General features: G+C 39.5%; 91 protein-coding genes (2 of these 91 only partly in view). 38 read left to right on the forward strand and 53 right to left on the reverse strand.

Translation table 11 applies throughout. The annotated features are described in order from the left end of the window. The 6 genes from MWU78_RS06970 to MWU78_RS06995 all read right to left on the reverse strand — a co-directional run. On the reverse strand, positions 1-53 hold the beginning of the coding sequence (locus MWU78_RS06970) for a DUF3347 domain-containing protein (RefSeq protein ID WP_246996343.1). Its footprint begins 526 nt before the window's first position; only the first 53 of its 579 coding nucleotides appear in the window; it begins with the start codon at positions 51-53; its stop codon lies off the left edge, out of view. Positions 54-126: 73 nt separating this feature from the next. Next, positions 127-1347 (reverse strand): TolC family protein, encoded by a 1221-nt coding sequence (locus MWU78_RS06975; RefSeq protein ID WP_246996346.1) that lies wholly within the window; start codon positions 1345-1347, stop codon positions 127-129. Beyond that, positions 1344-5096, reverse strand: a complete 3753-nt coding sequence (locus tag MWU78_RS06980; RefSeq protein ID WP_246996348.1) for an efflux RND transporter permease subunit — start codon at positions 5094-5096, stop codon at positions 1344-1346. The genes MWU78_RS06975 and MWU78_RS06980 overlap by 4 nt, the downstream gene beginning before the upstream one ends. Before the next feature lie 131 nt (positions 5097-5227). Further along, positions 5228-5644, reverse strand: coding sequence for a hypothetical protein (locus MWU78_RS06985; RefSeq protein WP_246996350.1), 417 nt, complete (start codon positions 5642-5644; stop codon positions 5228-5230). Between the two features lie 335 nt (positions 5645-5979). After that, positions 5980-7485: a Do family serine endopeptidase gene (locus MWU78_RS06990; RefSeq protein ID WP_246996352.1), complete on the reverse strand. Its 1506-nt coding sequence runs from the start codon at positions 7483-7485 to the stop codon at positions 5980-5982. A 143-nt stretch (positions 7486-7628) separates the two neighbouring features. Then, entirely contained in the window at positions 7629-8042 is a 414-nt protein-coding gene (locus MWU78_RS06995; protein ID WP_246996354.1) for a hypothetical protein, read from the reverse strand. A gap of 267 nt (positions 8043-8309) precedes the next feature. Here MWU78_RS06995 and ftsH point away from each other — a divergent pair, with 267 nt between their 5' ends. The 6 genes from ftsH to MWU78_RS07025 all read left to right on the forward strand — a co-directional run bounded on the left by ftsH (position 8310) and on the right by MWU78_RS07025 (position 14727). Then, entirely contained in the window at positions 8310-10274 is a 1965-nt protein-coding gene (ftsH, locus tag MWU78_RS07000; RefSeq protein WP_246996356.1) for an ATP-dependent zinc metalloprotease FtsH, read from the forward strand. Between the two features lie 268 nt (positions 10275-10542). Beyond that, positions 10543-11235, forward strand: coding sequence for a BON domain-containing protein (locus MWU78_RS07005; protein ID WP_246996358.1), 693 nt, complete (start codon positions 10543-10545; stop codon positions 11233-11235). Positions 11236-11794: 559 nt separating this feature from the next. Further along, on the forward strand, positions 11795-12466 hold the full coding sequence (locus MWU78_RS07010) for a BON domain-containing protein (RefSeq protein WP_246996360.1): 672 nt from the start codon (positions 11795-11797) through the stop codon (positions 12464-12466). A 173-nt stretch (positions 12467-12639) separates the two neighbouring features. Then, positions 12640-12789 carry a hypothetical protein gene (locus tag MWU78_RS07015; RefSeq protein WP_246996362.1) on the forward strand — a complete coding sequence of 50 codons (150 nt, stop codon included), beginning with the start codon at positions 12640-12642 and terminating at the stop codon, positions 12787-12789. A gap of 94 nt (positions 12790-12883) precedes the next feature. Further along, on the forward strand, positions 12884-14059 hold the full coding sequence (locus tag MWU78_RS07020) for a hypothetical protein (protein ID WP_246996364.1): 1176 nt from the start codon (positions 12884-12886) through the stop codon (positions 14057-14059). Between the two features lie 2 nt (positions 14060-14061). Then, positions 14062-14727 (forward strand): dienelactone hydrolase family protein, encoded by a 666-nt coding sequence (locus MWU78_RS07025; protein ID WP_246996653.1) that lies wholly within the window; start codon positions 14062-14064, stop codon positions 14725-14727. 25 nt (positions 14728-14752) lie between these two features. Here the strand turns inward: MWU78_RS07025 and MWU78_RS07030 are convergent, their stop codons facing one another. From MWU78_RS07030 to MWU78_RS07045, 4 genes are all read right to left on the reverse strand, one after another. Further along, complete coding sequence (locus tag MWU78_RS07030; protein ID WP_246996366.1) at positions 14753-16201, reverse strand: RtcB family protein; 1449 nt, start codon at positions 16199-16201, stop codon at positions 14753-14755. A gap of 3 nt (positions 16202-16204) precedes the next feature. After that, the gene (locus MWU78_RS07035; RefSeq protein WP_246996367.1) at positions 16205-16618 is read right to left on the reverse strand and encodes an archease; all 414 of its coding nucleotides are present in this window, start codon (positions 16616-16618) and stop codon (positions 16205-16207) included. Beyond that, on the reverse strand, positions 16615-17253 hold the full coding sequence (locus tag MWU78_RS07040; RefSeq protein WP_246996369.1) for a class I SAM-dependent methyltransferase: 639 nt from the start codon (positions 17251-17253) through the stop codon (positions 16615-16617). Before MWU78_RS07040 ends, MWU78_RS07035 begins: the two co-directional genes overlap by 4 nt. Positions 17254-17438: 185 nt before the next feature. Continuing rightward, complete coding sequence (locus MWU78_RS07045; protein WP_246996371.1) at positions 17439-17645, reverse strand: dodecin family protein; 207 nt, start codon at positions 17643-17645, stop codon at positions 17439-17441. Between the two features lie 711 nt (positions 17646-18356). Between MWU78_RS07045 and MWU78_RS07050 the strand changes: the two genes are divergently transcribed. From MWU78_RS07050 to MWU78_RS07060, 3 genes are read left to right on the forward strand one after another with little or no spacing between them, the layout of a single operon-like run. Next, positions 18357-19046, forward strand: coding sequence for a flavin reductase (locus tag MWU78_RS07050; RefSeq protein WP_246996373.1), 690 nt, complete (start codon positions 18357-18359; stop codon positions 19044-19046). Continuing rightward, positions 19043-20218, forward strand: a complete 1176-nt coding sequence (locus MWU78_RS07055) for a M20 family metallopeptidase (protein WP_246996375.1) — start codon at positions 19043-19045, stop codon at positions 20216-20218. The genes MWU78_RS07050 and MWU78_RS07055 overlap by 4 nt, the downstream gene beginning before the upstream one ends. Further along, on the forward strand, positions 20215-21234 hold the full coding sequence (locus MWU78_RS07060) for a hypothetical protein (protein WP_246996377.1): 1020 nt from the start codon (positions 20215-20217) through the stop codon (positions 21232-21234). The genes MWU78_RS07055 and MWU78_RS07060 overlap by 4 nt, the downstream gene beginning before the upstream one ends. 176 nt (positions 21235-21410) lie before the next feature. Here MWU78_RS07060 and MWU78_RS07065 read toward each other — a convergent pair whose 3' ends face one another. The 4 genes from MWU78_RS07065 to MWU78_RS07080 all read right to left on the reverse strand — a co-directional run bounded on the left by MWU78_RS07065 (position 21411) and on the right by MWU78_RS07080 (position 25335). Further along, entirely contained in the window at positions 21411-22211 is an 801-nt protein-coding gene (locus MWU78_RS07065) for an alpha/beta hydrolase-fold protein (protein ID WP_246996379.1), read from the reverse strand. Positions 22212-22220: 9 nt separating this feature from the next. After that, positions 22221-23339 (reverse strand): alcohol dehydrogenase catalytic domain-containing protein, encoded by a 1119-nt coding sequence (locus MWU78_RS07070; RefSeq protein ID WP_246996380.1) that lies wholly within the window; start codon positions 23337-23339, stop codon positions 22221-22223. A 33-nt stretch (positions 23340-23372) separates the two neighbouring features. Then, complete coding sequence (locus MWU78_RS07075) at positions 23373-23558, reverse strand: oxidoreductase C-terminal domain-containing protein (RefSeq protein WP_246996382.1); 186 nt, start codon at positions 23556-23558, stop codon at positions 23373-23375. Between the two features lie 130 nt (positions 23559-23688). Beyond that, a complete protein-coding gene (locus MWU78_RS07080) occupies positions 23689-25335 on the reverse strand; it encodes a sulfatase (RefSeq protein WP_348647076.1) in 1647 nt (548 codons plus the stop codon). A 418-nt stretch (positions 25336-25753) separates the two neighbouring features. On the opposite strand from MWU78_RS07080, the gene MWU78_RS07085 reads away from it, so the two are divergent. Genes MWU78_RS07085 through MWU78_RS07095 form a run of 3 tightly spaced genes read left to right on the forward strand, consistent with a single transcriptional unit; the run spans position 25754 to position 29302 of the window. After that, positions 25754-27850 carry a PVC-type heme-binding CxxCH protein gene (locus tag MWU78_RS07085; protein WP_246996384.1) on the forward strand — a complete coding sequence of 699 codons (2097 nt, stop codon included), beginning with the start codon at positions 25754-25756 and terminating at the stop codon, positions 27848-27850. A 49-nt stretch (positions 27851-27899) separates the two neighbouring features. Further along, positions 27900-28271 (forward strand): high-potential iron-sulfur protein, encoded by a 372-nt coding sequence (locus MWU78_RS07090; RefSeq protein ID WP_246996386.1) that lies wholly within the window; start codon positions 27900-27902, stop codon positions 28269-28271. Beyond that, positions 28250-29302, forward strand: a complete 1053-nt coding sequence (locus tag MWU78_RS07095; protein ID WP_246996388.1) for an amidohydrolase family protein — start codon at positions 28250-28252, stop codon at positions 29300-29302. The genes MWU78_RS07090 and MWU78_RS07095 overlap by 22 nt, the downstream gene beginning before the upstream one ends. 50 nt (positions 29303-29352) lie before the next feature. Here the strand turns inward: MWU78_RS07095 and MWU78_RS07100 are convergent, their stop codons facing one another. After that, positions 29353-30351, reverse strand: coding sequence for a PorP/SprF family type IX secretion system membrane protein (locus MWU78_RS07100; protein ID WP_246996390.1), 999 nt, complete (start codon positions 30349-30351; stop codon positions 29353-29355). Between the two features lie 2 nt (positions 30352-30353). Beyond that, the gene (locus MWU78_RS07105; protein ID WP_246996392.1) at positions 30354-37892 is read right to left on the reverse strand and encodes a gliding motility-associated C-terminal domain-containing protein; all 7539 of its coding nucleotides are present in this window, start codon (positions 37890-37892) and stop codon (positions 30354-30356) included. A gap of 750 nt (positions 37893-38642) precedes the next feature. Here MWU78_RS07105 and MWU78_RS07110 point away from each other — a divergent pair. After that, on the forward strand, positions 38643-40295 hold the full coding sequence (locus MWU78_RS07110) for a glycosyltransferase family 39 protein (RefSeq protein ID WP_246996394.1): 1653 nt from the start codon (positions 38643-38645) through the stop codon (positions 40293-40295). 102 nt (positions 40296-40397) lie between these two features. Here the strand turns inward: MWU78_RS07110 and MWU78_RS07115 are convergent, their stop codons facing one another. The 6 genes from MWU78_RS07115 to cobA all read right to left on the reverse strand — a co-directional run bounded on the left by MWU78_RS07115 (position 40398) and on the right by cobA (position 50427). After that, positions 40398-41834: a rubredoxin gene (locus MWU78_RS07115; RefSeq protein WP_246996396.1), complete on the reverse strand. Its 1437-nt coding sequence runs from the start codon at positions 41832-41834 to the stop codon at positions 40398-40400. A gap of 12 nt (positions 41835-41846) precedes the next feature. Beyond that, a complete protein-coding gene (locus MWU78_RS07120; protein WP_246996398.1) occupies positions 41847-45380 on the reverse strand; it encodes a nitrate reductase in 3534 nt (1177 codons plus the stop codon). Between the two features lie 210 nt (positions 45381-45590). Further along, positions 45591-46262, reverse strand: a complete 672-nt coding sequence (locus tag MWU78_RS07125; RefSeq protein WP_246996400.1) for a response regulator transcription factor — start codon at positions 46260-46262, stop codon at positions 45591-45593. A gap of 229 nt (positions 46263-46491) precedes the next feature. Then, the gene (locus MWU78_RS07130; protein WP_246996402.1) at positions 46492-47775 is read right to left on the reverse strand and encodes an alginate export family protein; all 1284 of its coding nucleotides are present in this window, start codon (positions 47773-47775) and stop codon (positions 46492-46494) included. A 259-nt stretch (positions 47776-48034) separates the two neighbouring features. Continuing rightward, positions 48035-49453: an MFS transporter gene (locus MWU78_RS07135; protein ID WP_246996404.1), complete on the reverse strand. Its 1419-nt coding sequence runs from the start codon at positions 49451-49453 to the stop codon at positions 48035-48037. Positions 49454-49659: 206 nt separating this feature from the next. Further along, positions 49660-50427 carry a uroporphyrinogen-III C-methyltransferase gene (cobA, locus tag MWU78_RS07140; RefSeq protein ID WP_246996406.1) on the reverse strand — a complete coding sequence of 256 codons (768 nt, stop codon included), beginning with the start codon at positions 50425-50427 and terminating at the stop codon, positions 49660-49662. Positions 50428-50552: 125 nt separating this feature from the next. Between cobA and nirB the strand changes: the two genes are divergently transcribed. From nirB to MWU78_RS07165, 5 genes are all read left to right on the forward strand, one after another. After that, complete coding sequence (nirB, locus tag MWU78_RS07145) at positions 50553-53069, forward strand: nitrite reductase large subunit NirB (RefSeq protein WP_246996408.1); 2517 nt, start codon at positions 50553-50555, stop codon at positions 53067-53069. A gap of 89 nt (positions 53070-53158) precedes the next feature. Next, entirely contained in the window at positions 53159-53536 is a 378-nt protein-coding gene (gene nirD / locus MWU78_RS07150) for a nitrite reductase small subunit NirD (protein WP_246996410.1), read from the forward strand. A gap of 24 nt (positions 53537-53560) precedes the next feature. Next, positions 53561-54148 (forward strand): DUF4202 domain-containing protein, encoded by a 588-nt coding sequence (locus MWU78_RS07155; RefSeq protein WP_246996412.1) that lies wholly within the window; start codon positions 53561-53563, stop codon positions 54146-54148. Positions 54149-54176: 28 nt separating this feature from the next. Beyond that, entirely contained in the window at positions 54177-56021 is a 1845-nt protein-coding gene (locus MWU78_RS07160) for an ATP-binding protein (RefSeq protein WP_246996414.1), read from the forward strand. A gap of 105 nt (positions 56022-56126) precedes the next feature. Further along, positions 56127-56501, forward strand: coding sequence for a hypothetical protein (locus MWU78_RS07165; RefSeq protein WP_246996416.1), 375 nt, complete (start codon positions 56127-56129; stop codon positions 56499-56501). A gap of 136 nt (positions 56502-56637) precedes the next feature. Here the strand turns inward: MWU78_RS07165 and MWU78_RS22565 are convergent, their stop codons facing one another. The 9 genes from MWU78_RS22565 to MWU78_RS07205 form a co-directional block, all read right to left on the reverse strand. After that, positions 56638-57756 carry an adenylate/guanylate cyclase domain-containing protein gene (locus tag MWU78_RS22565; protein WP_246996418.1) on the reverse strand — a complete coding sequence of 373 codons (1119 nt, stop codon included), beginning with the start codon at positions 57754-57756 and terminating at the stop codon, positions 56638-56640. A 128-nt stretch (positions 57757-57884) separates the two neighbouring features. Next, positions 57885-58007: a hypothetical protein gene (locus MWU78_RS22400; RefSeq protein ID WP_281503807.1), complete on the reverse strand. Its 123-nt coding sequence runs from the start codon at positions 58005-58007 to the stop codon at positions 57885-57887. A gap of 231 nt (positions 58008-58238) precedes the next feature. Next, entirely contained in the window at positions 58239-59714 is a 1476-nt protein-coding gene (locus MWU78_RS07175; protein WP_246996420.1) for a potassium/proton antiporter, read from the reverse strand. Between the two features lie 149 nt (positions 59715-59863). Then, positions 59864-63208, reverse strand: a complete 3345-nt coding sequence (locus tag MWU78_RS07180; RefSeq protein ID WP_246996421.1) for a PVC-type heme-binding CxxCH protein — start codon at positions 63206-63208, stop codon at positions 59864-59866. A gap of 80 nt (positions 63209-63288) precedes the next feature. Further along, positions 63289-63699 carry a cupin domain-containing protein gene (locus MWU78_RS07185; protein ID WP_246996424.1) on the reverse strand — a complete coding sequence of 137 codons (411 nt, stop codon included), beginning with the start codon at positions 63697-63699 and terminating at the stop codon, positions 63289-63291. A gap of 7 nt (positions 63700-63706) precedes the next feature. After that, positions 63707-64567, reverse strand: coding sequence for a phosphoenolpyruvate hydrolase family protein (locus MWU78_RS07190; RefSeq protein WP_246996426.1), 861 nt, complete (start codon positions 64565-64567; stop codon positions 63707-63709). Between the two features lie 72 nt (positions 64568-64639). Next, entirely contained in the window at positions 64640-65884 is a 1245-nt protein-coding gene (locus tag MWU78_RS07195; protein WP_246996428.1) for a Tm-1-like ATP-binding domain-containing protein, read from the reverse strand. Between the two features lie 29 nt (positions 65885-65913). Continuing rightward, positions 65914-67047, reverse strand: coding sequence for a glycerate kinase (locus tag MWU78_RS07200; RefSeq protein ID WP_246996430.1), 1134 nt, complete (start codon positions 67045-67047; stop codon positions 65914-65916). Between the two features lie 217 nt (positions 67048-67264). Further along, a complete protein-coding gene (locus MWU78_RS07205; protein ID WP_246996432.1) occupies positions 67265-68083 on the reverse strand; it encodes an alpha/beta hydrolase in 819 nt (272 codons plus the stop codon). A 698-nt stretch (positions 68084-68781) separates the two neighbouring features. Here MWU78_RS07205 and MWU78_RS07210 point away from each other — a divergent pair. From MWU78_RS07210 to MWU78_RS07230, 5 genes are all read left to right on the forward strand, one after another. Further along, positions 68782-69747: a D-2-hydroxyacid dehydrogenase gene (locus MWU78_RS07210; RefSeq protein WP_246996434.1), complete on the forward strand. Its 966-nt coding sequence runs from the start codon at positions 68782-68784 to the stop codon at positions 69745-69747. 265 nt (positions 69748-70012) lie between these two features. Beyond that, entirely contained in the window at positions 70013-70825 is an 813-nt protein-coding gene (locus tag MWU78_RS07215; protein ID WP_246996436.1) for an aldolase/citrate lyase family protein, read from the forward strand. 141 nt (positions 70826-70966) lie between these two features. After that, positions 70967-73327, forward strand: a complete 2361-nt coding sequence (locus MWU78_RS07220) for a hypothetical protein (protein WP_246996438.1) — start codon at positions 70967-70969, stop codon at positions 73325-73327. 3 nt (positions 73328-73330) lie between these two features. Continuing rightward, complete coding sequence (locus tag MWU78_RS07225; RefSeq protein ID WP_246996440.1) at positions 73331-74293, forward strand: metallophosphoesterase; 963 nt, start codon at positions 73331-73333, stop codon at positions 74291-74293. A gap of 50 nt (positions 74294-74343) precedes the next feature. Next, complete coding sequence (locus MWU78_RS07230; protein WP_246996442.1) at positions 74344-74856, forward strand: MepB family protein; 513 nt, start codon at positions 74344-74346, stop codon at positions 74854-74856. An 84-nt stretch (positions 74857-74940) separates the two neighbouring features. Here the strand turns inward: MWU78_RS07230 and MWU78_RS07235 are convergent, their stop codons facing one another. Both MWU78_RS07235 and MWU78_RS07240 read right to left on the reverse strand, forming a co-directional pair. After that, complete coding sequence (locus MWU78_RS07235) at positions 74941-77439, reverse strand: FtsX-like permease family protein (RefSeq protein WP_246996657.1); 2499 nt, start codon at positions 77437-77439, stop codon at positions 74941-74943. 47 nt (positions 77440-77486) lie between these two features. Beyond that, positions 77487-78176, reverse strand: coding sequence for an ABC transporter ATP-binding protein (locus MWU78_RS07240; protein WP_246996444.1), 690 nt, complete (start codon positions 78174-78176; stop codon positions 77487-77489). Positions 78177-78248: 72 nt separating this feature from the next. On the opposite strand from MWU78_RS07240, the gene MWU78_RS07245 reads away from it, so the two are divergent. Then, on the forward strand, positions 78249-78938 hold the full coding sequence (locus MWU78_RS07245; protein ID WP_246996446.1) for an arylesterase: 690 nt from the start codon (positions 78249-78251) through the stop codon (positions 78936-78938). Positions 78939-79136: 198 nt separating this feature from the next. Here the strand turns inward: MWU78_RS07245 and carB are convergent, their stop codons facing one another. Both carB and rpmH read right to left on the reverse strand, forming a co-directional pair. Continuing rightward, complete coding sequence (gene carB, locus MWU78_RS07250) at positions 79137-81989, reverse strand: carbamoyl-phosphate synthase large subunit (RefSeq protein ID WP_246996447.1); 2853 nt, start codon at positions 81987-81989, stop codon at positions 79137-79139. A 102-nt stretch (positions 81990-82091) separates the two neighbouring features. Further along, entirely contained in the window at positions 82092-82253 is a 162-nt protein-coding gene (gene rpmH, locus MWU78_RS07255) for a 50S ribosomal protein L34 (RefSeq protein WP_026809253.1), read from the reverse strand. 206 nt (positions 82254-82459) lie between these two features. Between rpmH and MWU78_RS07260 the strand changes: the two genes are divergently transcribed. Beyond that, positions 82460-83344: a DUF6263 family protein gene (locus tag MWU78_RS07260; RefSeq protein WP_246996449.1), complete on the forward strand. Its 885-nt coding sequence runs from the start codon at positions 82460-82462 to the stop codon at positions 83342-83344. Between the two features lies 1 nt (position 83345). Next, complete coding sequence (locus tag MWU78_RS07265) at positions 83346-83861, forward strand: DUF2892 domain-containing protein (RefSeq protein ID WP_246996451.1); 516 nt, start codon at positions 83346-83348, stop codon at positions 83859-83861. 72 nt (positions 83862-83933) lie between these two features. On the opposite strand, the gene cls is transcribed toward MWU78_RS07265, so the two are convergent. From cls to MWU78_RS07280, 3 genes are all read right to left on the reverse strand, one after another. After that, complete coding sequence (gene cls / locus MWU78_RS07270) at positions 83934-85397, reverse strand: cardiolipin synthase (RefSeq protein ID WP_246996453.1); 1464 nt, start codon at positions 85395-85397, stop codon at positions 83934-83936. After that, positions 85398-86354 (reverse strand): lytic transglycosylase domain-containing protein, encoded by a 957-nt coding sequence (locus tag MWU78_RS07275; RefSeq protein ID WP_246996455.1) that lies wholly within the window; start codon positions 86352-86354, stop codon positions 85398-85400. It abuts the gene before it with no gap. A gap of 125 nt (positions 86355-86479) precedes the next feature. Then, a complete protein-coding gene (locus tag MWU78_RS07280; RefSeq protein ID WP_246996457.1) occupies positions 86480-87157 on the reverse strand; it encodes an alpha/beta hydrolase in 678 nt (225 codons plus the stop codon). Positions 87158-87310: 153 nt separating this feature from the next. On the opposite strand from MWU78_RS07280, the gene MWU78_RS07285 reads away from it, so the two are divergent. Continuing rightward, a complete protein-coding gene (locus tag MWU78_RS07285; protein ID WP_246996459.1) occupies positions 87311-87604 on the forward strand; it encodes a GNAT family N-acetyltransferase in 294 nt (97 codons plus the stop codon). A 101-nt stretch (positions 87605-87705) separates the two neighbouring features. Here MWU78_RS07285 and mtaB read toward each other — a convergent pair whose 3' ends face one another. The 3 genes from mtaB to MWU78_RS07300 form a co-directional block, all read right to left on the reverse strand. After that, on the reverse strand, positions 87706-89034 hold the full coding sequence (gene mtaB / locus MWU78_RS07290) for a tRNA (N(6)-L-threonylcarbamoyladenosine(37)-C(2))-methylthiotransferase MtaB (RefSeq protein WP_246996660.1): 1329 nt from the start codon (positions 89032-89034) through the stop codon (positions 87706-87708). Positions 89035-89163: 129 nt separating this feature from the next. After that, positions 89164-90339: a GlmU family protein gene (locus tag MWU78_RS07295; protein ID WP_246996461.1), complete on the reverse strand. Its 1176-nt coding sequence runs from the start codon at positions 90337-90339 to the stop codon at positions 89164-89166. 67 nt (positions 90340-90406) lie between these two features. Continuing rightward, positions 90407-90658, reverse strand: a complete 252-nt coding sequence (locus tag MWU78_RS07300; RefSeq protein WP_246996463.1) for a type B 50S ribosomal protein L31 — start codon at positions 90656-90658, stop codon at positions 90407-90409. Positions 90659-90826: 168 nt separating this feature from the next. Between MWU78_RS07300 and MWU78_RS07305 the strand changes: the two genes are divergently transcribed. From MWU78_RS07305 to MWU78_RS07320, 4 genes are read left to right on the forward strand one after another with little or no spacing between them, the layout of a single operon-like run. Next, a complete protein-coding gene (locus tag MWU78_RS07305) occupies positions 90827-91351 on the forward strand; it encodes a DUF4199 domain-containing protein (protein ID WP_246996465.1) in 525 nt (174 codons plus the stop codon). 35 nt (positions 91352-91386) lie between these two features. Further along, positions 91387-92343 carry a glycosyltransferase family 2 protein gene (locus MWU78_RS07310; protein WP_246996467.1) on the forward strand — a complete coding sequence of 319 codons (957 nt, stop codon included), beginning with the start codon at positions 91387-91389 and terminating at the stop codon, positions 92341-92343. 44 nt (positions 92344-92387) lie between these two features. Further along, positions 92388-94097: a phospho-sugar mutase gene (locus MWU78_RS07315; RefSeq protein WP_246996469.1), complete on the forward strand. Its 1710-nt coding sequence runs from the start codon at positions 92388-92390 to the stop codon at positions 94095-94097. Then, positions 94097-95917, forward strand: coding sequence for an ABC transporter ATP-binding protein (locus tag MWU78_RS07320; protein ID WP_246996471.1), 1821 nt, complete (start codon positions 94097-94099; stop codon positions 95915-95917). Before MWU78_RS07315 ends, MWU78_RS07320 begins: the two co-directional genes overlap by 1 nt. 86 nt (positions 95918-96003) lie before the next feature. Here the strand turns inward: MWU78_RS07320 and MWU78_RS07325 are convergent, their stop codons facing one another. Further along, positions 96004-97053 carry a DUF6340 family protein gene (locus MWU78_RS07325; RefSeq protein WP_246996473.1) on the reverse strand — a complete coding sequence of 350 codons (1050 nt, stop codon included), beginning with the start codon at positions 97051-97053 and terminating at the stop codon, positions 96004-96006. Positions 97054-97367: 314 nt separating this feature from the next. Next, positions 97368-98417: a DUF6340 family protein gene (locus tag MWU78_RS07330; RefSeq protein WP_246996475.1), complete on the reverse strand. Its 1050-nt coding sequence runs from the start codon at positions 98415-98417 to the stop codon at positions 97368-97370. A gap of 242 nt (positions 98418-98659) precedes the next feature. On the opposite strand from MWU78_RS07330, the gene MWU78_RS07335 reads away from it, so the two are divergent. Together MWU78_RS07335 and MWU78_RS07340 are read left to right on the forward strand one after the other, a co-directional pair. After that, positions 98660-100831, forward strand: coding sequence for a DNA mismatch repair protein MutS (locus MWU78_RS07335; RefSeq protein ID WP_246996477.1), 2172 nt, complete (start codon positions 98660-98662; stop codon positions 100829-100831). A 25-nt stretch (positions 100832-100856) separates the two neighbouring features. After that, positions 100857-101267, forward strand: coding sequence for a DCC1-like thiol-disulfide oxidoreductase family protein (locus MWU78_RS07340; RefSeq protein WP_246996480.1), 411 nt, complete (start codon positions 100857-100859; stop codon positions 101265-101267). 90 nt (positions 101268-101357) lie between these two features. On the opposite strand, the gene MWU78_RS07345 is transcribed toward MWU78_RS07340, so the two are convergent. Beyond that, the gene (locus tag MWU78_RS07345) at positions 101358-101897 is read right to left on the reverse strand and encodes a CHRD domain-containing protein (protein WP_246996482.1); all 540 of its coding nucleotides are present in this window, start codon (positions 101895-101897) and stop codon (positions 101358-101360) included. 278 nt (positions 101898-102175) lie between these two features. Between MWU78_RS07345 and fumC the strand changes: the two genes are divergently transcribed. After that, positions 102176-103573, forward strand: coding sequence for a class II fumarate hydratase (gene fumC, locus MWU78_RS07350; RefSeq protein ID WP_246996484.1), 1398 nt, complete (start codon positions 102176-102178; stop codon positions 103571-103573). A gap of 73 nt (positions 103574-103646) precedes the next feature. Here the strand turns inward: fumC and MWU78_RS07355 are convergent, their stop codons facing one another. After that, positions 103647-104534 carry a hypothetical protein gene (locus MWU78_RS07355; RefSeq protein ID WP_103441938.1) on the reverse strand — a complete coding sequence of 296 codons (888 nt, stop codon included), beginning with the start codon at positions 104532-104534 and terminating at the stop codon, positions 103647-103649. Between the two features lie 171 nt (positions 104535-104705). Here MWU78_RS07355 and MWU78_RS07360 point away from each other — a divergent pair, with 171 nt between their 5' ends. Both MWU78_RS07360 and MWU78_RS07365 read left to right on the forward strand, forming a co-directional pair. Continuing rightward, complete coding sequence (locus MWU78_RS07360; RefSeq protein WP_246996486.1) at positions 104706-105170, forward strand: GNAT family N-acetyltransferase; 465 nt, start codon at positions 104706-104708, stop codon at positions 105168-105170. Positions 105171-105182: 12 nt separating this feature from the next. Next, positions 105183-105983, forward strand: coding sequence for an MBL fold metallo-hydrolase (locus tag MWU78_RS07365; RefSeq protein ID WP_246996488.1), 801 nt, complete (start codon positions 105183-105185; stop codon positions 105981-105983). Between the two features lie 121 nt (positions 105984-106104). Here the strand turns inward: MWU78_RS07365 and ettA are convergent, their stop codons facing one another. The 4 genes from ettA to MWU78_RS07385 form a co-directional block, all read right to left on the reverse strand. Continuing rightward, positions 106105-107796 carry an energy-dependent translational throttle protein EttA gene (gene ettA / locus MWU78_RS07370; protein ID WP_246996490.1) on the reverse strand — a complete coding sequence of 564 codons (1692 nt, stop codon included), beginning with the start codon at positions 107794-107796 and terminating at the stop codon, positions 106105-106107. A gap of 114 nt (positions 107797-107910) precedes the next feature. Further along, positions 107911-108093 (reverse strand): CAL67264 family membrane protein, encoded by a 183-nt coding sequence (locus MWU78_RS07375; protein ID WP_031443882.1) that lies wholly within the window; start codon positions 108091-108093, stop codon positions 107911-107913. Positions 108094-108213: 120 nt separating this feature from the next. Next, entirely contained in the window at positions 108214-108456 is a 243-nt protein-coding gene (locus MWU78_RS07380) for a hypothetical protein (protein WP_246996492.1), read from the reverse strand. A gap of 94 nt (positions 108457-108550) precedes the next feature. Then, a complete protein-coding gene (locus MWU78_RS07385) occupies positions 108551-109534 on the reverse strand; it encodes a Gfo/Idh/MocA family oxidoreductase (RefSeq protein WP_246996494.1) in 984 nt (327 codons plus the stop codon). 73 nt (positions 109535-109607) lie between these two features. Here MWU78_RS07385 and MWU78_RS07390 point away from each other — a divergent pair, with 73 nt between their 5' ends. After that, positions 109608-111236 (forward strand): carboxyl transferase domain-containing protein, encoded by a 1629-nt coding sequence (locus MWU78_RS07390; protein ID WP_246996496.1) that lies wholly within the window; start codon positions 109608-109610, stop codon positions 111234-111236. Positions 111237-111344: 108 nt separating this feature from the next. Here MWU78_RS07390 and MWU78_RS07395 read toward each other — a convergent pair whose 3' ends face one another. Genes MWU78_RS07395 through MWU78_RS07405 form a run of 3 tightly spaced genes read right to left on the reverse strand, consistent with a single transcriptional unit; the run spans position 111345 to position 114409 of the window. After that, positions 111345-112421 carry an AMP-binding protein gene (locus MWU78_RS07395; protein ID WP_246996498.1) on the reverse strand — a complete coding sequence of 359 codons (1077 nt, stop codon included), beginning with the start codon at positions 112419-112421 and terminating at the stop codon, positions 111345-111347. After that, on the reverse strand, positions 112405-113364 hold the full coding sequence (locus MWU78_RS07400; protein WP_246996500.1) for a CPBP family intramembrane glutamic endopeptidase: 960 nt from the start codon (positions 113362-113364) through the stop codon (positions 112405-112407). Before MWU78_RS07400 ends, MWU78_RS07395 begins: the two co-directional genes overlap by 17 nt. Next, positions 113354-114409 (reverse strand): o-succinylbenzoate synthase, encoded by a 1056-nt coding sequence (locus MWU78_RS07405; protein ID WP_246996501.1) that lies wholly within the window; start codon positions 114407-114409, stop codon positions 113354-113356. The genes MWU78_RS07400 and MWU78_RS07405 overlap by 11 nt, the downstream gene beginning before the upstream one ends. Positions 114410-114457: 48 nt before the next feature. Between MWU78_RS07405 and MWU78_RS07410 the strand changes: the two genes are divergently transcribed. Further along, positions 114458-115252: an SDR family oxidoreductase gene (locus tag MWU78_RS07410; RefSeq protein ID WP_246996503.1), complete on the forward strand. Its 795-nt coding sequence runs from the start codon at positions 114458-114460 to the stop codon at positions 115250-115252. On the opposite strand, the gene MWU78_RS07415 is transcribed toward MWU78_RS07410, so the two are convergent. After that, positions 115253-115343 carry the 3' end of a metal-dependent hydrolase gene (locus tag MWU78_RS07415; RefSeq protein WP_246996506.1) on the reverse strand. It continues 590 nt past the right edge of the window, so the window shows 91 of its 681 coding nt (coding positions 591-681); its start codon lies off the right edge, out of view; it ends in the stop codon at positions 115253-115255. It lies immediately after the preceding gene.

The raw sequence follows: 115343 nt of genomic DNA on the forward strand, positions 1-115343 counted from the left end.
GATATTATTGAAATCGCTGCAATTGTTAGGGTAATATTTACATTTCTTTTCATAGTTTTTGATTTTAAAAGTTTCAGTATTAAAATTAATTTAGTAATTGATAATCAATTGATTGATACAGTATTATTATTGATTCGTTAGATAGTTTATTACGGCCATTTGCCCGTAATAGGCTTTAACGGCCTCTATTTCGTTTATCTGGAATTTTAGTTGTAATTCCTGAATGTCCAACACATCATTAAAATCAATGGTACCCGTCTCATAATTTTTCATTAGAATTTCTTCAGCATTCTTGGCCTGTTTTAGATTGATCTGTTGGGTATTATATATAATACGCGCCTCATTTCGACCAGACTCTGCCTTTGCCAATGCTGATTGAAGCAGATTAAATCGTTCGTTTTTTTGTAATTCCGTTTCCTTTAGGCGCATTTCGTTTTGTTTGGATACGGATCTAATACGATTGTTGAAAATAGGAATTGAGAAAGTGACCATGGGCATCACAATATCTTTTCCATTATCGTCAAAACTCATGTCCGGTCTTTCTTGGATTGGAATGTAATCCAGTCCAAAACCAATATTGGGAGCGCCATCCTTTTTATTGACCAATTCTGATTGAACTATGGCTTCAAACATTTCATCATACTTTAAGATTTCAGGGTTAAGTTCCAATCCATTCCCTAAGTTAATAGGGTCCTCCAATGGAAGGGTCAATTCAGTAACAACATCAATGGATATGCTCTCCTTTCTATTCAAAAGATTATTGAAATTAGTTTTTTCGGCCAAATAATCCTGATGCAAAATGGCCCTTTGCTGTTGCATTTCATTTTGCCGTATTTGTAATTTCAATACGTCAACGGCCGAGGCCTTACCCACTTCCACCGAAGTCAATGCCAATCGTTCATAGGTCCTCAGTAATCGTATGTTCTGATCCAGTACCATTTGCCTAGCCTCAATGGCATACAATTGGTAATAGGATTGGGCTACGGCAAGGGCCAATTTACGTTTGGCGATAGCTATTTCAATATAATCTACATTGGACATGGACACAGCATAATTTTGCCGAGCCGTTATGGTTCCAAACCAGGGCAACATCTGTGAAACCGAAAACCTTGCGCGTTGGGCACCTGTGCGTGTTTCAGGTTCGCTAACAAAATAGCCTGCGCTCACCGTGGTGTTGGGGAGCGTATTAACTTCGTTTGCCTTCTCTTGGGCAATGCTGTATTTTAAATCGAAGGCTTGTATCTGTGGATTATTTTTCTGGGCCTCTTGAATATAGGATTGCAGGTCCTGGGCTTTCGCCCAAGTGGAAACCATTAAAAGACATGTGATGAATGTTATATTTTTCATTTGCTTGCTCGTTTTAATTGAAATTCCTTTTTCCAGCTGTACAATACCGGAACAATAAAATAGGAGGTGATATCTATGACCATCCCACCGAAAATGGGGATTGCCATGGGAATCATAATATCACTGCCTTTTCCTGTAGAGGTCATTACAGGCAAGAGGGCAAGGATTGTAGTGACTGTTGTCATTAAACAGGGTCTAATGCGTTTTCCGGCCGCCTCCAATGCCGCCAATCGGATCCCTTTTTTATCTGTTGGATTTTCACGGTCAAAAGTTTGGGTTAGGTAGGTGGCCATTACTACCCCATCATCTGTAGCTATACCAAAGAGCGCAATAAATCCTACCCAAACAGCGACACTTAAATTGATGGTTTTCATATTGAATAGATCTCTTAGGTTTTCTCCAAGAAAACTAAAGTTTAAGAACCAATCTTGGCCGTAGAGCCATATCATGATGAAACCGCCTGCAAAAGCCACCGCAATTCCCGTAAATACCATGAGGGAGGTTGCTACTGATCTAAACTGAAAATACAGTATCAAAAAGATAATTATTAATGCCAACGGAACTACTATGGAAAGAGTCTTTTCCGCACGTAATTGGTTTTCGTAGGTTCCTGTAAATTGATAATTAATTCCCTTGGGCACCACCAGTTCACCGCTATCTATTTTTCCCTTGATTATGGCCTGTGCATTTTCCACAACGTTTACTTCTGCGAAGCCATCTAGTTTATCGAACAAAACATAGCCAATTAGGAAGGTGTCTTCACTTTTAATGACTTGTGGCCCCTGTTCGTATCTAATATTTACCAATTGGCCCAATGGCACAGGACTCCCTTTTTCAACCGGAACATAGATGTTTTCTAGATCTGATGGATTTTCCCGTAATTCCCGTGGATAACGAACCCTTATAGAGTACCGTTCCCGTCCTTCCACCGTCTGTGTCAAGGGCATGCCGCCCACTGCTACCTGCAGAATTTCCTGTACATCCATTATAGATATACCATAGCGGGCAAGTTGATTGCGATCGATATCAATTAATAAATAGGGCTTACCAACAATACGGTCTGCAAATACGGCTTGTTCTTTTACGCCATCTACCTGTTTAAGAATCTTTTCCAACTCCAGTCCAAAGGCTTCTATTTCCCGTAAATCCTGACCCTTCACTTTGATTCCCATTGGTGCACGCATGCCCGTTTGCAACATCACCAAACGTGTTTCTATGGGTTGCAATTTAGGAGCAGAAGTAACACCTGGCAATTTTGTTACGCTAACTATTTCATTCCAGATATCGTCCGGCGAATTTATTTTTGGTCGCCAGTTTCTATAATATTCGCCTTTGTTGTCAGCAACAAGCTCATCTCTTGTCGCCGTTGTTTGCAATTGGGACTCTTCATAATGTATGTCATCGTCCAATTCATTATTGGGATTAATAATAAAATTGCCATTTTTCAGTACAAACAGGCCATCCTCGTTTATTTGATAACGCTGTCGCTCCCCAGCCGAATTTCGCATGTACTCCGATTTGGACTGAATTACATTTTCGTACATGGAAAGCGGTGCGGGGTCCAAGGCCGACTCTGTTCGTCCGGATTTACCTACAACGGTTTCAATTTCCGGAATGCTCGCCACCGCCATATCAAGCTGCTGCAGCACGCGTTTATTCTCTTCTACTCCTGCATGAGGCATAGAAGTTGGCATTAATAGAAATGAACCTTCGTTCAGGGAGGGCATGAATTCCTTGCCCGTATTTTTCATAATAATAAATCCCAAGGTCAAAACCGTTGTTGGAATAATCAAGAAGAGGAGTTTGTTCTCCAAGGCCCATTGTAGAATTCTGGAATAGTAGTTTCTGAAAATAGAGAAAGTTCCCAACAGTCCAAAGCAGATAATACTAACAAAGATCAAGTTCATGACTATGCTTCGATCAAAGCCAAGGGGTCTCCAATAAACGGCAAGAAGTAATACAATGGCAACAGCCGATATAATAATATTGAACAAATTTGCTCTTTTAGGCGAAACTTTCCCTTTTATGCCCAAAAACGCAGTGGCTGCAAAAGCTATAAGAATAAGTCCCAGCCAATAACCGTAAAAAATTGCTGTGAAACCAAGTGCAACCAGAACAACATTAAGAACATATTTGGAATTTAATTTGAGGTTATTTTTCTTAAAGAATACTGCTGCAAAAGGGGGAATTAAAAACAGTGCTATGATCAGTGAGGCCGTAAGTGCCATGGTTTTGGTGAAAGCCAGGGGACGGAAAAGTTTCCCTTCCGCACCTATCATGGTAAAGACGGGCAAAAAACTAATAATAGTGGTAAGTACAGCGGTTAAAATGGCACCGGAAACTTCTGAAGTGGCGTTATAGATAATTTCGTTGATCGTGTATTCGGTTCCATCTTCGCTATGTCGCAATTTCTCATCTTCCAAATGTCTTATCATATTTTCGGCGAGAATTACCCCAACATCCACCATAGTCCCGATTGCTATGGCAATTCCGGATAGGGCAACAATATTGGCATCCACATTAAAAAGCTTCATGGTAACAAAAACCATTAATACGGCTACTGGCAATAAACCGGAAATAAGAATGGAAGCTCGTAAATTGAATATCATTACAATAATGACGAGGATAGTAATCAGTATTTCCAAGGTCAATGCTTCATTAAGTGTCCCCAAGGTTTCTTGTATCAATTCCGTTCTGTCATAGAAGGGTACAATGGTCACTTGCGAAGTCCTACCGTCCTCCAACTGCTTTGATGGTAGTCCAGTAGCCAACTCCTCGATTTGTTTTTTTACATTGTTAATGACCTCTAAAGGGTTTGAGCCATACCTTGCTACTACTACCCCACCAACTACTTCGGCACCTTCCTTGTCCAATATTCCACGACGCGGGGCCGGCCCCATATGTACCTTCCCCAAATCCTTAATACGAAGGGAAGTGAAATTTTCAGAACTTACTACTGCATTCTCAATATCCTCAATAGACTCAACATAGCCAAGGCCACGTACCAAGTATTCGGCTCGATTAATTTCCAAGGTTTGAGCGCCTATATCCTGATTGGATTTTTTAACGGCTTTTACAATATCGCTCAGGCTTATATTGTACTGCCGCATTATTTCAGGATTTACGTCCACCTGATATTCCTTTACATACCCGCCAATGGAGGCTACTTCTGAAACTCCTGCAGCAGAAGAAAGCGCATACTTTACATAATAGTCCTGAATACTTCGCAATTCTTGAAGATCCCACCCCCCGGTAACATTACCCTCTTTATCGCGACCTTCCAGCGTATACCAAAAGATCTGGCCCAGGCCAGTAGCATCCGGACCTAGAGCTGGATTTACATTGTCTGGCAAGAGTCCGTTGGGTAAGGAATTCAGTTTTTCCAGGATCCTACTTCGCGACCAATAGAATTCAATATCCTCTTCAAAAATTATGTAGATACTGGAAAAACCGAACATAGAGGAGCTACGGATAGTCTTTACACCCGGGATTCCCAATAACGAGGAGGTAAGTGGATAGGTAATTTGATCCTCTATATCCTGAGGGGAACGTCCTTCCCATTTGGTAAAAACTATTTGCTGATTTTCACCTATATCGGGAATGGCATCCACGGCAACTGGATCTGTGGGCAAAAACCCTGTGTCCCAATTAAAAGGTGCGTTCACAATGCCCCAGCCTACAAAAAGAGTAAGCATTAGAACTGCAACGAGTTTGTTTTCTATTAGAAATTTTATGCCTTTGTTCAGCATGGATTCTGGTTATTAGACAGTTATACATTTTTGTATTGATGGGCGTACAGCATATTGAACGCAACAAAAGTTGCCCATTACGGTAATACCGTTGGGCTATATCCCGATGGTTATCGGGAACTGTCTAAAAATCAAATTAAATATAACTCGTATAGAACCTGCACGTCCCGTTTGAGAAAGGGCGGCGAATAATCCTTGAAAGATTGGATGTTTTCATCAAAGCCATCAAAAAGATTTATATACGAGTAAAGAAATGCAGCAACAAATGTCTGTTGCTCAAAAGTAAGTTTATCAAATGAAATTTTAAGGTCTTGATTTGCTTCTTTGACCAATTGGTGTTCGGTACAGCAAGATTTTGAGGTAATTTTGGTTTCGCAATCTTGTAAGGGCTGTTCTTTTTCCATGCCACAGCTATCGGCACTGCTATAGAAGGAAAGATCAACCAAAGACGTTCCACAATAATGCATATCCATGGTAAACGACATTGTAGTAAACATAACCACAAATGCCATGGAAACCGCCAATACCTTATGGAAGACTTTTTTCATCTATTGCAAAATTACCAAAAAATAATAAGATTAGGTTTTATTAACAAAAGATTAATCCAAAGGATATTAAGCTTCCACGGTCTGGACCATTCAATATTACAGAGAAAATCTCCACACTTTACATGCCCGTTTGGGAATCATGGAGATTCCTCCAACCTCGCTAAATCAATTATTTAAACTGTATAATGTGGCGTTCATAATTGTATGCTTACCAATAGAATTTGGCTCTCTGTATATGAGGGGATATTTTGAAATATAGCCATGTCCAACTAACCTATATAAGCAGTTTACATGAATAATTAATAACTATTCGTTAAAACACTTAGGTAGTGGCATCAAGAATTCAGTCCAAAGGCATAATATTGTTTTCCGGGTACATCTTCATAAAGGCCTTCCAACATAACGCCTCCTTTTTTGTTTTCCAGGGATGCAACAAATTCCTTTATATTGGTCACTTTTTTACCATCTACATGGGTAATAATGAAGCCAGAACGCATTTGGGTATATTGCCTTAAAAGACCGGGATATAAGTTAGTGATTCTGACGCCACCATCAATCTGCAACTTATTGGCCGTTTTTTTATCGAGGGTTTCAAAATCGGCACCCAGAAAATTAAGCATTTCTACATTTTCACTTTTGGTTATTTCCGTTGTACCTTTTACGTTTGCGAGGGTAACCTGAAATTCCTTCTCTTTCCCTTTTCGATCAACAACAATGGATAACTTATCTCCAGGTCTGTGACGGGCAATAATTTCCTGTAATTTGGGAGAAGTGATAACGTTTGTTCCATTAACCTTGACAATAACATCTCCCGGCTTTATGCCAGCCTTTTCTGCGGCACTATCCTCACCCACGTTTTCAACCCATACTCCTTTAATAAAATCAATATCTTTTTCCTTCGCCAGATTACCATTCATAGTAACTATGGTAACGCCCAACATGCCACGCTGAACGCTGCCATATTTCAAAAGGTCCGACACCACTTTTGTGACAATGTTGCTGGGTATTGCAAACCCATATCCGGTGTAACTTCCCGTACTGGTGGCTATTGCGGTATTGATGCCCACAATTTTCCCCTCTAAGTCTACTAGAGCTCCTCCACTATTCCCAGGGTTAATAGCCGCATCTGTCTGTATAAAACTCTCGATGGCAAATTTCTCCTGGTTGATATTGATGTTACGTCCTTTGGCACTTACAATACCTGCTGTTACGGTTGAATATAGACTATATGGGTTTCCTACAGCTAATACCCACTCCCCTATTTCCACATCATCCGAATCAACAAAGGACAAGGCTTTTAGGTTTTCGGCTTGTATCTGTAACAAGGCCAGATCCGTAGTTGGGTCGGCACCTATTACTACAGCTTTGAAGGTTTCGTTGTTATGTAAGGTAACCTCCAATTCCGTGGCATTATTAATTACATGGTTATTGGTTACGATATGGCCCTTAACATCAATAACTACGCCAGACCCAGAACCGTGTAGGGGTTGTTGGGGCAAATTGTCCGGAGATTGAAAACGGTCTCCAAAAAAATCCTTGAAAATATCCGGTAGATCGCGTGGCGCAATATTGGTACTGTTGTTGGAGCGGGTTTGGGTAGATCTAATATGGACCACCCCGTCCAGTACCTTCTTTGCGGTCTCAGTAAAATCTACGGGACCGCCTTTGAATGCCTTGATATTTTCTATGGCCGATTCTTTATTTTCCCTATTCTCAACGTAAAATTGTCCTTCTTCCTTTTCAACAATTGCCTCTAAGCTATTGCCTTCCTTACAAGAGGATAAAACGCTTAATAAAGTCGTAAATATTAGTATTACAATACTGAAATTAACCTTTTTCATAACTATTATTTTTTCTTTAACACTCTGATCTCATTTAACTGTTCATTTGAATTACATGTTGTAAGCAACAGTTTCTATATAAAGATTTTGACTGTAACACCCTGACACGAAGTAGGATGTTGGTGATTTTTCTTCACTTTTCTCTAGTTACTTCGGTCTGTACCCCTGCTGATTCCTGAACTATTTCGATTGCTCCTGCCCCTACTGGCATTATGTTCCTCGTGGTATCTACGGATATCATCCTTTCGATATCCTTTAATCCTCTCGTACTTGGTTCGTCTTAGGTCCAAATGGCTATATCTTGGCGGTAAAACCTTGCGCCGTACCCAAACATTCCCTTCCAAATAGATATAAGTGCGGGCCGATAGGTCATAGTAAAAACGATAGTTCGGAAAATATACGTAGCGAACCACCTCTAACCGGTTTGGGTAGAACCAAGGCGGGGGCGGTGGGTTTACCCCTGTGGTAAGGACCATTGGGCCACAGCTGGTTAAGGCCATAAAAATTAATAATATGGGAATTAGTAATCTTGATTTAAGCAGCATTCTAGTCTTCATTACAACAAGAACTTTGAAAACAAAATAAAGGCTTATATACAGGTCAAGAAATGACTTACATCATTCTGATAATAATTCTACCAATAAAATTGGATAGCCTATAAAGGCCAAGCTCTCAATATGTTGGAAAACCGTCATATATCAATAGTGAAGTTAATTGGGATCGGTTCCCTATGACCGAAATCATTTTGAGAGCGAATAACAAGATATATATTTGGAATAGGGTATTGGCTATGGGCTTAAATTTATTTAGAATTTTACTTGAAAATGGAGAAGCCGTTAAAAAAAGGATCGGATTCGGATCCGTCGGGAAATAATAATCCAAAATCCCCTCCGGGGGGTTATGGATATGGTTTGTTCTATATTATTATGTTGGGCTTACTGTTGTTATTTTCCCTTTTAACCAATCCAATGACCAGTAGCAGGGAGATAACCTGGTCGTTCCTCCAAGATTCCCTTTTGGTAAAGAAGCAGGTTAACAAAATAGTTGTCGTTAATAAGGAAGTCGCTGAAATATACCTTAAACCTGAACTTTCCGGGGAAGATACCCAACAGCCTATTTCCAATAAGCTATATAGGGCTGTTGAGACACCGCAATACTATATGAATATTGGTACGGTAGACATTTTTGAACAAAAATTACAAAATGCCCAACAGAATTTCCCTTCATCAGATAAAATTGAAATACGATATCAGACACGTACAAGTTGGGTCGGCATTCTTTCCTGGTTGCTGCCTTTTGGATTCATCATTTTGTTTTGGTTGTACATACTTAGAAGAACCGGCGGAGGTACTAGTGGAAGTGGTACCGGCAGTTCACTCTTTAATTTCGGCAAATCCAATGCCAGACTTATGGAAAAGGGAAGCACAAGTTCGGCGACATTTAAGGACATAGCGGGTCTTAAAGAGGCCAAGACCGAGATTATGGAGGTGGTAGATTTTTTAAAAAACCCTGAAACCTATACAAAATTGGGAGCAAAAATTCCCAAAGGAGTCATGCTTGTAGGGCCTCCAGGAACGGGAAAAACATTGATGGCCAAGGCGGTAGCCGGTGAAGCCGGGGTTCCCTTTTTCTCTATGTCGGGGTCGGAATTCGTGGAAATGTTCGTAGGGGTCGGTGCTTCAAGGGTCCGAGATCTGTTTAAGCGAGCCAAGGAAAAGGCCCCAAGTATTATTTTTATTGATGAAATAGATGCCGTGGGTCGTTCCAGGGGTAAACTAAATGCCTTTCAGGCCAACGATGAGCGCGAAAGTACCTTAAACCAATTGTTAACGGAACTGGATGGTTTCGGGCCCAATACCGGGGTAATTGTACTGGCCGCTACCAACCGCCCCGACGTACTTGACAAGGCATTGTTGCGCCCAGGAAGGTTTGATCGTCATATTTATTTGGAACTACCTACCAAGGTAGAACGCATAGAGATTTTTGGAGTACACTTACGCCCCTTGAAACTTTCAAAAAATGTTGATGTTGAGCTACTGGCCAAATTAAGTCCTGGATTTTCTGGTGCCGATATAGCCAATATTTGCAATGAAGCCGCATTGATCGCTGCCCGTAAAAAAAAGAAGACTGTGGAACAATCAGATTTTATGGAGGCCAGGGATCGGATCATTGGGGGGATGGAGCGGAAGAGCAAGATAATCTCTCCTCAGGAAAAGCAGATTGTTGCCCATCATGAAGCTGGCCATGCCGTGGTAAGCTGGTATTTAAAAAATGTGGATTCTTTGGTCAAGGTCTCTATAATACCTCGTGGAAAATCATTGGGTGCCGCATGGTACCTACCACAAGAACGACAAATTGTGACCAAAGGACAATTTCTGGACCAGATTTGTGCTTCCCTTGGAGGCCGTGCCGCCGAGGAAATTATTTTTAACGAAATCTCATCCGGTGCATTGGACGACTTGGAAAAAGTAACCAAGCAGGCCTATACCATGGTTGCCTATTACGGATTGGATGAAGAAATAGGCCCGATCAGCTTCTATGATTCCACGGGTCAAAATGAACGAATGTTCGGCAAGCCATACAGTGAAAATATGGCTCAAAAAATAGATGTTGAGGTACAGGATTTGGTAAATACCTCCTATGAAAGAACAAAAGCAATACTACGGGAACACAGAACCGAATTGGAAAAACTTGCACAGCTTTTATTGGAACAAGAGGTCGTAGAAAAAGAAGAGCTCGAAAACATTCTTGGCAAACGGGAAATGGAACCATTATTGGAAGATAAATAGGCACAGCGCCTTCAAATTTGCTGATATACTACAATGAATAATTGCAATCTTCTAGGAAGTTTGGTCATGAAACCCTTTTATTCCATCTAATGATACAGACCATAAAGAGCAGCTATGGACAGTAGTTCCAATGACCTTTCAGAAGTTACCCTCTATTAAAGATTTATGTTAAAATTGTACGGCGCTGACCTACATCATTTTCAAATGTAATGGTAGGGTATATATTGGCAGCATCAGTATTAATAATTTAACAAAAATATATAACATCATGAAAACAGATGCAAAGATTAAGGAAGATGTCTTGGAAGAATTGGCGTGGCAACCAGATATTGATGAGACCGATATAGGGGTTATAGTTCAAAATGGAGTGGTTACCCTAAGTGGAGTTGTTGACAGTTACTCAAAAAAAATGGCAGCTGAAAAGGCGGTAAAGGGAGTTTTTGGAGTAAAGGCACTTGCCGGGGATATTGAAGTGAAATTTGGTGATGATTATAAAAAAACGGATAAGGAAATTGCCAAGGCGGTTGTTAATGCCTTTGAATGGAATAATTCCATACCCGAAAAGGATATTGAGGTAAAGGTGGAGAATGGTTGGGTCTATCTTTCAGGGGAAGTTAAATGGGAGCACGAGAAAACAGCTGCAAAAAAGGCAATTCAGGATTTGATCGGGGTAGTCAAGGTTATTAACAGTATTGTTATCAAGCAGGATACAAAGCCTAAGGAGGTAAAAGATGTTAAGCCTTCTGAAGTAAGTGAACAAATAAAAAAAGCGTTCGAGCGTTCTGCTGAAATTGATGCCAAAAAAATCACTGTTTTAACAGACGGTCATACCGTTACACTTCAGGGCAAGGTGCATTCCATAAAGGAAAGAGAGGATGCAGAATCTGCCGCTTACAAGGCACCAGGAGTGTTTGAGGTGAAAAATGAACTCAAGGTTCAGTACTATACCGAGTATGCCTAAGGCTTAAATTTCAATTTCCGGTGGTTGCTGCCCAAACCTTACTGGAATTGAAACGGCCCTGGTCCAATTTGTTGGTCAGGGCTTTTTTTGTTCCATTATTTAAAGGTCAATCTTGCTTTTTTTGTGTGTGAGATTTTTTGACAGTCCAACCTTTATACTCCGCTCTGGTGAGGTCAGGAAGTAGAAATTCTTATTTCGTCTTTAATTGCATAGTTATTTAGGCCCGTAGGTTTAATTCTGGTCATAAGTTCCATTCACAGCAAATTATTGGGATGGATTAATATTAGGATGTCTCTGCCAAGATAAAATTTATGTCATATGGAATAAGGTGATGGATATAATTTTTTTTTAATACTGATATAGATCATTTGGAAAAAATAACTGGCAACCTAATTTTATGGAAGCTTATTGATTTACTTACTAAGTGAGATTTGAATATACGGACACTTGCATGTCCGGTCCGTTCAGGCGGGCGACTAAATATTATTAGAGGTAAGTGTCCCGTACCCTATAGGCTAACCCCTAGGTTGTTGTTTAATCAAAATAAAAATATAAGAAGATGAAAACAGATGCTCAAATTAAAGAGGATGTATTGGATGAACTGGCTTGGCAGCCGAATATAGATGAGACTGAGATAGGGGTCATTGTTAAAGATGGAGTTGTAACCTTGACCGGTTATGTTGATGAATACCCAAAAAAAATAGCGGCCGAGAAAGCAGTAAAAAAAGTGGCAGGAGTAAAAGCGGTAGCCATTGATATAGATGTCGCTTACGGCGAGGAATACAAAAAAAGCGACAAGGAAATTGCCAAGGCTGCCGCAAATGCCTTAGAATGGAATACCACCATACCCAAAGAAAAAATAATGGTAAAAGTAGATGATGGCTTTGTTTTTCTGACCGGGGAAGTTACCTGGGAATACCAGAAGAATGCCGCCAAGAAAACCGTAGAAAACCTTCTTGGAGTTAAGGGGGTATTCAATGATATTGAGATCGTACAGAAATTGGAACCCGAGAAGGTTACAGAAAAAATTCTCAAGGCCTTTGAGCGATCGGCAGACATAGACGCCGATCATGTTACTGTAACTGTCAACGGTTCTGAGGTTACACTTACGGGTACTGTAAGCTCTATCAAACAAAAAGAGGATGCCACCAATGCCGCGTTTCATGCGCCCGGAGTAACTAAGGTAAAAAACAAAATTAAGGTACAGTACAATCCTACCCATGCTTATTGAGCGTAATAACTTTTATAGTCAATGGCCTTAGTGACGGTGAATGTATTTAGGATTGTACTTATGGTTTTTTGGGGTAAAGTTCCATATTCCTTTTAATGGACATTTAACCCCTGCATGTCAATGTTCCTTTTTGTATTGCCCAGGTAGACATCCAAAGTAAATAAAAACCGACAATGAAAACCATGGAAATAAGTCATGCGGAGAAGATCATGTTCCCAGAAACGGGGATTACCAAAGGCGACCAAGTGCATTATTATTTGGAAATAACGGATTATATATTGCCTTATATTATTGTTCCAATCAATGTCGGAATAATTACATGACCGTATTTATAAAAAAAGACCGTGGACTGATCAGTATCATTTTATCTGTGTCAATACTCTTATACTTTTAAATGAATCAAATCATTGGACTGTTATGAAAAAGGTACTATTTCTAACCACAATTCTTTTTTCCATTTTAACCATGGGTCAATATACAGCCGATAAAAATATTGATGTACAAATGCCTAAAGAGGACGATTTATACCTTGCTGGTGAGACGGTTACGGTTGATGCCATTGTAAATGGCGATGTTGTGGCGGCAGGGGGCAAAATAATAATTCAGGATTCGATTCGTCAGGATTTGATCGTGGCCGGAGGTGAGATTGTAGTAAAGGGATATGTTGCAGATGACATTCGCGCCGCTGGCGGTAGGTTGACGATTGACGGTGAAGTGGGAGATGATGTTATTATTGCAGGTGGGGAAGTAGTTATTACGGAAAATGCAGTTATTCACGGGAATCTGGTCAATTTTTCCGGGAATATTGAGATGAAGGGTGAAGTTCTGGGCACACTTAAATCCCATTCTGGCAATTTTGTTCTCAAAGGCAGGGTTGGTCAGGAAGCAAATATATTTGGAGAGGACATTCTGATAGACGGTGAGATTTTGGGCATTTCCAAAATAGCTGCTGAATCTGTTAACATAGGCAGCAACGCAAAATTCTTCAACAATGTGGAGTATTGGAGTCGTGACGGTATAGTAGAATTTAATAATTCCCTTATACAGGCCAAAGCCGTCTATAATGATGAATTGATGGAGGGGCTAGATAATTTTTCATGGAAGGGAACAGGCTTTTTGGTCGCTATTTTCTTCATCATTTATGTCCTCTCAGCTTTTGTTATACTACTATTGCTGAACTGGGCCTTTGGCAAGTTGTTCTTAAAAGCTTCACAACATTTTCGCAAAGACCTGTTGAAAGGTACGGGGTATGGACTTATTTATCTTTTTGGGATGCCACTAATCATTTTATTTACCTTTTTGCTAATTATCGGTATTCCCATAAGTTTGTTTTTGTTATCGGTTTATGGGTTCAGTATTCTATTCGGACATTTGGTGGCATCACTGTTAATAACCCATTACCTAGATAAAAATAGGCAATGGAAATTCTGGCAGATCGTTTTTATTTCCTTGGGTATAGGCATTCTCCTGCGCCTAATAACTCTGATACCTTTCCTGGGAACTTTGGTCTCCATCTTGGTCATTGCACTAAGTTATGGAGTACTACTATTGGTATTTATACAACAAAGAAAAAATAAACTTAAAGCAGTTTAGTGATGTATGTAAAAGAAATTGAAAAAGCGATGGACATCCCACTAAAAAATATGATTTTAAAAGGGAATTTATTTATACCGGCTAATGCACAGGGTTTGGTATTGTTCTCGCACGGAAGTGGCAGTAGCCGTTTTAGCCCAAGAAACAGGTATGTTGCGAAAATGCTTCAGGATGAAGGTCTGGGCACCCTATTGTTCGACCTCCTGACGGTACAGGAAGATCAGGTTTATGAAACGCGCTTTAACATAGATCTCCTGACTCAAAGATTGGTTGATGTAACCCAATGGGTAAAGAAACAACAGCACACCAAAGATATGGTACTGGGCTATTTTGGGGCAAGTACGGGTGCCGCCTCAGCCCTAAGGGCGGCCGCATATTTTGGGGATGAAATTAAAGCGCTGGTTTCAAGGGGAGGAAGACCGGATTTGGCTTTTTCAGCCTTGGATCAGGTATCAACCCCTACCCTCTTGATCGTGGGAGGATGGGATCAGGAGGTCTTGGAACTGAACCAAAAAGCCTATGAAAAATTACAGTGTAAAAAGAAATTGGAAATTATTCCCCAAGCCTCCCATCTTTTTGGGGAAAAGGGTAAGCTGGAAGAAGTTGCTCTCTCATCTGCAAACTGGTTCCTTAGGTGGTTGGTCAATAAAAAGGAAAAAAACACATAGGAATAGGTCCGTATCTTAATAGGAACTATCCCTTTACAACTGCCATCGGCCTTAATTTTGCCACTTTTTTGGCAATTCCGGAATTTTGAATGGTCTCCACCACTTCATCAACATCCTTATAGGCAACAGGAGCCTCTTCTGCTATACCTTTGAAGGAACCCGCCTGTACGTATATGCCCATTTCCCTAAGTTCTTCTTTGAGTACCGGAGCATTCACCTGTTTTTTTGCGGCAGTTCTGGACAATTTTCTTCCAGCTCCATGACAACAAGATCCAAAGGAAATTTCTTCGCTTCTATTGGTTCCTGCCAATATATAGGAGCAGGTACCCATGCTACCGGGGATTATAACAGGTTGCCCTACGGATATATACTCTTTGGGCAAGTCTTCAAACCCTGGTCCAAAGGCGCGGGTGGCCCCCTTTCGGTGAACCAAAACCTTCAATTTTTCCCCATCGACCTGATGTGTTTCAATTTTAGCAATATTGTGGGCCACGTCATACATTAGTTTTAAAGGGGCTATATCAGTACCAAAAACATTTTTCCATGCGTTTCTCACCTCCCATGAGATAATCTCCCTATTGCACCAGGCAAAATTGGCTGCTGAACACATGGCTTTATAATAGTTCTCCCCTTCTTGGGAATTGAATGGCACACAGGCCAGCTCCCTGTCGGGCACCTTGATTCCGTAATTGGGCATTGCAGCCATTATTTTGCGAATATAATCCGTGGCTACTTGGTGCCCCAGCCCTCTGGAACCGGTATGGATCAATACCACAACCTGTCCTTTTGAGAGTCCATAAGCCTCGGCTGCTATGGGGTCGTAAATTTCTTCTACATAGTCTACCTCTACAAAGTGGTTTCCGGAACCAATGGCTCCCAATTGATCGGAGCCTCTTTTTTTTGCCATTTCCGAAACAAATGCTGGATCTGCATTTTCCAACCTTCCATTACTTTCCATATAAGCTAAATCCTGATTGTCAGCATATCCATGGTCCACTGCCCATTCCGCGCCCTTTGTCAACACTTCATCAATTTCTTTGGGAGTAAGGATTATTTGTCCGCCTTTACCCATTCCGGAAGGGATTTGTGCATACATTTCCTTGGATAATTCTTCCAATTTACTTTTTATGTCTTCTGCATTTTGTTGCGAAGTAAGAAGGCGTACCCCACAATTTATGTCATATCCAATGCCTCCTGGTGAAATGGCCCCATGGGGATATAATGTAGCTGCCACTCCTCCAATGGGAAAGCCATAACCCTCGTGTACATCTGGCATTACAAGTGAGGCACCTATTATACCTGGCAAGGAAGCCACATTGACCAATTGTACAAGTGATCTATCTTCCATAATGGCATCGAGCAGGGTCTCAGAGGCAATAACCCTTGCGGGCACGAGCATTTGAGGCCTAAAGGTTTGAGGTATTTCCCAAAGAAAATCCTCCTTCTTAATAATATCATGTTTTTTTATTTTCATCTTTTAAATATCAAAAATTATGAAGGTTTCCCAAGTATTACCTCCGCTGTTAACTACTTCGGCCTCGTGATAGGTAACTGCTTTTATTTCTTCATCAAAACCTATTGTTGTTTTTCCATAAATATCAGCTTTGATATCCGTGGCCGTAAGTTTTAAAAATATCACTTTGCAAAAAATCGACTTTTCCGAGTAGGAATGGGATAGCACTTCGGATAAGAAATCAATTAAAAGGCAGGTCTGATCTGTGGCCTGGATTTCAATGTTGGATTTTATATCAAAAGAATCCTCCGGTTCACATATGTCCTCTTTTAATATGTTGGCCATACCCAATACCCCAGCAACGAAAAGTTCCTTAAAACAGCAACCCTCCACTTTCATCCGAATATCGGCAGTATGGGGAAAATATTGGAACTTCACTTTTTTGTTGCCTTAACCACCACAAACGATCCTTCGCCAAAACCAGGTTTGGGCATCTGTACCTTATCTATGGCATCCAAATCACCGAATAGGGTCTGGTTGAATTCTATATTTTTAAAGCCTATCTGGGTTAGCAGTTTTGTAATATGAGCAACGGAATAAAATTGTGCATCCTTATAAAAATGGCTTCGGTGCCTTTTTTGTTCGTATTCCTTGGCTACGGATCGATCTTTATCCAAAAAGCCAATTATTATGGCACCATTGGGTTTTAGTACCCTGTGCGCCTGGCGAAAGGCTCTTTTTACATCTTTTAAGAAACATATGGTAACAAGCAAAACAAAATTGAAAGTCATATCACCATAGGGTAATCGTTCCGCCGTGCCGTCCATAATCTCGATCCCTCTTTTTATGGCCAATTTGGCCATTTCCTTGGAAGGTTCAATACCTTCCTTAATGCCCAGTGGTTCTGCAAACCTTCCCGTGCCAACACCTATTTCTATCCCGTGAAGATTTTGAGGTAATTTTTGAAATTGTTCCTTCAATGCCAAAATTTCGGACTCATATACTTCAGGATGGTCTTTGTACCATTGCTCATATTCCGATACGTAGGTATCAAATGTTTCTATTGTTCCCATATGATTACTTTTTTAATAAAGTTGGATAAAAAGAATATTGTACACAATGACCTAAATCAATTGTCATTAGATTTGAATTTTCGGAAGGAAACAAAAATTCAATACAGAAAGTCGTAATTGGCCAAGGCAGCGCACAAGAACACCATCTTTTACATGCCGCCATTGCCGACCACAACATAAGCCGATTAATTATCCATTATACCGAAACTAACTTTGGTGTTTACACGGTATTCCGAAATTAGATTGTCCTTGACGGACACTTGCATGTCCTGGATATAAACAGACTTAATATTTTTTACTGTTTTCGACGCTTCTTTGATTACATTTTGTACGGCATCCTCAAAACTAATAGGCGAATTGCCCATGATCTCTATAACTTTTAAGACGGACATAATCTTTGTTTTTAATGATTTGTGGATGGATTTTGAACTCCGATTTGTTTTAATGGAAATTTCCTTTGTCATCTACCCTTACCCTTAAGGTCTCGTCACCGTTCTCCAATTTAATTTTGTATTTCTTGTTTACCCCACTGTCTTCGTGATAGTTTACCAAATAAATAGACCTATTATAATTTTTTTCCTGATTTTAATTTAGTTGTTACTATCTCTTTTTGGATAAACTGTTCCAAAATTTTAAAGGCTAAAGGTATGGTCCGTATACTACCATCACAATGACCTGGATCAGTCCAATAAGGTATTGCCATGGTTTTGCAGATATTGCAGAAATTGGTAATTGCATTTATTGAAGGTGTGTTTAACCAATTCTCCGGTTGGTGTTTATGGACAAATGGGCGTTGCTGTCCACTTATTCATTTAGTAACAGATTTGCCATTCTGCTGTTGTCAATATAGACCCAAGTGGTAGATGCCAACGCAATGGCCGGATTATTGAAGCAACATGGGCTGATGTGAAAAATTGCATTGATTTTAGGGTGATGGGCATAGCGGTATTTTTTAGAAGAATTCCCCAATTATATTTATATTCTACCTTTTAATTCTTGTTTTTGTGGCCTATTACTCCATTAAATTGGAATATCCAACATTCAAGGCCTGGGATGGTTAAGGTGTTTGGTAAATCAGGAAGGTTAAAATATGGACATTGGCCATGTCTCGTCGTTATGAGGAATATCAGTTTAATTTTCTTCGGTCCTTTGTAAATTTGGTTAGAACATTTCGTTTTACCATGGAAAAGCAGTTACAGGATAATTATATGCGTATTCCTACCAATAGGCCCATTTGGGATTATTTTTTCACAGTGGCTCCCTTAATTATAGTAGGTACTAAGGAAGGTAATGGCTATGATATGGCCCCCAAACATATGGCCACACCCTTGGGACCATCCAATTATTTCGGTTTTTTGTGTACCCCAAATCATTCCACCTATCACAATGTAAAGAAAACTAAGGAATTTTCTATAAGCTTTCCTATCCCAAATCAAGTAATCCTAGCATCTTTAGGTGCTAGCCCGCGAAATCCGGACATGGACAAATCGGAACAAATAGTAGCATCATTACCAACTATTAATGCTACTACCATAGATGCCCTACTTATTGAAGATTCCTATTTATATATGGAATGCCAATTGTTCAAAATAATTGATGGGTTCGATGACCACAGTTTTATAACAGGGAAGATCAAAACGGTTTTTGTACATAAGGATTATATAAGGGTTTCCGAAATGGATGAACAACAACAAATAAATGAATTCCCCTTATTGGCGTATATACCGCCCGGAAGGTTCGCCTCCATATCCCAAACCTATAATTTTCCATTTCCCAAAGGATTTAAGAAATGAAAGAGCAAAAGGAAATAGTGGTCCGTATACGCGAATACTTAGAATCCCATCAGGAAAAATTAATCAATTTTCTTACGGATTTGGTTGCTTTGGAATCCCCCACCAGTGAGATAGAAAAGCAACATAAGATTTTGAATTTTTTACAGGTTCAATTTGAAGCTATTGGTTACCATATAATCAAAGTTCCGGGTAAAAATACGGGCGGATACCTCTATGCCCGGCCTTTGGATAGGGACAGAAGTCTACCTCTACAGTTAATAATAGGACATTGCGATACGGTTTGGCCAACCGATACTATAAAGCATATGCCCATAACCCACGATGATGGAATGATCAAAGGGCCTGGTATCTATGACATGAAGGCAGGTCTTACACAATTGTATTTTGCCTTGCTTACCCTTAAGGCCATAAAGGCACCCTTAAAGGTTACACCAATTGTATTGATCAATTCTGACGAGGAAATTGGGAGTAGGGAATCTACCAATTGTATTAAGAGATTGGCGAAAATTTCCAATCGGGCCTATGTGCTTGAACCACCCTTAGGGCTAGATGGCAAACTAAAAACGGCGAGAAAGGGATTGGGTCGTTTTACCTTGACTGTTACCGGAAAAGCGGCACATGCGGGCTTGGATCCGGAAAAAGGCATCAATGCCATTGTAGAGCTGTCCCATCAAGTACAGCAATTATACGCAATGAATGATTTTGAAAAAGGGATTACCGTAAATGTGGGCATGATCGAAGGAGGTATTTCGCCTAACGTTGTAGCTCCGGAAAGTAAAGCAGTGGTAGATGTGCGCGTTTTGAACGATGGCGATGGAATACTGATTACCAGTAAAATAAAGGGTTTAAAACCATTCTTGCCCAATGTGCAATTGACCGTTGAAGGTGGCATAGGTAGGCCTCCCATGGAAAGGACAGAGCGCAATCAGGAATTGTGGAAAATAGCGGAGCAACATGGACGACGGCTGGGCATTAATTTAGAGCAAGCCATTTCAGGAGGAGGATCTGATGCCAATACTACGAGTATTTATACGGCCACCTTGGATGGCCTGGGTACTCCGGGAGATGGGGCGCATGCCCCACATGAGTATATATTTGAGAACAAGCTAATTGAACGCACATCTTTATTGACGCTATTGCTTTTGACTGAACCATTATATAAAAAAACATGAAAAATCAATACATCCATACTTCCCTGACCCGGATCAGCGATTTGGCGGAAAAAGATTTTAATGTAATACAATTGCCTAGGGACCAATGGGAAACTGGGGATTATGTGGTCTGCAAAATTTTGGACCCAGGAAGTAGTACCCTGCTACTAGAGCTTCCCAATGGGAGGATGCGTGGCATTATAGGGGGCGAGGCAATAATAGGCGCTTTGGGCGAACGCTATGCAACCCTGGAGGCTACAGGAACTTGGCGCAAGGTTGGGGAAGACCTAAAAATGTCTGTACTTACAGGTGCCGGACTCCTTGGGAAATTGACATCCAAATCTGCATTTATGCCCAATATGATGGAACTCCTTTATATTGGTCACGCGAAGCGGAACGGAAAGAAGCTTAATATGCAGGACTTTGTGAAGCCCTTCAAGAATATTCCCTTTACCACCCCGGTCATTCTTTTTGTTGGTACCTCCATGTCTGCTGGCAAAACTACTTCTGCCCGGATTGTAACCAATCTATTTAAATCGGCGGGCTACACAGTTGTTGGTGCCAAACTGACTGGAGCGGGGAGATATAAGGATATATTGGCCATTAAGGATGCGGGAGCAGATGCGGTGATCGACTTTGTGGACGTTGGGCTCCCCTCCTCCATCTATCCTAGGGAAGCCTTTAGGGATAAATTGCAACAGCTCCTAAGTGAAATTGAACATCAAAAGGCAGATGTGGCCGTAATTGAGATAGGCGCTTCCCCTTTGGAACCCTATAACGGCGACCTTGCCATCAATGCTTTAAGGAAACAGATTAAATGTATAATTTTGGCGGCTTCCGATCCCTATGCCGTTCATGGCCTTATGAAGGCTTTTGATCTGATACCGGATATAGTAACGGGTGTTGCTTCCAATACGCTTGCCGGTAAGGATTTGGTGGAAAAACTTTGTAGGGTAAAGGCATTGAATATTATAGATGCTTCAACTACGGATGAATTGAAGCGTATTCTTTCCGAGAAAACTGGCTTTACTCTTTAATTCAATTATTGGGTAAGAGGTGTTTTGGACTGAAGCAGTATAACCATGGTTTGAAAAAGATTTGCGCATACCCAAAAGCTACTTGACACTGCGATTCTTCGGTATTCACATTTAGTATTGCGTACAGGGAATCGCGGGGGGGTTAAATTTGTTGTAAAATCGGTCTATTTTTTGGATTACTTAATATGATTGTAAAAGAATCTAAGCGTAGCTTCCACATTTTTCTGCCAATACGGCCATTCGTGACCACCTTCAAATTCTTCGTAGTTGTGGTTAATATTCAAGGCAGACAATTCGTTGTGTAAAGTTCTATTGGCTTCCAGGAGACTATCCTTGGTCCCGCAATCGAACCTAATTGCCGGTAATTTTTTTTTGTTCTTTTGAAGAACATCAATAACATTGATATTGGTATTTTGTATGGCATACCTCTCTAACGGTTCTCCCACAAAATTGGCCATCTGCTCAAACTTGGTAATGGCACTGTGGGCCGAAATAGCCTTAAATTTATGGGGGAATTGCCCGCCAAGCATCAATGCACCATATCCGCCCATAGATAATCCACCAATGCATAATGGGGAGTTTATGGTTGCTCCGGCTATAGTTTCAATAATGGCAGCTGGTACATCGGATACGATCCATTGGGCAAAATCTTTTTCCTTATGGGACAAGTAGCCAGAACCATCGCCCCAGAGTCCGTCCGAAGGCATCGCAATAATAGCTGGACCAATATCTCCCTTATCCATTAATCGTTTTGCCGTAATATGCGCCCCTCCTTTCATGGCCCATGCCCATGAGCTGCCGTAAACTCCGTGCAGGAGAATATAGATGGGAAGATCGGTTAATTCTTCTTCCATCTCCGGTATAAACAGACATATGTCTCCCCTACCCTTTAAATTGTTGGTTTTGATGGTTAGAAACCTTAGTCCGGCGTTTTCAAACGCTTCGTCCGAAAGTTCTACGGTTCTAAAATTGCTCATACCGTAAATTTAATTGAAAACTATTACACCCTTTGCGTTTTTTCCTTGAAGCATATCGTCTAACGCCTGCTGCAAATTTTCAAGTGGATACTCCCGAGTAATCATCTGATCCAATTTTAAATCTCCCTTTTTGTATAATCCCATCAATTTTGGGAAATCTATCTGAGGCCTGCATTTTCCGTAAAGGGGATTGATGTAAATTTTGTCCCACTCGAAGAGACGCATATCAATAGTAATTTTCTCTTCAATACCACTAACTTGAACCGCTGTTCCCGCATTTCTGATCATCGCCAAAGGAGCAGCTCCCAGAGACGGAATTGCAGTGCATTCAAAGGCGTAATCGGCACCGCGACCATCAAATAAGAGCTTAACCTTAATAGCCAATTGGCTTAGACCCATGTCGGACTTGTCGGCCAACATAACATCCGTAGCCCCAAATTGTTTTGCCAATTCCAATTTATTAGGATTTACGTCTACTGCTAAAATACTTGCAGCACCAGAAATTGCGCAAGCGTTGATGACATTCAATCCAACCCCGCCACAACCTAGTACCACTACCGAACTTCCAGCCTTTAATTTTGCAGCATTTACTACGGAACCATAACCCGTCATCACCCCACAGCTAATAATACTCGCCGCAGAGAAATTTAGATTGTCATGTTCAACTTTTACCAGTGCGGATTCCTTTACTAAAGCGTACTCACTAAGTGTGCCCAAATTGAACGAGCGCTCAATGGGTTTGCCTTGCCATAGGGTACCTTCCAAATGGGCATGGCCAGGGGTATATCCATTTCCGCCTGCTACAACAGGGGAATTATTCTCGCAGATATGCTGATTGCCTTCTTGACATTGGAAACAGCTCATACATGGTGTTGCCCAATTTAAGATGACCTGGTCTCCTTTCGTGAAATTTTTCACTGCCGAACCTACTTTAGTCACAATTCCGGCTCCTTCGTGGCCCATAAGCACCGGCTTTCCCCAACTGAGGGAATCATAGTCGGTATGACAGATACCGGCCGCCTTTATTTTTACCAAGACCTCATTTTCCAATGGATCGCCGAGGGTAACTTGATCAATAATAAATTTACCATCACCGGTTGCAATGGCACTCTTGGATATTATGGACATACTTTTATTTTTTTGCTTTTTTAGAATGGGTTTCTAACTAATTATGGGACTAATAAGGTGTGCAATTTTCAAATCTTCCGTACAATCCAATAGTTTTTCTTTATTGATCCTTTCCCCTCTTTTAATCAATTTGGTGCCATAGACATAGGCTTTGGCATTGTTCACGGCATCCACGGCTATGTGTTTCCCATTTCGTCCTTGGAAAATGGATTTCACCATGGTGCATCGTCCTCCGAATTGTTTTGAGTTTGGGACATACCCCTAAAGTCACCTCACAAAATAAGGCCGAACAAATAATCTAGCTGTTTTTATCTTCTTTAGTTTGATTAGAGAGCTAGGTTAGTTCCTTTTAATCATTCCAATGTGTGTCTATTACTTTTTGAATGTGCGGATAGTTGGCATCGGTCTCGTTTAAATCTTCCCTTTGTTTTACCAACTGTTGCTTTAAATCGGCAATAACATCCTTATACGCACTTTCCCCGTAGGCATTGTTCATTTCCTTTGGATCTTTTTTAAGGTCGTAAAACTCCCAGGCCGGAGGGGTATGATTGGCAAAATCATTGCCCCAGCTTTCTTTGTTCCAGCTAGCCGTAGGGTCATCGGTATCCACCCAATACTTCCCATAGAAAAATATCAATTTATAATCCTTTGTCCTAATTCCAAAGTGGGCCGGGTTTTGGTGGCGGTGTGCCATATGCATCCAATAGCGGTAGTAGGTAGATTTTTGCCAATTATCTGGTTCCTTACCGGTTTCCAAAATGGTTTTAAAACTATGCCCTTGCATATAATCGGGGGTCTTTCCCCCTGCCATTTCAATTAATGTGGGTGCAAAATCCGTATTGTTGATAATGGCTTCGGTGCGGGTTCCTGCTTCTATAGATTTAGGATATCGTACAAAAAATGGCATCCGCATTGATTCATCATACATCCATCTTTTATCTATATAATCATGCTCGCCCAACATAAACCCTTGGTCCCCGGTATAGACAATAATGGTATTTTCCAATAATCCTTCCTGCTCCAAATAGTCCAATAGTCGCTTTACATTATCATCCACACCCTTGACACATCTTAGGTATTTCTTTAAATAATCTTGGTAGACTTTGCTGGTGTATTCTTTTTCGTCACCTGTCATTTCCCACTTTACATATTCCGATGGGGCAATGTCCCGGGCATTTCTATATTTTTTATAAACAGTGGTGTCATTCCAATATATATTGTTGGCCTGATGGCGTATTAGATTCCTGTGAGAAACTGAGGACCCAATGATCCTGGTAAGGGAATCGTTCTTACCTCTTGTAGCTACAGAACCGTTGTTACCGTTGTTATAAAGGCTCTCCGGCTCAGGAATAAAGGTATCCGCCAAATAGTCTTCATATCTTGGTGCATATTCAAAATCATCATGGGGAGCCTTAAAATGGTGCATTAGGAAAAACGGTTTGTTTGGGTCCCTTTCGTTTTTTAAATAATCCAGGGTGATATCCATGATATTGTCCGAAGAATGACCTTTGGTCTGAACCACATTTTGGGGCCATGATTTTTCCCCTCTTACAAGAAATTCAGGATCAAAATAATTTCCCTGCCCTGGTAGAACCTTATAATAATCAAAAGCTGCAGGCTCATCATGCAAGTGCCACTTTCCCACTATGGCGGTTTGATACCCTAATTTCTTCATCTCTTTTGGCAGATACTGCTTTTCCAGGCCAATAGCTCCCTCTAGATCTAACACTCCATTGGCCTGTGAATTCTGTCCCGAAATAATTGCCGCTCTGCTGGGTGTACAAATGGCATTATTTACAAAGCAATTGTCAAATATTATTCCCTCTTTGGCAATCTTGTCCAAGTTTGGAGTCGGATTCAACTGTGCCAGCCTACTTCCATAAATACCGAAGCCTTGGGTAGTGTGGTCATCGGACATAATGAATATTATGTTGGGTTTTGTCTTTTCCTGTTCCGCGGTTTTGTCTCCGCAGGAGAAAAGGGACAAAGCAACTATTGCAAATAATAAAGTGGTTGGAGTATTCGGTTTTTTCAAAATAATAATTTTTGGTTCAAGTTTTAAAAATAATGTTTTTTGAGCTTTTGTATGTTCACACATGTTTAAATAAATACCAATTAGGTTTTTTCGACCATTATGAAGGACTGCTGTATTAATGGGAGGGCCAATACTGAATAATATGGCAATGGCAAGGCCTTTTGTATTAGTTTGGATTTTCCTCGGACAACATTAATTTTGAATACACTTTTTTTAGTATTTTCGGATAATGATCAACTAAAATTTTACACTTTAAGGATAATTTTAACCATTCAAATAATTAATTCTGAAAAAAGTAACAACCATAAATTTCTCTAAAAAGAAATTTAAGCAGAACAAAAACAGATGTAATAGGTACTTGGCAATTAATGTACAATTCTTGATATTACTATCGATCATCTTAGTTTCTTGTAAGGGAAAGCCTCTGTATGAAGGGCCGCTTAGTCCGGAAGAGTCCTTGAAAACTTTTCAGTTTGCTGAAAACTTTAAGGCGGAAATTTTCGCATCGGAACCATTGGTCATAGACCCTGTGTCCATGCAGTATGATGGAGACGGAAATGCTTACGTTGTCGGCATGCTGGATGCCTACAAGGACGATTCTGTAAAAGGAAAAGGAAAAATAGTTCTGTTAAAGGACACTAATGGAGACGGAAGGGCCGACACGTCTACCGTTTTTGTAGACAGTCTTAGGGAGGCAACCAGTGTGTTGCCATGGAAGGGTGGCCTGCTGGTATGCGCAGCGCCCAATATCACGTATTACAAGGATACTGATGGAGATGGACGTTCAGATTTAAAAGAGATTCTTTTTAGCGGCTTCTTTAATAAGAATGAAGAAGTGCAAATCACCAATCTTCGTTTTGGCATTGATAACTGGATCTATGCAAATAATGGAGGGCAGGCAGGTGAAATAAGTTTTAGCCGCCTACCCGATGCGCCCCGGCTAAATGTGCAGGGTGCCGATTTTCGCTTTCGACTGGACCGCAATGAATTTGAACGTAGTTCAGGCCCAGGCCAATTTGGCCTTGCCATTGACGATTGGGGCCATCGGTATTTTACAGCAAATTCCTTACACATCCGCGAGGTAGTGGTTCCTTTGCGATACCTTGAAAGAAACCCTTATCTGCCCGCTTCAACAAAAAGTACGATTCAAAATATTTCGGACCATGATCCCCTTATGCACCAGTTAAGTGAAACGCCATACTGGAGGCAGGTACGAACCGATCGTCGTAATATGAATTTTCTGGAAAATAACCTTGACAGGGTAGAATATGCAAGGGGTCATTTTACAGGGGCTTCAGGGGGAACGTTCTACGATGGCGATAAGTTTCCAAAAGAATATTATGGTAATATATTTACAGGTGAAGTTGCAGGCAGCTTGGTGCACCGAGATATTATTTCTGTTGTTGATAGTTTGCCTTATAGGGTTGCAAAGCGAGGAGAAAAGGAAAAAGATAAAGAATTTATGGCAACTACGGATTCATGGTTTCGTCCTGCAAATTTCTCTGTAGGCCCTGATGGTTATCTTTATATTATGGATATGTACCGGCAGCATATTGAAACTCCAATGTCTATCCCTGAAGACCTACAGGAGACCATGGACTTTGACGCCGGGAGTGAATATGGGCGTATTTACAGAATAATACCTAAAGATGATGGTCCTTATAAACCAGTTAGCCCTAATCTCAGTAAAGCATCTTCTTCCGAACTGGTTAAAGCGTTGCAGCATGAAAATCGATGGTGGAATCTTACAGCTCAAAGGCTTCTTTTGGAGCGCCAGGATAAAAGTGTGTTACCCGAGGTAAGCGCTGTGTTTGCCCAAAGTAAAAATCCAAGATTCAGATTACATGCTTTATATGTTCTGGAAGGAATGGATGCTCTGGATGCAGCTACTGTTAAGACCGCTATGAATGATCCTTCAGCTGGAGTTAGAGAAAATGCAGCGATACTTGCCGAACGATTTCCTGATTGTTTATCCCAGTTGGCAGAAATGATCAATGACCCTTCGATCAGGGTTGCTTTCCAGGCTACTTTGAGTTTGGGTCAATTTAAAGATAATACGGTAGTCACCGCACTGGCAAAGGCGTTGGAGCTACATGGGCAGAGTTCATGGTTCAGTATTGCAATATTGAGCTCAGAAGCTGGATCAGGTATTGACCTTTTAAAAACTTTAGAGAAGAATTCTTTTTTTAAGGAAGCTTCATCCTGGAAACTAAAATTTATTGAGACTTGCTCCTATGTAATTGGTGCTCGTAATGATAAAAGCCAAGTCTCAGGTTTATTAAGTATACTGGCTCAATCTTCACCATCAAATACAGCAGGATGGCAGTCGGCAAGTATTAAGGGATTGGTCGAAGGATTAGAGAAATCTACGGAATGGGAAGATTCATTAAAAGAAAAACTAAAAATTATTTCTTCGGAAGCAGAGGGTAATGCCCCTAAAGCAATACAGGATTTATTGGAAATCTATCCTAAATGAACATTAGCTTATTACATCAAATTATATCTTTTAAAAAACAGTTTTAAAAATGGGCAACAAGAACTATTCCAGAAGGAATTTTATTAATAAATGCTTTAGTAGCGCCTGTTTATTTATAGGGGGTATGCTGCTTCTTAACTGTCGCGGTAAAAATGAATCAGCCGGAGATGAAAGTGAGACCCAGATCCAAAGCAATTTGGAAGACCCTTGCAATGACCTAACAGATGTAGGTGAGGGAGAAATTAAAAAGCGCCAAAGCTTAGGATATGTAAAACAATCTGCCGTTCCTGATAATTCATGTGGTAATTGCGCGCTCTATATTCCTGCGAAGCCAGATAAAAAATGTGGGGGATGTATCCTTTTTAAAGGACCCGTTTATGTCGAGGGCCATTGTATTCAATGGGCGGCAGTAACTGCATAATTGAAAAGCTTCAAATAGAAAAAGTAAAAAAAGATTTTAACCACTCCCCTATTAATTTAGTTGTTATGTCACAGTTAAAAAAAAGTTTTTCCCGTCGTGAATTTATAGCAAGTACGAGTTTGCTCGCTCTTGGAACCTCTTTAAAACTAAACGCGTTCAATGAAATTTCAAGCATAAAAAAAGAACCAATAATTGACATTCATCAGCACACCCATTACGTTCAACGCACAGATCAACAGCTGCTGGCACATCAAAGGGCAATGGGCATTACTACTACTATCCTTTTACCATCAGGGCGTCCAGTAAATTCACCATCCACTCACCAAGGCGTGGCCAATGGATTGCAAGCAGAAGCAGGAGGAAATGCAGAGTGTTACTTATTTGCAAGCCAACATAAGAAGGAATTCCTCTTTGGGGCTTGTGCTGTTCCTGATATGAAAGATGGCCTTTATGAGATTGAAAAATATTTAAAATTGGGTGCAGTGGTTATTGGTGAATTAAAATTCGGCGTTACATGTGATTCACCAGAGATGCAAAAAATTTACCAATTGGCTCAAAATTATAATGTACCGGTACTTATGCATTGGCAGCATGAAATGTATAATTATGGCTTCGAACGTTTTTATAAAATGTTGGAAAAATATCCGAAAGTAAATTTCATTGGACATGCGCAAACCTGGTGGGCCAATATTGACAAAAATCATAAAGACCAATCAATCCTGTATCCTAAAGACCCTGTAACACCGGGAGGAATTACAGATCGATATCTGAGCGATTATCCGAACATGTATGGCGATCTTTCTGCAGGCTCAGGTTTTAGTGCACTTACAAGAGATGAAGACCATGCCAGGTTTTTCTTGGAAAGGCACAAAGACAAGTTATTGTACGGTAGTGATTGTGCGGACCCAACAGCCTCGGATCCGGATAGTTGTTCCGGTACTCTAGATATCGCTGAGATACGTAAGTTGGTTTCTAAGTCGACCGAACGTAAATTATTATATGATAATGCCAAGAAATTATTCCGTCTTTAATTAATTATTTTATTTCATGATGATTTTACCAATGGTCAAGTAAGCCTAAGTTAATAAAACTTACTATAATCCGATCTTCTGCGCTCCTTAAATCTAGAGATATCAAAGACCAAGAATAGTTCCAATGAATTGGGAATAATCTGTTTGGCCTCACCACCAAATGGCACCCTATAGTTTAATCCAAATTCAAAAGTCTCAAGGGTAAGGCTGGTAGCAAATCCTATTTCGGAGAATGAAGCATTTTCCATATAATTGAGATGCTCATTTATACCTATACTAAAATTTCCGAGGGTAAAATCCTGATAGAAATCCAATCTAGTATTTGGGCCTTGTACAGATACTGCATTGAACAAATATAGATATGAGTATTGGGGTAATTTGGCCTGTCCATATTTATTAATGTTCAATTCATATCCAAACTGCCCTGAAATAAGCATATTTAAATTCACATTATTTTCGCTCTGTTTTGACGAGATTCTAGGTTGATTCAAATGTTTAAGGGATAGTCCAAAGAGCATATTAATATCGTTATGTATCAAAACAGAAGCACCCATATCCAAATAGCCAATATTTTCCGAGGCTGTAATGGGGTCAATGGTGTTTGCACTAATCTGACCGGTAAATATGTTAATTTGATCCTGAAAGGTGAGATTGTTAAAATCGTACCTATAGTTGCTATATGCCGCCGTTATTCCAGGATATAGGATCCAATCGTTCTTCAATACCAATTTGTACATATAACTCAAGGCCGCTGAAGTATAATTAAATCCGGAGTTGTTTAAATTATTGTTGAATAAATCCAAGCCCAATTGAAAATTGTACTCTTCAAAAGCGGTTGACCCAAAAGCATATTTGTGCTGGGATTGTGCCCCTTGATTTTGACTTGCAAATTCAGCCAATACCCCTATCCTAGTCTTGTCCTTAAAGGCATGAAAACTTGGATTTAAGGAAGCCGGAACCTTACTAAGGTTGTGCACGAATTTCTCTTGGGCATTGGCCCCCAACGAAATTAAAATAAGTAGGAGGATTATTATATTAAGTTTTTTCATCTCTAGCGTAATATTGAGGCTTCGCCGGTTTTGGTTATTTGTTTGTTGTCTTTGGTGGTTCCAACAAATAAATATCGGAAAGACGTATTTTTATAGGGTTTGCCCGAACTGTAATTACCGTTCCATCCCCAATTTACTGGCATGTCGTCAAAGTTATATGCTACACTGTAGATCAAGGATCCCCACATATCATAAATTTGAAAGGTAAAGGAAGCCATTCCAGTAAATTCTCCCTGGAAATAATCATTTATTCCATCAGCATTGGCCGAGAACACATTAGGGAACATTACATCATAACCGTTACCTACCTGTAGGCTTTGTTCCACTGTTTTACTACAACCCTCTTTGTTAAATAAAGTTAGCGTTGTGGTAAAAATACCTGGGTAACTAAATTTATGTGTGGTCATAATACCGTCGGTAGCAGGGTCTACGTTTATTATTGGACTTCCATCCCCAAAATCCCATGAAGCATTGCCATAACCAGGTTCGCTGGTTATACTAAATCGAATCTCCTCCTTAGCCATTAATAGACCTGTAATTTCGTATTCGTCCGATGTATAGGAAAATGCTGGGTCTGTTACACCCGCACTAATAGGCATCGCAATTCCACAACCTTGATCATTGACCACATTAAGGGTAGCGTTGTCCAATGGATTTCCAATTTGAACAGAATATGTATTCGTGCCAGTTTTTACGGAAGGCACAAGCGCATTTTCATAGTAGAAGCTTAAATCGCCAGGTTGACTATTAAAAACCGTTACTGAAATACTACCCGGATTACCCAAGCAAAGGGATTGATCTAAATAAGGTCCATCTAACAGTTGAAGCGATTGAGCTTTATTGATTGTTATGATTTCCTGGTAATAATACGCCGGATCGGCATTACTACATCCATTTATGTTACTTGTAACAGTAAGTCTTAACCTACCTTCTTCCAGGCCATTCAATTGGGTTATGTTTTGACCGAAAGGAGTAAATACTGGATCGGGATTGTTGGCCGTACCAGCAGTTTCTTTTTCCCAAGTAATGGTATATGGTCTTAGGCCACCACTTACGGCAATGGAAATTGCCCCATCATTGGTAGCTCCACAACTTACTGGAGTTATTGTCTTGTTCACAACTATCGGAGTATAGGTGGTATTAAAGGTAAATTCAATTTCCTGAGAGGAACAGTCATTACTGTCTGTAATCGTTAACCAATAAGAACCTGCAACGGCATCAAAACTGGTGATGTCCTGGGCTACAAAATTATTGGGTCCCCTCCAATCGTAAAAGTAATATGGATTGTTACCCCCATCCATAAAGGGCTTTCCTCCTGAAATCAAATTGGTATTCAAACTGAACGCGTAAGTAACTTCACAAGAAGGAATGGTGTAAGATTTGGAACCGGAATAATCCATAGGCTCATAACTCTCCATGGTAAACGTTTGTACAACACATTGGTTGGCATCGGTTACCTCTATAACATGACTGTCATTGGAAAGCGAGCTTATTGTGGTTTGGGTATTGGTGAATATTACAGGAGTACCTCCATCCAAAGAATACTGGAAAGGCGACGTACCTCCCTGTACCCTAAAGGTAAAATCCCTTCCGATATTGGCATCCACACAACTCGTATTTCCATTGGTTACCTCGGTAGCGCTAAATACGGTTGGAGCAGTAATGACAAATGTCTGTCTAACGGTACATGGAGTATTGGCATCACTATTGGTATCAATGATCACTACCTCATAGCTACCTCCTCCCAAATTGGTAAGACTGGTGTTGTTGGTAGAATAACTGGTTCCATTTTTATACCAGTTTATTTGTAACTGACTGCTAGGATCAGAACTTATCTGTATGCTAATTTCTGCATTGGCATCACCAGCACATTGCAATTGCTGGTTGATAACCTGTACACTACTGATTTCCAATTGCGCTTTTGAAGCCACATTTGCAGTATATGTTGTTGAACAACCAAGTTGGTCCGTTACGGATAGTACATACACCCCAGGTACCAAGTTGCTGATATTTTCTGTGGTAAAGTTGGCATTATTGGGACCGGTCCAACTGAAGTTATATGGAGGATACCCCCCAGTTACTGTTGTAGCTCCAATGTTTAAACTAATGCTGCCATCATTTTGGCCATAACAAGTGGCGTTTTCAACCACCACGGTAGCTTGATCAAATTGTAGCCCCATAGGCAAGGTTACGGATTGCGATTCCTGTATTCCACAAGAGGCATCCTGTACACTTATGTTGTACGTGGCTCCACCGGTTAAATTGGTATAGGTAATATTTGGATTGTTCGATGTCTGTACCGAAGTGGTACCGTTAGGCCTTGTAAGCGTAAAGGTAAAAGGCGCTATTCCTCCTGTACTATAGGCGGTAATAGCCGTATTACAGGTATCCCCAATATTTAGGGTCAACACCTCGGGTTCTGATACTATAAACGGAGTCGACGTGGTTCCACAGAATTCGTTGTAAACCGTTAATTGGTAGGCTCCGGCAGTAAGATTGCTTATGCTTAAGGTAGAGGCCGTAAAGCTATTATCCCCTATTTTGGACCATACATAAGTATTTGCAACCGAATTTGGTTGTGTAATTACGTTGGATGAACTGACATTGGGGTCGGATCCAGTACTTACATATGCCGTAAACCCAATACCAGCAACTTTGGCGGTCAAGGTAATTTCATTGAAACTGCTTGTTGCTAGGGCCGGACTTAAGTTTGCACCGGTTGCAGTAGTTATTTTCTGTACTAGTGCGGCAGCCACCTCATTATTATCCTGTAGCTGATTAATGCCGTTATTGGTAACTTGATGATCATAGACCTTACCATCAATTATTATACTGTACGTATTGTTTAATGTTGGAGTTCCAAAAAGGGTTATGGTATTTATTTGTTCTTGGGCGGTATTTCCTCCGGTAATTCTACCGTTCGGTATAACAATACTACCGTCATTCCCTGCATTACAACTTACATTAGTAATATCGTTATCAATTATGGCTTCGTTGTCAATTATGGGGTAAGGTATTACCGTCACTAATTTCGGTGAGGTCTCATCACTACAGGCCACACCATTGATAGTGCTGGTAACCACTCTTTTGAAATAGGTAGAGGTGGTCAACGTACTAGGGGGTGTATAATTTGGCTGCGTTGCCCCAGCTACTACCGAATAAGTTTGATTGTCTGGGGAAGATTTCCATGAATAGGTCAGGTTTCCTGCCCCTGTGCCAGGTTCCAATTCCACGATGGCTACAGGTTGACTACCTTCACAAACCGATTGATTGTCCGTTATTTTTCCGGCATACACAACATTAACGGCGACTTTTATAGGGTTGGTTTCCTCTATACAGGTTTTGTTTATCAAAGGAGAGGTTCTAGTAATAGACCTTTTATAGAACATGGTTCCTGGTGTTACAGATGGAGTATAATCGGCCGTATTTACGCCTTGATCTGTCCATGTTGTGCCATTTGGGGATGAATACCAATTGTAAGTTTGGTCTCCATAGGTACTGCTGCCTGTTACGGTTAGTGGCGCAGGGGCCTCTCCCTCACAAATGGTTTGATTATTTAATAATGTTCCTGGCAATAATTCCTCGGCAACTTCCACCAAAACAGAATTTGTACTATCGTCTGTGCAGACAACACCATTTAGGGTGGACGAAGCCGTTCTTTTAAAATAGGTGGTCGGAAAACTACCAGCTTCAGGGTCATAGGAACTATTTACTGCTCCATCTATGATGGCCCAAGTGGAATCATCTTCAGAGGAATACCACTGATATTTTAAAACCCCTTCTGCCGTACCGTCAACGGTATTTCCCAAGGGGGAAGGATCATCCCCATAACATATTTTTTGATCTCCTGAAATGCTGCCCCCGGTTACGTCATTTACAATTATGTGTAAATCATTGCTAGGAATATAAGTTGCACTGCAAACAACACCATCAATTGTGGCCCGATATTCCCTTCTATAATATTTATCGGAGGTAAAAGCTGTCCCTGGTGTATAGGTGGCATCAGTGGCACCTGGTATTTCTAAAAATGTACTTCCGTCATTAGATTCATACCATTTGAAATCCAAATAATCGAGTCCTTCTATGGCGCTTGAGTTGCCAAGGGTTCCAGGGGATGATCCGGAACAAATTGTAATGTCTGGTCCTAAATCGTCTGCCTGTGGGACCAAAACGGTTACCGGATTGCTGTCTACTGTACATTCTGAATTGTCTGGATTCGTACTGATAGTGGTTCTAATATAAGTGGTGGTACTGCTTAGATTAGCAGTCGGAGTATAGTTTATTCCGGTTGCATTAAGTATAGGACTGCCATTCGCATACCATTGATAAGTTAGAGTTTGTCCCGTGGAAGAGGTCAATTGCTGAATTTCACTTGGAATGTCGTCCCTACAAATTACTTCTTCATTGGGAGCATTTGGGCTAAAACTATTGACTGTACCAATAGTACCCCCCGTGGCATCTCCACCATTGATAATCTTCAATGGATTACTTGTTACACTGCACACTACACCATTTAAGGTAGAGGTGGTTATTCTTTTATAATAATAATAGTTCTCGGTTACTGCCGGTGGGTCATAGGTAGCAGAGGTAGCACCAGGGATATCTGTAAAAGTTGCATTGTCATTGGAAACTATCCATTGGTAGGTAACCTGCCCTGAGGCGATCAGCTGAAAATTGGTGCTAAAGGCTTGTGGATCTCCGCCATTACACACTACCGTTTCGCCGGTTGCTCCAGAAGAAAAAGTAATATTATGGCTGTCCCCATTGATGAATTTATTTACGTAAACTATTACCGGAGTGGTTATGGCTTCACAAGTGACGCTTTGCAATGTTGAACTAGCTTTCCTTCTATAGTAGGTTTGTAAATCCCCAGTATTTGTAGGGGTGTAGGTAGCTTGATTGGTATTGGCAATATCGGCCCAAGTGTTTCCATCCGGAGAACTCTGCCAGATATAGCTTATAGCGCCATTGGAACTTGCATCGGCCGAACTGGTAATGGGAGCCACAAGACTAGAGCCACAAACGGTCTGGGTTTGTGAAATAGTCCCTTCGTTTAAGGTTATTAGGGTGACCAAGGTTGGAAGACTTGACGCCTCACAAGTATTGCCATTGTTAGTATTGGTAACGTTTCTCCTAAAATAGGTCGATGTTGTTAATCCAGTGGAGAAATTTAATTCTTCACCAGTTTCCCCGCTCATTAAAGTGTAATTGACATTGTCGGTGGACGAATACCACTGGAAATTAATCCCTGTACCTGCGGGCGTGCCGTTGGAAACTGTAATGGTTGATGGGATATCACCTTCACAAATAGTTTGGTCCGCAGACCCTTCTCCCCCGGAAATAGCACCAGCTACAATTATGGAGACTTCATTGGTGTATCCAGTACACACCTTTCCGTTTAAGGTGGTGGTATCCTGTCTTCTATATTTGGTAGATGTTGCAAGTATACCAGGGGTATATGTAGAACCGGTAGCGGAAGCTATCGGGCTCCAGCTTGCCCCATTATCGGTCGAGGCTTCCCAAGCATATGTTAGGTTGCCAGCGGCGGTCGTATTTCCTATATTGATAATGGTGCTAGGAGCTTGTCCTGCACAAACATTTTGGTTGTTGCCAATTGTTCCTAAGTTAAGGCTGTTTACATAAACAGTGCTTACAGTAGAATTTTGAAAACATACTTTGGAGTTATTGGAAACTATGGTTTGTCTTCTATATCTTGTGGTAACAGTTGGTGCCCCTGCAAAATTATAAACTGCATTGGTTTCCCCGCTAATATTTGTAAAACTACCTGTGGTTGCCGATTGCCATTGGTAGCTAATGTTCGGACCTGCTGCTGTGGCATTGTTAATAGTTATTGCATTGGGTGTTTCCCCTGCACAAATAGTTTGGTCTGCACTTGCTGTACCTCCGTTAATTTGACCAAGAACGGTAATCTCTATTTCATTGGTATAATCGGAACAAGTATAACCGTTTAAGAGTATATTATCCTGCCTTCTAAATGTTGTTGTTTGTGTAAGGGCAGTTGGTTGATATTCCGCATTGTTGGCTCCGGAAATGACAGTCCATGAACTACCATTAAATTGTTCCCATTTATAGGATATGGTTCCCGTTCCCGTAGCATTGGCGTCCGATGTTATAGTGTTTGGGACAGCATTGTAACACACAGTTTCAGCACCAACAATACTGCCTACTCCAAAATTGGTATAGGTTATGGTAGCAACTGTACTTATGCCCTGACAACTGGCTCCTGAAACGGTAGTAACCCTTCTAAAATCTTCAGTCCCAGGATTTAAGTTGGAACTCGCATTATAAGTGCTTAAAGTAGCTCCACTTATATTTTCCCAAGTACTTCCATTATATTTTTGCCATTGATAAGTTCCATTGTTTTCCCCATTATTTATGGTTAATAATTGTAGATCACTTATGGAACATATATTCTGATTTGTAGCGGTTCCTCCTAAAACTGCAGAATTTACAATAATGGAGACGGCAGGTGTTTCCTTAAAACAGCTAAATCCGTTCAAGACGTTGGTAACCCGTCTTTTGAACGAAGTGGTTACGGATAAGGCTGTAGGTTGATAGAAATTATCCGTCGCTCCTGCGATAAGTTCCCAAGGTCCGGAATCGTTTTTATACCATTGATAGCTTGTAGTACCTGCTGGCGTTACTGCAACATCTCCTGAGGTACTCAATTGTTCAGGTATTTGTGTTGCGCAAACGTTTTGACCGGTACCGTCGGTAATACTACCTGGGTATATTTCATTTACCGTTATCGTTGCCGGGGTACTGATCTGAGTACAGGACTCCCCATACAAAGTAAAGGTGGTTAAACGTCTATATCTGCTAATACCATTAGGGAAGGATGGTTTGTCCACCACTAAGATTTCAGTATTGGAATTGGCTATGGCAGTCCAGTTCCCGTTTACGTCCTTTTCCCATGCAAAGGTTCTGGTTTGGGTTATGTTAGATCCCGTAATACTTATATTCTGGACGTCGTTAATGGCACATACTTGTTGGTTTACACCGGTACCTCCCGTTAGTGGTGTAAACGAAATGGTAGCCAAATTTTGGGCATCCACCAGTGCATTAATTTTATTGGCATTCCCATTTAAAATATATTTCAAATTCCCGTCTGTAGAAGTGGCACTTGGAATTAGTTGTATTCTAACATTTTCAATAGTAATTATATCATTGGTAGTTTGGGCATCAACAGTAAGGGTAACCTGCAGTCTAGAGGCATTGCCGGAATCCTGGGTTACGATGGCATTTGAAATATCGGCCCCCGACTTCAGCATGGTAGTGGCGTTGATTGTGAAATTGGAGGGTGCCTGAATAAAAAAAGTGTAGGTGCCAGTACCAAAATCCGTTGCCAAGGCTTCGGTCAAAACCAAATTTCCAAGATTTAGTTCGGATTGGGGTAGATTGCTACCACAGGAATTGAAATTGGTATTCTGCAGACTGGTAGAAACCTGAGCTGTACTATTCCAAGCGTTAAAACTAAACAACAGGATTAGCAGTAATAGTTTTGCGGTCGATTTTATCATGATGTGGCCCCTTATGTTATAATTGCAATTAAATAGTGCTTTAAATTCCATCTTGTAGGAAAGACCTTATAACGGGACAGGAGTTCAATATATTGCAGCTTTTTTCCTCATATAGGGACCACAACTACGGTTTTGTTGTGAAACTCTATTTTCCTGTGGTGAAAGACTGTTCTTGGCTCAAAAAAAATGCAAAATAAAACTTGTTTATGAGACCTACTGGCAATTTATTAGAAGGGTTCATTAGTCCATCAAAAGAAGCATTTTAGTGACCAATTTATGCTTGTTTCATTATCAGGATTTAGATTGTCAATTAACCTGAAAAGGGTGGTTATTTTGTGGTAAATCAATCATTCCATTTGGCCAATATTTAAGGCAATTTCAATCTGGTCATTAAAAGTTGGGAAAAGGAAGTCCTAATTCCTTATAGTGGAGGGATAGACCAATCATGAAATAGCCCTAAAACTTTTCATCAGTACTACTACCGTGGATAGCTACCTAAAAAACCATTTAATCAAATTTGAAGTAAAAAAACCGCTTCTTTGATCAGAGTTGCAACAAAGAACCAATTAATATAAGGCAAGTGGGTCTTTTCCTTTTCCATTTCATTTTTCACTGTTTCTGGGTGAAAAACCGATAGTTACTTTAAGTAATGGAGTCTAAAAGTGTAACTATGGGATTAATTCATTAATTTAATATAGTATTTGATCAAATAAAGTGAAGGCTCATAATCTAGAAAAATAAATCGCGGGAATGTTATCCAGAATAACAATTAACGGATATTATCTATTTTTTTTGACCATTGTCTTAACCATTTTAATGGCAGGCTCAGGTTCGTATGGATTAGCGGAGACCAGTGAAGCCAGATATGCCGAGATTAGCCGGGAAATGCTAAATTCCGGTGATTATCTCAATCCAAAACTTTTAGGCATTTTTCACTTTCATAAGCCTCCTATAACCTATTACCTTACTACCCTGGGCTATCGTATTTTTGGAATTAACGAGTTTGGCGCCAGGTTCTTTCTACAAATTGCTATAGTACTTCAATTAATCTTTGTTTACGGTATGGCGAACTTGCTCTACAAAGACAGAAAAATAGCTTTTATGTCTGGACTGGTTTATTTTGCAATGCCCATTGTATTAATATCCAGTCGCAATTTAACAACGGATGCATATCTTACTACTTTTATCATAGCCAGCCTTTTTTCCTGGCAGTACTATACCTCAAAAGGAAAGCTGATGGGGCTTTACCTATTTTATTTGCTGATGGCAATGGCATTGCTTACTAAAGGGCCTGTGGCCCTGTTATTTATTTTGATCTATATTATTGTCTATAAATCAATATTTAAGCGAAGTTCAAAAATTAATATTCATCATATTTTAGGATTGTCGCTTTGCCTTATCCTTGGCTCTAGTTGGTATGTTATGGTTGTTTTGGGCAATACAGGGTTGTGGGATTATTTTATACAAAAACAACTTTTTTCCAGAATGGCCCATATATCATTCAACCGCTCCAAGCCATTCTGGTTTTATATACCTGTAATCATTGGTCTAGTGCTTCCCTGGTGGTCGATAATACCATATCAATTTAAACAGAAAGGAAAGAAAATCCTGAATATGGCAAGTGAGGATAGGTTGTTACTGATATCAATGGGTTGTCTTTTCTTGATTTTTTCAATCTTTAAGAATAAAATGATCCTTTATATCCTACCCTCTTTTTGGTTGGTGGCCATCTTAATCGCTGCACAATTGTTTAAGGCTACTAAAGCGATTTGGAATACTTTGAATCTGGCTTATGTAGTCCTGATGGGTTGTTTGTTCACCGGTATTCTAGCTTTGTGGATTATTAAACCAGATTTTGTTCAAATTACTACAGGAACATTAATTATTAGTTTTATATCTCTGATAGTTTTTACTGTAATTCATTTTCTTATAGATAATCTTAAACCGGAAAAACCGGCAATATTGGGTGCAAGTTTTGGTGCAGCTTTGATTTTAATTTCGACTTCGTTAATGTCGCATAATGGTCCAACGTTTAATTCGACCAAAGAAATAATGGGATTTATTAACAATGCAACTACCAAAGCCCATAAGACAGTTGTGGTGTATGATTATCTCCTTTCCTCTATACCTATCTATTCTGAGGCGCATCAAATTACCTTAAAATTAAAACATAACACAACAGATAGGGAGATACAATTTCAAACTAATGATGACTGGAAGGAATCTCTTTGGGACATAAACGATCAAGCCATGGTTTCGCGCTTGGATTCACTTTCCTATAGTCCTAATACCTACTTAATCATCGATAAAAAAAAGGGGTTTAAGGATGGTTTGAAATACTTGGAACCTCATTTCAAGAACCGGATGGTGTATCAGGATTGGCTAATATTATTTAATAAATAGCGCTTTCAAATTTTACCATACCACTTACTATTTTGGCTTTATAGTTTTTGTCTAGGCAGAAATTTTAATACATTCAAATTAGTTTACCCAGATATGGTCGCACTAAAATATCTGCAATTTCATTTTCTCAAATCCGGCTTTTGGCGCCCCACAAACAGAACAACTGTAATCCTGGGCAAGGTCTTTAAATGCGGTTCCAACCGGAATTTGTGATTTAGCATCCCCGTAAGTTTCATCGTACACGGTGAAACAGGAAGTACATTGATACACCTCTTTCAACTGGTCATCATTTGTATTCTTTGGAGCTTCTTTTTTTACCACTGCCCTACCCAACTGATCGAAATAATTTTTACTAAGTTCCATTAAAAGGCCGGGGAGTTCTATCTTATCAATGTCTTGGGCATACACTTGATACTCTTGGGTATTGGGATCAAAATTTCTGAAATGCAACACATTATAGGTAGGCCTCACTGCAAAATCCTTAACTATGGTGGGTTGGGTATTTTTTTCAATGATAACGGATGAGAAATGGGTTCTTTTTCCCGTTTCATTACTTATTCCAAAGGTAAGACCGTAGGTACTTATATCGTTCTGGTCAAAACTCAGCACCAAGAATTTTTTTAACTCCAATGCTTCCATGTCGTCTACGGGGAGATGCCAGTTCATTTCCAATTGCGAATGACGAATATTTATTCCTTTTTGTCCCAAGAAACGTTCCAGTTCGGGCCTACTAGAACTCTTAATGCCCTTGATTATGAAAGATTTCCATGGTGTAATGCATATTTTACCAATACTGTTGTCCAAGCAGAACCCACATAATTCTTTTAGAAAATCAAGGTCGTATCTATTGTTTCTCCAATAAAGTCCAAGCCAATATTCATCCAACCCCATCCGGTTCATTCCTTCATAATAAGGAAATTTAATATAGGGGATCTCCAGTTCTCTCTCAATAGTCCTGTTATTGGTATCCAATTTTTTATTAAGAACAAAAAACAGCTCATCTATATCTGCTATGTCTGTATATATTTCCTCAATGGCTTTGGCTACTGTATTAATGTCCCAGCTATAAATTAAAACAGGGTAGAAAACAGACTTTGTCCAGTGGGGCAGTTTAACGTTCAGATACCAATAATCCTCATTGTCCGATGCAATAAAGTTTAGGTTACCGCTAAAAATGGGAACAAGGCGCTGCTTGGGATCGGTGATATTGATCTTTAATTTTGGCAGATAATCAAAACCCTCCAAAATGTACAAATATGTAGAACCCTTTAGCCAATATGTCATTTCAAAAATATCGGCGGACACGTAGGAACATACTATGTTTTGATAGCTTCTATCGGCAACGATATCCGTATTAAATTTTGATATTTGTTCCAATTGTTCCTCCTTGGCATTTTGCAAAGGAAACAATAGATCCAGTCGGGATCCAAAAAATACCTCCTTCAGCCCGCCTGCTTCCAACATGGCAATAATATCCTTAAGTTCTCCGGGAGAGGTTACCCCTCCTTTGATCAGTATTCTATGTAAATCATCATTCATAATATTGTATTTTTATGAAGTAACAGTTTGTAATTGTTTACGCAGGATATCCTGTATTTCGGGTTTGCAACTTCCACATCCCAATCCGGCCCCTGTTTCTGAACATAGTTTGGAGAAGTCCTCGCAGCCTCCGTTGATAGTTTCTATTAGATTGCCTTCCCCAACTTGGCTGCACGAGCAAACCAATTTACCTTTTAAGGGAACCGAATTCGATTGCCCTCTTAATAACTCGTTCCGTTTTTCCGATAATTCAATTTCCTCTTCTATTAGTCTTTTAAACTCGGCAAACTCATTTTTATCCCCCATTAAAATGGCACCTTTTAAGGTGTCATCCTTAACTATACATTTCTTGTAATATTTTTTGCTGACGTCCATCAGAATTATTTCCTCATAGCTACTATCGTCCATCGGAGCATTCACCATCCCCAAACTACATAGGTCCAGATTTTCAAATTTTAGAATATTCATGAGTATGGACCCATTATAAATACTACTAAAATCCCCTAAAATGTATTTTGCCGCGGTATCTGCTTGTTGCTCGGCGGCTGAAGTAATTCCAAAAAGAGCATTCCTAAATTCAGCAATTTCACCTAGGGCAAAAATGTTGGGATCACTGGTCTGTAAATATTCATTTACTACCACTCCCCTTCCGGTTTTAAGATCGGTATGTTTTGCCAATTCAATATTGGGTCGTGTGCCTATAGCGTAAACTATGGCATTGCACTTTACGGTCCTTCCAGTTTTTAAGGTAATTGAGAGTGAATTTTTATCATCCCTTTCCTCGAATACCGTACTTACCTCATTGTCATAATAAACCTTGATTCCCCGATCATTGACATCCTCTGCCAAAAGTCGACTTGCAATTCTATCCAACTGTCTTTCCATTAATCTAGGGGCACGTTGAATAATACTGATATTAACATTCCTATTCTTAAGGGCCGCGGCCAACTCTAGGCCTAAAAGTCCACCCCCAACAATAACCACATGCTGTTCCTCTGCAGGGAGTCCGGTATCCTGTAGATATTTACGCAATTTGTCGGCATCTCCACGTTCCCTCATAGTAAAGCGACCTGGCATATTTATTTGTACCTCACTGGGTACAAAAGCGCGACTACCAGTTGCCATTATTAGGATGTCATAGGTATGTTCAATACCATTGTCGTCCAATATGGTTTTATTTGTCCTGTCTATTTGCGTTACTCCAATCCCGGAATGCAGAGTGATATTCAACTTTTGAAGTTCCCCTTTTTTTAATTTTTCCAAGGCTTCCCAGGTAAGTTCTTCACTCACATATTCCGGGAGCAATACTCGATTGTAAAATGGATCCTTTTCCTTGGAGAATACATGGAGCTCATCGGTTTCACTTTTCTCCCTATAGCTTTGAACAAACCTATAGGCTGCAGCTCCCGCCCCGATTATCATAATCTTCTGCTTGGGCTTAACATATTTTGCCACTTCTACGGCACAATATTTAAAATCTGGTTCTTTGGAAACTGGGTCAACAAGGTCATTGGTCAAGTTATTGGCCCTTCCAAAATCGTTATTGAGCACCTTCCCCCAATGCATGGGAAGGAATACTACCTTTTCGCGAATATCGAAATTTACCTTTACCTTTACCCGAACCGTCCCCCTTCTACTTTTTATGACGGCTATATCCCCATCCTTTAATTTGCGCAAATAGGCGTCCACCTTGTTCATTTCCAAATACGGATCGGGAATATGGGTAAGTAGGCGCTTTACCTTCCCTGTTTTGGTACGGGTATGCCATTGATCTCTTACCCTGCCCGTATTGAGTATTAAAGGATATTCAGGAGATGTGATTTCAGATTTATTGTAAAGTGAAGCAGGGGCATTAAAGTGTGATTTCTTATCATTGGTAAAGAATTGATAATCCGTAAACAATCTTGGTGTACCCATATGAGTGGCGTGTGGAACCGGCCACTGAAAACTGCCTTCCCGCTTTAATCGTTCATGGGAAAGGCCTGATATATCTATTTCGGTACCTTTTGTTAAAAGGCAATGTTCGTCATATACTTCACTGGCATTTTTATAGTCAAAGCCATGGTATCCCATTTTTTGGGCGAACTTCCATAAAATTTCAGCATCTGGTAAAGCTTCCCCAGGGGCATCTATCACTTTGGGAAGATAACTTATTCGCCTTTCGGAATTGGTCATGGTTCCATCTTTTTCCAACCAGCCGGCAGCAGGCAATAGTAGATCTGCAAACTTGGTAGTCTCTGAATTATGGGAAATATCCTGAACCACTACAAAACTGGCATTTTTTAATGCCCTCTCGGCCTTGTGTACGTTGGGCATGCTTACAATGGGATTGGTGCAAATGATCCAAACGGCTTTCATTTTACCACTTTCCAGGGCATCGAACATCTCAGTTGCGGTATATCCTGGTTCCGATTTTATTTCTTTTCCTCCCCAGAAATCCGTCACCTCCTTGCGGTGTTTTGGATTGCCCAATTCCCTGTGTGCAGCCAATAAACTAGCCATTCCACCTACTTCCCTACCCCCCATGGCATTGGGCTGTCCAGTAAGTGAAAATGGTCCGGCTCCAGGTTTCCCTATCTGCCCGGTTAGCAAGGACAGGTTCATTAAAGAAACATTTTTAGAGACTCCAATAACACTCTGGTTGAGACCCATGGTCCACATGCTTATGAAAGCCTTGGCGTTGCCAATATACATTGCAGCCTTTTTAATATCCTCAACGGGAACACCACACAGTTCGGCTGCCTTTTTTAAAGAAAGCTGAAAGGCACTATCCTTTACGGCATCAAAATTTACGGTGTGTTTTTTAATGAAATTCCTGTCTATCTTTTTCTTTTCTATCAACCAACGGGCCATGGCGTTGAACAGGATAACATCTGTCCCTGGTAAAATCTGTAAATGTAGGTCTGCTGCAGCACAGGTTTGCGTCTTACGCGGATCTACGACTATTATTTTTACATCGGGATTTTTCTCCTTATGGTTTTCTATCCTTCTAAAGAGAATAGGGTGACACCAGGCTGGATTAGCCCCAGCGATAAGAAAACAATCTGAAAGCTCTATATCTTCATATGAAATGGGCACGGAATCCTCCCCCAACATTTTTTTGTAGCCCACCACTGCAGAACTCATGCATAGTCTGGAATTGGTGTCAATATTATTGGTGCCAATAAAGCCTTTGGTGAGTTTATTTACTAAGTAATACTCTTCGGTAAGACACTGGCCCGAAACATAAAAGCCTACACTATCTGGACCATGTTTTTCAATAATACTCTTAAAAACAGCTGCGGCCCTGTCAAAGGCAGTATCCCAGGATACTCTTTGCAAGGGGTGGTTTCTACTCCATCTCATCTCAGGGTACAAAATACGATCACTGGTATCCTGTGCCACATAATTGAGATTTTTCCCCTTGGAACAAAGCATGCCCGTGTTAACAGGATAATCGGGGTCTCCTTCAACACTAATATTGCCCTTGGAGTCTTGTTCCACCAAAATTCCACATCCAACCCCACAATAGGAGCAAATAGTTTTATGTTCGTTCTTTTTCTGCATAAAATCCTGGTATTAAAAGAAACCATTTAATAATGGTTTAAAATTACCAAATTAAGTATAAATACGTAGTACTTTATTGATAATAGTTAAGCAGAATATTGATGAAAAGACAATAAAAGTGATCGTATATTGGATATTACCGAATTAACACTTACCTAAATGATTCATTGACTTAAGTAGGGCGGTAAATATTTACCAATCAGTAATAAGTTATACTAGCTTATATTCCTGTGCCTTCTTGGCCAGGTCCATAAGGTTATTTACCCCCATCTTTCGCATTAGATTAAAGCGATGGGTTTCAATGGTACGCTTGCTTTTTTGAAGTTTTTCCGATATTTGTTTATTGGTAAGCCCTGAAAGTACAAGCTCTAATATTTGTAGCTCCTTACTTGTTATTCCAAAGGAGTTGTTCCCATTTTTTGTTGGTAAATGGCTCTCCTGTTTAATCTTTCCTTGACTCAACAAATTGTTTACCAAGACATTGGAGATATCACCACTGAAATATTTTCCACCTTGTTCCACTGTGGAAATGGCCTTAAGGAATTCTGTTTTACCGGTATCCTTTAAGAGATAGCCACTAGCTCCGGCATTTACCGATTTCAGGATATATTCCTCGGAATCGTGCATTGAAAGTATGATGCATTTAGTTGTTGAAGAATGTTTTTTTAGTTCCTCTACGGCCTCTATACCATTCATTTCAGGCATTCGGATATCAATGATCAAGAGATCGGGATTTTTATCCAATACCATTTGAACGGCCTCCTTGCCATTGGAGACTTCTCCAATCACCACATAATTTTCATCTTCCTCCAATAATGCACGAATTCCATCCCTTACCAAGGAATGGTCATCAGCCAATACAATACGCGTAGTTTTATTCACAATTGTTATTTTCTTTCCAAACAAATATAGGATAAAATTAAAACTAAGTATTCATACGGTGAGAATAGATTCTTCATTTTTTGATTTTAAACTTAATTTGTAATGGCATATGAGTGATTGTTTTAATATGGTGGCCAAATTTTATATACCAGGCTTTTGAAGATAATTTTCCAATGACGCTCATAAATCAAAAGCCCCGCTAATTGGCAGGGCTTTGATAATAATTTACCTACTTGGAAGTATTCAAAAATTTGGGTTTGATGACCAACATGGCCCATGCCCAATTTTGGCTACTGGCCGAGGCATCCTTTGTGATGCCTTTTAATTCATACATACCATCACTGGCAAACATTTGGGAATAACCCAATTGAAGGGAATAGCCATTAAATGCCTGGGAAAACACAAGATCTATTTCCGTACCCAAAGATTTTTCCCCACTGGGCAATGGTTGGTCTCCACTGAAGTTAAGTGCCTTTAGCAGAAGGCTTGATTTTTCGCCAAGTTTAAAATTGGCACTCACATGAACATCGAACAAGCCTACGGAATTGGCATGATTGCCTACGTAGAAATAATCCATAAATCCATTGAACTTATGATTGGTACCATAAAGGGGGAAAAACGCTTCCGTTTTATCACTTGTACCGACATCATTACCGCTAATGATTTCCATTCCTGCGCCAAGGCCTACTTTGGGAGATGCTTTGTAGTTGATATCCAGTCCCAACAAATAAGCTCCTCCTACATCAACGGCGCCCTGTCTTTCACCTGTTTGAAGATAAGCGTTCAACGCAGCGCCGAAACTTCCTTTTTTATAGTCCAAATGTGTCCCTAATGTTTGTAGATTACTTAGCCCATCCGGTTTGGTACCATCCGTTTCAAAATTTTGGAAGCCATTGTTCAATAGCAATAGGCTTCCACTTAGATTTTTCCAATTTTCCTTTAAATAAAGGTATTGCATGGTTTTATAGGAGAAGAATCCAGTTGTATTATAGGCAGTACCTACCGATTGAAAGCCACTGGGGTTATCATAATCCTGGCTGTAGGCCAATCCAAGATCGAGTTGAAATTTCTCCTTGGCATATTTTAAAATAGCGGCATCGTGATTACGTCCCTGTTGTGTCCAGCCTACACTGCCCAATATACGTTGGTCGTCATAATCCAAGGTCTGTCTTCCCAATTTGGAGGAAAAACCACTTCCAAGATTAATATCGGCCCAAGCCTCAAATACAGCAAAGGAGTTATTCTCATCATCTGGTAGAAGCTGCCTATTTTCTCCCCATACCATTACATCTTGAAGGCTTACATAAAATTTATAGGCCTCTACAGCATAGCCAGCATTTAATCGTATACGGGTCGATACCCCAAAACCGGCATCGGCATCATCGGCGATTAGGCTGCCAAAACCATGGCGTAATTCGGTTCGAGGTCTAAATTCTCCATCCAATGTAAATTGGGCATTGGATAATGGGCCATATAGGGCTATAACAGTAAATAATAGGTATATTCTTTTCATCTGTTTTTATGTATTTTTTTTTAAGAGGCCAGATGTAATTCGCCATTAAACGGTTATTCACGTTTTTTTAATTATTGGTGTTTGTGAAACTTCGATTTCGGTACAAATCAAGAACTATCATGGCTTATTTCATATTTTGGTCAGTTTTACGGAATTGGGTATGAATAATTAACAATTCCGTAATTTCATTTGAATTTCAATTAATTGGGTTATTTTTTGGAAAAAGTGTTAATGCGAGCATCCTGCTTAGGATTATCTCCTATTTGTCCATCCCTGATAAAACAAGTTCAGCATTGGTTTCGTCGATGACTGCTTTTTCTTCGGCTGTAGCAAACCTAATGGCCAGGGATAATAGGGCCGCACTCACTATAAATCCTCCAATAATAAAATATCCATTGGATACAGCTGAAGCTGCTGCCGTGGTCTGAGCTGCTTTTACAGCCTGTTCGCCTAATTCGCTGTTCGCTGCTATGGCTGCACTCTCTGCCACTGCCGATTTGGATTTCAATAACATGGCGGCCAAAAAAGCACCAACATTTCCACCTGCGCCAACAATTCCGGAAATAGACCCTATTGCCTTTTTGTTAATGAAAGGAACTACCGAGAAGGTGGCACCTTCCGCCATTTGAACGGTGAGGCTAAATGCTATCAAAAATATCATTCCGAACACCAAACTAGTGGTTAAGGAAAAAATGGAAAGCATTACTCCTTCGGCAGCCAATATCAAGGCAAGAAAAATTACCCTGCCACGCAGGCCACGGAACTTACCAAATAAGTCACCGAAATAACCACCTAATGTCCTGGCAAAAATGTTCATTAACGCAAAGGACAAGACCAAGTTACCAGCTGTTGAGCGGTCAAGACCAAATCTATTCTGAAGATAATCATCCATGGTACCATAAACTGTCAACTCAATTCCAAAACTAGCTGCATAAACCAAAAATAAAATCCATACCCTATAATCCTTTAAGGTACTAAGGAAAGACACTTCGTCTTTTTTTAAGCGGGGCATTTTCCCTTCTTCCTTTAATTCCTTAAAATTACCTTCTGGAGTATCTGTCGTAAAGAAATAATAAATGATACCCATTGCCAGGCAAATAACTCCCGCAATTACCATTGAATATCGCCAAGCTATTTCTTCGGAAATTCCGAAACTGATAACTCCAGCGGCGATTAACGGCATACCTAAACGGTTGGCGCCCCCACCAAGATTACCCCACCCGGCAGAAGTGGCATTTGCTGTACCTACGATATTGGGAGCAAACATTATGGAAGTATGGAATTGGGTTATCACGAAAGAAGCCCCAATAAAGCCAATAAACAACCTACATATCAAAAATTGAAGCGGGGTTTGTACAAAACCTAGCAGTATCACAGGTATGGAACCAAGTATCAATAAATAGGTATAACATAATCTAGGGCCGTACTTATCACATAACTTACCTATTAATAATCGAGCAAATACGGTTCCTGAAACCGCTAAGATAATGGAGTTCCATTTTTGTGTCGGAGTCAAGCCCAAGTCCTTAACTACGTCTGGCATAAAAGGGACAATACCGAACCAGGCAAAGAAACAAATGAAAAAGGCTATAGAGGTAATCCAAAATGTACGTATTGGAACGCTCTTGAAGTTTAAAAGTTCTAATTTCGTAGCTTTGGCAGAGACAAATTCTTTCATAACTGAATTGTTTTTAGGATTAGTTATTTCTTTTAACAATTCAAAAGTAAGTATTTCTACGTATTATTACTTATTATAATTACGTAAAGTTGATGATGCGAGGTGTTTTTATGAAAGTGAAAGAATACTATGCCTCTTTTTGTGATATCCCTTAAAAAAAGTTTATTTAATTCCTGATTTGAAAATAAGGCATTCTAAGTTGATTCTTAGAAGTTAAGAACCCTTTGAATTTCCTCTTCGAAGAATGAGGGGTGTTCCGCTACAACGTCCCCAACTACTATTATTCCTGGCTGGGTTGCGTCTATTTGGTTTACTACTGAATCGGCATCATTAAGTATTCCGGTTACACAGCTTTCATTTTTGGTTGTTCCATTTTGAATAATGGCGAAAGGAGTCGATCCATTTCTAAATTGAGAAACTTTATGGGAGATTTCCTGAAATCTACGTATTCCCATAAGTATGATCATAGTGGCGGAAGACTTAGCGGCAAGTTCCAGGTCTTCGGAAAAGGAACCGTCTCGTTTGGTGGCGGTCATCACCCAAAAACTACTGCTAATTCCACGTCGGGTTACCGGTATACCCTGACTTGCCGGAACTGCTATGGCACTTGTTACCCCAGGTACCACCGTCACTGGAATCCCAAAGGATTCCACATATTCCATTTCTTCACTTGCTCTGCCAAAAACAAATGGATCACCTCCCTTTAAGCGTACCACATGTCCATAATTAAAGGCATTTTCTACTATTAATTTATTAATATCTTCCTGTGAATAGGAATGTTGCCCGCATCTCTTCCCCACATATAATTTTGGGATATCGGTATTTAATTCATTGAGTAATTCCATACTTACAAGAGCATCGTAAAGGATTACATCGGCATCTTCCAATGCTTTGTATCCTCTTATGGTGATAAGGTCGCTACTCCCAGGACCTGCACCTACTAGACTTACTTTTGGGGCTTTAGATATACTCATAATTTCTATTGTTAAGGTGTTCAATTAAGAATTTCGCAACAAAACTACGTATTTATTTTCATAAAAACATATTAATATTACGTAATAATACGTAATATTGCTACGTAACATTTAAACGTAGACGTATGAAGACCGTAATTGTAGTTGGAAATGGAATGGTTGGATACAAATTCTGTGAGAAGTTTGTCGCCAAAATAGACCAAGACTCCTTTAAACTAATTGTTTTCGGAGAAGAACCAAGAGTTGCCTATGATAGGGTGCATTTAAGTGAATATTTTGAAAATGGCGACGCCGAACGTTTGTCCATGGCTCCACGTGAATGGTATCAAGAGCATAATATTGAGCTTTTTACCAACGAGAGGGTTACGGACATACATCGTAATTCCAAAACCATTACAACCCTTAGCGAGAAAACCTTCAACTATGATTACCTAGTATTGGCTACGGGATCTAGTCCTTTTGTGCCACAGATAAATGGAGTAGATAAGGATGGCGTATTTGTGTATAGGACCATTGAAGATTTGGAAGAGACCCTAGCATATGCGGAAAAAATAAAAAAGACCGTTCAAAAACCAAAAGCTGCCATATTAGGTGGTGGCCTTTTGGGTCTGGAAGCTGCCAAAGCGGTTATGGATATGGGTCTCGAACCTCATGTAGTAGAATTTGCCCCTAAATTGATGCCCAGACAGTTGGACACTAGAAGTAGCAAAGTGCTTCAGGTAAAATTGGAATCTATGGGTATCAATATCCATTTGAGCAAAGCTACCAATCAAATATTGGGTAATGGCCATGTGATAGGAATGGAATTTGGTGAGGACGATGTACTTAATGTAGATATGTTGGTTATTTCGGCAGGAATAAGACCTAGGGATGAATTGGGAAAAAGTTGCGGTCTTAAAATGGGTACCAGAGGAGGAATCGTGGTAGACAATAAAATGAGGACCTCGGACTCCAGTATTTTTGCCATCGGAGAAATAGCCCTATATAACCAAATGATATATGGTCTTGTGGCCCCTGGTTATGAAATGGCAGGTGTGGCCGTGGATCAAATTATAGGTTTGGAGGAGACTACTATGGCCGCGGAAATAGATATGTCCACAAAGCTTAAATTGATAGGTGTGGATGTGGCCAGTTTTGGTACTCCGTTTATGCCAGCGGAGAAAGGTCATTCCATCATTTTTGAAAACAAGACGGAGAGTCTATATAAACGAATTAATGTAAGCCACGACGGAAAAAGACTTTTGGGTGGTATTCTTGTGGGAGATGCCAAAGATTACAATATGTTATTGCAGATGTATCTTAATGAAATGCCCCTTCCGAAAAATCCTGAGAACCTTATTTTAGGAAGTCGCAGTGGTGAGGATGTTTCTTTTGGAAGTGCTATGGACCTACCTGATACGGCTGTTGTATGTTCCTGTGAAGCGGTCTCAAAAGGTCAAATATGTTGCTCTGTAAAGGAAGATGGTAATGAAAGCTTAAAAGCAATAGCCAAGGCTACAAAGGCAACTACCGGTTGCGGAGGCTGTAAACCTATGGTAGACGATTTGGTGAAAGAAACCCTGAAATCGCTCGGGAAAGTAGTTAAGGAATCAGTTTGCGAGCATTTTGAATATTCCAGACAGGAGCTTTATGATATTGTAAAACTTAAGAAAATTGAAGATTACGATTCCTTATTGGACGAGGTTGGTAAAGGACATGGTTGTGAAGTTTGTAAGCCGGCAGTTGCCTCTATCTTTGCCAGTATCTATAACGAAACCGCCAATAGACAAGAAACTATACAAGATACAAACGACAGATTTTTGGCCAACATTCAAAGAAATGGCACCTATTCGGTCGTACCTAGGGTCGCGGCAGGGGAAATTACCCCAAAACAGCTTTTAGCTATGGGAAGGATAGCCCAAAAATATGATCTGTATACCAAAATTACAGGTGGTCAGCGTATAGATATGTTTGGCGCCCAATTGCATGAATTACCTCTTATTTGGGAGGAATTGATTGCAGAAGGATTTGAAACTGGCCAAGCCTATGGTAAATCGCTTCGTACGGTCAAAAGTTGCGTGGGCTCAACATGGTGTAGATATGGAATGGACGAAAGTGTAACTTTTGCCATTGATATTGAAAACCGATATAAAGGAATCCGTTCCCCTCATAAAATAAAGGGAGGTGTTTCAGGGTGTATCAGGGAATGTGCGGAGGCCAGAAATAAAGATTTCGGTTTTATAGCCGTTGAAGGTGGTTGGAATGTTTATATATGCGGAAATGGTGGTGCCAATCCACAGCACGCACAATTACTTGTGGAAAAGGTAGACAAGATTACGGCCACCAAATATGTGGACCGCTTCTTAATGTATTATATACAAACCGCTCCCCCCCTAACCCGTACGGCAGCATGGTTGGACAAACTTGAAGGAGGCATAGACTATGTAAAAGATGTTGTTATAAACGATTGTCTTGGTATTGCTGATCAACTGGACAATGAAATGCAACATTTGGTGGATACGTACAAATGTGAGTGGAAAGAGGCTGTTGAAAATCCTGAAATAAGAGCCCGTTACAGCCATTTTGTGAATGCTGAAGAAGCAGATGATACTATTGAGTTTGTTTCCCTCAGGGAGCAAAAAATGCCTAAGGCCTGGGTTTAGTTGTAGTCTGGAGTTTTAATTTCCAGCCCAACAATATAAATGTTGAACAACAGGTGCAACACAGTTGTACCTATTTAAAATAATGAAAGATGATATCCAATTTAAACACTTACGAAGTAGTAGAGCCAGAAAATGTTAGTATTTGGTTCAAGGCAGCTCCTGTAGTCAAATTTCCTAAAAATGGTGGCGCCTGCGTAAAATATAAGGATAAACAAATTGCAGTTTTCAATTTTACAAGGGAGGGCACTTGGTATGCGTGTCAAAATTTATGTCCCCATAAGATGGAAATGGTACTGTCCAGAGGAATGATAGGAGAAGATCAGGGTGAACCTAAGGTAGCCTGCCCGCTCCATAAAAATTCTTTTTCCTTGAAAACGGGAAAACATCTTAATGGAGATCTGGACCGCATAGCAACATATCCGGTTAAAATAGAGGATGGCTTTGTTTATATTGGTTTTTCTGAATAGCTTTGGAAAAAACCAATATAAATTATGGCCTCAGAAAAACTTAATGAAGCATTCCGTCTGTTCGACGAAGCGAATGAAAATGACCCCAATACAGAGGTATGGCAGGGCAAGGAATATCCAAAAGAGTTGCTCTACGCCATAAGGATGACAGATAAACTTAAAACATTTGCCCCGGAATCTTCAGAGGCCCTACAACTTACGGCGAGGTGCCAGCATATTAGAAGATGGGAAATTCCTAGGGAATCCTATGAAATGAACAGGACAGGATATCTAAAATGGAGACAAGACCTAAAAAAGTTTCATGCGGACAAGGCCGGTGCCATCCTTAAGGAGGTGGGGTACAATCAAGAAATGATAGATCAGGTAGGTTTTTTATTGGAAAAGAAACAACTTAAAAAAAATGCCGATACCCAGACTTTGGAAGATGTTATTTGTCTTGTATTCCTAGAATTTTATTTTGAACCTTTTTCACATAAATACCCTGAGGAAAAACTATTGGATATACTTCAAAAAACATGGCGAAAAATGTCCGAAAAAGGCCATGAAGCTGCATTAAAGCTACCCTTGTCACAGGAGTCCCTTCAACTTATAGGTAAAGCACTACAGGGATAACATCAATTTTAGCAACAGAATTTGTGAAATGAACGACGATAAATTACTTACGCCATTGGACACCTCCACTTTTTTAAGGGTCCGTAAATGGTATTTATTTGCGTTGGCTACCATTGCCCTTAGCATAATTTTTGCCCAAATTCTGATCCAAAATCATTTAAACTCCCAATTGGATGATTCCAAAGTAATCAACATTGCCGGTAGACAAAGGGCCTACAGTCAAAAATTGACCAAAGAAGTTCTTCTGTTAAAGGAAAGCACGGATGCATTACGGCGGGCCCAGGTAATTACTGAACTGGGGGAAACCCTATCCGTTTGGAAAAACGCCCATCAGACATTGCAATTTGGTGACATGGCCATGGGTATTTCAAAAGCGGAAAACGAAGAGGTTAAAGTTTTATTTGAAAATATAAACCCGCACTACAATGCCATGGTTAGTGCTGTAGAGCATATTTTGAGTGATTATAGGGAAAATGGAAATTCCATTCCAAATCAGTCGGATATCGATGCCGTCCTAAACAACGAAAGTGCATTTTTGACGATGATGGATACGATTGTAAACAAATATGATGCACTTAGCAAAACACATCTACAAAATTTAAAATTCAAGGAGTATCTCTTATTGGCATTTTCACTTCTGATATTGTTATTGGAGATATTTTTCATTTTTAAACCTCTTTCCGTACAAATTAGGAACACCATCAAGAATTTGATGATCACCCAAAAGAAATCGGAGGAAAGTGCGCAGGAAATAAAAAAACTTTTCCAAGAAAAGGAAAAATCTTTGCAGGAATTGCAGGAGCTTAATTTTGTGATCGATAATGCCGCCCTTTTCGCTAGCGCCAAGCAAGATGGGCATGTGGTCTTTATTAGTAAAAAGTTCAATGAGCTCCTAGGACGTAACGATCAGCATGCTAATAAGCCGTTATATGAAATGTTGACCACTGATGAGGGGCAACAACAATACCTTATGGAGGTATTAAAAAGCAATAGGAAAAATATTAGGACCGAGGAAATAAGGATAAAAACAACCAAAGGTGAGTCGCTATGGTTGGATATGTCCATTATTCCAATGCACCAATCCGCTCAACAGTCTATTTTAATTTTGTGTTCCGATATTACCGAAAGGAAAATGAATCAATTGAAAGTAGCCCAATTGACCAAAGAAAATTATGAGGAGACCATGAGGCAAAAGCAGTTACAGGCTAGCCAAATTGTGGAAGGACAGGAAGAGGAGCGCAAAAGAATTGCAAAAGATATTCATGACGGAATTGGCCAAATGTTAACGGCCTTAAAGTTTAATATAGAATCCATTAATTTGGCCAATAAGGAAAAAACGGCCGAAAAAATAGAATATATCAAGGCGCTTTCAAGCGACTTGATCAAAGGGGTACGCACCGCGACTTTTAATTTAACCCCTCCTGAGCTGAGTGATCACGGAATATTTCCTGCACTACAGAAAATGACCCATGAACTTTCAAAACTCACAGGAAAAAATATATTGTTCGAAAATAAAACCGAGGAAAACATTAGATTCAATTCGTTGGCGGAGACCAATATTTATAGGGTGGTACAGGAAGCGGTGAACAATGCCATAAAATATGCCGAGGCTAATTATATTCTGGTCACGCTTAATTTTAATGACGACATTTTAAGTGTCGTTATAGACGATGATGGCAAGGGTTTTGACGATTCCATCCTGGGCAAGGTACCCAAAAATAACAGTGAAGGCGGTATGGGCCTTTTCTTTATGAAGGAGAGAATGAATTATATAAATGGTCGTCTTTTTATCAATTCCATAAAAGGAAAAGGAACTCGGGTAACCATCAACTATAAAACGGATAGCCGGGAATTGATAAAAAATGAGCAGTAAATAGATTCCAATTTCACATTATATGCGAATCGAAGTTTCTTATAATGGTTTTCAACAGAAAATGGAAGTTATAAAAAGCAGTAATTGTTTTAATTAAATTGTAGAATGAAAATCAGGATAAAAGGAAATACAATACGATATAGACTAACAAAGACAGAAGTTGAAACCTTTAGCAGGGAAGGTTATGTTGCGGAGCGAACGGAATTTAAGGACCAGATCTTCAACTATGTATTACGGAGTCATGATCAAATATCCAACCTGGATGCCGATTTTAAAAATGATACTATTACCATGTACCTGCCAGAGCAGGATAAAAAAGATTGGGCAACAAGTGATCGTGTGGGGTTTCAGCATGCAATTACCCTAGGAAATGGCACGGAACTATTTTTACTTTTGGAAAAGGACTTTGTCTGTTTGGACGAGACCATTGAAGATCAATCCGATAATTATCCAAATCCAATAATGGACAAAAGGAATTAATTCCTTAAAATCGTTTTATGATATTAAAGAGGTTCCTAGGTTTTCTGACAGAGAAAATTTCTTGATTCGTTTGTATATGATGTACTATTATATGGACGAGTAATTTTTATTGTTTACTTTAAATAACGACATATAATTACAACTTTGCAATACTACTCAATGCGATTTTATTTTCCTTACCCCTTAAACTTATTTCGCCCATGGGAATGTTGATATAATTCCCGCTGATTTGTAAAAGCTGCAACAAAGTGTGTGAAATAAGGAGCTTTACATTAAAGTGATTGCATAAATCCTGCACTCTTGAAGTAGTATTTAGAACATCCCCCGAGTACACTATTTCCTTTTTAACCACACCAATTTCGCCAACTGTTGCCTTGCCTAAATGCATACCCGCCTTAAAGGATGGTATTACACCATACTTTTTAAGGTATTTCAACCTTTTTTCCTGAATCTTGCTTTCTATGCGAAAAAAGCTTGCCAAACAATTGTTGTTTTTAAGACCTTTCTCAATTGGCCAGGTAATTACCACTTCATCACCTACATATTGATAGATTTCACCTGCGCTCTCAATGATAGGCTTAGTTATATCAAAATAGACCTCTTTTAGCATGGCAAAAAAAAGTGTACTATCCATTTTTTCTGCAATGGAGGTGGCACCTTTTAAATCAAGAAACATAAAAATCCTCTCTTCCTCTTTAGGATTATTGTACCTGCCCATAATAAACTTCCAAAGTACCCCTTGGCCAAATTTATCATTTACTTCGAACAAAAATTGGGTCGCCATAACCAATAAGCCCCATAAAATAATTGAAATATAATAAGAGGGGGCCTTTATTTGGGGAATCAAAGTACTTAAAGTCTTGTAAAATGCTACATCAAAATTCAATCTAATTAGGGAATTGATGTAAAGAACTATAAATACAAATATTAAAAGCGTCAAATAGGACAAAATAAACAACATTCCATAACCCAATACCCCATATTTTGATAGTCTTTGCTTGTATTTATAGGGTAGTTTCACAACTAGTATATAGGTGCCGACAACCACACTTAATGTATTAATAAGCAAGGAATTTAAAAATCCAGGCCAAAATTCGTTACTGCCCGAAAGCTGCTTAATTTGAATTAAATAATTAACATGGGAGAATTCAATAATAAAAAAGATGAATTGAATTAATGTCCAAAATAGGATTATGGTCATAACCTTTTGCAGATCCAATATTTTACGATTATTTGATGTATAGTTAGCTTTCACATTTTTAATTATTTAAAAGTTTCTAATCAGTATTCAAAATGGCTTGTCTGCCTTGGCCTTAGGAGTGATTTTATTGTGATTATAGCCCAAAGGTTTAGCGGCAAACATGACACTTATGCATTAAACTCTTATTCGTAGGCATATCTCCTGGATTCGGGCCAATGGATTCTCTTGCTATTTACCAGATGAGTACATAGCGCATTTCTTCTGGATTCGGTGGTTGTTTTCGGCCTGTATATTAATGTTTTCATAAACCATATTTTACTACAAAGTAAATACAGATATCTGCATGGCACAATCACATAAGTGTGTGAAAATTAGTTCTTCTAGCCATTCCAGCAATAATAGGTTGCAGGTAAAATGAGGTAGACAGTTAAAGGAGTTTTGTATTGAATGTTATGCGGTATTTATACAACATAACCCGGTTTTAGAAGCATGTTAAGTTATTTCCAATCTGTATAACTATGATTAGGGCTAAATTTTTACTGACTGGGATTATTTATTTTGAGCGTTTTATATACGTCGTCTATTATTCCTAATCTATCAGCAAGGACTATTAAGGTGTCATCACTTTCAATTGTAGTTGAACCGCTCGGGGTTATATATTTGTCGCCCCTTTTGATCATGGCAATTATTGCGTTTTTGGGAAAGCCCAATTCAACTATTTTTTTGTTAGTAGCAAAGCATTCCGAACTTACAAAAATCTCCCTCATTATTGTCTTGGGATCTTCTGAAAAAAGCAAATCCGTTGGGGATAACTTTTTTGACTTTTCAGGAATGGCCACACCAAGCCATTTTGCCACGACAGAGAGTGTGGTTCCTTGAATTAAAATGGAAGTTACCGAGATAAAGAAAACAATATTAAAAATCATGTTTGCTTTGTCTATTCCGGCCAAAAGCGGATAAGTCGCAAACACGATCGGGACGGCCCCGCGTAATCCGACCCATGAAATATAAAAGCGTCTTCTCATTTTCATTCTGAAAAAAATCAGGCTTAGAAATACACTGATAGGACGGGCTACCATAATGAGGAATATTGAAATAAGTAAACCTACCCCCATAACCGGGATGATTTGAGACGGAAACACCAATAATCCTAATGTAAGGAACAGAACAATTTCCATCAACCAGGCCAGACCATCGAACATTTTTAAAATTGTTTTCTTATGTATCAGATCTTGATTGCCTAGATACACGGCGCAGATATAGATAGCGAGAAAACCATTGCCACCAACAAAGTCAGTAGCTGAAAATGTCACAAACATTAGGGCAATAACCAATACGGGATAGAGTCCCTCAAAGTCGAGTTTTATCCGATTGATTACATATTTACTAAGTTTTCCGAATCCAAAACCCGCTGCTCCACCTAAAATCATCTGTTGCAAAAACAAAGGAATTATAGAAAAGACACTTTGATCTTGGTGAACGACCAAGGATAAAAACGCAAGGGTCAGCACATAGGCCATAGGGTCGTTACTTCCACTTTCCAATTCCAAAGTTGGTCTCAGGTTAGTTTTTAAGGCCAAACTTTTTGATCGCAAAATGGAAAATACCGCAGCGGCATCAGTAGAGGAAACAATGGACCCCAAAAGCATACTTTCGTAAATGGTAAAGTCGGTTAGCCACCATACAAAGGAACCAATTGATAAGGCGGTAAGTAAGACTCCCAATGTGCTTAATACAAGGCCTTCGCGTAAAATGGGTTTAACTGTACTCCAATTGGTATCAAGGCCCCCGGAGAATAGTATAAAATTAAGAGATACGATTCCAATAAATTGTGCAATTTTGGGGTCGTTGAATCGGATTCCCCCTATACCTTCAGAACCGGCGAGCATTCCAATACCCAAGAAAAGCAATAAAGTGGGTACCCCAAACTTGTATGAAGTCTTACCAACAACGATACTTATAAAAAGAAGTATTGAACCAACTAGGAGTATATTTTCAATCGTTAAATTCATTTTGCGAAACTACTATAGGTTTCTTCAAAAATAAGCGTTCTTATCAATATTCTTTACTTTAAAATTAAGATTACCTGCGCTTAAATGTAATAAAGATTCTCCATTTGCCTTTCAGCTTAACAGGCTAGCTGTTTTTCAATATTATTCGCTTACTTCTTCGCTACCCAATCCGCGCTATTTTTTAGGATGGTCTGATAGGCTTTTAATCCATGGGCCCTTTCATCATGTCCCAAAGTATTCCCGACAATTTTTGCGGTTGGATGTTTTACAACCCAAACAGTAGGATATTCCTTCCCTGATTTTAGACCTCTGCCTACTGCCAATACCTCTATCTCCGCCCCTGGGTCTTTTTCCCAACGGTATAATTCGTCAACAATTCTAAATTTGGCGGGCACCCCTTTCATAATGGGATGATCAGGTTTTAGCACCCTTACTTCAAATTCTTGGAGATCTTCATGGGACCTAGATCCACCCCCTACTAATACTTTGTTGTATTCGGGCCAATCTTCCCAATTGTACCAAGTACTGGGGTGGTAGATAAGCATATTCATTTTACCTGAGTTTACTCTGGACATAATTACATTTCTAGTCTTCTTATCCAAAGGTTTGTTGTTACTTAAGAAAAGTATATCAGTGGACGGTACCAAGTTTCCCAGTTCCATCGTATTTTCTGTGTAGGTTACTGTGTTTTTACCCCCATCACTTAGGATTTCACCATCTGCTATGCCAAAAAATTTGAGGAAGTCATGCGAACCACCACCGCCCATTACCGAAATCTTTTGGGCGTTCTTATTTTCGGAAATATAGGATCCTGGGGCGGTTACTACAATAACGCCCTGCATCATACGCCAATGTCCTGGAAAAGTACAGACATAGGGATAAATACCCGGGGTATCCGGAAGTTTAAACACCACGGATCCGGTAACACCTGGTGCCAACATATGCGTTGTTCCCAATACATATCTCGATTTGGGGACATACCCCATTTTTTCTGCTTCCGGATTTTTTAGAAAACCATCTACCATGGCCCCAAAAGTGTCCAAACTTCCCGGTTGTATTACCACCAAATTATGGGACATCTGATCTTTGTTTTTCAGCACTATTTCTATGGTCTGACCGGCAGTGGCATGCAGGGTTGTCTTATCATAAGCCATTTCCTGATCAACGGTATTAAGTACAAAGGTAACATCGGCCTTTATTTTTCCGACCTTGCCTATGCCCATGTCAATGTGTTGATTTCCTCCGGTATTTACACAGTGAACAGCAATAAGATTTTTTCCTTTTTTAAACAATTGACCCTTTTCACTATCCAGATTTATGTATTTATACGACTCACTGGAACCCGTTTCCGCTATCAATAGTTGCCCATTGACATAAATTTCATAATCGTCGTCATGGGCAATTTTAACCACTGGTTCGGCAATTTCATCAGTAATCACCACTTCTTGTCGCATCCAGATATCGGAGCTGCTCCATTTCGTGTTCACCTGCTTCATATTATCACCTCCAAACTTGGCCGATCCCTTCTTCCAATCCGAATCATTGAATTCGGTTTTCATCCAGTTGTCGGAAGGTTTCTCATAGGTATAATTCCAAGTCGATTTTTTTTCTTCCGCTGAGGGTATTAGCATAATTACGGAGGAAGGTTCTACCGCCTCAAAGTTGGATTCCCTATAATAAATTTTTAGTGCAGCATTGATCCACTTATCCGAAGTACTGGAATCGTCTTTGGACAATTTTTCTATTTCAGTGTATAGTGCGTTGGATTCTGGAAGCTCTCCTGCGCGCAATACCGCGGTAAGCTTGATCTGTGGGTCGGAACTGTTTAAGAGGCCCGATTGCGCCAAACTTTCACTACTTTCCTTTGTTGAAGGCAATAAGGCCAATGCCGCACGTTTTACGGCGTACGAATTATTGTTCAAGGCATTAACAACCAACTCGTTGGCAACTTTATTTGAACCGTTAAGTCCGCCAAGGCCGTTCAAGGTCCACAAAGCATGTAATGCAGCTGCATTTAGACCACTTTTATCAATATTATTATTGTCTCCGGCCAAAGCAATAAGATCTGGAATTAGGGAAACTTTTTTATTCTCCACGATTAAGCGTTGTGCAGTCGTCCGCCAAAACATATTGTCGCTTTGCAAAGCGGCCAAGAGCTTTTTATCATCATTGGGATTTAAGGAGGTGATATTTGAATCATCGCCATCCTCATGGGTAATTATATATATTCTACCATGTCCATAATCCCGTAACTGATTTTTATGGGCGTTTCCTTCACCTTTATCGGCATTCCAGATTTGATTGTCCATCCCACGCTTATCCGGGTTGTGCTGGATTACGGGATTGTACCAATCTGCGACCCAAATATTTCCATCTGGACCTGTTTCCGCAAAAACTGGAGCGGTCCAGGCATCTGTACTGGCAAAAATATTGCCGCCATCAACCTCCTTATACCCTGCCCCATCTTTGACGATTTTTGCTATGTGTACCAAATGTCCGGTTGGCTCAGAAACATACATTTGATTTTGATAGGCCTCCGGATAATTTCTTGCCGTATAAAAATTGGCACCCGCGGCTGCAGTATATCCTCCACGAACATCTACCTGTTGCAATGGTATAGTATCTACCGGAGTAATTTCATAGTGTCCTTGTATAAAATCGGCATTTACCGCCCAAGAAGGCAGTTTATTTAAATAAGCGTAATGTTTTAAAGGTATACCCACATAACAACAATGGTTATTATTGGCGGTAGATCCAAATATCTCAAAATTCTCGTTAAAACCAAGTCCCCAGGTATTGTTGTTGAATTGGCCTACGGGTTCAAAATAAGAGCCGTCCTTGGCAAATTTGTAAACCCCCATTTTAAATTCAACAGGTTTTCCCTGAAACTGATTTTCAAACCCGGAATACCCTACGGATCCCCAAATCATATTGTCCACTCCATAGCGCAGATTAGATGGTCCGGCATGGGTGTCAAAGGTTCCGAAACCTTCGAAAAGTACAGTGCTTTTGTCCATTTTGTCGTCTCCATCTGTATCTTCCAAAAAAACCATATTCGGCGCTTGGGCCACAATGGCACCGCCCTTTACCAGCGTAATTCCGGTCGTTAACTTTTGCTCTGTAGCATAATCCGTAAATGTATCCGCCTTACCATCCCCATTGGTGTCTTCACAGATAGTGATCCTATCGCCCCCAACATCATTACCTAGTCCATGGGGATAATCCTTGGACTGCACCACCCAAAGTCTCCCTCTTTCATCCCAAGTGAAGGCTATAGGGTTTATTATATTGGGTTCCGCTGCAAATAATTTAGCGCTAAACCCCTCGGGAAGTTGAATATGTTTTTGGGAATCTTCGGGACTTAGAGGGTTCTGTACCTTGGGGTTCTCTCCGGTATAGGTCAAAGGAGGGGGCGGCGATTTTTCCCCGGAGCAGCCAGATAAAAGGACCATTCCACAGATCAATAAGGAAAGGTATGCGGTTATATTTTTCATTTTTTCAATTTTAATTTTATTACTTACTATGGTCAGTTAAAAAATTGATTGCTTTTTGATAATCGGAATATATAACTATATCAGATTCGTGGACGATATTCTGAATAGGGTGCATTTTCGCTTACGTCCACCGTTCCCGCTTCCCAGCCTTCCGGAGGTGACAGGATGGCCAAAAATTCCAATTCGCCTTTTCCGGCGTTAAAGGTGCCATGCGCAACATTGGCCCCGATATAGACCGAATCGCCCTCCTGCAAAATCTGCATCTCATCCTCTATCCATTGTTCAGCCGTACCTTTTAACACATAAAGAATTTCGTGCATTTCCGGGTGAACGTGAAAATTATGTCCCCCTCCTTCAGGCATTACCACTTTTACCAAATAGGAGTCGGCCTGTTTTATTATTTCGGGATGATAATGCCAATGATGTACGCGACCAAAGGCCTTTTCGAACATTGTATCCTTTTCCTTGACAAATTTCCAATTCCTTTCCATAATTGAATTAAAGGGTCAATGCTTTAAACTCCTTTGTCAAATTGGTCAGGGATTGTTCTATCCCCATTCTTTCCAAGGACGATGCTCCAACAAAACCGTGGAGTCCCTTACAGTGCTCCAAAACATATTTTACATCGGCCGGTGTGTTGATTGGTCCGCCATGGGCAAGAAGAAAGGTGTCGGGATTGGATTTTTTAACGGCATCAACAATTCGTTGTGTGCGTTCCAGGGCATCATCCATGGAGGCACTGGCGCTGGTAACCCCAATGGATCCGCCAACGGTTGTACCCACATGGGCAATTATGGCATCGGCGCCCACATCGGCCATTTGGATAGCCTCTTCTGGTTTACCCACATATACCACGGAGAACAAGTCCATTTTGGTGGCTAAATCAACCATATCCACTTCTTTTTGAAAACTCATTCCAGTTTCTTCAAGTACCCTTCTAAAATGACCATCTATAATGGAATGGGTCGGAAAATTATTCACTCCGGAGAATCCCATATCCTTCACTTTTCCCAGAAAGTGCCACATTCGTCTCCTAGGGTCACTACCGTGAACCCCACATATTACCGGAATTTCCTCCACAACTGGAAGTACCTCAAACTCTCCTATTTCCATTGCTACGGCGTTGGCATCGCCATAGGCCATCATACCTGCCGTGGAACCGTGTCCGGACATTCTAAACCTACCAGAGTTATAAATAATGATTAAATCCGCCCCTCCTTTTTCAATAAATTTAGCGCTGATTCCTGTACCTGCACCGGCAGCAATAATGGCTTTTTTTTGATTTACGACTGCTTGTAACCTATCTCTAACTTCTTGTTTTGTGTAGGGGTTTCCTTTCCCTGTCCATGGATTCGGCATAATATTCCTTTTAATTAGTTGATTATTGTTGAATTTTTATCTGTTGCACTTCAATTGAAATTTTCACCAATACTAGTTTTTGATTATTTCCAACAGGCATTTTACGGCCTGTTCAGCAAAGTCTTCGGTATTGATATTAGAGTCAACCTCTATAATTTTGATATTTTCGTTTAAATACTTATTAAGGGATTGAAATAATGCCCGATCTATTTTAGGATTGTGAAAAACCTCACCGATTCCTCCAATCTTGGACAATCCTCCCATGGGAAGTAAAACGGTCACTGGAGCCATGGACTTATTCAGTTTTTCGGCCATAGTCTTTCCAAGAATCCTGTTCTCCTCTTCGTTAGTGCGCATCAGGGTTACATCTGGCGCCCAACTGAATAATTGTCGGTCCTTATATTTTTCAGGTACAGTATCCAAAGGGCCAAAATTTACCATATCCAAACACCCAGGTACTATAACTTGCGGTAATCCCATTTTGGATGCGGCTGTCATTCGGTCCGGTCCCGCACTGCATATTCCACCACAAAGTTCATCGGCCAGTTCGGTGGTGGTAATATCCAATATAGCATCAAAGTAACCATCCAAGGTTAATCCCTCCATGGTCTTGCCTCCAACCCCAACGGAATGGAATGCCAAAACCTCATATTCTTTGTACTTTAATAGTTCAGAACATTTGTCCGCACAAAGGGAAGTATTTCCAAAAACGCTTATGGCTATGGTTCGGCCTTGTCTTTCGTTATTCGATACCGAGGCCTGCATCATTCCAACAATGGCAGCAGCACCTTGGCGCATTATTACTTTACTAATACTGTTTAGTCCAGCTATATCTACTATGGAAGGCATTAAGGTAATATCTTTACTTCCTATATATGCGGACAAGTCTTTCGTTGCCAAAGTGCTGATACATAATTTGGGAATCCCAAAAGGCAAAGTTTGCATGGCTTTAAGAGCTATGAATGTACCGCCACCGCCTCCCATACCTATGATGGCTTTCACTTTATTCTGGAAGAAGAGATCTGTAATTATACCTGCTGCCCCATTTCCCATTACTTCAATAGCCCTACCACGATCGTTTATTTCACGGAGGCTTGTCAGGGAAACTCCACCTCTTAAAGCCACTTTTTCGGCCTCAAAATGTACTGGAAACAGATCTGTAGAGCCCATTACGCCCGTATTAATCGTAATCACACTAGCTCCTTGCCGTACCAAACAGGCATACAAATATCCAAAATCTTCCCCTTTGGTATCTAAGCATCCCACCATAACAATACTTCCTTCTTTTGACAATTGTTTATTTGGTGTTATACTCATTCTTATTCTTTCTAAATATGGCTATAAGCTTAATTGAAACAAATAATGGTAGACATTATATTTTTGGCACAATCCTGTAAAAGTTCTGGGGCCTGCCGAATGGCTTCCTTTAAGTCCATTGGCTGATTTACAATGGAATACACGGCGCTAACTCCAATGTTGTATATCCCGTCTATATTATCCCCAATTTTTCCGGTAACCACTATTACCGGTACATTGTATTTTTTTGCCATCTTCGCAATCCCGGATATTGTTTTGCCATGTAAGGTTTGTTCATCAATTTTACCTTCACCGGTAAACACCACATCGGCCTGCTTTATATATTCCTCGATTTTTAGAGTTTCCAATATTAATTCTATCCCATTTACGAGGCTACCTCTTAAAAAAGCCATTAGCCCGGCACCAGTCCCTCCGGCTGCCCCAGCTCCTGGAATATCAGAAATATCCAATCCCAAAGTAGTCTTGATTATATTGGCATAATGGGCAAGGTTACCATCCAAAAGTTCCAAGTCTTCTTTATTTCCACCTTTTTGCTCCCCATATACCATTGAAGCACCGTTTATGCCAGTTAAAGGATTTGAAACATCACAGGCAACGACAACCTCACAATGTTGAATTTTATTATCAAAATTGGATAAATCTATGGTGTGTAATTCGTTTAAACTACCTCCGCCTTCATTGATCTCTTTGCCCTTATCATTCAAAAATTTGGCCCCTAGAGCCCTTATCATACCCGCTCCCCCATCATTGGTGGCACTACCTCCTATTCCTACTATAATTTTATTACATCCTTTTTCCAGTGCATCCTTAATTAATTGTCCTGTGCCATAGGTGGATGTAGTCAAGGGATTCTTTTCAACTTCCTTCAACAATTCCAAACCAGAGGCTTTGGCCATCTCGATCACTGCAGTCTTATTGTCGTTTAAAATTCCGTATTCAGCTTTTATTTGGCGCAGAAGGGGGTCCATTACCAAAACGGGCACTCTTGTTCCCCCTGCACCTGTCATAATAGCCTCAAGTACCCCTTCCCCACCGTCGGAAATCGGGATTTCATGGATTTTTGCATGTGGGGTAATCTTTCTTATTCCCTTGGCTATATTGGATGCCACTTCCTTCGCGGATAAACATTCCTTAAAAGAGTCGGGCGCAATTACAATATTCATTATATCCTGTATTTGATATTTTTTAAAAATTTGTTACGCTCTATACAAATATAACGTATCTAACAAGCGTTTTATAGCCTATATTTCACCCAATACAGATTATATATTGATCATTATAAAGTTTACTTTCTTTATAATGATAGCATCCAATATACCAATCCGTTTGATGGTTGTTACAAATAATCCATGAACATAATTCTAGCAATATCAAATCCTTCTAGTTCTCCTTCGATTTTAAGCTAACAAAATCTACCAACAAGGGAAAGGCCGGTTCGGTCATATTGTGTCCATAGCCGTCCATTTCATATTGAGTAATATCTGGGTGTCCTACAACTTTCATCATCCGATAGAAATAGGCATTCTCTTCATAACGCCCCAGCATCTCTTTTTCACGGTCTCCGGTAATTAACATTGTTGGTGGCGCATTTTTACGTACATGGAATAATGGGGCCCATTTATCTATTATTGGTTGCTCTCCAGGAATACCTAGTTCTTTTCTTATGGTAAAATGGGTTATGGTATGACCACTAAAAGGAGCCAGTCCAGCCACCTTATCCGAATCAATATTGTATTTCTTCAGCCAACTTTTGTCCATGACGGACATTAAGGCCAAATATCCCCCTGCCGAATGGCCAGAAACAAAAATCTGATTTGGGTCGCCATTATAGCGATCTATATTTTTGAATACCCAAGCTATGGCCGCAGTAGCATCTGAAATACAGGTTTCGGCCTTTATATTGGGTGAAAGCCTATACCCTACCCCTATCACGCAAAATCCTTTATTCTTAAGGGCTGATGGAATTTCCTTTTTACCAGCAGTTAGCCCTCCTCCATGAAACCAGATTACAACGGGGACCTTTGCCTTGCTTTCCGGGTAATAGATATCCATAAGGCACTTTTGTTTCATGTAGTCCGTTTGGTCGACAGTTTGGGAATCGTAGTAATACACATTGTCCAACGTCTTATATTCTAGGACCTGACCAAAAGCGTATATGGGCGAAACCGCCAAAAACATGTAAATGAGTACCTTTTTCATTGAAAAATGGAATTTTGAATTGATTATATCGTTCTAAATATTTCTCTAATATCTTAAAAATTGATTAAAAAAATATTCAAATCCTCTATACTCTCTATAATTTTCTAATACTTTCTTATAATTTTAGAGATTAACGTAGTTCAATTTCATCCACCTCCCAACAATAATTGAAACTTCTAGATTGATTATGTGAAATATCCACCCAAAGTAATGGTGTAAGTAAATAAAGCATTGTAAATAAGATATTAATATTTTGATGGTCAATATATAATATGTATTGGGTAAAATATAGGTCATATAGGGCCCGTGATAAAGGCTATATTTGTAAGGGGCAGCTTGTTCTTCATTGAAGATCGGATCAGTTTTTTTGAATCAATGAGGAAAAAAAGGAACAAAAAAGACAGGTAAACCGAGCTTTAATTGATTCTGAATTTCCAAGTTTTAGAAAAAGTATTACAGTTTTTTTATCTCGACAAGTACTTTACTCTAATTGATTCATATGTTTAATTATAATTTTATAAATATTGATAAACCAGTACATTATATGTTTTTATCTATATCTTATATTTAACACTTTAATTTAGTTTTCTACTTAGGTATAAGGTTAATGCCATAAGATATTATATCTTTAAAAACGACCGCGTTTTCGGTTTTGTGTAGTTATATTAATCCATTTAAAAGAAAATATAATATTGAATATGAAAATTGTTATTCTAGACGGATATACTTTAAACCCTGGAGATTTAAGTTGGGAGAAATTAAAAGACTTTGGCGAACTTACGGTACACGACAGAACCGAATATGACAATAATAAAATTATTGAAACCATAGGTAGCGCGGAGATTGTTTTTACCAATAAGACACCTCTGCCCAAAGAAGTATTGAAAAAAGTACCATCGCTAAAATATATAGGTGTGTTGGCCACAGGGTTCAATGTAGTAGATGTTGATACCGCCAAAGAATTGGGAATTGTAGTGACCAATGTGCCCAGCTACGGAACTACGGCCGTGGCACAAATGACAATGGCCCTTCTCTTGGAAATGTGTCATCATGTAGGAGAACACAATCGTGCCGTAAAAGAGGGGGAATGGTCAAAAAGCATGGACTTTTGCTTTTGGAACTATCCGCTAATCGAATTGGACGGCAAAACTATGGGAATTGTAGGTTTTGGAAGAATTGGGCAAGCAACAGCCAAATTGGCCCAGGCATTTGGTATGAATATTTTAACAGCAGGGAGCAGTAAGAAGCCAGAACTTGAGACCAGCACCTGTAAGCAGGTGGACATGGATGAACTTTTGGCAAACTCGGATGTAATTAGTTTACACAGCCCCCTTACCCCGGAAACCGAAGGTATTATTAATGCTGCCAACATTTCCAAAATGAAGGATGGGACTATGCTCATAAATACCTCAAGGGGACAATTAATAGTTGAAAAAGATCTAAAAGAGGCTTTGGATTCAGGTAAGATTGCCAGTGCAGCGTTAGATGTGGTTTCCAAAGAACCCATAGATAAGGACAATGAGTTGTTAAAAGCAGAAAACTGTATTATAACACCACACATAGCTTGGGCTCCAAAAGAATCCAGAAGCAGATTGTTGAATACTGCCTTGGAGAATTTGGAAGCTTTTTTAAAAGGAAAGCCCATTAATGTGGTGAATAAATAATATGACTTGTATTTATAGTCAATCAACTCAGGGCAAGCCTGTCTACCGACAAAGGCAGGTCCATGAGACATTGGATGAAAACTAATTAAGATATCGCCCGAACGTTGCGTTCAGGCGGGCCTGCACGTTCCATTCAGGCGGGCCTGCCCGTTCCATTCAGACGGGCCTGCTCGTTCCATTCAGACGGGCCTGCCCGAACGGAACGGGCGGGCAAACGTAGGAGCATTAAAATCTCACTTAGTCCTTAAACACCAAATAATAACCAATGCCAGGCAACCTTAAGCAGAAATTACGCGATAACCAAAATATCTACGGGACCTGTATTCTTTCTACCTCCCCTGTTTGGTCCAAGGTAGTAAAGGGCTGTGGATTGGATTTTGTTTTTCTGGATACAGAACATATTCCAGTGGACAGAACGGAACTCACATTTTTATGTCAGGTGTATAGTGCTAATGGATTGTCCCCAATCGTCCGTATTCCCAGTCCTGACCCTTATAGCGCGTGTATGGCCAAGGATGCCGGTGCTGTGGGAGTCTTGGCACCTTATATTGAGAATGTTACGCAAATACAACAAATGGTGGGGGCAACCAAGTACAGGCCGTTGAAAGGAGAGCGATTACAAAATGTACTTAGCGGGAAGGAAGAGTTATCGGTTCAAATGAAGACCTATCTGGAGCAGTTTAACCAAGACAGTTTGTGTTTGATAAATATTGAAAGTGCCATTGCTGTGGAGCGTTTGGAGGAACTTCTTAGTGTTCCTGGATTGGATGGGATAGTGATTGGCCCCCATGATCTTTCTATAAATATGGGTTTACCGGAACAATATGATCATCCCGATTTTGAAAGTACGGTCAAGGAAATCATACATAAGGCACGGAGTAAAGGTATTGCTGCCGGAATACATTTTCCCGGACATCCAGATTATCAGATTAAATGGATTAGGGAAGGTGCTAATATTGTTCTGCACAGTTCCGACCTGCGACTTTTTAGTCAAAAACTTTCCGAGGATATGAATACTATAAAAGGTGCCGTAGGAGATGGACAGAAACTATCAGATGAAAACGAATTGGCAATATGACCAGTTAATAATGCCAATGTTAAATCAATTTATAATGAGGTGATTAATCTATTTTATATGAATATAAGCTTTAAGCAATTTTTACTTTCACTTTGTTTTATTGGGCTATTTCCATCTTCTCTCCTTGGGCAAATGATTGATATGGGTAAATCTAAAATTATCTGTCTCGAGAATAAAGATCTTCTGGTTATCAATGCCATATCAGTACTAAAGGAAGAAATAGAAAAAAGGAGTGGAATTGTACTGAGCAGCGAAAATAAATTTCCTAAGCAATTACAAAACAGTATAGTTATAGGACTTGAAGGGGGATTAAATAAATTCCCAGTTGAGTATCAACAACTCTTGGGAACCATGCCCGTAACCAATGCGGAGGGATATAAAATAGCAGTGCTGCCCAAAGATAATGTGGTCCTGGTAGTAGGCCACGATTCTAGGGGAGTATTATATGGTATTGGAAAACTTTTGCGGAAATTGGAAATGTATCGGGGACAGATTTTACTGCCTAACGATGTAAACATTTCGTCTACCCCTAAATTTTCTATCCGGGGCCACCAAATGGGTTATAGACCCAAAACAAATGCCTATGATGCGTTTTCAGTTCAGCAATTTGACGACTACATCCGTGATATGGCCATTTTCGGTGCCAATAGTATCGAAATAATGCCTCCTCGTACCGATGATGACTTTACGAATGTTCATATGAAAATCCCGGCCATTGAAATGATTGCGGAACAATCAAAGATATGTAATCGCTATGGCATGGATGTTTGGATGTGGTATCCCAACATGGGTTCGAACTATACCAATCCAGATTCATTAAAAGTGGAAATTGGGGAACGACGCCAGGTATTTAAAGCCGTTCCCCGTTTGGATGCTCTATTTGTTCCAGGGGGAGATCCAGGGGATTTGGAACCGGATGAATTGTTTACTTGGTTGAAGAAGGAAGCCGAAGTATTGCACGAATATCATCCTAACGCCAAAATATGGGTTTCTCCACAGGTTTTTAGACCTACCAAAGCCTGGTTCGATGCATTTTATGGGCACATAAACAAAGAGTACTCTTGGCTTGGAGGGGTTGTCTTTGGTCCATGGATAAAAACTCCCATAAAAGAAATTGCAGATCGCATTAATCCGGGTATTCCTATAAGGCGATATCCCGATATTACCCATAATTTAAGCAGTCAATACCCAATTCCCCATTGGGATTTGGCTTATGCCATAACCCTGGGAAGAGAATCCATAAACCCACGACCGCAAGACCAAAAATTGATTCACAATACCTTTGACCAATATGCACAGGGAAGCATTAGTTATTCTGAAGGAACCAACGATGATGTAAATAAAATAATCTGGAGCGATCAGGATTGGAATCCAGAAACCCCGGTTATAGAAACCTTGCGAGATTATGCACGCTATTTTATAGGACCCAAATATACCGAAACCGTTTCCCAAGGATTAATGGCTTTGGAAAACAATTTACGAGGTCCCCTACTTAATAGCGATGGTGTAGTTATAACCTTGCAACAGTGGCAAAATTTGGAAAAGCAGGCGTCCAAGGAGGTCTTAGGTAATTTCCGATTTCAAATGGGGCTTATAAGAGCCTATTTTGATGCCTACCAATATAGAAGATTGATTTATGAGACCGAATTGGAAAAACACGCTCGCGAAATACTATCAACGGCCAAAACTATAGGTCCAATCAAGGCTATAGAAAAGGCCAAGGATATTTTGTATAGGGCAAAGAAGGAACCCATTATGGCCCATTGGAAAAATAGATGCCTTGCCTTGGCAGATGATTTGTTCGAAAGTATTGGAGCCCAATTGACGGTAGAAAAACATTTCGCAGCAGGTGGCCGTGGTAATTTTATAGATAATATAGATGTGCCGTTGAATGATGGCATGTGGTTGATAGATCAACTTGAAACCATTAAAAAAAATGGAAGCGAAACTGAAAAATTGGTAGCTATAAACCAATTAATGGAGCGTAACAATCCCGGTCCTGGAGGGTATTACGACAATTTTGGAACACCTAGGAGTTGGAATCGAGTAGTTTCCAATCATAGTTATGCAGAGGATCCAGGAGGTTTGAAATCTCCAAGGGTCAGTTTTGGGGTTGGTCTAAAAGGAGAGGAATGGGTACACGAAATTACGGCCATAGGATTTGACGGACATACAACACCTTTATCTTGGATGAACCAGGTTACCACCTTATATGATGAGCCACTAAGGATGGTCTATAATGATTTGGACCCCAAAGGTAGCTATGTAATTAAAGTGGCTTATACGGGTCGTTTCCGTTCAAAAATAAAATTGGCGGCAGAGAATACACTTGTGCACGACTTTATCACGACCGGAGTGCAACCTATTTATGAATTTAAAATTCCAGCCGCTACATTGCAGGATGGTGTATTGGAGCTTGAATGGACCTGTGGTGAGGGAGAACGGGGAGCTCAGGTATCCGAAATATGGATAATTAACCAAGATGTATTAATAAAAGAGTAAATCATGGAGGAAAAGAAGAATAAAATGGATAGCAGAAGGAAATTTTTGCTACAATCAGGGTTGGCTGCTGTGGCCATACCATTCACTCAAATTTCCTGCCAATCATCAAAAGATAAGGCAGTAGAAGTAGAAAATGAGGATTCTTTTGAATTTGCCTTCTTAACGGATATCCATATAAAACCCGAAATGAATGCGCCTAAAGGATTTCAAATGGCCATAGATAAGGTGAATGAGTTGAACCCCGATTTTGTAATAACAGGTGGAGACCTCGTCTATGATACCATGCGCGGGAATTACGAACAAAGTGAATCGCTTTTTTCGTTGTACAAAGACATGAGCAAAGGATTTAAAATGCCTGTTTATAACTGTATTGGGAATCACGACTTGTTCGCTATTTATGAAGAAAGTCCTGAATCCGAAGATCATCCTGATTATAAATATGGAATGTGGGAAAGGCATTTTGGTAAGACCTACTACTCTTTTGATCATAAAGGGTGGCATTTTATCACCTTAAATTCCTTGGACGTAACGGACAACAAAAGATATAAAGGTTTCTTTCACCTAGAACAATTGGAATGGTTAAAGCAGGATATAGAGAAAGTTGACAAATCTACGCCCATTGTTATTACCACCCACATTCCCATGATATGTACTTATTCACAATTAAACGGAGGTGAGGGAAGTAGAACGGCAAATAACGCTTCGGATGTTTTTAAAATAATGGAAAACCATAATCTAAAATTGGTTTTACAAGGGCATATTCACTGGAAGGAATACGGATTCGTCAATGACCGATTTCATTTTTTAACGGGTGGTTCCATTGCCGGAAACGGATGGAAAGGAAGAAGGCATAATACCAAAGAAGGCTTTGTGAAAATTAAGGTAAGTGGCAATGATTTTTCCTGGGAATATATAGACCACGGATGGGAAGCTGAAAGGCTTAAATTGGCGGAGAAAACTATTTAATATTTACAAATTAGCACCTAAATATTTGTATTTTGGGTAGATTTGTATCAATGAAGAATACAACAAATTCAGATTTCACCCCTTTTGTTGAAGAGGTCTATGTTCCTTGTGGCTTAAAAATATCAAACCTTGTTCTGGACAAGGAAAGCAAAGAATATGAGGCATCTTCTTTTCAATTGAACGCTCTTAAAATTATAGCGAGAAGAAGTAAAATCACTCCAAAAAAAATTGGGCAATTCGTTACCCTTTGGAAAAGAAATGTAAACGGGGAAACAATGCCCTTGGAAGAAACCGATGAAATAGATTTTATTATTATCAACTCGCGCGAAGGGTCACACTTAGGCCAATTTGTATTTCCAAAAAGCATCCTGATGGAAAAAGGAATAGTATCCCACGGGAAAAAATCGGGCAAACGTGGTTTTCGTGTTTATCCCCCTTGGTCACGACCCACCAACAAAACAGCTCAAAAAACTCAGAAATGGCAACTTGAATATTTTTTGACCATTGAACAAGGTAATACAACGGACCTGCATAAAGCACGTAGCCTTTATCTGCAGTCCTAAGGGTCAACAAGTGATATACCTACCGTATTACCGCATCCATTCTTCTATAACTTTTTCCAAAATATATTAATAGTGCTGTACGATCTACCTTGCCTCTTTCCGAAGGACTTCCAAAGGTGGGCTTTTTATAACGCCGAAGCTATTTCCCAGACCAATTAGCAAAACGAGAAAGGTGATTCCTGGGAACAGTACCAAAAATGGAAATAAAGATGGCGTAAAAGGGGATTCGAATACGAACAAAGCTAGCAATTGACTGCTTATCAATGAAAGCAGAATTCCAGATAAACCTCCTAAAATACCTAAGTATAGATATTCCAAGGCCACTATATTCAATATTTGTTTGCTCTTGGCGCCAATTGTCCGTAGAAGTACACTTTCACGTATCCGCTGATATTTGCTGGTCCTTACTGCACCTAAAAGCACGATTATCCCTGTAAGGATGCTAAAAAAGGCCATAAAATTAATGATCCATGAAATCTTATTTAATAAGTTTTCAATAACAACCAGTATTTGCCTTATATCCAGAATGGACACATTGGGAAATTCTTTTACCAATTCCTTTTGAAGCGATGCCGACGCATTTTCATCGGCTACCCTAGTCGTAAGTACTGTAAATTGAGGAGCCTCTTCCAAAATGCCCAAAGGAAAAACGATGGAGAAATTCAATTGCATACGACCCCAATCAACAGTTCTTATATTGGCAACAACCGTATTCATGATTACTCCTTGTACATTAAAGGTCAATTCGTCCCCAACCCCTACCTTGGCATCCCTAGCAAAGTTGTCGCTAATGGAAATAGGTATTTTTTCCTTAGAAGTTACTTTTGACACCCATTCACCAGATTCCAATTTCTCGGATGCAATTATACTATCCCTATAGGTTACCCTAAACTCATGGTTCAATATCCAAGAATTTATGGTAGAAGTGGTATCCTTTCTGATATCGTTCACCTCCTTCCCCTGTATGCTATTTACCCTCATGGTAATAATCGGGATATTGTTCAGTACAGGATATCCATCGCGTAAAATCGTATTGGCTACAGCCTCTTTCTGTTCCGTTTGGATATCCAAAAGAATCATATTGGGACTATTGGGGTCTGTGCCCATAGCCGTCTTGGCCAACAAAAAATCCTTAGTGAAATATAGGGTGCTGATCAAAAATGTTCCTATGCCAATAGCCAGTACCAAGGTAAGCGTTTGGTTCTGCGGTCTAAAAAGGTTCAATAAACTATGACGGGCTGTAAAACTCCAAGAAGTAGGAAAGTATTTCTTTATGGCCTTCATAGCCAATCCAGACAAACCTGCCAGTATAACGAAGGTTATCAAAATTCCGGCCACAAATGACACGGAATACCTCCAATCCTTTAATAACCAAAAGGAAAAAAGAAACAAAAATCCTAAAATTCCCAATGAGACCAACGCCAATCCTCTCTTAGATCTTGAACGGTCAACTTCCTGTACCCTTAAAGCCTGAAGTGGTGAAACATATAAGGTACTCATTAATGGGTAAAGGGCAAACAAAATGGACATAAATAGGCCTAGCAAAAGACCCATAGCTATTGCTTTTGGCGCTAGGGATATTTGTACATCCACAGGTAGCAGATCCCCTAAAAATATAGGAAACACCTGTTGTAATATTAAGCCAACCAAGGTGCCTATAATTCCTCCAATCAATCCCAACGCCCCAATTTGTATTAAATAAATTAAAAAAGTTTGTCTTTTGGTAGCCCCTATGCATTTTAAAACGGCTACCGATCGTAATTTTTCCTTTATGTAAATGTTGATAGCACTTGCAATCCCAATACAACCTAAAAGGAGGGCAATAAAAGCGACCAGATTAAGGAATTTCCCAAAATTACCATATCTCCGTCCCAGGTTGGCACTGGTGGAAGTGTGTGTGTCCAGATCCGCGCCTTCGGCATCCAGGAGCGGATCCAATTTTTTGTCCATTGCTTCAAGGTCTGCATCGGGCTGGACGAAATAAAATTCATAGTCCAACCTACTTCCCTTCTGGATCAATCCTGTTTCCTGTATAAACCTATATGGAATTACTACTGGAGGAGCAATGGAACTGAACAGCCCGGAACTCCCAGGTATGGATCTTAAAGAGCCCGCAATAGGAAAGGTTACTTGACCAACTTTAATACTATCACCAGGTTGTAGGTTATATTGTAGCATAACTGTGGCATCCACCAAAGCGGCACCTTCCTGTTGATAGTTATTCGCTGCCGATACCGGTACCGTCTCCAAAACACCATAAAACGGAAATCCTCCTTCAATTCCCCGAACTTGAACCAATTTAGAGGTTCCCGATTTTGGAAAAGCGGCCATGGAGGGAAAGTTAACTTCTTTGGCATCAGGTCCCCCAAGGGAGTCCAAAATTCCTTCTACCCTTTCGTTGGGAGGATTTCTACTATCCACTATAAAATCGGCTCCCATTAAGGATTTCGATTGTTCGGAAATATTTTTTTTAAGATTATCCCCAAAGGACTGTATAGAGACAACGGCGGCAATCCCCATAATGATGGAGGCCATAAAAAGCAGTAGTTTTCTCCTGCTGGCTTTGCCATCTCGCCATGCCATTTTTAGGAGCCACTGAAACCCGGCCTTGGAAGTGTTGGTACGATTTTTCACAAAGCAGTTGTTTTCTGGTTGGCGATAATCTTGCCTCCTTTTAACCTTAAAATGTGTTGGGTCTTGGCTGCCAATTCCAAATCATGGGTTACTATAACCAAGGTAGTGCCGGCATCTGCATTGAGCTGGAAAAGTAACTGAATTACCTTCTCCCCTGTTTCTGCGTCTAAATTACCAGTAGGTTCATCGGCAAATAGGATGGATGGATTATTGGAGAATGCCCTGGCCAGTGCAACACGTTGTTGCTCACCACCAGAAAGTTGTGAGGGATAATGATGAAAACGATTTTGCAAACCAACCTTGTCCAGTAGTTCCATCCCGTTCTTCATAGCATTTTTATCGCCCCTTAATTCCAGTGGAATCGCAACATTTTCCAGAGCAGTAAGCGTTGGCAGTAATTGGAAATCCTGAAATACAAAACCTACATGCCTATTTCGCAGTATGGCTCTTTCGTCTTCGCTTAAACTTCCAAGCTCGGTACCGCATAAGGTCACCGTACCCGAATCCGGTTGGTCCAAACCTGCACATAAACCTAACAAGGTAGTTTTTCCGCTGCCGGAAGGCCCTACGATGGAAAAAGAATCCCTCTCTTCTACATCAAAGGTAATATCCTGCAATACCGTAAGTTTTTTGGAACCACTACTATAGATTTTCCCTAAATTGTTCACGTTTAATATCTTTGCCATATAATGTCTATTTCGTGGTTTTCCTGAAGTAGGCAAAATACAGAAATGATTTTGATTTTAATCCAATATCCTATGCGAACCTTGTTAAGATTTTCTTATATATTTTTTATTTTTTGCGCCTCTTGCGGGAATTTGGGCACCAAGAATCCTGCTTTTGAAGAAAAGGAGAAAAATGGTTCTGAAAGCGTAGTTGATACCAAAACTGAAAAAAAAGTTATTTTGTTTTTTGGAAACAGCCTTACAGCTGGAATGGGGCTCGACCCCAATGAGGCTTTTCCAGCCTTGATCCAAGCAAAAATTGATTCTTTGCAGTTGCCATTTAAGGTGATAAACGCCGGTTTAAGTGGTGAAACTACTGCTAGTGGTAAAAATAGAATTAGCTGGGTGCTAAATGGAGATGTAGATGTATTTGTATTGGAACTCGGCGCCAATGATGGACTTCGTGGTATTTCACTGGAAGAAACGCGTAAGAATTTACAGGAAATTATAGATGTGGTACATCAGAAAAACCCTAATACGACCATTATATTGGCGGGAATGCAAATTCCTCCCAATTTAGGTCAGGAATACACCAAAGAATTTAAGGATATATTTCCTGCACTAGCACAAAAGTATGATATTGGTCTAATCCCATTTCTTCTGGAGGATGTGGCAGGTAATCCTGAGCTTAATCAGGCAGATGGTATACATCCCACTGCGGAAGGACAAAAAATAATCGCCAATAATATCTGGCCAATAATCACTGAAGCGATTAGGAAGTAGATTTTTATGGCTTTTACCCCGATTTCCTTTTAAGTTAGTGGTAGGCTGTAAAACCCAACAAGAATTAATTATTCTAACTTGGGGAATAAGAAAAAAATGAAAGGTCACAAAAACTATTATAAATGACCAATCCCCGAGCTAAGCCCAGGGATTGGTTTTTTGGAAATTGTTTTCCTGTGAAATTCGCAAATTTTAGGTTTACTTGCTCAAGTACATCTTACGTCTAGAGTACAAATTGTAAAACTCATCGTCCTTAAGACTGTCTATAAACAAAATGCTCTCCCCTGTACTCTTCATTTCCGGTCCTAAATTCTTATTTACGTTCGGGAATTTATTAAAGGAAAATACGGGTTGTTTTATGGCAAAACCTTCCAATTGAGGATTAAAGTTAAAATCTTTTACTTTTTTCTCGCCCAACATCACCTTGGTGGCATAGTTTACATATGGCTCCTTGTAGGCTTTCGCAATAAATGGTACGGTTCTGGAAGCTCTAGGATTAGCTTCAATGATATAAACGATATCATCTTTGATTGCGAATTGAATATTGATCAACCCTACCGTGTTAAGTGCCAAGGCAATTTTCTTGGTATGGTCCTTTATCTGCTGCATTACAAATTCACCCAAATTAAAAGGAGGCAAGGTAGCGTTGGAATCGCCGGAGTGGATTCCACATGGTTCTATGTGCTCCATAATTCCGATGATGTATACATCTTCCCCGTCACAAATGGCATCAGCTTCTGCTTCAATGGCGCCATCCAAATAATGGTCCAACAACAATTTATTGTTAGGTATTTTTCTTAAAAGATCTACAACATGTGCTTCCAACTCCTCTTTATTGATCACAATCTTCATTCCCTGTCCTCCCAGTACGTAGGATGGTCTAACCAATAAAGGAAAGTCCAGTTCATCTGAAAGTGCTAATGCTTCATCAGCCGTTTCGGCCACACCAAACTGTGGGAAAGGAATGTTATTTTCCAATAATAAGTTTGAGAAACTTCCTCGGTCCTCAGCCAGATCCAATGCTTTGAAACTGGTGCCGATTATTTTTATTCCGTATTTATCCAATTTTTCTGCCAACTTAAGTGCCGTTTGCCCTCCAAGTTGAACAATAACGCCCTCTGGCTTTTCGTGCCTTATAATATCATAGATATGTTCCCAGAAGACAGGCTCAAAATAAAGTTTGTCAGAGATATCAAAATCAGTTGATACCGTTTCAGGATTACAGTTGATCATGATGGTCTCATAACCACACTCCGATGCAGCCAACACACCGTGTACACAGCAGTAATCAAATTCTATACCCTGTCCTATTCGGTTTGGTCCAGATCCTAAGACCACAATCTTTTTCTTATCGGTTACAATGCTATCGTTCTCCACATATCTTTTTCCGTCCGGAGTTTCTATTTCTGCCTCGAAAGTAGAATAATAATAAGGGGTCATTGCCTTAAACTCGGCTGCACAGGTATCAACCAACTTGTAAATCCTATTAATATTAAGGGCTACACGTTTGTTGTATACTTCACTCTCATAGCAATCCAACATATGGGCTATTTGCCTGTCGGCAAAGCCTTTTTGCTTGGCTTCCAACAAAAGATCTTTGGAAAGTGTTTCAATGTTATAGTTGGAAATTTCTTTTTCCAATTGATAAAGCTCTTCGTATTGCTTTAAGAACCACATATCTATTTTGGTAATCTCATGGATTCTGCTCAAAGGGATCCCCAATTGTATGGCATCATAGATAACAAAAACTCGGTCCCAACTGGGAATCGTCAGTTTGCTAATGATTTCATCATAATTTGTGTACCCTTTGCCATCGGCTCCAAGTCCGTTCCTTTTTATTTCCAATGACTGGGTGGCTTTGTGTAGGGCTTCCTGAAAGGAACGACCAATACCCATTACCTCTCCTACCGACTTCATTTGGAGTCCCAAAGTTCTGTCCGAACCTTCAAATTTATCAAAATTCCAACGTGGTATTTTTACAATAACATAATCCAACGTAGGTTCAAATAAAGCTGAAGTAGATTTTGTAATTTGATTGCTAAGCTCATTTAGATTATACCCAATAGCAAGTTTAGCAGCTATCTTGGCGATAGGATAACCAGTGGCTTTGGAAGCCAATGCTGATGATCTGGACACCCTTGGATTGATTTCTATAGCAATAATATCTTCTTTTTCATCTGGACTTACCGCAAACTGCACATTACATCCACCTGCAAAATCCCCAATACTGCGCATCATATGAATTGCCATATCACGCATTTTCTGAAAGGTTTTATCGGATAGGGTCATTGCTGGTGCAACGGTTATAGAATCACCGGTATGGATTCCCATCGGATCCATATTTTCAATGGTACAAATAATGACTACATTGTCATTCTTGTCCCTTAGCAACTCCAATTCGTACTCTTTCCAGCCCATTAGGGCCTTATCGATCATAACCTCGTGAATTGGGGAAACTTCAAGTCCAAGACTAAGAAGTTCATCAAAATCCTCTGGTTTATAGACTATTGATGCTCCTGCACCACCAAGGGTATAAGAAGCTCGTATTACCAATGGAAATCCAAACTCCTGGGCAATTTCCTTCCCTTTAAGAAAGGAGGTGGCAGTTGCTTGAGCTGCCATACCTATGCCAATTTTAAGCATCAACTCCCGGAATTTCTCCCGGTCTTCAGTTATATTTATGGCAGCAATATCTACCCCTATTATTTTTACTCCGTAATCTTCCCAAATTCCTTTAGTATCCGCTTCTATACAAAGATTTAATGCCGTTTGACCACCCATTGTAGGTAAAACCGCATCTATATTGGGATGTTTTTCCAAAATCTCCCTTATGGATTTTGTAGTCAAAGGTTTTAAATAAACATGATCCGCCATGGTTGGGTCGGTCATGATCGTAGCAGGATTACTGTTGATAAGTATGGTTTCTATGCCGTCTTCTCTTAATGATCTTAATGCCTGTGTACCTGAATAATCGAACTCACAAGCTTGACCAATAACAATAGGGCCGGAACCAATAATTAAAATAGAATTTAAATCTTTTCTTTTGGGCATTTTAATAATTATTTATAATATGAAAAAAAGGGAATTGGACAAAAAAAAGGTGCTACTTCGGAAAAAGTAACACCTTGTTATTTTAAAAAAACAATTCTATCATTATTTTTTGTGCTTCAGCTCCGAGGATACAGATAATTTCTTTCTTCCCTTTGCTCTTCTTCTAGCTAGAACTTTTCTACCATTGGCAGTAGCCATACGTTCTCTAAAACCATGTTTGTTTTTTCTCTTCCTTTTTGATGGTTGAAATGTTCTTTTGCTCATCGTAGCGAATTTTTTATAGTATGCTTAAATTTCTGTTGACAATGTTTAAATCTTGCTTCTTAGACAGCAAAATCCGGCTGCAAATATACAAAGAGTTTTTTCATTGGCAAATCAAATTAAAAAAATATTTTTTTTAGGATTGCCCACCCTAAGGCCCACAGTATTTTATTACTTTTGCATCTGCTTAACCGGAATGACAGTTTAACATGAAGCGCTTTTTATTTTTAATGGTTTGCATCCTTTGCAATACGGGTGTTTTTGGACAAACCACATTGCAATATCACTTAAAAAAGGGCGATGTTTTTAAGATCAAACAGGATGCAGAGCAAGTAATTACACAAGAATTGGATGGTGCGTCCCACGAAATTACGAATCATATTGATGGAGTTCTGGAATTTAAAGTACTTGGGGAAATCAATAATGGGTATGAGGTAACATTGACATTTAAGGATTTAAACCTAAAAATGAGCTCCAGTATCCAAGGGGAGTTAATGAATGTGAAGGCGAAAGAGGTCAAGGAAGAAGACATGCAGTCCAAAATATTCAATACAATATTGAACAATCCAGTGAAAATAGTTTTGGCCAAGAACGGAAATATATTGAAAGTACAGGGTGGCGATAGCCTGGTATCCAAAATGGCAAGGGCCTCGGGTTTGGAAGATGAATTTTCTATCAATATGATGAAAACATCCTTGAAAAATGAGTTTGGATCGGAAGCTTTGTCCAATAGTTACAAGCAGATGACCTTTATTTATCCTGATAAAAAAGTCAATATAAACGACAAATGGGAGAACGCATATGATGGTAAATTAAAGACCGCCAATACCTGGACCCTTAAGAGTATTGTTGATAACAAGACGAAGATTAGTGGCAAGGCCAAGGTATTGATGGATATAACGGATGCCAATACCAGTATGAAACTAAGCGGGACACAGACCACGACGGTCACTGCCGACACTAATTCCGGTTTTATTATAAATATGCTGGTAGAAAGCCTTACCAGTGGCATGTCCACAATGACACAAATGGGAGGAGAAGAGATTCCAACCACTATAAAATCTAAAATTACATACGAATTAATTAAAAAGTAATATGTTCAACAAAAATTTAAAAATAGTCATAGCTGCTCTGATCATAGCTTATGCAGTATATCAATTTATAGAAGGTAATATCGGAAATGGGATTTCCTTGATTCTCCTCTCCTCTATTTTTATATTTCTATATTTTAGGAATGAAATTATTTTGTTGGCGTTCTTAAGAATGCGTAAGCAAGATTTGGCGGGTACCAAAAAATGGCTTGATAAAATAAAAAATCCGGATGCTGCCCTTACCCAAAAGCAAAATGGTTATTATAATTACTTAAACGGAATTATTTTTTCACAGACCAATCTTACCCAAGCCGAAAAATATTTTAAAAAAGCATTAAAATTTGGCCTTAACATGGATTATGATGTGGCGATGGCCAAATTAAGCCTTGCCGGTATTGCAATGCAAAAACGCAGAAAAAGAGAGGCTACCATGCTTTTGAACGAGGCCAAGAAGTTGGACAAACAAAATATGCTGGCAGAACAGATTAAGATGATGCAGCAGCAGATGAAAAAAATCTAAGGCCCGGCCTATGATTTTTCCTGTTATTGGAATCTAGAAGTTCATTACTATGCAATCGGGGATATGTATGATTTACAATAAAGGGGCCAATAGTCTACTAAAGGATTCCTTTAACCTTCTGTTTATATTTCTGTCCTTCCATCGCTCCATGGTAACTTCATCGCAGTCCTCTAGGTCCAAATTGAATTGCTTTCGCATTTGTTGATTAATGCCTTTATCGTATACCAGGGCATTTATTTCAAAATTCATGGAGAAACTCCTATAGTCCATATTGGCTGTCCCGATGCTAGAAAACATATCGTCGATCACCAAGGTCTTAGCGTGTACAAAACCCTTTCTATACCTATTGATTACAATTCCTGAATTTAAACATTCTTCTATATAGGAGTCGGTTGCATATTGGGCAGCCCACGAATCCGATTCATAGGGCAAAATAACCTTTACCTCCACTCCACTCCTCGAAGCCGTTGTCAAAGCTGTCATAATAGCATTATTTGGAATAAAGTAAGGTGTTGTGATCAGAATACTTTCCCTTGCGGAATTAATGGCGCAGAACATAACTTCCATAATATTTGCCCAATCACTGTCCGGGCCACTTGCTGCGATTTGAACTGCTACCGGCTTTTGTGAAGCGGCTTTTTGTTTGGGAAGTAGAATTTCTTCAATTTCCATATTTTCCTTGGCCGCAAAATTCCAACTTAATAGAAAAGCAGACTGAAGGGCGCCTACGGCTCCGCCTGTAATGCGTAAATGCGTATCTCTCCAATATCTTTCATTATCAAAGGTATTGTCGTATTTCTGATCCAGATTAATTCCTCCAACATAACCAATGTCACCATCGATTACGACAATCTTCCTATGATCTCTATAATTTAATTTGCTGGTAGAGTTAGAAAATAGTACGGGCATAAACGCAAAATGCTTCACCCCGCAAGCAGTAAGTTTCTTCTTGTTTTTATTTGATATGTCGCTACCCACATCGTCATAGATCAATCGAACCAATAAACCCTCCTCTGCTTTTTGGCAAAGTATATCTATAATCTCCGTACCCAGGCCATTGTCAAAAAGTACAAAATATTCCAAGTGAATATGGTGCTTTGCATTCTTCAGGTCCTCTCGTAGCAATTTAAACTTTGCTTCACCATTGATTAGGATGTCAACCTCGTTATCAAACGTAAGAACGGAATTTTCGTTGTTACGCATTAGTCGGTAGATCTTAAAAATACCTTCCCCGAAAACTTCCTTTAAATCCTCCCTTTCTTCCCTATTTAGACCAAATTTGTTTCGCCATTGGCTTAGTCGGTGATTATCTTGGACGTACTTTTTTTGAAAAATCTTGTCCTTTCTGTAGTCTTGACCAAAAAAATAATAGACCAAAGGCCCTATGAAGGGTAATGTTGCCAAGACAAAAATATAAGACAAGGTCTTAACCGGATTTCTATTTTTTAGAACGATTAAGACCGAAAGACTTATGGCCAACAAATAATTAATTCCTAAAAGCAATGACCAAATATTCTCTTTTAGGAAAGACATCATTTATTTGGAAATCTTATAATAGCCTTTATTTGGAATTTCGATAGTATATTTCTTCTTGGAAGAATTATTTAAATGTGGCTCCCTTAACCATGGGTTATGCCTCTTTAAAATTTTGTAGTTTATTTCATATTGATTCGCGAAATCGGCAAAATTGCTCACCGGTTCATTAATTTCAACATTAAAAGTTGGAACAGCGGTATACATATCCTCCTTTTCAAGATGAAATCCGTATTTCTCAGGATTTGATAATATTTCTTTAATTGCCAAAATTCGAAATACGTAGCGACCCGTTTCTTCACCTAAAAGCAGATCATAGTAACCGTCCGCCTTCTGTATTCCCATATACTTATGAATTCCCCCTGCTCCGGCATTATATGCGGCAGCAGCCAAGGTCCAACTACCAAATTTATCTTTAGATCTTTTTAAATACCTACAGGCTACCTCTGTCGATTTTTCAATGTGATATCTTTCATCAACGTTGCCGTTAATTTCCAAACCGTATTCTTTACCGGTTGCACTCATTATCTGCCAAAAACCTGTTGCACCAGCAGGAGAAACTACATTTTGAAGTCCACTTTCTGCCAGGGCCAAATATTTAAAGTCGTCCGGAATGCCATTCTTAGCCAATATAGGTTCTATAATGGGGAAGAATTTATTGGCTCTCTTCATTAACAATAGTGCATTGGATTGCCAATAGGTATTCACCAAAAACTCTCGATCAACACGTTCCATAATCTCTGGATCATCAAAAGGTACCGCTTCATCGGCGAAATTTAAATCCTCAGGAATCTCAATTGCTGTGATACGGTAGCCAACATCCCCTCCGTCTATTGTTTCGGGTTTGGGATTTTCTATTGCCATGGCGGTTTCCTTATACTGGTTTTGCACAGCAAATATTAAGGTGCTTCCCACGAAAATAACTCCCAAAATCATTAAAATATTCTTTATAATCTTCATCTGTTTTATTTTATAATTTTTAACTATTCTTATATATCGCACTACATTGGGCATGACCTTTCCGCCAATTTGGTATTCCATACCTGGTACCCAGTTCTACCTCAAAGATATTAAATAGAACTGCCTTATTGCAAAATAATTGTTGGTAAGTGTTCATTAAACCATTTTGACCGGTGAATTATCATCGTATGAGTCCCATTTTTAACCGTAATACAATCTTTGATGTGAACAATGGGGAAGACGGGATCCTTCTCACCGTGAATATGTACAATATTTTCCTGATACTGGGTTTGTTTCCAATTCACAATAGTATCTATGGACCAGTCCAGGTAATATTTATCGCGGATGGACAAATATTGTTCATAAAGCGCCAAGCGCTTGGGTATGGTTTCGCCAAAGGCATATTTCGCCAATAGTTCCATATTATTTACTAGTCCTGTAGGCAATAGTTTATGCACCTTAGTGTACTTGGCAAAAATCATTCTCTTAGGTAGTTCCGATTTACTCTTAACACTCGAAATAATGATTACTTTTTTTACTTTAATATGTTTTGCCATTTCCTGAACTAGAATTCCACCGAAGGACACCCCTATTAGTATAGCATTTTCGTGTTTTATATAGCTACACATGTTTAGAGCGTAATCTTCCAAGGAAATATCCTTGTTGGGAATTACCCAATCCAAACAGTGCTGTTCAAAGGTCTCGGATGGCAAGTCTATATTATCAAAAATGGAAGGATTGGCTGCCATGCCAGGCATGAAATATACGTGTATTTTATTTTGGACCACTTGGTTTTTGAGCATGCTATTTAAATAGGATATTTGCTTTTTTTTAGCTAACTTTGTTTTCTTGGCTTTTTTGTCCCCACTTTGTATTTGCTTAATTTGTTTATAAGCCTAGATTGTAATTTGAGAACGTTATGATCCAAAATTAGTCATTATTTAAAATCAAACTATATGAATGAAGTAGAAATTAAGGACAATGGCTTCTTGAGACAATTTGAAGCCAGGGTTGACGGCCACTTGGCCAAAATTGAGTATTCTTCTCAAGAGCGTAAAGTTTTTTTAACCAAACTCGTTATACCTGAGGAAATAACTAAGGATGGTTTTAAAGAAGATTTCATTAAAAGTGTTTTGAGCCATATCCAAGAACAAAATTTAAGAGTCGTGCCTACTAGCCCTCAAATAGCAGGTTTCTTGAGAAAAAATCGACAATATAAAGAAATGCTTCCCGTTGGAATAAGAATATAACGGTCAATAAAAAAACCTCTCATAATCGAGAGGTTTTTTTATTTTTATTCTTTTGGATTTAAAGTCTTTTCACAAATAATAATCATGTATGACTGCTTAGGCTAGACCGATGCCATGCTTTCCACTTCAATACATCTCACCATTCCGTCATCATCAATTTCTGTAAGATTTACCTCTTGCAATGTGTTTACCATGCTTGGATTCCAAGGGGCTTTTACTTTTACATAATTTTCGGTAAAACCGTGTATGTAACCTTCCTTGTTCTCCGCTTCGTACAATACTGTTCTTTTAGAGCCCAGTTGTGTCTCATAAAATGCCCTTCTTTTTTTTACAGAAAGTCCCCTTAACATTTTACTTCTCTTATTTCTGACTTTTTTGGGTACTACACCATTTAGTTCCACTGCTTTGGTATTGTCTCTTTCGGAATAGGTAAATACGTGCAGATAAGAAATATCCAACTCATTTAAGAAGTTATAGGTCTGCAAAAAATGTTCCTCCGTTTCTCCCGGAAATCCAACTATTACATCCACACCTATACAGGCGTGAGGCATAACTTCTTTAATTCTATTAACCCTATCAATGTACAATTGGGTCAAATATCTTCTGCTCATTAATTTTAGAATGGCATCACTCCCACTCTGAAGTGGAATATGAAAATGGGGCACAAAAGAATTGCTCTGCGCCACAAAATCTATGGTTTCATTTTTTAATAAATTTGGTTCTATTGATGAAATTCGCAAACGGTGAATTCCTTCTACCTCATCCAAGGCTTTTACCAGATCTAAAAAAGTATGTTCGTGTTTTTTGTTGCCAAATTCCCCTTTACCGTAATCGCCAATATTAACTCCTGTAAGCACAATTTCCTTAATGCCTTTTGCCGAGATTTCCGCGGCATTCGTTAAAACATTCTGTAGGGTATCGCTCCTGGAAATCCCCCTGGCCAACGGAATAGTGCAGTAGGTGCATTTGTAATCGCACCCATCCTGTACTTTTAAAAACGCCCTGGTGCGGTCCCCAATAGCATAACTGCCCACATAAAAGTCGGCCTCTTCTATTTCACAGGAATGCACTTGCCCAAAATCGTTCTTTGAAAGATCATTGACATAATCTGCGATCTTAAATTTCTCAGTAGCTCCCAACACAAGATCAACGCCGTCTACCGCTGCCAGTTCTTCGGGTTTAAGTTGTGCATAACAGCCAATGGCGGCTACAAAGGCGTTTGGATTGCTTTTTTGTGCTTGCTTAACGATCGACTTAAATCGCTTGTCAGCATTTTCAGTTACGGAACATGTATTGATGACATACATATCTGCATTTTCAGAAAAATCCACTCGTTCAAAGCCTTCTTCTGTCAAATCCCGGGCTATAGTTGAAGTTTCCGAAAAATTGAGCTTGCAGCCCAAAGTATAGAAAGCGACCTTTTTTTTCATCATTATCTTTCTTTCTCTGAATATAATTCAGTTTCTTTTACACCTAATCTATAATGACTGCAAATATACCAAATAATAAGGCAGCCATTAAGTCAATACAAATGGTTTGTAAAAATTAAGGGGATATGGTTATTCCTTACGCCAGTGCTTGGTTTCCTCAAAAACGTGGTTAAGGATCTTGGCATCCATTTCATTGAATTCCACTCCCCTACGCGCCATCATTACCTTGGCGGCCTCAAATGCCTTGTTGGGCTGATAGGTAGTGAATCCGGAGGCACCCCCCCAACTAAAACTGGGGACAAAATTCCTTGGGAAACCAGGTACATAAATATTGCAGTTTACACCTATTACCGTACCAGTATTAAACATGGTGTTTATGGCTGTCTTGCTATGGTCTCCCATCATTAGGCCACAGAATTGTAATCCAGTCTGTTCAAATTTCTCTGTATCGTAATTCCATAAGCGTACTTTGGCGTAATTGTTCTTTAGATTTGAATTATTGGAATCTGCGCCAATATTGCACCATTCCCCAAGTACCGAATTTCCAAGGTAGCCTTCATGTCCTTTGCTGGAGTACCCTATAAGAACCGAATTAGAGATTTCACCACATACCTTACTATAGGGTCCAACTGTCGTTGGGCCATAAATTCTGGCACCCATCTTTACGACGGCCTTTTCGCACAGCGCAAACCCTCCCCTAATTAGGTTGCCTTCCCATACCTCGGAGTTCTTGCCAAGATATATAGGCCCTTCGGAAGCGTTTAGTATACTGTACTCTACGCTGGCTCCTTCCTCCAAAAATATATTTTCGGGGTTTACCAAACTATTGGTCTTGGAAATGGGAGCACTTTTCCTGCCTTCGGTCAAGAGATCAAAATCTGCTTGTAGGGCTTCACCATTTTTAGAAAAAATATCCCAAGTATTTTGAATCCGCAATATGGGCCCTTCAAATTCTATATGGGTATAGGCAGAAAAATCTACCTCCTCTTGCGTTTCTTGAGTATAAAAGGCGATAATATCCTCTCCGTAAAATATAGCTTCATTAGGTCCCAAATTTGCTACCAGATCAACCAATTTGGCATTGGGCAAAAAGGAAGCATTAATAAGAACATTCTCTTCCATCTCCACCATAGGGAATCTTTCAGAAAGATAATCCTCCGTTATAGTGGTGATAGTATTGCCAAGGTATTTTTCCCATTTTTCCCTTATGGTCAAAATCCCGATCCTAATATCCGCTACCGGTCTGGTAAAAGTAAACGGCAACAAGGCCTTTCTTACCGTACCATCAAAAAGAATATAATTCATACAACTAAATTAAAACAAAAAAAGTCACGCAGTTGCGTGACTTTATAACTCTTTTGTAAAGAAAATATTATTTTTTAAACTTCTCGTACTTGCTCTTAAATTTATCGATACGACCTGCAGTATCCAAAAATTTGGCTTTACCTGTATAGAATGGGTGTGAAGTTCTTGAAATCTCCAATTTCACTAATGGGTATTCAACTCCATCAACATCTAAAGTTTCTTTGGTATCGGCTGTGGATTTAGTAAGGAAAACCTCTTCGTTGGACATGTCCTTAAAGGCTACCAATCTATAATTCCCTGGATGTATATCTTTTTTCATTGTAAAAACGTTTGTTCCTGCTTAATTTCAAGGTGCAAATTTAAATATTTTTCTTAAAACCACAACTTAAAATATTAAAAAAGAAAAATAAAAATTATCCAGCTTTAAATGTAACAAAATTAAGACCTTCACAACTAATCTAAAAAAATCATTAAAAAATTAATCAACATGGAAGAAACCAAACCAAAAACAGGTAAATACGCTTTAACTTACGGACTTATCCTAGGGGCTATTAGTGTGGTATTTATATTGATGTTATACTCATTGGATATGCATTACCAAGGTGGTCCATTGGTCATGGGTGTAAGCCTTCTTATCACCCTTGCCGTGATCATTATAGGTATGATGCAATTCAAAAAAGACAATAAGGGTTTTATGACTTTTGGGGAAGGTTTAAAAATTGGTGTCGGTATTGGCCTTGTTGCCGGTATCATTGGCATTATCTTCAATCAAATCTTGGCGGGGGTTATTGATCCAGAAATGATGGACAAGGCCATGGAGTATCAAAAAGGGATGCTTATGGAAACTACTAAAATGACTCCCGAACAAATAGATGCACAAATGGAAATGGGTAAAAAATTCACAACACCCTCCATGCAAATAGTATTCGGACTAATTTATAGTGTTGTGGCAAGCCTTTTATTATCACTTATTCCCGCATTAATTTTAAAAAGGCAAGAAACTATTCAGTAATTTGTACTTTTGAAAAGATTTTCCATTAGTACCGAATGAATATATCTATAATAATTCCCTTACTCAACGAAGAAGAATCGTTAACAGAACTGCATGATTGGATTGTACGCGTAATGCAATCCAATCATTTTTTATATGAAATACTTTTTATCGATGATGGAAGTACGGATACTTCTTGGGACATCATAACTAAATTGGGCAGGACCAATCCTAATGTAAAGGGAATACGTTTCTTAAAGAATTTTGGGAAATCCCAGGCCTTACATGCCGGATTCAAGGCAGCCCAAGGTGATGTGGTCATAACCATGGATGCAGATCTACAGGACAATCCAGAGGAAATCCCGGAATTATATCAAATGATCGCTAAAGAAGGTTTTGATCTTATTTCCGGTTGGAAGAAAAAAAGATATGACTCGATCATTTCCAAAAACCTCCCCTCCAAACTATTTAATTGGGCCGCACGTAAAACTTCCGGTGTACGGTTGCACGATTTTAATTGTGGTCTAAAGGCCTATAAAAAAGAGGTTATCAAGACCATTGAAGTTTCTGGGGAAATGCACCGCTATATTCCTGTATTGGCCAAAAGTGCCGGATTTCACAAAATTGACGAAAAGGTTGTTCAACATCAAGCCAGGAAATATGGCAAAACCAAATTTGGCATGGACCGCTTCATTAATGGTTTTTTGGATTTAATTACCATCTGGTTCGTTTCTAAGTTTGGCAAACGTCCCATGCATCTTTTTGGAGCTTTGGGAGTCTTGATGTTTACCATTGGTTTTGGATTTGCACTTTATTTGGGTATCGATAAAGTTTTTATCAATCCCTTTGGAAGGCTCATAACCGAGCGACCCCAATTCTATATAGCACTGATAGCCATGGTAATAGGAACCCAACTTTTCCTTGCCGGCTTTTTAGGGGAAATTATGGTACGGTCCAGAAAGAATGAAACCCGCTACAATATCACAGATGAGATAAATCTTACCGAAAAATAAACAAATATTCTTTGTATTTTTAAGAACATATAACACAAATGACTATGGAAGCCATACTAAAAAATGCCAAAAGCTGGTTGACCGATATTTTCGACGACAAGACCAAAAACGAAATTCAAAAGTTAATTGACAACAATACTGAAGAGTTAAAAGACCGCTTTTATAAGAACCTAGAATTTGGGACAGGAGGTATGCGCGGAATTATGGGGGCCGGTACCAATAGAATCAATAAATATACCTTGGGTAAAAGCACCCAAGGCCTTAGTAACTACCTTAACCAGGTATATAAGGATGAACAAGTTAAAGTGGTCATTGCCTATGATTGTAGACATAATAGTGACACCTTGGCCAGGACCGTTGCCCAAGTCTTTGCTGCCAATGGTATAAAGGTGTTCCTTTTTTCAGAATTGAGGACTACCCCTGAACTATCCTTTGCGGTAAAATACCTTGATTGCCACGCCGGTATAGTGTTAACAGCTTCACATAATCCACCTGAATACAATGGCTATAAAGTTTATTGGACGGATGGCGGTCAAATAGTACCACCTGAGGACGGAGCTATAGTAAGTGAAATTAATAGCCTTTCTTTTGAAGATATCAAATTCAATGCAGATGAAAGTTTAATAGAACTAATAGACAAGGAGGTTGATGAAGCCTTTATAGAAGCATCCGTAAAAAATGGAAACTTTAATGCTAAGGGCAAGGACAACTTTAAAATTGTGTTTACCTCCTTACATGGCACATCCATTACTGTAATCCCCGAAGTATTAAAACGGGCAGGGTATAAAAATGTTACCATTATTGAGGAGCAAGCCAAACCCGATGGTAATTTCCCAACTGTGGTCTCCCCTAACCCGGAAGAACCGGAAGCCCTATCCATGGCTATTAAAAAGGCCGAGGAAATTGGAGCGGATATGGTTATTGGTACCGATCCGGATAGTGACCGTCTAGGAGTGGCCGTTCGTAATTTGGAAGGAGAAATGGAAATTCTAAATGGTAACCAATCCATGATCATGATGACCAAGTTCTTATTGGATCAAAGAAAGAAAAAAGGTATTACAGGGAAGGAGTTTATTGCCTCCACCATAGTTTCTACACCAATGATGGACTCCCTGGCCAAGGCTTATGGAGTTGAATGTAAAACTGCCCTGACAGGGTTTAAATGGATTGCCAAAATGATCAAGGATTTCCCAAACCAGCCTTTTATTGGAGGGGGTGAGGAAAGTTTTGGTTTTATGGTAGGCGATTTTGTTCGCGATAAGGATGCAGTTACCGCTACCTTATTGGCATGTGAGATTGGTGCCAACGCCAAGGCTAATGGCAGTTCTTTTTACAAGGATTTAATAGATTGCTATGTGGATTATGGGTTCTTTAAGGAAAAATTAATTTCCTTGACCAAGAAGGGAATGTCGGGTGCTGAGGAAATTAAACAGATGATGATCGATTTTAAGGATAACCCTGTTGAAACCATTGATGGCTCCAAAGTGATTGTTGTGGAAGATTACAATACGGCAACCTCTAAAAATGTTATTACGGGTAAAGTATCGCCAATAGATATCCCAAAATCCAATGTATTGATATACATTACCGAAGATGGCACCAAAATGGCTGCCAGACCCAGCGGTACGGAACCCAAAATTAAGTTTTACTTTAGTATCAATACCGAATTGAAAAAGGCATCTGATTATAAAAAAGTAGATGCTGAACTCGATGCCAAAATTGAAAGAATCCTTAAAGAGCTGAATATAGGTTAATGGAGTATTTTAAGAAAATTCTTCGCTTTGCGAAACCATACCGTAAATACGGATTTTTAAACATTTTTTTTAATATTCTATACGCCCTTTTCAGTGCCCTTTCTTTTGCCGCTTTAATTCCCATGTTGGATGTGCTTTTTAAACCGGAAAAAAAGATTTTGGTAGAACCGGTCTATGAAGGCTTTGGGGAGCTTAAGGATTATCTACAGGATTATATCAATTATCGTGTCAACCTCTTTTCTGGCGATGATGAAATGAAAGGCCTAGTCTTGGTGATTGGCCTGGTATTGATTCTTTTCCTCTTAAAGAATTTCTTTAATTATTTGGCCATGTACTTCATTACCTTTTTAAGAAATGGGGTATTAAAAGACATTAGAAATAAGATGTATGCCAAAATAGTGGATTTGCCTATTTCCTTCTATTCCGAAAAGAGAAAGGGCGATGTTATTGCCCGTATAACTTCCGATGTATTGGAGATCCAACATTCATTCCTATCCATTTTGGAACTTATCGTTCGGGAACCTCTTACCATACTGTTTACTATTTTGATTATGTTCGGGATAAGTACAAAGCTTACCCTCTTCGTATTTATTTTTATACCCATAGCGGGAATGATTATTTCCAGAATTGGAAAATCCCTAAAAAAGAAATCGGATCGGGTGCAAAGGGAACAGGGGGAGTTTTTATCCATCGTGGAAGAAACCCTTGGCGGTCTAAGGGTTATAAAGGCTTTTAATTCCGAATCTAGATTTTATAAAACTTTTTCAAATTCCACCAATAGGTTTTTCCACTTTTCCAACAAGTTGTTGAACAGGCAAAACCTCGCTTCCCCTACTGGAGAATTTTTAGGGATATTGGTCATTGGGGTCTTACTTTGGTTCGGAGGAAAAATGGTGCTGATAGATAAGACTTTGGATGCATCCTCATTTATTGCCTACATGGGACTGGCTTACAACATTCTTACCCCTGCCAAGGCTATAAGTAAGGCTTCCTTTGGAGTTAAAAAAGGTAATTCCGCAGCGGAACGAATACTCGAAATTTTGGAAACAGATAATCCTATTGTAGAAAAGAAGGATGCCATTTCAAAATCTACATTTGATCAAGGAATAGAAATTAAAAACGTTTCCTTCAAGTATGAGGATGAGTATGTATTAAAAAATTTCAATTTAAAGGTTCCCAAAGGTAAGACCGTAGCCCTTGTTGGCCAATCTGGAAGTGGGAAAAGTACAATTGCTAATTTAATGACCCGCTTTTATGATGTAAATGAAGGCGATATTGCAATAGATGGTATAGACATAAGGGATTTTAGCAAAAAATCGCTTCGCAGCCTAATGGGGCTGGTTACACAAGATTCCATTCTTTTCAATGATACCGTTAAAAACAATATTGGTTTGGGGAAGGAGAATGCAACAGAGGAAGAAATAATTGCTGCGGCCAAAATAGCCAATGCCCACGATTTTATTTCTGAGCTGCCCCTCGGTTACAACACCAACATAGGTGATAGTGGAAATAAATTGAGCGGAGGACAAAAACAACGTTTGTCCATTGCTAGAGCGGTTCTTAAAAATCCACCTATAATGATTTTGGATGAGGCTACTTCCGCTTTGGATACCGAGAGTGAAAGATTGGTACAGGATGCCTTGGAGAAAATGATGCAGAACAGGACTTCCATAGTAATAGCCCATAGGCTTTCGACCATTCAAAATGCCGATACTATAGTGGTTTTACAAAAGGGAGAGATTGTGGAACAGGGGTCTCATGCACAGCTCTTGGCAAAAGATGGGGTGTATAATAAGTTGGTTACCATGCAATCTTTTTAAGTGAGGTAAACAATCCTTATACCTATTAATAACCACTTGACTCTAGTATAGGGATATTGCCCTGTAAGACAACTTGAAAAATACCGTTATCTTGAAACCTGTTGTTCCAAGATTTGCTTTTGGATCAACCTATTCTGAAGTACGTCCAAATATTTGAGGGCTTCCTTATTGTCATAATCCGTATGTGATTTTGTTGCCCATTCCATGGCCGATTTCAAGTCGCCATTGATTTCGTTTTTAACTGCCATGTTATAACATGCCCTTCCTGCAATTCGAGGATTGGAATTCTCTACATCCTTTTCCCATAATTCTGATGCTCCCTGTAAATCTCCATTTTCCATAAGTTGGCCAGCTAGGTCCAGGTTATCGGTGCCACGGGTAAAATACGATCTCTTAACATTGTTTTCAAAGGGTAATAATCGTTGGCCATAATTGCTGCCCGTTGACTTGCTCTGTTCAACCAAGGTGTCCTTTCGTCCCTCTATGGCCCTATAGGCCTCTATAGGGTTCGTGCCTTTGCCCCTGGAGATCACTTGACCATTAAAAACAAATTCATCTATTATTTCATTATTATTTGGATAATAAATTTTCCAGCCATTTTCTATAAGTGTTTCCAGGGTAATCTCTTGAGCCGGAACCTTTACCTTTACTCTCATTAGGTTAGGTTGCAACATAGATGTTTTCTTTACGGAAACTGTGGTCTCAGCATCAAAATAGGACATGGAAAATATAGCGTCCACATTGTTAGCCTGGCAAATTTCTTCAATGGATGCCCAAGAAATGGAATTATTTCCAGTATCAAAATTCAATAGCCCTTCAGGCACGGAATCGAGCATTTGAATAGATTGGAATCGGTTGTCCTTTAACAGTTCGTTGAATAATCCCGTAAGAGCGGCATCCCTTCCCTGCTCGGAAAGCCATTGTTCTTCGGCTGACACCATTCTGTTAAGTGCGGTTTCATCTTCTTCTACATCAGGCAGAATGCTCCTATTGATGATGCCTATCTTTTTAATTTTTTTTGAAATATGTACAGGTGATGGCTCAATTGTCTGAAGAACGATTTGCTTGGTTGGGCTACAACTTATAATTATCATTAGTAGGCCTGAGGCAAAAAACCTAATAGAAAACTTGCTCATGCTATTTAAATGAAGTTCAATTGTTAAAAGGATTAAGCGTATAAACATAACCTTCCTAAAACTCATTTTATAGGCAAAATATTGTCCTGTAGCCCAAAAACATGGTATTTAGGGGCTTTTTAATCTTTAAACCGCATAAATGCCTCCATTTTTGGAATGCCTTTAGTACCTATCCAATAAGACCTCCAATTCTATTAAGTATTAACTAGAATAGTACGAAAGCATCAAGAGTCCAGCTCCCCTTTTCTGAATACCGGACCCTTTTGTTGTATTATTCCAAAAAAAAATCGACACTTATTCTCCGGTAGATGTGCTCATCTAGATGCCTGTTGCTCCAAGACTTCATTTTGCGAGAGCCTATACTTTAAAATATTTAGATACCTAAGGGCATCCTTATTGTCATAATCGGCATAGGATTTTGAAGCCCAATCCATAGCGGCGTTCAAGTCGCCATTTATTTCATTTATTATGGCCATATTATAACAGGCCCTGCCAGCAATTTTGGCTTTGGAATTATCCAATTCTTTTTCCCAAAGCTGTGCGGCACCTTGCCAGTCTCCAGTTTGTGCCCTTCTTTTGGCTACCACAAAATTGTCCGTACCTCGAACAAAATAATCCCTGCTGATCCTATGTTTGTATGAGGATATCCTAGATCCATAGGCATAACCAATATTTTTGCTGAATTCTTCAACAGTTTCATTTCTACGGGCTACGGCCTCGATTGCCTTGATTGGATTAATCCCTTTTCCCGATGAGACAAGATGATCCGTGTACATAAATTCATCCACGATTTCCCTGGTCTGGGGATTATAGATTCTCCACCCATTTTTTATAAAGGTGTTTAAAGTGACTTCATGCGCCGGGACCGCCACTTTTATTCCTAAACTGTTGGGAAGTTGCATCATAGTGGGTTTATACGATACTTGGGTATCGGTGTCGTAAAATGCAAGTGAAAAGATGGCGTCAACTCCGTTGGCTTCGCAAATTTTTTCAATGGCATCCCATGACAGGCTAGCCGGAAAGACATCCAGTCCTTTTCTGATTTCTGTTTCGTTATCCAAAATTAGTATTTCCTCAAATCTTCCAGTTCTTGTTAGTTCATCAGATAGGGCGGTAATTGCTGCCTCAGCTCCTTTTTTATCCAAATTAAGGCCTTCAGCGGACAATATTTGATCTATTTTATCAAGTTGTTTATTTCCCTCAGAAGGTAAACTTCTATTGATAATTCCAATTCTCTGAATATCGTTTGGAATATGAACAATAGCTGGTTCAGTAGCTCCCATGGTTAAATTATTGGTGGCACTGCAGGATATCAGTAATATGCCAATACCAATATATCCGAAGATTAATTTAAGGTTTTTCATAGGTAGGTCTTTTATGGTTTCTATTTAAAACTATTGAAATAGTCTAGCTATAAAACATATACTGTGCCAAAAATATTGCTCAATGGACCAATATTCATCAACTTTTTATGTGGTCAACACAACTTATTCCTTTAAAAAAGGTAGACCTTACTTATAAATACATGGGTCTACTGGCCTCCCATATTGCTCCTATTCCTTACCTTTGAAGGTTATAAAATGTTATGGTAAGGAAATCACAATAAATGAATAATATAGGTTCAAAAACGCTTCAAGATTTAGAATTTAACACCGTACTCCTGCAATTGGCTGGGCGTTGTACCACAGAACTCGGAAAGGAACAGGTGCTAAGCTTGGAACCAATAGCGCTTAAAGATGAACTTTTGAAGGTTTTGGGACAAACTTCGGAGTATCTGGCTTCCTACTCCAATGACAATAGGATACCCAACCATAACTTTGATGCCATTAACTCTGAATTAAAGCTCCTAAAAATTGAGAATACCACTTTGGAAGTTGGTGGTTTTAAGAAAATAGGTGCCCTTTGTACAACTGTTGCAACACACATAAAGTTTTTTATAAAATTCAAGGAATACTATCCCTTACTTTTTGAGGTTACGGAATCTATTACCCTAAACACTGAGATTCCTCGGCATATAGAGGGCGTTTTGGATAAGTTTGGAGAAATAAAGGACAATGCCTCCTCCAATCTCCAAAACATTCGATCCCATATGGGGGTCGTCAAGGGCAAGATAAATCAAAGCTTTGCCAGCGCCCTTAACACCTATCACGCTTCCGAACTGTTGGATGAAATTAGGGAGTCGGTTGTAGACAATAGACGGGTGCTTGCCGTAAAGAGCATGTATAGGAAAAAGGTAAAAGGTGCCGTGATGGGAACTTCCAAAACCGGCAGCATTATTTATATAGAACCGGAAGCCACTCTTAGGTATAGTAGGGAACTAAGTAACCTGGAATTCGAGGAAAGGGAGGAGATTCAAAAAATATTGAATGATCTAACAAATCGGATACGGCCTTTTAGCCCTGACCTGTACTCATATCAAGATTTTCTTGTTCATATGGATATAACTGCTTCCAAGGCTAAATATGCCTTGGAAATGGATGCGCTATTGCCCGAAATAACTGATGACAGGGAGCTTTACCTTAGGGATGCCTACCATCCTTTGCTGTATTTGAGCAATAAATACAAAAAGGAGAAAACGTACCCACAAACCATTGCCCTGCATCCGGAAAACAGAATTATTGTCATTTCAGGACCTAATGCAGGGGGCAAGAGTATTACCTTAAAAACCATAGGCCTATTGCAGGTAATGCTACAAAGCGGATTATTAATTCCAGTACATGAGCGATCCAAGGTTTGTTTGTTCGACAATGTACTTACCGATATTGGTGACAATCAGTCCATAGAGAACCATCTCAGCACCTATAGTTACCGGTTGAAGAACATGAATTACTTTTTGCGGAAGTGTAACGATAGGACCCTTTTTCTAATCGATGAATTTGGTACAGGAAGCGATCCAGAATTGGGCGGTGCTTTGGCTGAGACTTTTTTGGAAGTCTTTTACGAGCGCGGTGCCTATGGTGTAATTACTACCCATTATGCCAATCTTAAACTCTTGGCCAATGAATTGCCATACATTAGCAATGCCAATATGTTGTTCGACGGAAAATCGTTGGAACCTACCTATCAATTGGTTTTGGGACAGGCTGGTAGCTCCTTTACCTTTGAAGTGGCGCAGAAGAATGGCATTCCCTATAGCCTCATAAACAGGGCTAAAAAGAAAATAGAGCGCGGTAAGGTTCGTTTTGATGCTACTATTGCAAAGCTGCAAAAGGAACGTAGTAAAATGGAGAAAACCGGTTCCAGACTGCAGGAGGAAGAATCCAAGGCTAGAACCGAGGCCCAAAAACTGGAAGACCTAAATTCCAAGATCAAATCCAAATTGGAGAATTACCAGGAACTGTATGACCACAACCAAAGGATGATCTATTTAGGGAACAAGGTAAATACGGCTGCAGAAAAATATTTTCAGGATAATAAGAAGCGTATTTTGGTTTCCGAATTAATACGTATTGTGGAAACAGAAAACAGTAAGCGTAAAAAACAAACGGTAAAAGAGGTTAAGGTACAAAAGGCAAGAAAGGCCAAGGTTGAGCAAGAGGTCATTAAAAAGGTGGAGGTAATCCGCGAAAAGAAAAAAGTAGAAAAGAAGAAGGCCGAAGTAAAGGAGAAAAACAAGCCGCGCCCCATATTTACAGTGGGCGATCGTGTTCGTTTAATAGACGGAAAGGCAGTAGGAAGTATAGATAGTTTGGAAAAGAACAAGGCCATTGTCAACTATGGTATTTTTACTACCAATGTGGGAGTAGACCAACTGGAATTGGTAGAAAGAAAAAAGTAAAAAAAGGGGTTACACCTCTACTAAAATGATTGAAAACAAAAAAATAATTCTATTTGACGGGGTTTGCAACCTCTGTAACAGTTCCGTGCAATACGTAATTAAACACGATGCCCGTAACGAATTTAAGTTTGCTGCCTTACAAAGTGAAATCGGGCAAAAATTAGCCCGGGAACGCGGAATAGATACATCTGTGGTTGATTCCATTATTCTGATAGAGACAGGAGTGGCCTATTATACCAAATCTACCGCTGCACTGAAAATAGCCCAATCTTTTGGAGGTGCTTGGGGATTGACAAGCATACTGGAATGGATTCCTGAAAAATTGCGAAATTGGGTATATGATTATGTGGCCAGAAACCGCTACCACTGGTATGGCAAAAAAGAAGCGTGCATGATGCCATCTCCTGAAATTAATGAGAGATTTCTAAAGGATTGAGTTAAATAAACTTTGTTATTACCAGAGCAGGTCTAAATTTTGCATTTATAACCTGCTCTTGGTAGTATAGAATTTTAAAATAGAATTTTCTTACAATTGTCCTCTTATCTCCCCTCCGGGATACTGAGATGTATGAACATTTACATAGATATTACCGGCACGGATTTCATCTATCAAGTTGGACAAGGGTTGTCCCAACATTGAGTTGATCAGATCATCTGCTGTAATTATCCCTTCCACCAAAACACCGTTCTGGGGCCCTGAGGGTTGATTCGTATTGGAATACAAAAAGGCTACCACTCCCCCATTGCTTCCCATTGGAGCAACATGAAAATGTGCTGCCCTTACGTTTTCAATATTGGCAGCGGTAATTTTGTAATGTATTTCAGTTTCATCTTTATTTATTTTAATGCTTACATGTCCAGCAGCATCCGAAGGCACAGCAGGGACTTCATTCCTTCCCTTTAGGGAGGTCGTAAAATTAAAAGTTTCCCCCATTTTTGATTTCACTGATAAGGGGTAGATCTGTTCTGTTGGTTCAAATACCACATCTGAGGAACACCCCCCACACAATAATATTAGGGCTAAAAGCCCCAAAAAACCCATTGAAAAATTAATAATTTTTTTCATAATACTGTTTAGATTTATACTTGGAGTAAAAAAAACACCTGGCAGGAAACGCCATTTAAAGAACCTTATTAAATTACAAAATAATTACACTGGATTTGAGGAATTATAAAAATAAAATATATTCAGAAATTGTATTAGCAGAATATCTAAAACAGTTGATTTTGGAATTGTTATAATTCTTTAAAATGGCTATTAAAACAACAAATCAAGCTCCTTAAATTTTATAACTCATTGATATAAACGTAAATTTGTAATTATCAATAAACTCATTTTAAATTATGGAATACCGTATAGAAAAGGATACCATGGGCGAGGTTAAAGTGCCGTCCAACAAATACTGGGGAGCGCAGACCGAACGCTCGAGAAATAATTTCAAAATTGGTCCAGCAGCTTCAATGCCATTGGACATAGTTTATGGATTTGCCTATTTAAAAAAAGCGGCGGCCTACGCCAACCATGAATTAGGTGTACTTTCCGAAGAAAAAAGAGATCGTATTGCACAGGTTTGTGATGAGATTTTAGATGGAAAGCACGATGACCAATTTCCTTTGGTCATATGGCAGACCGGTTCGGGAACACAAAGTAATATGAACGTAAATGAGGTTATTGCCAATAGGGCCCATGAGCTTGCGGGAAAGAAAATCGGTGAAGGTGAAAAAACCATACAGCCCAATGACGATGTAAATAAATCCCAGTCGTCCAATGATACATTCCCTACAGGGATGCATATTGCCGCATATAAAAAAATTATTGAAGTTACTATTCCAGGCGTTACCCAACTAAGAAACACCCTGGATAAAAAGGCGAAAGAATTTGCCAAGGTGGTAAAAATAGGACGTACGCATTTAATGGATGCCACTCCCCTAACCTTAGGGCAGGAAATTTCGGGTTATGTTTCCCAACTGGACCATGGATTGAAAGCTTTGAACAACACCTTAGATCATTTAAGTGAGTTGGCTCTTGGAGGTACGGCGGTAGGGACAGGTTTGAATGCTCCTAAGGGCTATGATGTTCTTGTGTCACAGTATATAGCCAGATTTACCGGGCTACCATTTAAAACTGCCGAGAACAAATTTGAGGCCTTGGCCTCACATGATGCCATTGTAGAAAGCCACGGAGCTTTAAAACAGTTGGCTGTAGCCCTTAATAAAATAGCCAATGACATTAGAATGATGGCATCAGGTCCAAGATCTGGCATTGGAGAAATTATTATTCCGGCGAACGAACCTGGTAGTTCCATTATGCCCGGAAAGGTAAATCCAACCCAATGTGAAGCCTTGACCATGGTATGTGCTCAAGTAATGGGGAACGATGTAGCCATAAGCGTAGGTGGAACCCAGGGCCATTATGAGCTGAATGTTTTTAAACCCATGATGGCGGCGAATATTTTACAGTCTGCTCAATTAATCGGCGATGCCTGTGTAAGTTTTGACGAGAATTGTGCCGTTGGTATAGAACCAAACCACGATGTAATAAAGCAACTACTTAATAACTCTTTAATGTTGGTTACTGCTTTAAACACAAAGATTGGGTATTATAAGGCTGCGGAAATAGCGAATACTGCCCATAAAAATGGTACCACCTTAAAGGAGGAAGCTATTAATTTGGGATATGTTACTGCAGAGGAATACGATGAGTGGGTAAAACCTGAAGATATGGTGGGTACCTTGGATTAATACTTGAAGTCAATAATTAAAAAAGGCCAATCCCGAAAGATTGGCCTTTTTAATTAAATGGATAGTGTTACTATTATTTCAATTGAAACTTGGAAGTTCCCAATAATTTTAAACCATTATCATAAACATTTACCATATAATTCCCTTTTTGGAATTCTCCCGCTGGCTTGTCAATGAAATCACATACATCCAAAGAACGGTTCTCATAGTAGAAATCGGTTCCTTTACTGTAAGTTACAGAAGCTCCGGAATCACTTGTTTTAGAGAAACTTTCTCCTAGTACATTTCCCTGTGGATCTAGAACTTCAATAAAGAATTGTCTGTCACCAGCTTGTGCAATAACGTTATCTGCAACAGTGAAACAAACTTTTAATTTGTCAGTTGCCTTAGCTCTAGAAGTAGATACCATTTTACCACTAGTTCTTTCTTTAACCGCATCAACAGAAAATTTTGATAGATTCAAAGCTGACCCTTTTGAAACTACGTCTGCCAACTGAGTGTTCTGTACTACTAATGAATCGTTGAAAACTGTTTGTTTTTCCAATTCAACATAAGTACTGTCTCTTTGCATTGCCAAGAAAGTATTAGATCTGGTTAAAGAATCTACTTTTCTTATTAATTGCTCTCTTTCTTTGGTTAAAATACCCACTTGCTTTCTGTATCGATATAGACTTGCAATATCAGATTTCATAGTTTTAACAGAATCGATGTATTTTGCAATGTTATCCCTGGCAGAAACCAATTCTTCATTGGTAGCATTACTTTCCAAGATAGCCTTGTCGTATTCTGATTTTAAACTGGTCAAGTCTTCAACAACCAATTCTTTTTCTTTTGTAAGTAATGCAGTGTTCTTTTGTTTATCTTGATATAAACTTACTGTGTAAATGATTACACCAAGTAAAATAACACCTAATAAACCTGCTATAACCTTCAATCCATTATTACTTTTTGTTTCAGTCATAATTGTAATTATTAATTATTTAATTTTTTTAGCCTTAAAATTATTTGTTTGTAACACTCTATATACGATCAAGTTTGGATTTTAGATTTTTTTAGTTAAAAAAAAATAAATTTTCTCCCAAAGAATCCAAAATTCTTACCTTAACCTTAGGAATAAGGTGATTTTGCTGATATGGGTTTAAAAATAGTCCCCTTTAAATCAAGCTATGCCAAAAGGTTTAAAGAGCTTAATGTAGCATGGTTGGAAAAATATTTTTATGTTGAACCAAAAGACGCCATTCTTTTGGAAAATTGTGAGGCCAACATAATAGATAAGGGTGGCTATATATATTTTGCCCAGTACAATGAGGATTTAGTGGGTTGTTTTGCATTGCTAAAAATGGGAAAAAACGAATATGAATTGGGTAAAATGGCGGTAGATCCAAATTATCAGGGATTAAAAATTGGTCAGGCACTTCTTGGTTTTGCCATTAACCTAGCGAAACAAAAGAGATGGAAGAAATTAGTGTTGTACTCCAACACCAAGTTGGAAAATGCCCTCTATATTTATAAGAAATATGGCTTTATGGAGGTTGCAATTGAAAAAAATATTCCCTACGCCAGGAGTGATATTAAAATGGAACTATTAATAAATTAAAATATTCGAATTATGAGTTATTCAAATCATATTATGGCTTTGGTTGTTCTAACAGGTCTTTTGTCTTATGGTTGCAAGGAAAAAGCCAAACAAACTTCGGCTGAGGAGGAAATCGTTGAGCTTGTTTCTGAAAATACGTCTTCAGGTTTAGATATTACTCCAATTGAACACGCCACGGCAGTTTTGGATTGGGATGGGACAATCATCTATATAGACCCAGTTGGAGGCAAGGATGCCTTTGCCAACGTCAAGGAACCTGACCTAATATTGATTACCGATATTCACGGGGATCATTTCAGTCTGGAAACATTACAGGCCTTAAATACCAAAAAGGCCAAAATAGTTGTCCCACAAGCTGTAGCCGATAAGATTCCATCAGAATTTACACCCCAACTGGACATCCTAAATAATGGTGACTCAAAGGAACGTTATGGAATTAATATCGAAGCTATACCCATGTACAATCTACGTGAAGAAGCCAAAGATTTTCATACCAAAGGTAGAGGAAATGGGTATGTGCTTAGTAAAAATGATCAACGCATATACTTTTCCGGTGATACCGAGGATATTCCTGAAATGCGGGCTCTACAAAATATAGATAAGGCCTTTGTTTGTATGAACCTTCCTTATACAATGACCGTTGAAAGTGCAGCAGACGCTGTTCTGCAATTTAAACCCAAACAAGTGTATCCTTATCATTATAGGGGTAAGCCAGATGTTGGAGACGTTGTAAAGTTTAAAAAGTTGGTAAATGAAAAGGATTCCAATATTGAAGTGGTACAATTGGATTGGTATCCGAAGGAAGATTATTAATCGATGTTCTGATAAACCATATGCGTTAACATAAAATCCATAACCTTTTAAGTAATAAAACGCTGTTTCTTAATCATCTCGATTAAAGAAACAGCGTTTTTATTAATAATATCGCTAGTAATTAGCGTATTAACTTCTTATATTTTAGTCGCTTCGGTATTAAATCTCCTCCCAAACGTTTCTTTTTATTTTCTTCATATTCAGAGAAAGATCCTTCAAAGAAATAAACTTGAGAATCCCCTTCAAACGATAAAATATGGGTACAAACCCTATCCAGGAACCACCTGTCGTGGGAAATAACTACCGCACATCCGGCAAAATTTTCCAGACCTTCTTCCAAGGCCCTTAAAGTATTAACATCCAAATCGTTAGTTGGCTCATCTAAAAGTAGTACGTTACCCTCCTCCTTTAAAGTCATGGCCAAATGCAAACGGTTCCGTTCACCTCCCGAAAGCATATCCACTTTTTTGTTCTGCTCACTACCAGAAAAATTGAATCTACTTAAATAGGCTCTGGAATTCACCTGTCTGCCTCCCATCATGATCAATTCCTGCTCATCACTAAAATTCTGCCAAATAGTTTTATCAGGATCTATATTGGAATGACTTTGATCTACATAGGCAATTTTTGCTGTATCCCCCACTACAAATTCACCCTTATCCGGTTTCTCCTCGCCCATTATCATACGGAAAATGGTAGTTTTACCTGCCCCGTTGGGACCAATTATGCCTACTATACCAGCTTGTGGCAATTTAAAGTTCAAATCTTCATAAAGCAATTTATCCCCGTAGGCCTTACTTACTCCATTGGCTTCAATGACATTGGTTCCCAATCGAGGTCCATTAGGGATATAGATTTCCAGTTTCTCATCCAATTGTTTTTGGTCCTGGCTCATTAATTTATCATAGTTCTGCAAACGGGCCTTTTGTTTGGTCTGTCTGCCCTTAGCCCCTTGTCTGACCCAATCCAACTCTCGCTCTAATATTTTTTGTCTTTTGGAGGCTGTTTTGCTTTCTTGGGCCATTCTCTTGGATTTTTGATCCAACCAGCTAGAGTAGTTCCCCTTCCACGGAATACCTTCTCCCCTATCCAATTCCAATATCCATCCGGCCACATTATCCAAGAAATATCTATCATGGGTCACGGCAATAACGGTTCCTTTATACTCCGCTAGATGATGCTCCAACCAATGAACGGATTCTGCATCCAAATGGTTCGTTGGCTCATCCAGCAAAAGAATTTCAGGTTCTTGCAACAATAATCGACATAAGGCAACACGTCTCCTTTCACCACCGGAAAGTATTCCAATTTTCTTATCGGGGTCCGGTGTACGCAAGGCATCCATGGCTATTTCCAATTTGGTGTCCAGCTCCCAGGCATTGCTGGCGTCTATTTTGTCCTGAAGTTCCGCTTGCTTGTCCATGAGTTTTTGCATCTTATCCGCATCCTCATATACTTCGGGAAGCCCGAACATATCATTTATTTTATTGTACTCATCCAAAATAGCAACGGTTTCGGCAACGCCCTCCTTGACAACTTCCAATACTGTTTTATTTTCGTCCAACTGGGGTTCCTGCTCAAGATAACCAACCTTATAACCTGGAGAAAAAACTACATCTCCCTGGAAGTTCTTGTCCACTCCCGCTATTATTTTTAGCAAGGTAGATTTACCGGAACCATTAAGACCCAGAATTCCGATCTTTGCTCCGTAAAAGAAGCTTAAATAAATGTTCTTTAATACCGGGGTATTGGCAGTTTTGTACGTCTTGGTAACCCCGGACATGGAGAAAATCACTTTCTTATCGTCCGACATATTATATATGTATTATTAATTTTGATTATTTTATTTTGAGGTGTTAGGTGAGTCATTATTGGTTTCCAGCATTTTGTTCTATTCTTTTGGTAAACCTTAACCCAATGTAATACCTTATACCCTTCCTTTTAATGCATTAAAAACCCATGCAATTGCGAAGAAACCTATTCCTACCGAGGCAAATCCCCATCCGGCTACATCATCATATCTAAAAGCACCTAACGCAATAAGCGATAGACCTACAATTATCATTATAAAGGTTGCCCAAGCAAGTACTGTATTCTTATTCATTCCCATGTTTTAATCGGTTTGGTTTGTAGAGCCTCAAATATCGTAAATTTTACAAGAATTTATCATCATACAAAAAACTTTATTCCTACCGATGACGGAATAACTAAAAGCCATAAGGTCCAAGAGCTAAGCTAGTAGGTAAGAACTGGCACGCAATGATGATAGCAAGGGCTCCTTCCCTTGGATAATGGAAGGTGAATCCTCCGTTAGCTGCGGAGGAGTCGGAAGGGATTGATAGCCCAGGTTTATGGGCGGAGACAATAGATAGGGTATGGGTTTACGGGACGGGATTTCAATTTCCCCTCTCGATCGTTGCCAGGACTTTTCCCCACCTAGGAGCAGGGCAATGAATTGCCCTCTGCGTTCCAAGAGGAGAGCCCTTAGCTATTATGCTCAAAATGAGTTCTCAATCGATGTAGAAATTATTTCAACGTAATCCCGATTTGTGCATTTTTTAAAAATGTTATCCCTCGAAAGGAAATACTATTCCATTTTGCTTTCTCACTGTGTCCAATATCGTTATTAAATCCAAACTGTTTTGATGGCTCCAAAGTGCACTTTCTAATTTACCTTGACTAAGACAGGTATGGACCTCATTAATTTCATAATAATAACCCCTTCCGGTTGTTGGTAACTTAATCTCTTCATTTTCATTGTTTTTCCCAATGGTATATCCTTGGGCCTCATGCCATCTGCCGGGAATATATATAGTACCTTTTTCCCCTGATATTTCAGCTTTCATTTCGGACCTACTTGTAAATCCCGAATACAAAATTGCTTGGGCTTTTGGGTACTTAAAAATCATAGACGTCTGTACTTCGGCACCATTTGCATGAAAATTGGAAGTGGATAAAATTTGATCTGGCTTACCAAGAAGCAAATAACTTAAAAAAACAGGATAAATTCCGATGTCCAATAAAGATCCTCCTGCAAGTTTCGGATTCAAAACCCTACCTTCGAAATCCCTATCTAGGGCATAAAAGGCAAAATCTGCATGTAAATAGGCCAATGAACCTATTTCACCAGTATCCACTAACTCCTTTACCCTTTTAATGGTAGGATTAAATCTACTCCATAGGGCTTCCATTAAAAACACTTTGTTTCGTTGCGCAGCCGCTATCATTTTTTGGACCTCCACCCTATTTACGCCCATAGGTTTTTCACATAGCACGTGTTTACCATGATCCATGGCCATAATAGTAAGTTCTGAATGCAGGGTATGTGGTGTGGCAATATAGACTACATCAACCTCCTTGCACTCGAAAAGTTCCTTGTAGCTCCCAAAAGCATTAGGCACTTGGTATTCCTTGGAAAATGCTTGGGCCTTGACCATATCCCGAGAGGCGACGGCATATATTTGAGCTTCATTCACTAGGGCAAGGTCCTTAACAAAATTGCGGGCGATATTACCCAAGCCTATAATTCCCCATCTCACTTTTAGTCCCATTTTGAATATGATTTAATTAAAGTTAATAAATATAACTCCTTATCTTTATTGCGCAAAAGAAAGCCAGTACAACATGGATATCAACTTCAACAAAAACGAAGACCACAATAAATTACTATTATCAGATTTAAAAAATAGACTTGCCAAGGTAAAACTTGGCGGTGGAAAAAGCCGAATTGAAAAGCAGCATGCCCAGGGCAAATTAAATGCCCGAGAACGTATTGATTATCTTTTGGACAAAGGTAGGGATGCTATAGAAATTGGCGCATTTGTAGGTGACGGAATGTACGAAGCCCATGGTGGGTGTCCCTCTGGAGGCGTTGTTATTAAAATTGGATATATAAAGGGAAAACAGTGTATTGTAGTGGCCAATGATGCTACCGTAAAGGCTGGTGCCTGGTTTCCAATTACTGCAAAAAAGAACCTTAGGGCACAGGAAATTGCCATGGAAAACCGCTTGCCCATTATCTACTTGGTAGATAGTGCCGGGGTATACCTTCCCATGCAGGATGAAATTTTTCCGGATAAGGAACACTTTGGCAGAATATTTAGAAATAATGCTATTATGAGCAGCATGGGAATCACCCAAATTTCCGCTGTTATGGGCAGTTGTGTTGCCGGTGGAGCCTATCTCCCCATCATGAGCGATGAAGCATTGATAGTGGACAAGACAGGTAGCATTTTTTTAGCTGGTAGCTATCTGGTAAAAGCCGCCATTGGGGAGTTAATCGACAATGAAACCCTAGGGGGTGCCACAACACATTGTGAAATTAGTGGGGTTACGGATTATAAGGCGAAAGACGATAAAGATGCTTTGGATACCATAAAAAGCATTATTGATAAAATAGGCGATTATGACAAGGCAGGGTACAACAGAATAACCCCAATCAGACCTAAGGAAAAGGAAGATGACATCTATGGCATTCTCCCAAAATCTAGAACGGAGCAATACGATATGCTTGAGATTATAAAGCGGTTGGTAGATAATTCCGAATTTGAACAATACAAGGAAGGCTATGGTAAAACAATACTTACAGGTTATGCCCGTATAGACGGTTGGGCTGTGGGCATAGTAGCAAATCAACGTAAGGTGGTGAAAACCAAAAATGGGGAAATGCAGTTCGGGGGCGTCATATATTCCGATTCCGCGGATAAGGCCACCCGATTTATTGCCAATTGTAATCAAAAGAAAATCCCTCTGGTATTTTTACAGGACGTCACCGGATTTATGGTGGGTAGTAAAAGTGAGCATGGTGGTATTATTAAGGATGGTGCCAAAATGGTGAATGCGGTGAGTAATTCTGTTGTTCCTAAATTTACCATTATTATAGGCAATAGTTATGGGGCGGGAAATTACGCCATGTGCGGAAAAGCGTACGACCCAAGATTGATTGTGGCTTGGCCCAGTGCCGAATTGGCGGTAATGAGCGGCAATTCTGCTGCCAAAGTATTACTGCAGATAGAAACAGCGTCGCTAAAGAAAAAAGGTGAAAAAATAACGGAAGCCCAGGAAAACGAACTTTTTAATAAAATAAAACAGCGATATGACAACCAAATATCGCCCTATTATGCCGCCTCACGTTTATGGACAGACGCGGTAATAGATCCTTTGGACACTCGGAAATACATATCATTGGGCATAGAGGCAGCCAACCATGCTCCTATTGAAAAGCCTTTTAACATGGGAGTGGTACAGGTATGATAATTCGAGGATTTGGAAATGGGTTAATTTGGAAATGTACCAATTTGCAAATGTAGCAATATGTTGATTTGGGGATTTGGAAACTCTTGAATCCACCCTTCAAATAAACTATTCCAAATGGAGTAGCCTTAAAGTTTCAGCCCTATTTACCTTGCCACTGCCCGTCTCAACGAACTTGGGTACGCTAAATATTTCTTTGGGGATTTCATATTTGGAAATTGAGTTAAGGGATTTTATATCCACATGCAATTGCTCAGTATCAACATTTCCTTCGACCACCAAAACCATTTTCTTGCCCAATTGGGCATCAGGGATTCCAGAAACAAAAAACCTTGAATTAATTAAAGACGACAATTTGGACTCCAATTGTTCTGGAATTAATTTTACTCCGCCCGAATTTATAACATTATCATACCTCCCCAACCATTGGAATTCTGAAGAAGATATTAGGTTTACCACATCATTGGTCACTATAATTGCGTCCGAAACTTTAGGGGCTTCTATTACTAGGCAATCCCTTTCGTCCTTAGTGAAAACAACATTTGGTAGTGCATTAAAATTGTTGGTGACGGAACCATCGGAAAGTTTCTTCACTGCAATATGAGTAATGGTTTCGGTCATACCATAGGTTTCAAAAACCTTAGTATTTACCCTGCTTAAACTTAATTTTAGTTCTTGCGAAATGGGTGCACCTCCAATTATTAAAGTGGTTATTAGGTTTAAATAAGGTATTGAATTTTGTACCTGTATAGGTACCATAGCACCAAAATCATAGTGCAGGGAGCTCAATTCCAGTGGATTGGCGGAAGGCTCAACAAAGTCCATTTCCCAGCCGAGAACCATGGCGCGTACCAACATCATTTTACCAGCAATAAAATTTACCGACAAACAATTAAGGGTCTTAGCTCCTGCTCCCAATTTAAAAAATACTCCTGTGGCTAGAGCGGAGTTGACCATATGCTCCTTTTTCAAGGTAATTATTTTCGGAATGCCGGTAGAGCCTGAAGTTTTAACTTGCATGGAATCCGAATCATCCAGCCAATCCATAAGGAAATTGCCAATCCCTACTTCATACTCTTGTCCTTCCTTGATCAGACTGTATGCCAATTCCTTTAAATCCACGAAATCGTAATGGATTCCGTTGAATTTGAATTTGGGATGGATATTTTTATAGATTGGACTCACTATCCTCAACTAATTGAACTGTTTCAATATTTTGTACATCACCAGTCAGACGCTCCTTCCATTTGGTCCAGCCATATTTTTTGGAAAACACAATCAATAGGATGGGATAGATTACCAAAACCGGCAAAAAAACATCCCATCCCAACTTTGGTTCGGATATATCCCTGTAGAGCGATTCGGTCTGGAAAGCGGTCCAATCTGCGGTTACCAAGAGGGCCGTTAATAAATTATTGGCCGCATGGAAACCTATAGCTAATTCCAATCCTTCGTCCATTAGCGTTAAAATCCCAAGAAAAAATCCGGTACCAATATAGTAGACCATTATACCGTACCCCAATTTTTCTACCTCAGGATTAAAAAGATGCAACAACCCAAAAATCATTGAGGTGATTACCAAAGGCACCCATCTTTTTCCTGATATTAACCCTATGCCCTGCATGAGATATCCACGCATAAAATACTCTTCAAAACTAGTTTGGAGTGGAATCAAAAATACCGATATAAGGCATAAAATAATAAAGGGTTTCGCATTAAAATTGAAGACATAATCCTCAGGGGAGAAATAAATGTCCACTCCAGTAATTAAAATAGTAATCAATCCCCAAAGGCCGAAAGCATAGAAAACTCTTTTCCAATCAATTTTAGTTCTACTTGTGGTAAGGGAAACTATGGTTTGGCGATGTACATATTTTACGGTAAGAAAGGTTGCCAATAGACCAAAAACAAATGAAATCAACATTAAGAATAGGAATAGGTTGCTTCCTACCATTTTGGACATCCCACTAACATCCGTAGGAAAGGTTTCACCGCCAAGAGACTTCATTATTATAACACCAAGCAATGGAATTGAACCCACAAGTTGCCATCCAATAAATATGACCACAATTCCTACCAAATATCTCCAAGATTCATGATTTCCTTTATACCCTTGTTCAATATACATATATGCTCTGTATTAAATTAGTTTCCCAAACCTTGTTATTGGCATATTTTAAAGTGCCATTCTCCAAGGTCAACGGGCAATCAAAATTATTGTTGTACAAACCTCCGGTACCCAGTCCCTGAGGTAAGTTATTGTTTAAGGTATAAGTCCATTGGGCAATGGCATTAAGACCAATATTGCTTTCCAATGCACTGGTAACCCACCATTTTATATTGTGTGCATCTGCTATTTCAATCCACTCCAAACTTCCCCTGAATCCACCAATTAAACTTGGTTTTAAGATTATATATTCCGGTTTTATGGTTTGTAGCAGTTTCTCCTTTTCCGTTACATGTGTTACTCCAATAAGCTCCTCGTCCAAAGCAATTGGAATGGGCGTATTTGAACACAATCTTTTCATTTCATTGGGGTTCCCAGCCTTAATGGGCTGTTCTATAGAGTGGAGGTCAAATTGAGAAAGACGTTCCAGTTTATCCATTGCCTCCGAAGGAAGAAAAGCGCCATTGGCATCGACCCTTAGTTCGATTTCCTTTTCACTGTATTTATTTCGAATTGATTTTAATAGGGCTATTTCTTTCTCAAAATCTATTGCTCCAATTTTTAATTTTATGCATTTGAAGCCTTCCTCCAACTTTTGCTGGATCTGCTGGAGCATAAAATGCTCATCTCCCATCCAAATCAGTCCGTTGATTGCTATGGGGCTATTGTTTTCCGTGAATTCTGAAGGGTAAAGTAAAAAGGGATTTTGGGAATTTAAGGATAAAAAAGCTTGCTCCACCCCGAACTGAATACTTGGGTAATCCATCAAAGCTTCCCATAGTCTTTTTTTTCCCAAATTGATATTATCGCAGGTCCATTTTAGCCTTTCTTCATAGTCTGGGACATCATCAACACTTAATCCCTTTAAAATACCACATTCCCCAATTCCAAATTTTTTATTCTTCTCCAAAATAATAAAGAAGGTTTCTTTATGGGTCATTATACCCCTGGAAGTACCGCTGGGACGTTTAAATTCTAAAATGTATTTTTTGTAGGTCGCTTTCATGAAATATAAGATCAAATTTAGTTATCTTTTTTTCTTAAAATGAAAAAAATGACTACAAAAGTCAACAAAGTGGCTTGGATAACGGGGGCTTCCTCTGGCATTGGTGAAGCACTTACCTATGAATTTAATCGCCGGGGCTATAAACTGGTTATTTCTTCCAGAAAATTAGAAGATATACAATTGGTAAAGAATCGTTGTCCAAATAATGATTACATCTCCTTACTCCCATTAGATCTGGTAGATATGGATAAAATGTCTGAAATTGTAAATACTGCTATGTCTTTCCATGGACCAATAGACATATTGATAAATAATGCAGGCATAAGTCAACGTTCCTTAATTATGGAAACCGATTTGGAAGTGTATAAGAAATTGATGGATATAAACTATATGGGCACCATTGCCCTTACCAAAGCAATACTTCCACATTTTGTGTCCCAGAAAAATGGCCACTTTGTTACTGTAACTAGTCTAATGGGGAAGTTTGGATCTCCTTATCGTTCAGGATATTGCGGGGCCAAACACGCTCTTCACGGTTTTTTCGATGTTCTGCGTATGGAACACGAAAAGGACAACATAAGGGTTACCCTCGTATGCCCCGGTTTTGTAAATACCAATATAGCAATAAATGCCCTTACGGCAGATGGTACTCCCCAGGTAGACAATGATACTGCCACAAAAAATGGATTATCTACCCAGGTATTTGCTAAAAAAATGGTGAAAGCAATAGAAACTCAAAAATTTGAAGTTTATATTGGTCGGAAGGAAGTAATGGGTATCTATTTAAAAAGATTTTTTCCTAAACTGCTCCACAAGGTGGTATTGCGAAATAAAGTGAGATAGTTAAACCCCTAAAGACTCCCCTATTCCCAATAATATTAATGCCTTTCCTAGCTTGGAAAATTTTTGAATGGACTCTTTATGATCTATCACT

Source organism: Arenibacter sp. F26102 (assembly GCF_023015865.1).
GTDB lineage: Bacteria > Bacteroidota > Bacteroidia > Flavobacteriales > Flavobacteriaceae > Arenibacter.

Excerpts from the sequence above, each read along its gene's own strand:
- MWU78_RS06975 (WP_246996346.1), bottom strand. The coding sequence starts at position 1,347 with ATGAAAAATATAACATTCATCACATGTCTTTTAATGGTTTCCACTTGG.
- MWU78_RS06980 (WP_246996348.1), bottom strand. The coding sequence starts at position 5,096 with ATGCTGAACAAAGGCATAAAATTTCTAATAGAAAACAAACTCGTTGCA.
- MWU78_RS06985 (WP_246996350.1), bottom strand. The coding sequence starts at position 5,644 with ATGAAAAAAGTCTTCCATAAGGTATTGGCGGTTTCCATGGCATTTGTG.
- MWU78_RS06990 (WP_246996352.1), bottom strand. The coding sequence starts at position 7,485 with ATGAAAAAGGTTAATTTCAGTATTGTAATACTAATATTTACGACTTTA.
- MWU78_RS06995 (WP_246996354.1), bottom strand. The coding sequence starts at position 8,042 with ATGAAGACTAGAATGCTGCTTAAATCAAGATTACTAATTCCCATATTA.
- ftsH (WP_246996356.1), top strand. The coding sequence starts at position 8,310 with ATGGAGAAGCCGTTAAAAAAAGGATCGGATTCGGATCCGTCGGGAAAT.
- MWU78_RS07005 (WP_246996358.1), top strand. The coding sequence starts at position 10,543 with ATGAAAACAGATGCAAAGATTAAGGAAGATGTCTTGGAAGAATTGGCG.
- MWU78_RS07010 (WP_246996360.1), top strand. The coding sequence starts at position 11,795 with ATGAAAACAGATGCTCAAATTAAAGAGGATGTATTGGATGAACTGGCT.
- MWU78_RS07015 (WP_246996362.1), top strand. The coding sequence starts at position 12,640 with ATGAAAACCATGGAAATAAGTCATGCGGAGAAGATCATGTTCCCAGAA.
- MWU78_RS07020 (WP_246996364.1), top strand. The coding sequence starts at position 12,884 with ATGAAAAAGGTACTATTTCTAACCACAATTCTTTTTTCCATTTTAACC.
- MWU78_RS07025 (WP_246996653.1), top strand. The coding sequence starts at position 14,062 with ATGTATGTAAAAGAAATTGAAAAAGCGATGGACATCCCACTAAAAAAT.
- MWU78_RS07030 (WP_246996366.1), bottom strand. The coding sequence starts at position 16,201 with ATGAAAATAAAAAAACATGATATTATTAAGAAGGAGGATTTTCTTTGG.
- MWU78_RS07040 (WP_246996369.1), bottom strand. The coding sequence starts at position 17,253 with ATGGGAACAATAGAAACATTTGATACCTACGTATCGGAATATGAGCAA.
- MWU78_RS07045 (WP_246996371.1), bottom strand. The coding sequence starts at position 17,645 with ATGTCCGTCTTAAAAGTTATAGAGATCATGGGCAATTCGCCTATTAGT.
- MWU78_RS07050 (WP_246996373.1), top strand. The coding sequence starts at position 18,357 with ATGTCTCGTCGTTATGAGGAATATCAGTTTAATTTTCTTCGGTCCTTT.
- MWU78_RS07055 (WP_246996375.1), top strand. The coding sequence starts at position 19,043 with ATGAAAGAGCAAAAGGAAATAGTGGTCCGTATACGCGAATACTTAGAA.
- MWU78_RS07060 (WP_246996377.1), top strand. The coding sequence starts at position 20,215 with ATGAAAAATCAATACATCCATACTTCCCTGACCCGGATCAGCGATTTG.
- MWU78_RS07065 (WP_246996379.1), bottom strand. The coding sequence starts at position 22,211 with ATGAGCAATTTTAGAACCGTAGAACTTTCGGACGAAGCGTTTGAAAAC.
- MWU78_RS07070 (WP_246996380.1), bottom strand. The coding sequence starts at position 23,339 with ATGTCCATAATATCCAAGAGTGCCATTGCAACCGGTGATGGTAAATTT.
- MWU78_RS07075 (WP_246996382.1), bottom strand. The coding sequence starts at position 23,558 with ATGGTGAAATCCATTTTCCAAGGACGAAATGGGAAACACATAGCCGTG.
- MWU78_RS07090 (WP_246996386.1), top strand. The coding sequence starts at position 27,900 with ATGGGCAACAAGAACTATTCCAGAAGGAATTTTATTAATAAATGCTTT.
- MWU78_RS07095 (WP_246996388.1), top strand. The coding sequence starts at position 28,250 with ATGGGCGGCAGTAACTGCATAATTGAAAAGCTTCAAATAGAAAAAGTA.
- MWU78_RS07100 (WP_246996390.1), bottom strand. The coding sequence starts at position 30,351 with ATGAAAAAACTTAATATAATAATCCTCCTACTTATTTTAATTTCGTTG.
- MWU78_RS07105 (WP_246996392.1), bottom strand. The coding sequence starts at position 37,892 with ATGATAAAATCGACCGCAAAACTATTACTGCTAATCCTGTTGTTTAGT.
- MWU78_RS07110 (WP_246996394.1), top strand. The coding sequence starts at position 38,643 with ATGTTATCCAGAATAACAATTAACGGATATTATCTATTTTTTTTGACC.
- MWU78_RS07115 (WP_246996396.1), bottom strand. The coding sequence starts at position 41,834 with ATGAATGATGATTTACATAGAATACTGATCAAAGGAGGGGTAACCTCT.
- MWU78_RS07120 (WP_246996398.1), bottom strand. The coding sequence starts at position 45,380 with ATGCAGAAAAAGAACGAACATAAAACTATTTGCTCCTATTGTGGGGTT.
- MWU78_RS07130 (WP_246996402.1), bottom strand. The coding sequence starts at position 47,775 with ATGAAAAGAATATACCTATTATTTACTGTTATAGCCCTATATGGCCCA.
- MWU78_RS07135 (WP_246996404.1), bottom strand. The coding sequence starts at position 49,453 with ATGAAAGAATTTGTCTCTGCCAAAGCTACGAAATTAGAACTTTTAAAC.
- cobA (WP_246996406.1), bottom strand. The coding sequence starts at position 50,427 with ATGAGTATATCTAAAGCCCCAAAAGTAAGTCTAGTAGGTGCAGGTCCT.
- nirB (WP_246996408.1), top strand. The coding sequence starts at position 50,553 with ATGAAGACCGTAATTGTAGTTGGAAATGGAATGGTTGGATACAAATTC.
- nirD (WP_246996410.1), top strand. The coding sequence starts at position 53,159 with ATGATATCCAATTTAAACACTTACGAAGTAGTAGAGCCAGAAAATGTT.
- MWU78_RS07155 (WP_246996412.1), top strand. The coding sequence starts at position 53,561 with ATGGCCTCAGAAAAACTTAATGAAGCATTCCGTCTGTTCGACGAAGCG.
- MWU78_RS07160 (WP_246996414.1), top strand. The coding sequence starts at position 54,177 with ATGAACGACGATAAATTACTTACGCCATTGGACACCTCCACTTTTTTA.
- MWU78_RS07165 (WP_246996416.1), top strand. The coding sequence starts at position 56,127 with ATGAAAATCAGGATAAAAGGAAATACAATACGATATAGACTAACAAAG.
- MWU78_RS22400 (WP_281503807.1), bottom strand. The coding sequence starts at position 58,007 with ATGAAAACATTAATATACAGGCCGAAAACAACCACCGAATCCAGAAGA.
- MWU78_RS07175 (WP_246996420.1), bottom strand. The coding sequence starts at position 59,714 with ATGAATTTAACGATTGAAAATATACTCCTAGTTGGTTCAATACTTCTT.
- MWU78_RS07180 (WP_246996421.1), bottom strand. The coding sequence starts at position 63,208 with ATGAAAAATATAACCGCATACCTTTCCTTATTGATCTGTGGAATGGTC.
- MWU78_RS07185 (WP_246996424.1), bottom strand. The coding sequence starts at position 63,699 with ATGGAAAGGAATTGGAAATTTGTCAAGGAAAAGGATACAATGTTCGAA.
- MWU78_RS07190 (WP_246996426.1), bottom strand. The coding sequence starts at position 64,567 with ATGCCGAATCCATGGACAGGGAAAGGAAACCCCTACACAAAACAAGAA.
- MWU78_RS07195 (WP_246996428.1), bottom strand. The coding sequence starts at position 65,884 with ATGAGTATAACACCAAATAAACAATTGTCAAAAGAAGGAAGTATTGTT.
- MWU78_RS07200 (WP_246996430.1), bottom strand. The coding sequence starts at position 67,047 with ATGAATATTGTAATTGCGCCCGACTCTTTTAAGGAATGTTTATCCGCG.
- MWU78_RS07205 (WP_246996432.1), bottom strand. The coding sequence starts at position 68,083 with ATGAAAAAGGTACTCATTTACATGTTTTTGGCGGTTTCGCCCATATAC.
- MWU78_RS07210 (WP_246996434.1), top strand. The coding sequence starts at position 68,782 with ATGAAAATTGTTATTCTAGACGGATATACTTTAAACCCTGGAGATTTA.
- MWU78_RS07215 (WP_246996436.1), top strand. The coding sequence starts at position 70,013 with ATGCCAGGCAACCTTAAGCAGAAATTACGCGATAACCAAAATATCTAC.
- MWU78_RS07220 (WP_246996438.1), top strand. The coding sequence starts at position 70,967 with ATGGGTAAATCTAAAATTATCTGTCTCGAGAATAAAGATCTTCTGGTT.
- MWU78_RS07225 (WP_246996440.1), top strand. The coding sequence starts at position 73,331 with ATGGAGGAAAAGAAGAATAAAATGGATAGCAGAAGGAAATTTTTGCTA.
- MWU78_RS07230 (WP_246996442.1), top strand. The coding sequence starts at position 74,344 with ATGAAGAATACAACAAATTCAGATTTCACCCCTTTTGTTGAAGAGGTC.
- MWU78_RS07235 (WP_246996657.1), bottom strand. The coding sequence starts at position 77,439 with ATGGCATGGCGAGATGGCAAAGCCAGCAGGAGAAAACTACTGCTTTTT.
- MWU78_RS07240 (WP_246996444.1), bottom strand. The coding sequence starts at position 78,176 with ATGGCAAAGATATTAAACGTGAACAATTTAGGGAAAATCTATAGTAGT.
- MWU78_RS07245 (WP_246996446.1), top strand. The coding sequence starts at position 78,249 with ATGCGAACCTTGTTAAGATTTTCTTATATATTTTTTATTTTTTGCGCC.
- carB (WP_246996447.1), bottom strand. The coding sequence starts at position 81,989 with ATGCCCAAAAGAAAAGATTTAAATTCTATTTTAATTATTGGTTCCGGC.
- rpmH (WP_026809253.1), bottom strand. The coding sequence starts at position 82,253 with ATGAGCAAAAGAACATTTCAACCATCAAAAAGGAAGAGAAAAAACAAA.
- MWU78_RS07260 (WP_246996449.1), top strand. The coding sequence starts at position 82,460 with ATGAAGCGCTTTTTATTTTTAATGGTTTGCATCCTTTGCAATACGGGT.
- MWU78_RS07265 (WP_246996451.1), top strand. The coding sequence starts at position 83,346 with ATGTTCAACAAAAATTTAAAAATAGTCATAGCTGCTCTGATCATAGCT.
- cls (WP_246996453.1), bottom strand. The coding sequence starts at position 85,397 with ATGATGTCTTTCCTAAAAGAGAATATTTGGTCATTGCTTTTAGGAATT.
- MWU78_RS07275 (WP_246996455.1), bottom strand. The coding sequence starts at position 86,354 with ATGAAGATTATAAAGAATATTTTAATGATTTTGGGAGTTATTTTCGTG.
- MWU78_RS07280 (WP_246996457.1), bottom strand. The coding sequence starts at position 87,157 with ATGCTCAAAAACCAAGTGGTCCAAAATAAAATACACGTATATTTCATG.
- MWU78_RS07285 (WP_246996459.1), top strand. The coding sequence starts at position 87,311 with ATGAATGAAGTAGAAATTAAGGACAATGGCTTCTTGAGACAATTTGAA.
- mtaB (WP_246996660.1), bottom strand. The coding sequence starts at position 89,034 with ATGAAAAAAAAGGTCGCTTTCTATACTTTGGGCTGCAAGCTCAATTTT.
- MWU78_RS07295 (WP_246996461.1), bottom strand. The coding sequence starts at position 90,339 with ATGAATTATATTCTTTTTGATGGTACGGTAAGAAAGGCCTTGTTGCCG.
- MWU78_RS07300 (WP_246996463.1), bottom strand. The coding sequence starts at position 90,658 with ATGAAAAAAGATATACATCCAGGGAATTATAGATTGGTAGCCTTTAAG.
- MWU78_RS07305 (WP_246996465.1), top strand. The coding sequence starts at position 90,827 with ATGGAAGAAACCAAACCAAAAACAGGTAAATACGCTTTAACTTACGGA.
- MWU78_RS07310 (WP_246996467.1), top strand. The coding sequence starts at position 91,387 with ATGAATATATCTATAATAATTCCCTTACTCAACGAAGAAGAATCGTTA.
- MWU78_RS07315 (WP_246996469.1), top strand. The coding sequence starts at position 92,388 with ATGGAAGCCATACTAAAAAATGCCAAAAGCTGGTTGACCGATATTTTC.
- MWU78_RS07320 (WP_246996471.1), top strand. The coding sequence starts at position 94,097 with ATGGAGTATTTTAAGAAAATTCTTCGCTTTGCGAAACCATACCGTAAA.
- MWU78_RS07325 (WP_246996473.1), bottom strand. The coding sequence starts at position 97,053 with ATGAGCAAGTTTTCTATTAGGTTTTTTGCCTCAGGCCTACTAATGATA.
- MWU78_RS07330 (WP_246996475.1), bottom strand. The coding sequence starts at position 98,417 with ATGAAAAACCTTAAATTAATCTTCGGATATATTGGTATTGGCATATTA.
- MWU78_RS07335 (WP_246996477.1), top strand. The coding sequence starts at position 98,660 with ATGAATAATATAGGTTCAAAAACGCTTCAAGATTTAGAATTTAACACC.
- MWU78_RS07340 (WP_246996480.1), top strand. The coding sequence starts at position 100,857 with ATGATTGAAAACAAAAAAATAATTCTATTTGACGGGGTTTGCAACCTC.
- MWU78_RS07345 (WP_246996482.1), bottom strand. The coding sequence starts at position 101,897 with ATGAAAAAAATTATTAATTTTTCAATGGGTTTTTTGGGGCTTTTAGCC.
- fumC (WP_246996484.1), top strand. The coding sequence starts at position 102,176 with ATGGAATACCGTATAGAAAAGGATACCATGGGCGAGGTTAAAGTGCCG.
- MWU78_RS07355 (WP_103441938.1), bottom strand. The coding sequence starts at position 104,534 with ATGACTGAAACAAAAAGTAATAATGGATTGAAGGTTATAGCAGGTTTA.
- MWU78_RS07360 (WP_246996486.1), top strand. The coding sequence starts at position 104,706 with ATGGGTTTAAAAATAGTCCCCTTTAAATCAAGCTATGCCAAAAGGTTT.
- MWU78_RS07365 (WP_246996488.1), top strand. The coding sequence starts at position 105,183 with ATGAGTTATTCAAATCATATTATGGCTTTGGTTGTTCTAACAGGTCTT.
- ettA (WP_246996490.1), bottom strand. The coding sequence starts at position 107,796 with ATGTCGGACGATAAGAAAGTGATTTTCTCCATGTCCGGGGTTACCAAG.
- MWU78_RS07375 (WP_031443882.1), bottom strand. The coding sequence starts at position 108,093 with ATGGGAATGAATAAGAATACAGTACTTGCTTGGGCAACCTTTATAATG.
- MWU78_RS07385 (WP_246996494.1), bottom strand. The coding sequence starts at position 109,534 with ATGGGACTAAAAGTGAGATGGGGAATTATAGGCTTGGGTAATATCGCC.
- MWU78_RS07390 (WP_246996496.1), top strand. The coding sequence starts at position 109,608 with ATGGATATCAACTTCAACAAAAACGAAGACCACAATAAATTACTATTA.
- MWU78_RS07400 (WP_246996500.1), bottom strand. The coding sequence starts at position 113,364 with ATGTATATTGAACAAGGGTATAAAGGAAATCATGAATCTTGGAGATAT.
- MWU78_RS07405 (WP_246996501.1), bottom strand. The coding sequence starts at position 114,409 with ATGAAAGCGACCTACAAAAAATACATTTTAGAATTTAAACGTCCCAGC.
- MWU78_RS07410 (WP_246996503.1), top strand. The coding sequence starts at position 114,458 with ATGACTACAAAAGTCAACAAAGTGGCTTGGATAACGGGGGCTTCCTCT.